Source organism: Streptomyces sp. CB09001 (assembly GCF_003369795.1).
GTDB lineage: Bacteria > Actinomycetota > Actinomycetes > Streptomycetales > Streptomycetaceae > Streptomyces.
On record NZ_CP026730.1, the window covers coordinates 1129659 to 1243111 of the forward strand.

Annotated in this window: 104 protein-coding genes, 3 rRNA genes and 2 pseudogenes (2 of these 109 cut by a window edge); 38 read left to right on the top strand and 71 right to left on the bottom strand. The window is 72.3% G+C overall.

Features of this window, described 5'->3' with window-relative positions:
- On the bottom strand, positions 1-1959 hold the 5' portion of the coding sequence (locus C4J65_RS05285; protein ID WP_162833036.1) for a penicillin acylase family protein. The gene continues 849 nt to the left of window position 1, outside the view; only the first 1959 of its 2808 coding nucleotides appear in the window; its start codon is at positions 1957-1959; its stop codon lies beyond the left edge, outside the window.
- 222 nt (positions 1960-2181) lie between these two features.
- On the opposite strand from C4J65_RS05285, the gene C4J65_RS05295 reads away from it, so the two are divergent.
- Positions 2182-2784, top strand: coding sequence for a hypothetical protein (locus tag C4J65_RS05295; protein ID WP_115741325.1), 603 nt, complete (start codon positions 2182-2184; stop codon positions 2782-2784).
- Positions 2785-2878: 94 nt separating this feature from the next.
- Positions 2879-3588: pseudogene (locus C4J65_RS05300) on the top strand (3-keto-5-aminohexanoate cleavage protein).
- Positions 3589-3613: 25 nt separating this feature from the next.
- Here C4J65_RS05300 and soxR read toward each other — a convergent pair.
- Complete coding sequence (gene soxR, locus C4J65_RS05305; protein ID WP_115741326.1) at positions 3614-4141, bottom strand: redox-sensitive transcriptional activator SoxR; 528 nt, start codon at positions 4139-4141, stop codon at positions 3614-3616.
- 130 nt (positions 4142-4271) lie between these two features.
- On the opposite strand from soxR, the gene C4J65_RS05310 reads away from it, so the two are divergent.
- On the top strand, positions 4272-4733 hold the full coding sequence (locus C4J65_RS05310; RefSeq protein WP_115741327.1) for a MaoC family dehydratase: 462 nt from the start codon (positions 4272-4274) through the stop codon (positions 4731-4733).
- Here C4J65_RS05310 and C4J65_RS05315 read toward each other — a convergent pair.
- From C4J65_RS05315 to C4J65_RS05325, 3 genes are all read right to left on the bottom strand, one after another.
- Positions 4724-5368: a TetR/AcrR family transcriptional regulator gene (locus tag C4J65_RS05315; RefSeq protein ID WP_115741328.1), complete on the bottom strand. Its 645-nt coding sequence runs from the start codon at positions 5366-5368 to the stop codon at positions 4724-4726. The genes C4J65_RS05310 and C4J65_RS05315 overlap by 10 nt on opposite strands.
- Positions 5369-5428: 60 nt before the next feature.
- Positions 5429-5743 (bottom strand): YiaA/YiaB family inner membrane protein, encoded by a 315-nt coding sequence (locus tag C4J65_RS05320; protein WP_115741329.1) that lies wholly within the window; start codon positions 5741-5743, stop codon positions 5429-5431.
- Positions 5744-5818: 75 nt separating this feature from the next.
- Positions 5819-6970, bottom strand: coding sequence for an acyl-CoA dehydrogenase family protein (locus C4J65_RS05325; RefSeq protein ID WP_115741330.1), 1152 nt, complete (start codon positions 6968-6970; stop codon positions 5819-5821).
- Positions 6971-7059: 89 nt separating this feature from the next.
- Between C4J65_RS05325 and C4J65_RS05330 the strand changes: the two genes are divergently transcribed.
- The 3 genes from C4J65_RS05330 (at position 7060) to C4J65_RS05340 (ending at position 9516) form a co-directional block, all read left to right on the top strand.
- Positions 7060-7701 (top strand): TetR/AcrR family transcriptional regulator, encoded by a 642-nt coding sequence (locus tag C4J65_RS05330; RefSeq protein ID WP_109033612.1) that lies wholly within the window; start codon positions 7060-7062, stop codon positions 7699-7701.
- Between the two features lie 64 nt (positions 7702-7765).
- A complete protein-coding gene (locus tag C4J65_RS05335) occupies positions 7766-8479 on the top strand; it encodes a winged helix-turn-helix domain-containing protein (protein ID WP_115741331.1) in 714 nt (237 codons plus the stop codon).
- Between the two features lie 62 nt (positions 8480-8541).
- Positions 8542-9516 carry a DMT family transporter gene (locus C4J65_RS05340; RefSeq protein ID WP_115741332.1) on the top strand — a complete coding sequence of 325 codons (975 nt, stop codon included), beginning with the start codon at positions 8542-8544 and terminating at the stop codon, positions 9514-9516.
- Between the two features lie 448 nt (positions 9517-9964).
- Here the strand turns inward: C4J65_RS05340 and C4J65_RS05345 are convergent, their stop codons facing one another.
- The 9 genes from C4J65_RS05345 to C4J65_RS05390 form a co-directional block, all read right to left on the bottom strand.
- Positions 9965-11062 carry a Zn-dependent alcohol dehydrogenase gene (locus tag C4J65_RS05345; protein WP_115741333.1) on the bottom strand — a complete coding sequence of 366 codons (1098 nt, stop codon included), beginning with the start codon at positions 11060-11062 and terminating at the stop codon, positions 9965-9967.
- A 22-nt stretch (positions 11063-11084) separates the two neighbouring features.
- Positions 11085-12473 (bottom strand): aldehyde dehydrogenase family protein, encoded by a 1389-nt coding sequence (locus C4J65_RS05350; protein WP_115741334.1) that lies wholly within the window; start codon positions 12471-12473, stop codon positions 11085-11087.
- A gap of 122 nt (positions 12474-12595) precedes the next feature.
- Positions 12596-13933 carry an ABC transporter ATP-binding protein gene (locus C4J65_RS05355; protein WP_115741335.1) on the bottom strand — a complete coding sequence of 446 codons (1338 nt, stop codon included), beginning with the start codon at positions 13931-13933 and terminating at the stop codon, positions 12596-12598.
- A 224-nt stretch (positions 13934-14157) separates the two neighbouring features.
- Positions 14158-14358 carry a hypothetical protein gene (locus tag C4J65_RS05360; RefSeq protein ID WP_205350956.1) on the bottom strand — a complete coding sequence of 67 codons (201 nt, stop codon included), beginning with the start codon at positions 14356-14358 and terminating at the stop codon, positions 14158-14160.
- Positions 14359-14360: 2 nt separating this feature from the next.
- Complete coding sequence (locus C4J65_RS05365) at positions 14361-15629, bottom strand: MFS transporter (protein WP_115741337.1); 1269 nt, start codon at positions 15627-15629, stop codon at positions 14361-14363.
- 64 nt (positions 15630-15693) lie between these two features.
- On the bottom strand, positions 15694-17130 hold the full coding sequence (locus C4J65_RS05370; protein ID WP_115741338.1) for a citrate:proton symporter: 1437 nt from the start codon (positions 17128-17130) through the stop codon (positions 15694-15696).
- A gap of 123 nt (positions 17131-17253) precedes the next feature.
- Entirely contained in the window at positions 17254-19497 is a 2244-nt protein-coding gene (locus tag C4J65_RS05375) for a molybdopterin-dependent oxidoreductase (RefSeq protein ID WP_115741339.1), read from the bottom strand.
- Positions 19498-19622: 125 nt separating this feature from the next.
- A complete protein-coding gene (locus C4J65_RS05380) occupies positions 19623-20252 on the bottom strand; it encodes a TetR/AcrR family transcriptional regulator (protein WP_115741340.1) in 630 nt (209 codons plus the stop codon).
- Positions 20253-20349: 97 nt separating this feature from the next.
- Positions 20350-20919 carry a hypothetical protein gene (locus tag C4J65_RS05390; RefSeq protein ID WP_115741342.1) on the bottom strand — a complete coding sequence of 190 codons (570 nt, stop codon included), beginning with the start codon at positions 20917-20919 and terminating at the stop codon, positions 20350-20352.
- Between the two features lie 216 nt (positions 20920-21135).
- Here C4J65_RS05390 and hmgA point away from each other — a divergent pair, with 216 nt between their 5' ends.
- The 3 genes from hmgA to C4J65_RS05405 are packed head-to-tail and all read left to right on the top strand — an operon-like array spanning position 21136 to position 24411.
- The gene (gene hmgA / locus C4J65_RS05395; protein WP_115741343.1) at positions 21136-22452 is read left to right on the top strand and encodes a homogentisate 1,2-dioxygenase; all 1317 of its coding nucleotides are present in this window, start codon (positions 21136-21138) and stop codon (positions 22450-22452) included.
- Positions 22453-22478: 26 nt separating this feature from the next.
- Positions 22479-23228 (top strand): GntR family transcriptional regulator, encoded by a 750-nt coding sequence (locus tag C4J65_RS05400; protein ID WP_115741344.1) that lies wholly within the window; start codon positions 22479-22481, stop codon positions 23226-23228.
- A gap of 22 nt (positions 23229-23250) precedes the next feature.
- A complete protein-coding gene (locus C4J65_RS05405) occupies positions 23251-24411 on the top strand; it encodes a type ISP restriction/modification enzyme (protein ID WP_240330621.1) in 1161 nt (386 codons plus the stop codon).
- A gap of 25 nt (positions 24412-24436) precedes the next feature.
- Here the strand turns inward: C4J65_RS05405 and C4J65_RS05410 are convergent, their stop codons facing one another.
- Positions 24437-25141 (bottom strand): TetR/AcrR family transcriptional regulator, encoded by a 705-nt coding sequence (locus C4J65_RS05410; RefSeq protein WP_115741346.1) that lies wholly within the window; start codon positions 25139-25141, stop codon positions 24437-24439.
- A 63-nt stretch (positions 25142-25204) separates the two neighbouring features.
- Here C4J65_RS05410 and C4J65_RS05415 point away from each other — a divergent pair, with 63 nt between their 5' ends.
- Together C4J65_RS05415 and C4J65_RS05420 are read left to right on the top strand one after the other, a co-directional pair.
- Entirely contained in the window at positions 25205-26185 is a 981-nt protein-coding gene (locus tag C4J65_RS05415; protein WP_115741347.1) for an ATP-binding cassette domain-containing protein, read from the top strand.
- A complete protein-coding gene (locus C4J65_RS05420; RefSeq protein WP_115741348.1) occupies positions 26182-26997 on the top strand; it encodes an ABC transporter permease in 816 nt (271 codons plus the stop codon). Before C4J65_RS05415 ends, C4J65_RS05420 begins: the two co-directional genes overlap by 4 nt.
- A gap of 223 nt (positions 26998-27220) precedes the next feature.
- On the opposite strand, the gene C4J65_RS05425 is transcribed toward C4J65_RS05420, so the two are convergent.
- From C4J65_RS05425 to C4J65_RS05435, 3 genes are all read right to left on the bottom strand, one after another.
- Positions 27221-27490: a hypothetical protein gene (locus C4J65_RS05425; protein WP_003977105.1), complete on the bottom strand. Its 270-nt coding sequence runs from the start codon at positions 27488-27490 to the stop codon at positions 27221-27223.
- A 115-nt stretch (positions 27491-27605) separates the two neighbouring features.
- Positions 27606-28403: an anti-sigma factor gene (locus tag C4J65_RS05430; RefSeq protein ID WP_115741349.1), complete on the bottom strand. Its 798-nt coding sequence runs from the start codon at positions 28401-28403 to the stop codon at positions 27606-27608.
- Positions 28400-28942 (bottom strand): sigma-70 family RNA polymerase sigma factor, encoded by a 543-nt coding sequence (locus tag C4J65_RS05435; RefSeq protein WP_162833537.1) that lies wholly within the window; start codon positions 28940-28942, stop codon positions 28400-28402. Before C4J65_RS05435 ends, C4J65_RS05430 begins: the two co-directional genes overlap by 4 nt.
- A 214-nt stretch (positions 28943-29156) precedes the next feature.
- Between C4J65_RS05435 and C4J65_RS05440 the strand changes: the two genes are divergently transcribed.
- Positions 29157-30809, top strand: coding sequence for a serine/threonine-protein kinase (locus C4J65_RS05440; RefSeq protein ID WP_115741351.1), 1653 nt, complete (start codon positions 29157-29159; stop codon positions 30807-30809).
- 2 nt (positions 30810-30811) lie between these two features.
- Here the strand turns inward: C4J65_RS05440 and C4J65_RS05445 are convergent, their stop codons facing one another.
- Positions 30812-31618, bottom strand: a complete 807-nt coding sequence (locus C4J65_RS05445) for an SGNH family lipase (protein ID WP_115741352.1) — start codon at positions 31616-31618, stop codon at positions 30812-30814.
- A 185-nt stretch (positions 31619-31803) separates the two neighbouring features.
- Between C4J65_RS05445 and C4J65_RS05450 the strand changes: the two genes are divergently transcribed.
- Together C4J65_RS05450 and C4J65_RS05455 are read left to right on the top strand one after the other, a co-directional pair.
- Positions 31804-32898 carry a DUF5925 domain-containing protein gene (locus C4J65_RS05450; protein WP_115741353.1) on the top strand — a complete coding sequence of 365 codons (1095 nt, stop codon included), beginning with the start codon at positions 31804-31806 and terminating at the stop codon, positions 32896-32898.
- 34 nt (positions 32899-32932) lie between these two features.
- On the top strand, positions 32933-33766 hold the full coding sequence (locus tag C4J65_RS05455; protein WP_115741354.1) for a DUF72 domain-containing protein: 834 nt from the start codon (positions 32933-32935) through the stop codon (positions 33764-33766).
- Here the strand turns inward: C4J65_RS05455 and C4J65_RS05460 are convergent.
- Entirely contained in the window at positions 33757-34122 is a 366-nt protein-coding gene (locus C4J65_RS05460) for a GntR family transcriptional regulator (protein ID WP_162833038.1), read from the bottom strand. The genes C4J65_RS05455 and C4J65_RS05460 overlap by 10 nt on opposite strands.
- Before the next feature lie 71 nt (positions 34123-34193).
- On the opposite strand from C4J65_RS05460, the gene C4J65_RS05465 reads away from it, so the two are divergent.
- Together C4J65_RS05465 and C4J65_RS05470 are read left to right on the top strand one after the other, a co-directional pair.
- Positions 34194-35120, top strand: a complete 927-nt coding sequence (locus C4J65_RS05465) for a GNAT family N-acetyltransferase (protein ID WP_115741356.1) — start codon at positions 34194-34196, stop codon at positions 35118-35120.
- Positions 35101-35601, top strand: coding sequence for a DUF402 domain-containing protein (locus C4J65_RS05470; protein WP_115746310.1), 501 nt, complete (start codon positions 35101-35103; stop codon positions 35599-35601). The genes C4J65_RS05465 and C4J65_RS05470 overlap by 20 nt, the downstream gene beginning before the upstream one ends.
- Positions 35602-35614: 13 nt before the next feature.
- Here C4J65_RS05470 and C4J65_RS05475 read toward each other — a convergent pair whose 3' ends face one another.
- Positions 35615-36232, bottom strand: coding sequence for a class I SAM-dependent methyltransferase (locus C4J65_RS05475; protein WP_115741357.1), 618 nt, complete (start codon positions 36230-36232; stop codon positions 35615-35617).
- A 151-nt stretch (positions 36233-36383) separates the two neighbouring features.
- Between C4J65_RS05475 and C4J65_RS37020 the strand changes: the two genes are divergently transcribed.
- Complete coding sequence (locus C4J65_RS37020; protein ID WP_003977094.1) at positions 36384-36518, top strand: hypothetical protein; 135 nt, start codon at positions 36384-36386, stop codon at positions 36516-36518.
- Positions 36519-36543: 25 nt separating this feature from the next.
- On the opposite strand, the gene C4J65_RS05485 is transcribed toward C4J65_RS37020, so the two are convergent.
- Entirely contained in the window at positions 36544-37011 is a 468-nt protein-coding gene (locus C4J65_RS05485) for a GNAT family N-acetyltransferase (protein WP_115741358.1), read from the bottom strand.
- 178 nt (positions 37012-37189) lie between these two features.
- On the opposite strand from C4J65_RS05485, the gene C4J65_RS05490 reads away from it, so the two are divergent.
- Positions 37190-38212: a lytic polysaccharide monooxygenase gene (locus tag C4J65_RS05490; protein ID WP_115741359.1), complete on the top strand. Its 1023-nt coding sequence runs from the start codon at positions 37190-37192 to the stop codon at positions 38210-38212.
- An 88-nt stretch (positions 38213-38300) separates the two neighbouring features.
- On the opposite strand, the gene C4J65_RS05495 is transcribed toward C4J65_RS05490, so the two are convergent.
- On the bottom strand, positions 38301-39173 hold the full coding sequence (locus C4J65_RS05495; protein ID WP_115741360.1) for an alpha/beta fold hydrolase: 873 nt from the start codon (positions 39171-39173) through the stop codon (positions 38301-38303).
- A 192-nt stretch (positions 39174-39365) separates the two neighbouring features.
- Positions 39366-39812 carry a MarR family transcriptional regulator gene (locus tag C4J65_RS05500; RefSeq protein WP_115741361.1) on the bottom strand — a complete coding sequence of 149 codons (447 nt, stop codon included), beginning with the start codon at positions 39810-39812 and terminating at the stop codon, positions 39366-39368.
- Positions 39813-39922: 110 nt separating this feature from the next.
- Between C4J65_RS05500 and C4J65_RS05505 the strand changes: the two genes are divergently transcribed.
- Positions 39923-40297: a cupin domain-containing protein gene (locus tag C4J65_RS05505; RefSeq protein WP_115741362.1), complete on the top strand. Its 375-nt coding sequence runs from the start codon at positions 39923-39925 to the stop codon at positions 40295-40297.
- Positions 40298-40309: 12 nt separating this feature from the next.
- Here the strand turns inward: C4J65_RS05505 and C4J65_RS05510 are convergent, their stop codons facing one another.
- Both C4J65_RS05510 and dnaE read right to left on the bottom strand, forming a co-directional pair.
- Positions 40310-41278 carry a hypothetical protein gene (locus C4J65_RS05510; protein WP_115741363.1) on the bottom strand — a complete coding sequence of 323 codons (969 nt, stop codon included), beginning with the start codon at positions 41276-41278 and terminating at the stop codon, positions 40310-40312.
- Positions 41275-44826, bottom strand: coding sequence for a DNA polymerase III subunit alpha (gene dnaE / locus C4J65_RS05515; RefSeq protein WP_115741364.1), 3552 nt, complete (start codon positions 44824-44826; stop codon positions 41275-41277). The genes C4J65_RS05510 and dnaE overlap by 4 nt, the downstream gene beginning before the upstream one ends.
- A 173-nt stretch (positions 44827-44999) precedes the next feature.
- On the opposite strand from dnaE, the gene C4J65_RS05520 reads away from it, so the two are divergent.
- Positions 45000-46076: a DUF3533 domain-containing protein gene (locus C4J65_RS05520; protein ID WP_115741365.1), complete on the top strand. Its 1077-nt coding sequence runs from the start codon at positions 45000-45002 to the stop codon at positions 46074-46076.
- 90 nt (positions 46077-46166) lie between these two features.
- Here the strand turns inward: C4J65_RS05520 and C4J65_RS05525 are convergent, their stop codons facing one another.
- Positions 46167-47249 (bottom strand): S1 family peptidase, encoded by a 1083-nt coding sequence (locus C4J65_RS05525; protein WP_115741366.1) that lies wholly within the window; start codon positions 47247-47249, stop codon positions 46167-46169.
- Positions 47250-47746: 497 nt separating this feature from the next.
- On the opposite strand from C4J65_RS05525, the gene C4J65_RS05530 reads away from it, so the two are divergent.
- The 4 genes from C4J65_RS05530 (at position 47747) to C4J65_RS05540 (ending at position 50849) form a co-directional block, all read left to right on the top strand.
- A complete protein-coding gene (locus C4J65_RS05530) occupies positions 47747-48961 on the top strand; it encodes an RNA-guided endonuclease TnpB family protein (RefSeq protein WP_115741367.1) in 1215 nt (404 codons plus the stop codon).
- Between the two features lie 136 nt (positions 48962-49097).
- The gene (locus tag C4J65_RS37025; RefSeq protein WP_275898145.1) at positions 49098-49223 is read left to right on the top strand and encodes a hypothetical protein; all 126 of its coding nucleotides are present in this window, start codon (positions 49098-49100) and stop codon (positions 49221-49223) included.
- 7 nt (positions 49224-49230) lie between these two features.
- Positions 49231-50187 carry a histidine kinase gene (locus C4J65_RS05535; protein ID WP_240330377.1) on the top strand — a complete coding sequence of 319 codons (957 nt, stop codon included), beginning with the start codon at positions 49231-49233 and terminating at the stop codon, positions 50185-50187.
- Positions 50184-50849 carry a response regulator transcription factor gene (locus C4J65_RS05540; protein ID WP_115741368.1) on the top strand — a complete coding sequence of 222 codons (666 nt, stop codon included), beginning with the start codon at positions 50184-50186 and terminating at the stop codon, positions 50847-50849. The genes C4J65_RS05535 and C4J65_RS05540 overlap by 4 nt, the downstream gene beginning before the upstream one ends.
- A gap of 66 nt (positions 50850-50915) precedes the next feature.
- Here C4J65_RS05540 and C4J65_RS05545 read toward each other — a convergent pair whose 3' ends face one another.
- From C4J65_RS05545 to C4J65_RS05570, 7 genes and pseudogenes are all read right to left on the bottom strand, one after another.
- Positions 50916-51818 carry a S1 family peptidase gene (locus C4J65_RS05545; RefSeq protein WP_115741369.1) on the bottom strand — a complete coding sequence of 301 codons (903 nt, stop codon included), beginning with the start codon at positions 51816-51818 and terminating at the stop codon, positions 50916-50918.
- A gap of 206 nt (positions 51819-52024) precedes the next feature.
- Positions 52025-52867 carry a DUF1684 domain-containing protein gene (locus C4J65_RS05550; RefSeq protein WP_115741370.1) on the bottom strand — a complete coding sequence of 281 codons (843 nt, stop codon included), beginning with the start codon at positions 52865-52867 and terminating at the stop codon, positions 52025-52027.
- A 3-nt stretch (positions 52868-52870) separates the two neighbouring features.
- Positions 52871-54151: an NtaA/DmoA family FMN-dependent monooxygenase gene (locus C4J65_RS05555; protein ID WP_205351126.1), complete on the bottom strand. Its 1281-nt coding sequence runs from the start codon at positions 54149-54151 to the stop codon at positions 52871-52873.
- Positions 54152-54210: 59 nt separating this feature from the next.
- A complete protein-coding gene (locus C4J65_RS05560) occupies positions 54211-55290 on the bottom strand; it encodes an LLM class flavin-dependent oxidoreductase (RefSeq protein WP_115741372.1) in 1080 nt (359 codons plus the stop codon).
- A gap of 6 nt (positions 55291-55296) precedes the next feature.
- Positions 55297-55821: pseudogene (locus C4J65_RS05565) on the bottom strand (adenylate cyclase); the annotation flags it as partial.
- Between the two features lie 44 nt (positions 55822-55865).
- The gene (locus C4J65_RS35990; protein WP_162833039.1) at positions 55866-56024 is read right to left on the bottom strand and encodes a hypothetical protein; all 159 of its coding nucleotides are present in this window, start codon (positions 56022-56024) and stop codon (positions 55866-55868) included.
- Between the two features lie 484 nt (positions 56025-56508).
- Positions 56509-57696, bottom strand: a complete 1188-nt coding sequence (locus tag C4J65_RS05570) for a DUF5685 family protein (protein ID WP_275898146.1) — start codon at positions 57694-57696, stop codon at positions 56509-56511.
- 288 nt (positions 57697-57984) lie between these two features.
- On the opposite strand from C4J65_RS05570, the gene C4J65_RS05575 reads away from it, so the two are divergent.
- Positions 57985-58425: a cell division protein SepF gene (locus tag C4J65_RS05575; protein ID WP_115741374.1), complete on the top strand. Its 441-nt coding sequence runs from the start codon at positions 57985-57987 to the stop codon at positions 58423-58425.
- 42 nt (positions 58426-58467) lie between these two features.
- Here C4J65_RS05575 and C4J65_RS05580 read toward each other — a convergent pair whose 3' ends face one another.
- Both C4J65_RS05580 and C4J65_RS05590 read right to left on the bottom strand, forming a co-directional pair.
- A complete protein-coding gene (locus C4J65_RS05580; protein WP_115741375.1) occupies positions 58468-59661 on the bottom strand; it encodes an acyl-CoA dehydrogenase family protein in 1194 nt (397 codons plus the stop codon).
- A 369-nt stretch (positions 59662-60030) separates the two neighbouring features.
- A complete protein-coding gene (locus C4J65_RS05590) occupies positions 60031-61629 on the bottom strand; it encodes an MFS transporter (RefSeq protein WP_115741377.1) in 1599 nt (532 codons plus the stop codon).
- Positions 61630-61887: 258 nt separating this feature from the next.
- Here C4J65_RS05590 and C4J65_RS05595 point away from each other — a divergent pair, with 258 nt between their 5' ends.
- Positions 61888-63063, top strand: a complete 1176-nt coding sequence (locus tag C4J65_RS05595; RefSeq protein WP_115741378.1) for a glycosyltransferase family 39 protein — start codon at positions 61888-61890, stop codon at positions 63061-63063.
- A gap of 259 nt (positions 63064-63322) precedes the next feature.
- The gene (locus C4J65_RS05600; RefSeq protein ID WP_115741379.1) at positions 63323-64342 is read left to right on the top strand and encodes a phosphatase PAP2 family protein; all 1020 of its coding nucleotides are present in this window, start codon (positions 63323-63325) and stop codon (positions 64340-64342) included.
- 18 nt (positions 64343-64360) lie between these two features.
- On the opposite strand, the gene C4J65_RS05605 is transcribed toward C4J65_RS05600, so the two are convergent.
- The gene (locus tag C4J65_RS05605) at positions 64361-64576 is read right to left on the bottom strand and encodes an I78 family peptidase inhibitor (protein ID WP_003977071.1); all 216 of its coding nucleotides are present in this window, start codon (positions 64574-64576) and stop codon (positions 64361-64363) included.
- A gap of 333 nt (positions 64577-64909) precedes the next feature.
- Positions 64910-65752, bottom strand: coding sequence for a hypothetical protein (locus tag C4J65_RS05610; protein WP_115741380.1), 843 nt, complete (start codon positions 65750-65752; stop codon positions 64910-64912).
- Between the two features lie 409 nt (positions 65753-66161).
- On the opposite strand from C4J65_RS05610, the gene C4J65_RS05615 reads away from it, so the two are divergent.
- Positions 66162-66959: a hypothetical protein gene (locus C4J65_RS05615; RefSeq protein WP_115741381.1), complete on the top strand. Its 798-nt coding sequence runs from the start codon at positions 66162-66164 to the stop codon at positions 66957-66959.
- Positions 66960-67032: 73 nt separating this feature from the next.
- Entirely contained in the window at positions 67033-67326 is a 294-nt protein-coding gene (locus C4J65_RS05620; protein ID WP_003977067.1) for a hypothetical protein, read from the top strand.
- 71 nt (positions 67327-67397) lie between these two features.
- On the opposite strand, the gene der is transcribed toward C4J65_RS05620, so the two are convergent.
- From der to aroH, 5 genes are all read right to left on the bottom strand, one after another.
- On the bottom strand, positions 67398-68876 hold the full coding sequence (gene der / locus C4J65_RS05625) for a ribosome biogenesis GTPase Der (protein ID WP_115741382.1): 1479 nt from the start codon (positions 68874-68876) through the stop codon (positions 67398-67400).
- A gap of 74 nt (positions 68877-68950) precedes the next feature.
- Positions 68951-69613, bottom strand: coding sequence for a lysophospholipid acyltransferase family protein (locus C4J65_RS05630; RefSeq protein ID WP_115741383.1), 663 nt, complete (start codon positions 69611-69613; stop codon positions 68951-68953).
- Positions 69610-70305 carry a (d)CMP kinase gene (cmk, locus tag C4J65_RS05635; RefSeq protein ID WP_115741384.1) on the bottom strand — a complete coding sequence of 232 codons (696 nt, stop codon included), beginning with the start codon at positions 70303-70305 and terminating at the stop codon, positions 69610-69612. Before cmk ends, C4J65_RS05630 begins: the two co-directional genes overlap by 4 nt.
- A gap of 320 nt (positions 70306-70625) precedes the next feature.
- Entirely contained in the window at positions 70626-71711 is a 1086-nt protein-coding gene (locus tag C4J65_RS05640) for a prephenate dehydrogenase (RefSeq protein WP_115741385.1), read from the bottom strand.
- Positions 71708-72070, bottom strand: a complete 363-nt coding sequence (gene aroH / locus C4J65_RS05645; protein ID WP_115741386.1) for a chorismate mutase — start codon at positions 72068-72070, stop codon at positions 71708-71710. Before aroH ends, C4J65_RS05640 begins: the two co-directional genes overlap by 4 nt.
- 143 nt (positions 72071-72213) lie before the next feature.
- Between aroH and C4J65_RS05650 the strand changes: the two genes are divergently transcribed.
- Positions 72214-72612 carry a Rieske (2Fe-2S) protein gene (locus C4J65_RS05650; RefSeq protein WP_115741387.1) on the top strand — a complete coding sequence of 133 codons (399 nt, stop codon included), beginning with the start codon at positions 72214-72216 and terminating at the stop codon, positions 72610-72612.
- A gap of 22 nt (positions 72613-72634) precedes the next feature.
- On the top strand, positions 72635-73396 hold the full coding sequence (locus tag C4J65_RS05655) for a nucleotidyltransferase domain-containing protein (protein WP_115741388.1): 762 nt from the start codon (positions 72635-72637) through the stop codon (positions 73394-73396).
- Here the strand turns inward: C4J65_RS05655 and C4J65_RS05660 are convergent.
- The 12 genes from C4J65_RS05660 to C4J65_RS05715 form a co-directional block, all read right to left on the bottom strand.
- Positions 73322-74074, bottom strand: coding sequence for a nucleotidyltransferase domain-containing protein (locus C4J65_RS05660; RefSeq protein WP_115741389.1), 753 nt, complete (start codon positions 74072-74074; stop codon positions 73322-73324). The genes C4J65_RS05655 and C4J65_RS05660 overlap by 75 nt on opposite strands.
- A 4-nt stretch (positions 74075-74078) precedes the next feature.
- A complete protein-coding gene (locus C4J65_RS05665) occupies positions 74079-75101 on the bottom strand; it encodes an ADP-ribosylglycohydrolase family protein (protein ID WP_115741390.1) in 1023 nt (340 codons plus the stop codon).
- Entirely contained in the window at positions 75098-75817 is a 720-nt protein-coding gene (locus C4J65_RS05670) for an NUDIX domain-containing protein (protein WP_115741391.1), read from the bottom strand. Before C4J65_RS05670 ends, C4J65_RS05665 begins: the two co-directional genes overlap by 4 nt.
- A gap of 92 nt (positions 75818-75909) precedes the next feature.
- On the bottom strand, positions 75910-77025 hold the full coding sequence (locus C4J65_RS05675) for a pseudouridine synthase (RefSeq protein ID WP_115741392.1): 1116 nt from the start codon (positions 77023-77025) through the stop codon (positions 75910-75912).
- A complete protein-coding gene (gene scpB / locus C4J65_RS05680) occupies positions 77025-77687 on the bottom strand; it encodes an SMC-Scp complex subunit ScpB (protein ID WP_115741393.1) in 663 nt (220 codons plus the stop codon). Before scpB ends, C4J65_RS05675 begins: the two co-directional genes overlap by 1 nt.
- Positions 77684-78901, bottom strand: a complete 1218-nt coding sequence (locus C4J65_RS05685) for a segregation/condensation protein A (protein ID WP_162833040.1) — start codon at positions 78899-78901, stop codon at positions 77684-77686. The genes scpB and C4J65_RS05685 overlap by 4 nt, the downstream gene beginning before the upstream one ends.
- Positions 78902-78919: 18 nt before the next feature.
- On the bottom strand, positions 78920-79489 hold the full coding sequence (locus C4J65_RS05690) for a hypothetical protein (protein ID WP_162833041.1): 570 nt from the start codon (positions 79487-79489) through the stop codon (positions 78920-78922).
- Entirely contained in the window at positions 79474-80604 is a 1131-nt protein-coding gene (locus tag C4J65_RS05695) for a ParA family protein (protein WP_162833042.1), read from the bottom strand. The genes C4J65_RS05690 and C4J65_RS05695 overlap by 16 nt, the downstream gene beginning before the upstream one ends.
- Positions 80605-80991: 387 nt before the next feature.
- Entirely contained in the window at positions 80992-82107 is a 1116-nt protein-coding gene (gene ald / locus C4J65_RS05700) for an alanine dehydrogenase (protein WP_162833539.1), read from the bottom strand.
- Positions 82108-82248: 141 nt separating this feature from the next.
- Entirely contained in the window at positions 82249-84276 is a 2028-nt protein-coding gene (locus tag C4J65_RS05705) for a tetratricopeptide repeat protein (RefSeq protein WP_162833043.1), read from the bottom strand.
- A gap of 164 nt (positions 84277-84440) precedes the next feature.
- Positions 84441-85076, bottom strand: coding sequence for an NUDIX hydrolase (locus C4J65_RS05710; RefSeq protein ID WP_115741398.1), 636 nt, complete (start codon positions 85074-85076; stop codon positions 84441-84443).
- 83 nt (positions 85077-85159) lie between these two features.
- Complete coding sequence (locus C4J65_RS05715; protein WP_115741399.1) at positions 85160-86809, bottom strand: CTP synthase; 1650 nt, start codon at positions 86807-86809, stop codon at positions 85160-85162.
- A gap of 585 nt (positions 86810-87394) precedes the next feature.
- Here C4J65_RS05715 and C4J65_RS05720 point away from each other — a divergent pair.
- Together C4J65_RS05720 and C4J65_RS05725 are read left to right on the top strand one after the other, a co-directional pair.
- Positions 87395-89197 carry a glycoside hydrolase family 15 protein gene (locus tag C4J65_RS05720; RefSeq protein ID WP_162833540.1) on the top strand — a complete coding sequence of 601 codons (1803 nt, stop codon included), beginning with the start codon at positions 87395-87397 and terminating at the stop codon, positions 89195-89197.
- 77 nt (positions 89198-89274) lie between these two features.
- Complete coding sequence (locus C4J65_RS05725) at positions 89275-90921, top strand: PucR family transcriptional regulator (RefSeq protein WP_115741401.1); 1647 nt, start codon at positions 89275-89277, stop codon at positions 90919-90921.
- Between the two features lie 22 nt (positions 90922-90943).
- Here the strand turns inward: C4J65_RS05725 and C4J65_RS05730 are convergent, their stop codons facing one another.
- From C4J65_RS05730 to C4J65_RS05750, 5 genes are all read right to left on the bottom strand, one after another.
- Positions 90944-92092: a glycosyltransferase family 4 protein gene (locus tag C4J65_RS05730; RefSeq protein ID WP_162833541.1), complete on the bottom strand. Its 1149-nt coding sequence runs from the start codon at positions 92090-92092 to the stop codon at positions 90944-90946.
- A 298-nt stretch (positions 92093-92390) separates the two neighbouring features.
- Positions 92391-94133, bottom strand: coding sequence for a DNA repair protein RecN (recN, locus tag C4J65_RS05735; RefSeq protein ID WP_205350958.1), 1743 nt, complete (start codon positions 94131-94133; stop codon positions 92391-92393).
- A 140-nt stretch (positions 94134-94273) separates the two neighbouring features.
- Entirely contained in the window at positions 94274-95179 is a 906-nt protein-coding gene (locus C4J65_RS05740; RefSeq protein ID WP_115741403.1) for an NAD kinase, read from the bottom strand.
- A complete protein-coding gene (locus C4J65_RS05745; RefSeq protein ID WP_115741404.1) occupies positions 95176-95991 on the bottom strand; it encodes a hemolysin in 816 nt (271 codons plus the stop codon). Before C4J65_RS05745 ends, C4J65_RS05740 begins: the two co-directional genes overlap by 4 nt.
- Positions 95992-95998: 7 nt before the next feature.
- A complete protein-coding gene (locus tag C4J65_RS05750) occupies positions 95999-96346 on the bottom strand; it encodes a hypothetical protein (RefSeq protein ID WP_115741405.1) in 348 nt (115 codons plus the stop codon).
- Between the two features lie 42 nt (positions 96347-96388).
- On the opposite strand from C4J65_RS05750, the gene C4J65_RS05755 reads away from it, so the two are divergent.
- On the top strand, positions 96389-96736 hold the full coding sequence (locus C4J65_RS05755) for a sterol-binding protein (RefSeq protein ID WP_115741406.1): 348 nt from the start codon (positions 96389-96391) through the stop codon (positions 96734-96736).
- Here the strand turns inward: C4J65_RS05755 and C4J65_RS05760 are convergent.
- The 4 genes from C4J65_RS05760 to C4J65_RS05775 all read right to left on the bottom strand — a co-directional run bounded on the left by C4J65_RS05760 (position 96720) and on the right by C4J65_RS05775 (position 100964).
- A complete protein-coding gene (locus tag C4J65_RS05760; protein WP_162833044.1) occupies positions 96720-97556 on the bottom strand; it encodes an ABC transporter ATP-binding protein in 837 nt (278 codons plus the stop codon). The two genes, C4J65_RS05755 and C4J65_RS05760, sit on opposite strands and share 17 nt — an antisense overlap.
- Before the next feature lie 47 nt (positions 97557-97603).
- A complete protein-coding gene (locus C4J65_RS05765; RefSeq protein WP_205351127.1) occupies positions 97604-98659 on the bottom strand; it encodes an iron chelate uptake ABC transporter family permease subunit in 1056 nt (351 codons plus the stop codon).
- A gap of 77 nt (positions 98660-98736) precedes the next feature.
- Complete coding sequence (locus tag C4J65_RS05770) at positions 98737-99783, bottom strand: iron chelate uptake ABC transporter family permease subunit (RefSeq protein WP_115741408.1); 1047 nt, start codon at positions 99781-99783, stop codon at positions 98737-98739.
- 149 nt (positions 99784-99932) lie between these two features.
- Positions 99933-100964 (bottom strand): HAD hydrolase-like protein, encoded by a 1032-nt coding sequence (locus C4J65_RS05775; RefSeq protein ID WP_115741409.1) that lies wholly within the window; start codon positions 100962-100964, stop codon positions 99933-99935.
- 72 nt (positions 100965-101036) lie between these two features.
- Between C4J65_RS05775 and C4J65_RS05780 the strand changes: the two genes are divergently transcribed.
- Positions 101037-102329: a DUF1015 domain-containing protein gene (locus tag C4J65_RS05780; protein WP_115741410.1), complete on the top strand. Its 1293-nt coding sequence runs from the start codon at positions 101037-101039 to the stop codon at positions 102327-102329.
- Between the two features lie 79 nt (positions 102330-102408).
- Here the strand turns inward: C4J65_RS05780 and C4J65_RS05785 are convergent, their stop codons facing one another.
- The 6 genes from C4J65_RS05785 to C4J65_RS05815 all read right to left on the bottom strand — a co-directional run bounded on the left by C4J65_RS05785 (position 102409) and on the right by C4J65_RS05815 (position 110711).
- Positions 102409-103146, bottom strand: a complete 738-nt coding sequence (locus C4J65_RS05785; protein WP_162833543.1) for a tetratricopeptide repeat protein — start codon at positions 103144-103146, stop codon at positions 102409-102411.
- Positions 103038-104297, bottom strand: coding sequence for a hypothetical protein (locus C4J65_RS05790; protein ID WP_115741411.1), 1260 nt, complete (start codon positions 104295-104297; stop codon positions 103038-103040). The genes C4J65_RS05785 and C4J65_RS05790 overlap by 109 nt, the downstream gene beginning before the upstream one ends.
- 94 nt (positions 104298-104391) lie before the next feature.
- Positions 104392-104508 (bottom strand): 5S ribosomal RNA (gene rrf, locus C4J65_RS05795).
- A 104-nt stretch (positions 104509-104612) separates the two neighbouring features.
- Positions 104613-107735: ribosomal RNA gene (locus C4J65_RS05800) — 23S ribosomal RNA — on the bottom strand.
- Positions 107736-108015: 280 nt separating this feature from the next.
- A 16S ribosomal RNA gene (locus C4J65_RS05805) occupies positions 108016-109542 on the bottom strand.
- The 16S, 23S and 5S rRNA genes sit together here, the layout of an rRNA operon.
- Before the next feature lie 527 nt (positions 109543-110069).
- Entirely contained in the window at positions 110070-110711 is a 642-nt protein-coding gene (locus C4J65_RS05815; RefSeq protein ID WP_115741413.1) for a DNA-3-methyladenine glycosylase, read from the bottom strand.
- 147 nt (positions 110712-110858) lie between these two features.
- On the opposite strand from C4J65_RS05815, the gene C4J65_RS05820 reads away from it, so the two are divergent.
- From C4J65_RS05820 to C4J65_RS05830, 3 genes are all read left to right on the top strand, one after another.
- Positions 110859-111641, top strand: coding sequence for a sporulation protein (locus C4J65_RS05820; protein ID WP_115741414.1), 783 nt, complete (start codon positions 110859-110861; stop codon positions 111639-111641).
- A 50-nt stretch (positions 111642-111691) separates the two neighbouring features.
- Positions 111692-112231: a YbhB/YbcL family Raf kinase inhibitor-like protein gene (locus C4J65_RS05825; protein ID WP_115741415.1), complete on the top strand. Its 540-nt coding sequence runs from the start codon at positions 111692-111694 to the stop codon at positions 112229-112231.
- Positions 112232-112387: 156 nt separating this feature from the next.
- Complete coding sequence (locus C4J65_RS05830) at positions 112388-112894, top strand: HNH endonuclease (protein ID WP_007388340.1); 507 nt, start codon at positions 112388-112390, stop codon at positions 112892-112894.
- Positions 112895-113037: 143 nt separating this feature from the next.
- On the opposite strand, the gene C4J65_RS05835 is transcribed toward C4J65_RS05830, so the two are convergent.
- On the bottom strand, positions 113038-113453 hold the final stretch of the coding sequence (locus tag C4J65_RS05835; protein WP_059301910.1) for an SPFH domain-containing protein. 544 nt of this gene lie beyond the right edge of the window; only the last 416 of its 960 coding nucleotides appear in the window; its start codon lies beyond the right edge, outside the window; the stop codon is at positions 113038-113040.

Consider the following 113453-nt stretch of genomic DNA (forward strand, 5'->3'; position numbering starts at 1 on the left):
CGCGGCGGTGTACCGGGCGGTGTTGTCGGCCGGGTCCCAGCCCTGCCACTCGTACGCCTGCCGGGCCCAGACCGGGAACTCGGCGTCGATGCCGTCCGCCCGCACGGGGTTGTCGCCGCTGTTGTAGTACGCGGTGTGCTCGGAGTCGGCGTAGAACCAGTTGAAGGTGTAGTTGATGTGCTGGACGGCGCCCTGGAAGCGCTCGGGGCTGTTGAGGTAGTCCGGGTCGTTGAGCATCTGGAAGCCGATGATGGAGTCGGCCTCGTGCAGGTAGGAGGAGCGCAGGGTGGTGTAGGCGACCTTTTTGCCGTCCACCGTGGCCCGGGACTCGACCGGTCCGTACTTGGTGCGCCAGACGCGCATCGTGTAGGAGCCGGCCGCCGTGGAGTCGGCGACGGTGGGCTTCCAGGCGTTGTGCCGCTCGACCTTCTCCATGGGCGTGCAGGTGCCGCGGTAGAGGTAGTGGTGGTCGTCCTGGCACAGTTCGACCGCGTAGGTGTCGATGATGTCCTGGCCGGAGGTGGTCGCGCTCCAGGCGTAGTCCTGGCCGCGGCCGAGTTCGACGTACATGCTCAGGCCCGCGAAGGAGGCGCCGCGGGCGCTGATGCCGGGGCCCTGGATCTCCTGGAGCATGAGCAGTTGCGGGGCGAAGTAGCCGGTCTGGGGTCCGAAGACGGCGACCGGGTGACCGCTCGCGGTGTGTTCGCCGCCGACGACGAGGGCGTTGGACATGCCGCGCCGCGCCGAGGTCACGGCCGCGTCCGCCGCCTCGGCGGAGGCACCGGTCGCGCCCGCGGCACCGGCGCTGCCCGTACGGTCGTACACCAGCGGTTCCGGCTCGACCGACCCGGCGTCGGGCAGGGCGCGGCCCTGCGGGTCGTCCGGGGTGGGCAGGTACGGGAAGCTGCCGTCCTGCTGGGTGAGGACGGCCTCGGGGTCGTTGCGCTGGCGGAAGGACTCCCAGACCTCGGTGCCCTCGGCGACGCCGTACTTCTCCTGGGCGGCGAGCAGGGAGAGCGCGTTGTTGACCTCGCCGCCGCCTCCGGCGCCGAAGAGGGAGCCGATGACGGAGGCCAGCGCGATCAGGTCGGTGCGCTTGAAGTGCTCGATGGTGCCGGCGTTGGTGATGGCGTCCTTGTGGCCGGTCAGCACGTACTCGCCGGGGAAGTAGCGGCCCTTGTCGGAGGCGTCGATGTAGGCGTTGACACCGGCGACGTAGGCGTCGACGTCGGCCAGGGCCAGCTCGCCGCGTTCACCGGCCTTCGCGGCGGCGCTCTCGATCTGCGCCTCCAGGTCGTCCTCGGTGTAGGGGGCGCTGCGCCAGAACTGCTGCTCCAGACCCTGGTTGGCGGGGGCGCCGCCCGCGAAGGGGGTCAACTGGCCGCGTCCGACGTGCCGGAAGAGGTCCATCAGCCAGAGCCGGTCCTGGGCGGCGGCGTAGCCCGCGCCGAACTCGGTGCCGTAGCGGGTGGTGCCGGTGATGTGCGGCACGCCGGTCTTCTTGTCGCGGACGATGGTCACGTCGTCGCGTCCCGCGGGGCGGACGGTGGAGGCGGCCTGGCCGTCCGGGACGCCGAAGGAGGCGTCGTTGAAGAAGCTGTTGATCTTGTCGTTGGTGAGGCCGGAATAGCCGGTGGCGAGCTTCGCGTAGGGGCCCAGCTGGTCCTCGGCGTGCGCGGGCTGGGTGCCGAAGGCCTGGTTGAGAAGGATCTGGGCGAGGGTGGCGTTGCCGTTCTGGCCGGGCGGCAGGATGTCGGAACACTGGCCGCCGCAGTGGTCGTTGGGGACCACTTCGGCGGCCGTGACCTCGGCGGCCGCGTTCCCGGCGGCCATCGCCGGGGAAAGCGGTGACAAAAGTCCGGCAACGAGGGCGCATACGGATGCGGTCTTCAGGAACCCGTGGAAGCCGCGGGGAGTTCTCAGTCTGTCGAGGGCGTTGCGTGGGGTGCGCCGTGGCATGGCAGCTCCTCCCGACGGGGGTGTGGCGGGACGTTACCGCCGGTATCCCCGAGTGGGAAGGTGAACATGCGTCACTTTTTGGGAGCGGGTGGATCGGCTTATGGGGGGCATCGGAAATCGGATGGAGCCGAATCGGTTGTCGATACGTCTATTCGGCGACGTCCGTACGACGACGCCGAAGTGACCCAAGTACAGGTGCAGGTGTGACGGAGGTGCAGGGCGATGGCCGGTTTCCGAAGTCTGGCGAGACAGGTCCGCGATCCACGGTGCGACCTGGCGCTGCGGCGCTATTCACTGCGCAAGTGCCTTGAGCGTTTCGCCCCTTATGGGCACAGGGCGACCTGGGACCATCTCTGCTCCCGGGCCGGGTTCGGTCCCGAGGACCGCTCCCCCGACCCAGCGCGGCTCGTGGCCGCACTGGAGGAGCTGGAGGAGGCGCGTTCGGTGTGGCTGGCCTACGAGCTCGCCTTCGCCGAGCGGCGCAGGAAGGAGAAGCACGACGGGCTGCGCAGGCCGGGCAGCGTGGACGACTGGCACCGGCTGACCTGGGGCGGGTTCGGAGTGGCCTGGTGCGACGACCCCCGGGTCCATCCCGACGGGCCGCTGGCGGAGGTGCTGCGCCGGCTGATCTCCGCGCTGGAGCGTGAGCCGGGCTCCGGGTGCCCGGTGTGCGACGGGGAGCGCCTCGTCTGGAAGTACGACCTGGACCACGAACCCTCGACGGGCCCCGTCTGCTCGGACTGCGGCATCCTCGTGCCGCGGCCCGTCCTCACACCCGACGCGCGCGCGTACGCCCGGCGGGGACGGCTGCTGATGTCGGCGTAGCCGACCGCGGGGGTGCGCCGGGATGCCGCACCCCCGGTGGCCGGTACGGCACCGGGTCCGGCGGGCGCTGTCTGTGGCGCCCGGCACCATGGGAATGGTGCGGCTGTGGGTGATCGGGGCGCGGGGCAGCGCCGACGGCACCGTGGTGCCGCTGTCGCCGGAGGCGGTCGCCGACTCGGCGGCCGGAGCGGTCGCCGCCGGAGCCACCGACGTCCACGTCCACCCGAGGACACCGTGCGGGCGGGACACGCTGTCTCCGCGCGTGCTCGCGGCGGCGCCGGAGGCGATCAGTGCACGGGTCCCGGCGTCGGTGCCGGTCGGCGTCACGACGGGCGCCCGGGCCGAGCCCGGTCCGGCGGCCCGGGAGGCGCGGATCCGGAGCCGGGCGGTGCTGCCGACCACGCGTCGGTCGACTGGCACGAGGCGTCGGTCGACTGGCACGAGCCGGGCGCCGAGGAGGTCGCCGCCCGCGCTGATCGAACGCGGGACCGCGGTGGCGCCGGGCGTCGACCGGCGTACTGGTGGTCCGTGGTCGGCGCCCGGTGCGGCGAGTGGGGGTGCCTCCCCCGACCTTGAGGCAGTGGGGGAGCGTGCGTGGCACCGCCGAGCAGACGGGGAATTCGACGACAGTGCCCCGGGGCCGAGGTGCTGGCCCGCCTGCCCGGCCGGCCGGGCCTGGCGCCCCGGATCGGCCCGGAGGACACCCTGTGCCTGCCGGACGGCCGCCGGGCCGCCTCCAACGCCGAGCCGGTGACCGCGGGGACGCGGGAGTGGGCCTCGGCGCGCCGGGGCGGCGACGGCTGACGGCCGGGCCCGGCTCAGCGCGCGGTCAGTCGCCGCAGCACGGTGCTTCCGGTTCCCGGGCGCGGCTCGGTGCTCGGCCGCCCCTGGCGGTGGAGCCGCGGCGCTCCACGAGCAGGCGGGAGCCGGCACCGCGCTCGCCGAAGGCGTCGTCGGGGTTGGACAGGACGCAGGTTTCCAGGGACAGGCAGCCGCAGCCGATGCAGTCGGTGAGGTGGTCGCGCAGCCGGTTGAGCTGTTTGATGCGCTCGTCCAGCTCGGAGCGCCAGGACTCGGAGAGCCGGGCCCAGTCGTCCTCGGTGGGCGTGCGCCCCTCCGGCAGCTCGGCGAGCGCCTCGCGGATGGTGGCCAGCGGTATGCCGACCCGCTGGGCCGCACGGACGAAGGCGACCCGGCGCAGCGCGTCACGACTGAAGCGGCGCTGGTTGCCCGAGGTGCGGCGACTGCTGATCAGACCCTTGGACTCGTAGAAGTGCAGGGCGGAGACCGCGGCACCGCTGCGCGCGGCGAGCTGGCCGACCGTGAGCTCTTGGATCTTCTCTGGAATCTGAGGCACCCCTCGAACCCTACCGACCCGATCGCCCTCGCGGACCGGTCCGGTCCGTTGACAGGGACGTCACGGGCGACCATGCTAAGCAGTCGCTTAGAGTCGAGCGCACAGGGCGAGCGAGCAGAGGGGCCGGAACATGGCAGAGCCGAGGATCTTCGCGTCCGCCGACGAGGTGAAGGCGGCGGTGGGCGAGCAGTTGGGGTACACCGACTGGCAGGAGGTCGACCAGAAGCGGATCGACCTGTTCGCCGAGGCGACCGGCGACCACCAGTGGATCCACGTCGATCCGGAGAAGGCCGCCGCGGGCCCGTTCGGCAGCACCATCGCGCACGGCTATCTGACCCTGTCCCTGCTCCCGCTCTTCGGACCGCAGCTGATCCGGGTCGACGGCGTGAAGATGGGCGTCAACTACGGAACCAACAAGGTCCGTTTCCCCTCCCCCGTCCCGGTCGGCTCGCGCCTGCGTGCCACGGCGGTCATCACCGGCGTCGAGGACGTCAGGGGAGGGATCCAGGTGAGCGTCGCCTTCACCGTGGAGCGCGAGGGCGGCGACAAGCCGGTGTGCGTCGCCGAGTCGGTCTCGCGCTACTACCTCTGAGCCGCGCCGGACGGTTCGGCACCCACCATGCGCAGCACGAGGTCGGCGTAGAGCGCGCCGACCTCGTCGGGCGTGCGGGGGCCGTTCACGTTGAACCAGCGGGCCACGTCGATGCAGAGGGACAGCACGGCCAGCGTCGTGCCCTTGACGTCCGGCACGTCGAACTCGCCCGTGGCCACGCCGTCGTCGATGATGCCGCGCACGGCGGCGTCGCACTGTCGGCGGAGGGTGAGGATCTCCTCCCGGGCCTCGGGGCCGAGGGCGTCCAGCTCGTACTGCACGACCCGCGCGGTCGTGCGCCGGCCGGCGTGCCAGCGGACGAAGGAGCTCACGGCGTCGGCGAGCCGTTCGGTCGCACTGCCCTCGCCCTGGGCCGCGGAGCGCAGGATGGCCACCGCCCGGGTGTGCCCGATGCGGCTGATGCGGTGGAGCAGCTCTTCCTTGGTCTTGTAGTGGATGTAGAGCGCGGCCGGGCTCATGCCGGCCCGCCCGGCGATGTCGCGGGTCGTCGTCGCGTGGTACCCGCGTTCGGCGAACGCCTCCACTGCCGCGACAAGGAGCCGCCGGGCCGCGTCAGGCGTGACCTCTTCCCACGGCTCGATGTCGCCGCCCGTCGTCTCGGCCGCCGTACTCATCGCTTGTTCGCCCCTCTCGGTGACAGGAGCACCACCATACCGCCGAAGGTGAGCGACCGCTTAGGGGCGCTGCCCGGCGGGAGCGCCACCCGGCTTCTGGAAGGGGTCGTGTTCTACGAGGATCCTGTCGAGCCGCGCCTGGTCGACCCGGCTCACTATCTGTCCGACCTCCTGGCGGTCCCGGATGATCTTGGCCAGCGTGAAGGCCGAGGTGACGAGATACAGGACGGCGATCGCGAGGAAGGCGCGCACCCAGGCGTCGGCCTGGAGCTGGTAGATGCCGATGGCGGTGGCGGCCATGGCCACCGCGAACGAGGCGACGGCCTGACCGTAGAAGGCCGCCGTGTTCTGCTGCTTGACCGGTGTGTCACTCATGGGGACAAGGGTCGGCGGATGTGGTCCGCGCCACATCCGCCGTCGTACTCAGTTCGCGTACTCAGAGCCCGGTGGTCAGAATGCCGAAACCCCGGTCAGCGCACGCCCGATGACCAGCTTCTGGATCTGGCTGGTGCCCTCGTAGAGGGTCATCACGCGGGCGTCGCGCAGCAGCTTGCCGACCGGGTACTCGTCGATGTAGCCGTAGCCGCCGAAGACCTGGAGGGCGTTGTTGGCGGCGCGCACGGCGGCCTCCGAGGCGAAGAGCTTGGCCTTGGAGGACTCGACGGCGAAGGGCTGCCCGCGGTCGATCAGGTCGGCGACCCGCCAGGTCAGCAGCCGGGCCGCGTCCACGTCGAGGGCGATGTCGCTGATCAGCTCCTGTACGAGCTGGTGGTGGGCGATGGTCTTGCCGAACTGCTCCCGCTCGCCCGCGTACCGCACGGCCGCGTCCAGTGCGGCCTGGGCTATGCCGACGCAGCCGGCGGCGACCGACATCCGCCCCTTGGCGAGGGCCGACATGGCGACCGAGAAGCCCTTGCCCTCGGGCGCGAGCATCGCGGAGGCGGGGACGCGGACGTCCTCCAGGACCAGTTCGGCGGTGGCCTGGCCACGCAGCCCGAGCTTGCCGTGGACGGTGCGGCGGGTCAGGCCGGGTGTGTCGGTGGGCACGAGGAAGGCGGAGACGCCCTTGTGGCCGGGGGCGCCGGTGGAGCGGGCGAAGAGCAGGACGACGTCGGCCCAGGTGCCGTTGGTGATGAACATCTTGGTGCCGTTGACGACGTAGTCGTCGCCGTCCCGGACCGCGCGGGTGGTGAGGTTTCCGGCGTCCGACCCCGTACCTGGCTCGGTGAGGCCGAAGCAGCCGACGTACTCGCCGGAGGTGAGGCCCGGCAGCCAGCGCCGCTTCTGCTCCTCGTCGCCCCAGGCGGCGATGGTCTTGGCGACCAGGCCGAGGGAGACCGAGACGATCCCGCGCACCGAGCTGTCGCCGCGCCCCAGCTCCTCCGTGACCAGGCAGTACGCGAGGTGGTCGCCGCCGCTGCCGCCATACTCCTCGTCGATCGTGAGGCCGAGGAAACCGACCTCGCCGAGCTTCTTCACGATTCCCCGGTCCACCTCCTCGGCACGGTCCCACTCCACGACATGGGGGGCGATCTCCCGCTCCACGAAGTCCCGGGCGAGCTGCCGTACGGCGGTCTGCTCCTCGCTGAGCTCCAGGTTCATGCCGAGTCACCCCACAGGAAAGAAATCTTGAAAGCCGTACATTTAAATTAGCACTGCTAGTTTCGGCTCGCAGCCCTACTATGTGCGCCATGGCCCGACCGCGCAAGCCCCTGCTCAGCACCGACCGGATCGTCGAGACGGCCCGCGCGCTGGTGGACGCCGAGGGCCTCGCGGCCGTCTCCACGCGCCGGCTGGCCGCGGAACTGGGGGTCAGCGGACCCTCGCTCTACAACCACTTCCGCACCAAGGACGAGATCCTGGAGGCCGTCGCCGACTCGGTCAGCGCGCAGGTCGACCTGTCGATGTTCGAGGACGGCCGGGAGTGGCGGACGGCGCTGCACGACTGGGCCGTCTCCTACCGGACGGCGCTGCGCGACCACCCCAACATCGTCCCGGTACTGGCCCACGGCCCGGGCCGCCGCCCGGCCGCGCTGCACCTCGCGGACGCCGTCTACGGCGCGATGGTCCGGGCGGGCTGGCCCCCGGCCCAGGCCACCTCCATCGGCGCGCTGATGCGCTACTTCATCATGGGCTCGGCGCTCGGCTCCTTCGCGGGCGGCTTCGTGGACGACGCCGGCGCCTACGATCCCGCGGACTATCCGCACCTCCAGCAGGCCCACCTGCTGGCCGAACAGCAGGAGAAGATCGACGAGCGCGCCTTCGAGACCGGCCTGACGGCCCTGCTGGACGGGCTGGCGCAGCAGTACGCGCAGGTGGCACAGGGCGTCTGAGGCCGCTGCGGGACCCCCGGACACTTCGGCGCCCGCCGAACCGTGCGTGGCGCATCCTGGACGCATGACCGAGAGGGACGCCGGGGCTCCCGGCCTCGCACGGCTGGCCGGGCTGCTGGCCGACGAGACGCGCGCCGCCTGCCTGCTGGCCCTGCTGGACGGGCGGGCGTGGACCGCCGGTGAGCTGGCCCGGCACGCCGGGGTCGCCGCGTCGACGCTCAGCGAGCACCTGGGCAAGCTCGTCGCGGGCGGGCTGCTCGCCGAGGAACGCCAGGGTCGGCACCGCTACGTGCGGATGGCCGACGACCGGGTGGCGCAGCTCGTGGAGGACCTGGCGGCGCAGGTCGCGCCCGAGGCCGCCGCCCGGCGTCCGCGCACCCTGCGGGCGTCGAGCGCCGGTTCGGCGATGGCCCGGGGGCGCACCTGTTACGACCATCTCGCCGGACGGCTCGGCATCGCGGTCACCGACGCGCTGACCGGGCGGGGGCTGCTGCGCCAGGACACCGGCTTCGCACTCACGGACGCGGGGCTCGGCTGGTTCGACACCGCCAGGATCTCGCTGCGGCCGACCGGTCGCCGGCCACTGGCCCGGGCATGCCTCGACTGGACGGAACGCCGTCCCCACCTCGCGGGCGTCGCGGGCGCGGCCCTGTGCCGGCACGCCCTGGACACGGGCTGGTGCGTGCGCATCGGCTCGGAGCGGGCGGTGAAGGTGACGCCGTCGGGCGAGCGGGCGCTGTCCGAACTGCTGGGCATCAATGCGGTGGCGCTGCGCTGAGCACGGGTCCCGGTCCGAAATCCGCCAGCGGGAGCGACCTTCCGCTGCCTAGCCTCTGGAGCATGATGAGCACTGCCCGCACGTCCCCTGCCGCTCCCTGGCACCGCCGTCCCGAACTGCTCGCGGCCGGCGCGGCCACGGTCACCGTCGTCCTGTGGGCCTCCGCCTTCGTCTCCATCCGCAGCGCGGGCGACGCCTACTCACCGGGCGCGCTGGCACTCGGGCGGCTGCTGTCCGGGGCCCTCACCCTCGGGGTGATCTGGCTGCTGCGCCGGGAGGGGCTGCCGCCGCGGTCCGCCTGGCGGGGGATCGCGACGTCGGGGGTGCTGTGGTTCGGGTTCTACATGGTCGTCCTGAACTGGGGCGAGCAGCAGGTGGACGCCGGCACGGCCGCCCTCGTGGTCAACGTCGGCCCGATCCTCATCGCGCTGCTCGGCGCCCGGCTGCTCGGGGACGCGCTGCCGCCGCGGCTGCTGGCGGGGATGGCGGTGTCGTTCGCCGGTGCCGTGACGGTGGGGCTGTCGATGTCCGGCGAGGGCGGTTCCTCGCTGTTCGGGGTGGTGCTGTGCCTGCTGGCCGCGGTGGCGTACGCGGGCGGGGTGGTGGCCCAGAAGCCGGCGCTTGCGCACGCGAGCGCCCTTCAGGTGACGACGTTCGGGTGCCTGGTCGGGGCGGTGCTCTGCCTGCCGTTCGCGGGGCAGCTGGTGCGGGAGGCGGCCGGCGCGCCGGTCTCCGCCACGCTCAACATGGTGTACCTGGGCGTGTTCCCGACCGCGCTGGCGTTCACGACGTGGGCCTACGCCCTGGCCCGTACGACCGCCGGCCGCATGGGCGCGACCACGTACGCCGTGCCCGCACTGGTCGTGCTGATGTCGTGGCTGGCACTGGGCGAGGTCCCCGGACTGCTCACCCTGGCGGGCGGAGCGCTGTGCCTGGCGGGCGTGGCGGTGTCCCGCTCGCGCAGGCGCCCGGCCCCGGTCCCCGACCGCGCCGGACCCACGGCGGAGCCGCGGCACGAGGACGCGGGGCGGGCCTAGGGCCTGTCCACCGCCCCCTCGGCGCGAGCGACCGGGCGGACCCGGCACCGAACCCGCCGACGGGGAGAGCGGCTTGGGGCCCACCAGCATCGGGGCTCACGCAGGCCCGGGCCTTGTCGGCGCCCTGCGGGCCGGGGCGCGCCACCCTCGCGGCCGGAGAAGGCCGGGCAGGCCCGGACCCCGTCGGCCGAAGCCGGGGTACGGCCCCGGACCCACCCACGTCGCGGCCCGGGGACCGTGCGGGCCCGCCCGTGACCCGGGCGTCGCCCACGCCGCGCCGTGGCGCCGATCGGTTCCGGGGCTGCGGACCCCGTCCAGGATGCCGGGCGGCCATCAAGAGGAACGCTCGGACCGTCGCGGAACCGGGCCCGCCCCGACCCGACAGCCCCCGCTCGGACCGTCGCCCGGGCGGGGTTTCGCAGACGGCCCGGCGGGCGCGGGGGGCGGGCTAGAACACCACCAGCGCCCGCCCGCCCTTGCCCGCCAGCATGTTCTCGAAGGCGGCCGGGATGCCGTCCAGGGCGATGCGCTCCGTGACCAGGGAGTCGAGGTCGAGGCGGCCGGCGCGGGCGTGTTCGGCGATGACCGGGAGGTCCCGGGCGGGGTCGGCGTTGCCGTAGACGCAGCCGGACAGGGTGCGGCCCCAGTGGAAGATCTCCAGGGCGTTGAAGGTGACCTGCTGGTCCTTGCCGCCGATGCCGACGACCGTGGTGCGGCCACCGCGCCGGGTGGACTCCCAGGCCGTGCGGATGGTGGCCGCGCGGCCCACGCACTCGACGGCGACGTCGACGCCCTGCTTTCCGGTGAGGGCGCGGATCTCGCGGGCGGTGGTGTCGGAGGCGAGGAGGTAGTCGGTGGCGCCCGCGGCGCGGGCCAGTTCCTCCTTCGCGGGGGACACGTCGACGGCGACGATCTTCGACGCGCCCGCGATCCGGGCCGCCTGGAGGGTGGCGAGGCCCACTCCCCCGACGCCGAAGACCGCGACCGTCTCGCCCTCGCGGACCTTCGCCGAGTGGTGGACGGCGCCGTAGCCGGTGAGGACGGCGCAGCCCAGCAGCGCCGCCTCGGTGAGGGGGATGCCCTCGGGGGCGGGCAGGACGCAGCCGGCGGCCACCACCGTCTCCTCGGCGAACGCGGCGACGTTCAGGCCGGGGTGCAGGTCGGTGCCGTCGTCGGTGCGGCGGGCGTGCACGTCGGCGGCGCCGGCCAGGGCGTTCGCGCACAGCCAGACCTCGCCGAGCGAGCAGGCGTGGCAGGTGCCGCAGGACGGGGCCCAGTTGAGGACGACCTCGTCGCCGGGCGCGACGTGGGTGACGCCCTCCCCGACGGCGACGACGGTGCCGGCACCCTCGTGACCGAGGACGGCGGGCAGCGGCACCCGCATGGTGCCGTTGGACAGGGACAGGTCGGAGTGGCAGACCCCGGCGGCGGCGAGCTTCACCCGGACCCGGCCGGGGCCGGGCTCGGGCAGCTCGATGCCGGTGACCTCCAGCGGGGCGCCGACGGCTGGTACGACGGCGGCACGGACTGCGGTACGGACGGCCATGAGGTGGAGACTCCCCTGCGGGCTAGAACTGGAGGGACTTGGTCTGGAGGTACTCGGTGAGGCCGTGCGCGCCCAGTTCGCGGCCCACGCCGGACTGCTTGTAGCCGCCGAAGGGCGCCAGCGGGTTGAAGCGGCCGCCGTTGATGTCGACCTGCCCGGTGTCCATCCGGCGAGCGAAGGCGACCGCCTCGGCCTCGTCCCCGGCCCAGACGGCGCCGGCGAGGCCGTAGACCGTGCCGTTGGCGATCCGGAGGGCGTCGTCCTCGTCCTCGTAGCGGAGGATGGACAGGACCGGGCCGAAGATTTCCTCCTGGGCGACGGTCATCTCCTCGGTCACCTCGGCGAAGACGGTCGGGCTGACGAAGTACCCCTGCTTGCGCGGGGCTTCGGGGCCGCCCGCGACCAGGCGCGCGCCCTCGGCGACGCCCTTCTCGATGTAACCGCGCACCCGCTCCCGCTGCTTGGCGTTGACGACGGGGCCGATCCGGTCGCCGTACTTCGCGGCGGCTTCGGCGGCCAGCCCCACCGCCTCGTCGTACTGGTCGCGGTGGACCAGCATGCGGGTCCAGGCGCTGCACGTCTGGCCGGAGTTGGACATGACGTTGGCGACGCCGACGTTGACCGCCTTGGCGAGATCGGCGCTCGGGAGGATGACGTTGGCGGACTTGCCGCCGAGTTCGAGGGCGACCCTCTTGACGGCGGCGCCCGCGGTGGCGCCGATCCGGCGGCCGACGGCGGTGGAGCCGGTGAAGGAGACCAGGTCGACCCCCGGGTGTTCGGACAGGGCCTGGCCGGCGACCGGGCCGAGGCCGGTGACCAGGTTGAAGACACCGGCGGGGATCCCGGCCTCGTGCACCGCCTCGGCGAAGAGCTGCGCGACGAGCGGGGTGTCCTCGGCGGGCTTGAGCACCATCGTGCAGCCGGCCGCGAGCGCCGGGGCGGCCTTGGCCACGATCTGGTGGAGCGGGTAGTTCCAGGGGGTGATGGCGCCGACCACGCCGACCGGCTCGTGGTGGACGACGGAGTTGCCGACCTTCTCCTCGAAGGCGTGGGTCGCCGCCAGTTCGGCGTAGGAACCGGCGACCGCGATCGGGGCGCCCGCGTGCACGGCCTGCGAGAACTTCAGCGGGGAGCCCAGCTCGGCGGTGACCGTCTCGGCGATCTCGTCCTTGCGGGCCACCAGGACGTCCCGCAGCGCGGCCAGGCGGGCGGCCCGCTCGGCGGGCGGGGTGGCGGCCCAGCCCGGCAGGGCGGCGCGGGCGGCCCGTACGGCGGTGTCGACGTCCAGGGCGTTGCCTGCGGGGACCCTGCCGATCACCTGCTCGTCGGCCGGGTTCACGACGTCGATCGTGTCCCGGCCGTCGGCGGGGCGCCAGGCTCCGTCGATGTACATGCCGTCGTGTGCCTTCATCGGGTTCCTTCCGGGCGGGCCTCGTCGTCCGACCCCAAACTAGCGCCGTTAGTTTTACGGCACCAGGGGCTCCCCCGATGGTGGCGCGGCTCACCCTCCCGGAGTGCGCAATCGCGGCGTGCTCACTCCTCCAGCTCGGGCAGATGCGCCGGGGCCGGACAGATCCGGTCGCCGTGCTGGTCGAAGACGAACAGGTGGGCGAGGTCCACGAGGAGGGGGACCTGCATGCCGTGGCGGAGGTCGATGTCGGGGGTGGTCCGGACGATCAGGTCGCCGGGGAGGCGGCCGTCGGGGGCGGCGACCGCGGGTCCGGGCTCCGGAGGTTCGTCCATGACGACCACGGGTCCGGCCCGCAGGGCGCCCGCCCGTTCCCTCAGCCGCTCCAGGACCGTTCCGTCGCGGCGGCGGCGCCTGACCGGGCGGGCGGCGGGGCGCGGGGCCTCCAGGTCGGGCACGACGGCCGGCTGTGAGCCGGTGTTGAAGTGCACGAGGACCTCGTGGCCCTGGAACTCGACGTGCTCCACGAGCCCGGTGAGCAGCACCTCGCCGGGGCGTGCGGACGAGGGTTTCGCGATCCGGACGGCCTCCGAGCGCAGGCCCACGATGACCTCGCGGCCCTGCTGGACACGGAGCAACTGGTGGTCCAGGGAGAGCGGTTCGGGCAGGCGCAGGAACTGCTTGCCCAGGCTGATGGTCATCGCCCCGTCCAGCGGGGCGCGCACGAGGCCGCGCAGCAGGTTGATGCGCGGGGTGCCGATGAAGGCGGCGACGAAGACGTTGCGGGGCAGGGCGTAGACGGCTCGCGGGGTGTCCACCTGCTGGAGTACGCCGCCGCGCAGGACGGCGACGCGGTCGCCCAGCGACATGGCCTCGGACTGGTCGTGGGTGACGTAGATCGTCGTGACGCCCAGCTCCCGGGTCAGCCGGGTGATCTCGGCGCGCAGGTGGTTGCGCAGCTTGGCGTCGAGGTTGGACAGCGGCTCGTCCATCAGGAAGGCGGTGGGGTGGCGGGAGATGGCCCGGCCCATGGCGACCCGCTGGCGTTCGCCGCCGGAGAGCTGGGCGGGGAGGCGGTCGAGGGGGTCCTCGATGCCCAGCATGCGGGCGGTGGCGTCCACGCGGGGGGTGTGGTCGGTCTGCGGGTCCTCGACGCGCAGCGGGAAGCCGATGTTCCCGCGGGTGGTCATGTTGGGGTACAGGGCGAAGTTCTGGAAGACCATCGCCATCCGCCGCTCGGCGGGGAGGAGGTCGTTGGCGTACGCGCCGTCCAGCGTCAGCTCCCCCTCGGTGATCTCCTCCAGCCCGGCGATCATGCGCAGCACGGTCGACTTGCCGCAGCCGGAGGGGCCGAGCAGGACGAGGAACTCGCCCGGCGCGATGTCCAGCGACAGCCGGTCCACCACGCGGACGCCTCGCGTGTAGGTCTTGCTCACGTCGTGCAGGGAGATGGCGCGTGTCATGGAGGTGCCCCCGGGGGCTCACTGAGCTCTGGTGCTCCGCGGTCGGACGCCCTCGTGCGGGTCGTACGGGGCGTGTGAGTCACGGAAGTTAACGGACCGTGCCCGGCCTGGGGAAGACACCGGACGACATCTCGCCGCGACCGTCCATCTGGTGAGAAAGCGGACGGCCGGATTCAGGGGGTGGGGCGTCTCACGACGTGATCATGCCGGGTCCGGCCGCCGCGTCAGCCGTCCGACGAGCCGTCCGGGTCGCCGCCCCCGCGGTGGCCGCCGGAGCGGCGGGACGCGCGGACCAGCTCGCCCGCCGCCAGGGTCGCGGTCGCCACCGCGCGTGTCCAGGGCGGACCGCCGCGGCCCGCCCACACGACGCAGGCGCAGCCGCCGACGACGAGGAGCAGGACGACGGACAGAACTATCAGGATCATGCTCATCCTTTCGACTCCCGGCACGGCCGGCTGTCGCCCGCCCGGTCCGGGACATCCTGCCCGATCTCCGGGCTCCGGCGGTCGGTTCCCCGGCCGGCCGCACCGGTGGACGGCGCACGCAGGGCGACGCCCGAGGAGAGCAGGAGGAGGGCGCCCAGCATCACGAAGGGCGCCGCCACGCCCGCGACGCCCGCGATCAGGCCCGCGGCGGCGGGGGCGGCGACCTGGCCGAGGCGGTTGCCGGTCAGGCGCAGGGCGAGGACCGTGGAGCGCGCCTCGTCGGGGGCCGCCTGCACGACCGTGGTCATGGACAGCGGCTGACCGACACCCAGGCAGAAGCCGAGGACGACCAGCATCAGGGCGAGCGCCCACACCGGCACCGGCAGCGCGACCCCGGCGCACAGCAGGGCGGCCAGCAGACACGTGACCGTGAGCAGCACCGTGCGTCCGAGCAGCCGCAGCAGGGGCGTCAGCACGAGCCGGCAGGCGATCGTCGCGGCGGCCCGCAGGCTGAGCAGTACGCCGATCACGGCCGGGGAGATTCCCCGGTGCTCGCCGACCACCGGCAGGTAGGCGGTGAGGATGTCGGTCGCGGAGAGCACGGAGAGGCTGATCAGGATGCCCGCGGGCACGCCCCGGGCCCGCAGGATGCTCCCCACGGGGACGCGCGCACCCTGCCGCGTACGGGACTCGGCGGCGCCGGGGTGCTCTATGCGCCACAGGGACGTGAAGGCGACCGCCGCTCCCCCGCCCGCCACCACCAGGGCGAGCGCGCTGCTGCCGGCCATGTCGGGGCCCCCGATGAGCGCGCCCGCGGCGACGGGGCCGATCAGCTGGCCGAGCGAGGCGCCGATGGTGAAGTGGCCGAAGTTGCGGTCCTGTTCGTGCGGCGCGGACTGGCGGGCGACCAGGGACTGGGCGCCGATCACGAAGCAGAGGTGTCCGAGGCCCATCACACCGCTCCACAGGGCCATCGTCCCCAGGGACCCGGCGACGCCGCTCAGCGCGCAGCCCCCGGCGATGAGCACCACTCCGACGGGCAGCAGCGGCGCACAGCGCCCGTGGTCGGTGCGGCGGCCCAGCGGAACGGCGGCGAACAGCGGCAGCAGCGCGTACACACCGGCGATGACACCGACGGCCCGTTCGTCCGCGCCCAGCGCGAGGGCCCGGTAGGAGACGGCGGGCCGGGCCATGGACACCGCGGCCTGGGCGAAGCCGAAGGCGATGACGAGGCGGAGCAGCCAGCCGCGGTTCCCACCACCGGGCACCATGATCGTGTCCTTTCCCGACAATTCCCGAACGACCCTTGAACGACCCCTGAGCGACCCCTGGCGGTCAGATGATGCCGAACAGGATGCCCGCCGCGAGGATCACCAGGCTCGTCAGGACGGCCCACTTCACCACGAACCGCGTGTGGTCCCCGAACTCGACCTTGGCCATGCCGACCAGGACGTACACGGCCGGGACGAGCGGGCTGGACATGTGCAGCGGCTGGCCGACGATCGAGGCGCGGGCGATCTCCAGCGTCGACACGCCGTGCGCCTGGCCGGCCTCGGCGAGCACCGGCAGGACGCCGAAGTAGAAGCCGTCGTTCGACATGAAGTAGGTCAGCGGCAGGCTCAGCAGGCCGGTGACCAGGCCCATGTGCGGGCCCATGCCGTCGGGGATGGTGTCCACGAGCCAGTTGGCCATGTGGTCGACCATGCCGGTGCCGGTGAGGACGCCGGTGAAGACGGCGGCGGCGAAGACCATGCCGGAGACGTTGAGGACGTTGTCGGCGTGGGCCGCGATGCGGGCCTTCTGGTCCGGGATGTGCGGGAAGTTGACGGTGAGGGCGAGCGCGGCGCCGATCAGGAAGAGCACCGGAATCGGCAGCAGCTCCATGATCATGGCGGTGAGCAGCGCGACCGTGAGCAGCGCGTTGAACCAGTACAGCCTGGGCCGCAGGGTCGGCCGGTCCGGGTCGAGGCCCTTGAAGTCGTCGTCGGACTCGCCGCCGGACTCGGCGTCCCGGTCGCCCGCCTCGCCGGAGCCACCCGCCGCACCGCGAGCCGCACCGGCGCCGGCACCGGCACGCGCGCCGGACGCACCCGCACCCGCACCGACCAGCACCGTCTCGGTCTCCGGCTCCCGCTCCAGTGCCTCGTCCAGCGACAGCGTGCCCAGCCGCCTGCGCTCGCGCAGACCGAGCACGTACGCCAGGACGACGACCGCGACCAGGCCCACGGCCAGGGCCGGGATCATCGGGACGAAGATGTCGGTGGCGTCGACCTTCAGGGCGGTGGCGGCACGGGCCGTGGGACCGCCCCAGGGCAGCGTGTTCATCACGCCGTTGGCCATAGCGGCGACGCCGGTCATCACGACCAGGCTCATCTTCAGCCGCTTGTACAGCGGGTACATCGCCGAGACCGTGATCATGAAGGTGGTGGAGCCGTCGCCGTCCAGCGAGACGATCGCGGCGAGCAGCGCCGTGCCGACGACGATGCGCATCGGGTCGGCCCTGCAGAACTTCAGGATGGCCCGGACGATCGGGTCGAAGAGCCCGACGTCGATCATCACACCGAAGTAGACGATCGCGAACATGAGCATCGCCGCGGTGGGGGCGAGGCTGGACACGCCGTCGATGACGTAGTCGCCGAGGTGGGCGCCCTTGCCGACGAGCACGCAGAACAGCGCGGGAATCAGCACGAGCGCCGCGATCGGCGACATCTTCTTCATCATGATCAGGACCAGGAAGGTCGCGATCATGGCGAAGCCGAGGATGGTCAGCATGAGTGAGTACCTAACGTTCGCCCTTGAACATCCCACCGGGGCAGGCGGTGCGAGCGACGTTAGGTGGCGCGAAGCAGCGTTAACAAGACGTTGACATGCGAGCAATAAGCGCAGAATTCCAGGTCACAGCTCTGCGCCGGTCAACGGTGTGAGCGTTACGGGTACGCCGTTGAGGACGGCGTTGCCCGAGAGCGGGTCCAGCGTGCCGCCGTCGAGGAGCTGGTTGACGTTGACGCCGGGATCGGCGGCGGCGTGCGTCTGGCGGGTGCCGGGCCGGTCGTGGCCCCAGCCGTGCGGGATGCTGACCACGCCGGGGCGGACGGTGTCGGTGATCTCGGCGGGGACGGTCACCGCTCCCCCGGGCCCCTTCACGCGCACGGGTTGCGCACCGCGCACACCCAGCCGTGCGGCGTCCTCGGGGTGGACGTGCAGGGTGCAGCGGTTGGAGCCGCCGGTGAGGGCGGGGACGTTGTGCATCCAGCTGTTGTTGGAGCGCAGGTGGCGGCGGCCGACGAGGACGAGCCCGGCGGGGCGCTCGTCCAGGGCCCGGGCGAGGCGCGGCAGGTCGGCGGCGATCGGTGCCGGGAGCAGTTCCACCTTGCCGCTGCGGGTCTTCAGGGGCTGCGGCAGGCGGGGACGCAGCGGGCCGAGGTCGATGCCGTGCGGGTGGGCGAGGAGCCGCTCCAGGGTCAGCCCGTCGGGCCGGGCGCCGAAGCCGTCGCCGTAGGGGCCGAGGCGCAGCATCAGGTCGAGGCGCCGCTCGGGGCCGTCCTCGCCGGTGAGCAGGGCGGTCAGTTCGCCGGGGTCGCGGCCGTGCACGGGTGAGTGCGGCTCCCGCACGGACCTGGCGAGGGTCTGTTCGATCACCATGGCGTCGACGGCGGCGGGGTCGGTGCCGTGCGCGCCGCCGACGGCCAGGGTGAGCCGGGCGAGGATCTCCGTCTCGGCCCTCCTGCCGGGCTCCAGCGGGACGGCGGGGCGGGTGTAGCGGACCTGGTTGCGCACGGCGAGGGTGTTGAAGGCGAAGTCGTGGTGCGGGCTCTGGGCGGGCGGGGGCGGCGGCAGGACGACGTGGGCGTGGCGGGAGGTCTCGTTGAGGTAGGGGTCGACGCTCACCATGAAGTCGAGGGAGTCCAGCGCCTTGTCGAGCCGGTCGCCGTCGGGCGCGGACAGGACGGGGTTGGCGGCGATGGTGAGCAGCGCGCGGACCGGCTCGCCGTCGTCGGTGGCGGTGTCGATCTCCTCGGCGAGGGCGGACAGGGGCAGTTCGCCCTTCGCCTCGGGGTGCCCGCTCACCCGGGAGCGCCAGCGGCCGAGCGCGAAGCCGCGGCCGGGTCCGGCGGGGCGCGGGGTCCGGTCGGTGGCGGCCTGCGGGAAGAGCGCGCCGCCGGGCCGGTCGAGGTTGCCGGTGAGGATGTTGAGGACGTCCACGAGCCAGCTGGCGAGGGTGCCGTGCGGGACGGTGCAGCTGCCGATGCGGCCGTAGACGGCGGCGGTGGGGGCGGCGGCGAGTTCACGGGCGAGGGCGCGCGTCACGTCGGCGTCCACGTCGCAGGCGGCGGCGACGGACTCGGGGGTGAAGTCGCGTACGGCGGCCCCGACGTCGTCCACTCCCCCGACGTGCGGGGCGAGTGCGCCGAGGTCGACCAGTCCCTCCTCGTACAGCACGTGGGCCATCGCGGCCAGCAGCAGCGCGTCGGTGCCGGGGCGGATCGGCACGTGCCGGTCGGCGAGCTTCGCGGTGCGGGTGCGACGCGGGTCGATGACGGTGAGGGTGCCGCCGCGGGCCTTCAGGGCCCTGAGCCGGCCGGGGAAGTCCGGGGCGGTGCACAGACTGCCGTTGGACTCCAGCGGGTTGGCGCCGATGAGCAGGAGGTGGTCGGTGCGGTCCAGGTCGGGCACCGGGATGGCGTTCGCGTCGCCGAAGAGCAGTCCGCTGGAGACGTGCTTGGGCATCTGGTCGAGCGTGGACGCGGTGAAGAGGCTGCGGCTGCCGAGGGCGCCGAGCAGGACGTTCGGGTAGAGGGCGCCGGCGACGGTGTGCACGTTGGGGTTGCCGAGGACCACGCCGACGGAGTGCGGCCCGTACCGCTCGACGAGGGGCCGGACGCCGGCGGCGACCGCGTCGAAGGCCTCCTCCCAGGTGGCTTCGCGCAGTTCGCCGTTGCGGCGCACCAAGGGCGCCCGCAGCCGGTCGGGGTCGGCGTCGACGGCGCCGAAGGAGGCGCCCTTGGGGCAGATGAAGCCGTGGCTGAACACGTCGTCGCGATCGCCGCGGGCGGCGGTGACCGTGCTGCCGTCGATGGTGAGGGCCAGGCCGCAGGTGGCCTCGCACAGGGGGCAGATACGCAGGGCGGTGCGGGGCACGGGGTCCTCCCGGAAGGCGGCGGTGGCGCGCTGTGCCCGGCGAGCATACCGACCGGTAGGCATGTTGGGGAGGGGGCGGACGGACGGCGGCAGGGGGGTTCGGGTGGCCGCGCGGCCGCGCCCGGTCAGTCGAGCACGCGCCCCAGGTACGCCCGCAGCAGCTCCCGGGCCTCCCCGATGATCTTCTCGTCCCCGTCCGGCGCGACCCGGAAGGCGAGTTGCACGAGGGTGTCGGCGGTCTCCACCGCGACGAGGAAGACACGGCGCAGGTCGTCGTCGGGGCGGCGGCCCAGATAGCCGGAGAGCAGTTCGGTGAGGCGCTCGGCGACGCGGTGGTTGGGCACGGCGTGGCGGTCGCCGACCGGGATCTGGTTGCCGAAGTCGATCAGGGAGAAGCCGGGCGCGGTCCGCTTCATCGCCAGGTACTCGTCGAGCACGGCGTCCAGCGCACCGCGCCAGCCGCCGCCGTCCGGCACCGAGTCCGCCTCCGTCAGCCGTTCGGTCACGCGCTCCGTGTAGCGCTCCAGGTTGCGCTGGGCCAGGGCGTCGGCCATCTGCCGCTTGTTGCCGAAGAAGCGGTACACCGACCCGATGGGCACGTCCGCGCGCAGCGCCACGGCCCGGGTGCTGAGGGCGTCGTAACCGACCTCGTCGAGGAGGTCGGCGCAGGCGTCGAGGATCCGGGTCAGCCGTTCGGCGCTGCGTCGCTGCACGGGGGCACGACGGAGCGGGGTCGCGTGGGACACGGTCCTCATGATGCCCTGCCCACCCGGCCGGGTGAACCGCGCCCTCCGGTACGGCCGGGGGCGCCCGCCGGACCTCCGGGGCTACGGAGGAGCGGGGCGGGCGCGCTCACCGGTCCGCCGCCGGCCCGGTGACCGACCGGCCCTCGATCTGCTCCGGCTGCGTCGCGCCGGTCGGCTCCGCGTCCGATGCCGTGATGTCCGCGGTGCTCTCCACGGGTTCGCCGTCGACGGCCCAGACGGTGTCGTCGTCGGCGTACAGGCGGACCGTGAGCTCGTGCGTGCCGCGCGGGACCAGGCCGGCGGGAAGGCGGTACCGGGGGCCGCGCAGCAGGGTGAGGAGGTCGCCGTCGAGGAAGAGGTGGGCGACACCGCGGCCGGCCACCGCCCGCGCCTGTGCGCCGTCCGGCGAGAACCTGAACTCGCGGACGGTCAGGCGCACGTCCCAGCTGTCGTCGGCCTCGGGCTGCACCTCGATGCCGACCTCGGGGGCACGCTCGGCGTCCACCTCGCGGTAGCGCCGGCCCTCCTCGTCGGTGTCCTCGAGCAGCCTGCCCACCGGTGTGGCCGAATCCCCGGCCTCCGGTTCTTCCACGTCCCCGGAGCCGCAGCCCGCCGATCCCGTCAACAGCAGGACACAGACCGCGAGCACGGCGAGCACTCCCCGCGTCCACGACATGACGCGAGACTAGAACACGGGTCCGACAGTCCGGATCCTCCGGGGGTCTGGTTCCGGTCATCCTCACGACGGACGCCACGGCGGAGCGGCCGACACGCCGCGGCCCAGCAGGAGCGGAGCGGGGAAGTCCTCTTGTGCCCTCTTGCGCGCGGGAAACCGCAATCCTACGGTGTGCCATAGGAATCGGGTGGGAATCGGGTTGCGAGGGAGCGATCAATGAGCGGGGAAGCGCGGAAGACCGCGGAGGGGCTGGCCTATCTCTCCGGTTTCGGCAACGAGCACAGCTCGGAGGCCGTCGCGGGCGCGCTGCCCGAGGGCCGGAACTCGCCGCAGCGGGCACCGCTGGGCCTGTACGCGGAGCAGCTGAGCGGCACGGCGTTCACGGAGCCGAGGGCGCACAACCGGCGCTCGTGGCTGTACCGGATCCGCCCGTCGGCCGCACACCCGGCGTTCGTCCGTTCGGGCAACGGCACGATCCGCACCGCTCCCTTCAACCAGGCCGTGCCGGACCCGAACCGGCTGCGGTGGAACCCGCTGCCGGTGCCCGGGCCAGCCACGGACTTCGTCGAGGGGCTGTGGACGCTCGGCGGCAACGGCGACGCGACCCAGCGCACCGGCATGGCCGTGCACCTCTACCACGCGACCGCCTCAATGGAGCGCGTCTTCAGCGACGCGGACGGCGAGCTGCTGATCGTCCCGGAGCGCGGCGGCCTGCTGCTGCGCACCGAGTTCGGGCTGCTGCACGCCGAGCCGGGGGACGTGGCGCTGATCCCGCGCGGGGTCCGCTTCCGCGTCCAGCTGCTGGACGCGGACGCCCGCGGCTACGTCTGCGAGAACTACGGCGCGCCGTTCCAGCTCCCCGACCTGGGCCCGATCGGCGCCAACGGCCTGGCCAACGCCCGGGACTTCCGGGCGCCGGTCGCCGCGTACGAGGAGCAGGACGGCCCGGTGGAGGTGGTCAACAAGTTCTGCGGCAACCTCTGGACCGCCGAGTACGACCACTCCCCGCTGGACGTCGTCGCCTGGCACGGCAACCATGTGCCCTACGTCTACGACCTGCGCCGTTTCAACGTCATCGGCACCATCTCGTACGACCACCCGGACCCGTCGATCTTCACGGTGCTCACCTCCCCGTCGGACACCCCGGGACTGGCGGGCGTGGACTTCGTGGTGTTCGCGCCGCGCTGGCTGGTGGGCGAGGACACCTTCCGGCCGCCGTACTTCCACCGGAACGTGATGACCGAGTACATGGGCCTCATCGAGGGCGCCTACGACGCCAAGGCGGAAGGCTTCGTGCCGGGCGGCGGTTCGCTGCACAACATGATGTCGGCGCACGGCCCGGACCGGGAGACCTTCGACCGGGCGAGCGCCGCCGAGCTGAAGCCGCAGCGGATCGACGACGGACTGGCGTTCATGTTCGAGACCCGGTGGCCGGTGACCCTCACCCCCCACGCGGCCCGCGCCGAGCACCTCCAGCCGCGCTACGACGACGTCTGGCAGGGCCTGGAGCGGCACTTCCGCCCCTTGCACTGAGGTTTTCCTACCGGTACGGATGGCCCGTGACCTCCTTCGCCCCGGACTCCATCGTCCTGAACCGCAAGCTGCCGCTCTGGTACCAGGTGTCGCAGTCGCTGCGCGCCTCGATACTCGGCCGCTCGCCCCTGGATCCGCTGCGGCTGCCCACCGAGGAGCAGCTGGCCGGGCACTACGGGGTGAGCGTGCTGACCATGCGGCAGGCGCTGAAGGAACTGGAGGACGAGGGGCTGATCACCCGCCACCGCCGGCGGGGCACGTTCATCCAGCCGCACGCCCGGCGCGGCGCCCCGGTACGGCTGCTCGGCTCGGTGGACGCGATCGTGGCGCAGCAGTCGGGCATGACGGCCCGGCTGCTGGGCCACGGCCCGTCGCCCGTGCCGTCCGAACTCGCCGAGTACTTCCCCCGGCTGACCGAGGTGGCGACGTACCACCGGCTGCGCTGCGACGAGAAGACGGGCGAGCCGACCAACCACGCCCGCAACTACGTCCGTCCCGAACTGGCCGGGCGCATCGACGTGGACGACCTCGCCCGGTGGCCGATGACGAAGGTGCTGCGGGACGTGGTGGGCATGGACATCAGCCGGATCACCGACACCGTCGAGGCCCGGCTCGCGGACCCGGAGACGGCGCGGCTGCTCGAAGTCCCGCTGCTCAGCCCGATCCTGCACTACACGGGCATCACCTACGACACCGACGGCCGGGTCCTCGACGTGGCGGTCATCCACTACCGGGGCGACCGCTTCTCCTTCACGGTCACCCTGGATGCCACGTGAGGCCGCGGTGCCCCGTCGTACGATTCCCGGCGTGACGCACGACGACGCCCCGCCGCTGGCGGACCTCATGCCGTGGTCCGTCGCACCGCCGCGGCTCGGCCGGGGGTGGCCGACGGCTCCCGACGCGGCGTCCCTGAAGGCCCGCTGGGACGCCCTGCTGAAGGCCCAGGGACCGGACCGCGCGACCCTGTTCGAGCCGACCCGCTCGCGCACGCCGTACTCGGCGGTCGGGCGGCTGCCGGGCGGCGCCGGGGGGACCGGGCGACTGGCGCGCGCCGCGGGGCCCTGTCCGGAGCCGGTCCGGGTGTTGCGGGCGCCGTTCGACGAGCAGTGGCTGATTCCCGACCACCGCCTGATCGACGCGGCCCGTCCGGAGCTGTGGCGGGTGGCGGACGCGCGACAGGTGTTCGTCGTGGAGGTGCCCGGCGCAGCCGGTCCCCCGCTGCTCCTCGCGACCTCGCTGCTGCCGCTGTTCGGTCCCGCCCGGATCCGCCCGCTGCATCGCCGTCCGGGCGGCGCGGAGCCCAACCTCGCGCCCGGCCTCCTGGACCACCTGGCCGCCCGCCTCGGCCGGCGCCCCGACCCGGCGGACGTGCTCGCCTGGTCGGCCGCTGCCGTGCGGCCCGGCTCGCTGGTCCCGCTCACCGCGGACCCCGCGCTGTGGGAGCACGGGGTCGCACTGGGCCGGCGCCTCCTGTGGCTGATGCGCCGCGACGGCGAGCGTCCCAAGCTGCCCGGCGGCCGCCGGCCCTATGTGCGCGCCCCGCTGCCCCCGCGCCCGCTGACCCTGCGCTACGACCGCGACGAGGAGGCCCTCTTCCTGGACGAGGGCCGCGTCTCCCCCGTGCCGCCCGGGGCCTGGGACTTCGAGGCGGGCGGGGTGCGGGTGCTCGAGCAGTGGTTCGCGGCCCGCACGGCCGCGGGCGAGCCGGGCACGCTGACGGCGATCCGCCCGGCCGGCTGGCCGCAGACCTGGACGTCCGAACTGCTAGAACTGATCACGGTGCTGGCGCTGCTCGCCGAAGTGCGGGACGGGTGCCGGGAGCTGACGGTCACGGACCGGATCAGCGCGGCCGAGCTGAACGAGGCGGGCGTACTGCCGGTGCCGGGGGCGGCCCGTCGGCCGGCCTCCGTCCTGGACGACCGGGAGGAGGGGCCGGAGGGACAGCTGGCCCTGCTGTGACCCCCGACGGAGTCGGTACTCCCGCTCACGCGAACCCGTCCAGCACCCGGGTCAGCGCCCGCTCGAAGACCCCTTCCAGGTCGATCGGACCCGCGTCCTCGGCGAAGGACGCCGCCAGCCTCGGGTAGGCGCCGCTCGCGACCTGCCGGCCGAGGTAGGCGATGCGCACCGCGTTCTCCTGCTCCTCGGACCAAGGCAGCGAGCGGGTGCGCTCGACGGTGGCGATCTCGTTGGCGACGTACGTGGTCACCACGCCGTTCACCATCGCGATCAGCTCCATCTTGGTGCCGTAGGGCGCCTCGAAGGGGTCGAGGCAGGCCAGGCAGTGCTCCAGGTAGCGCAGGGCGTTGGGGCTGAAGCCGTAGACGGGAGACATCAGGCGGGGCAGCCAGGTGTGGCGGTGCATCAGGGCGCGGGTCTGGCGGGCGACCCGGATCAGGTCCGCGCGCCAGTCGCCGCTCGGCTCCCACAGCTCGTGCTCGCCGCTGACCGCGTCCATCATCAGCTCGTACAGGTCCTCCTTGCGGGGGACGTAGTTGTAGAGCGACATGGTGCCGCAGCCCAGCTCGCCGGCGACGCGCCGCATCGAGACCGCGTCCAGGCCCTCGGCGTCGGCGATCCGCACCGCGGCGGCGGCGATGTCGGCGCGGGTGTACGCCGGTCTCGGACCGCGGCCGGTGCGCTCGGGGCGCGACCAGATCACTTCGGGTACGGCCGCTCGGCCCGCCATCGTGCATCACCTCGGCCACCATCCTAGTTACGTACACCGTACGTAGTGCGCTATGGTCGACGCATGACTACTACGTACGCTGTACTTAGTGAGGGTCTGGAGAAGCGCTTCGGTGCCGTGCGCGCGCTGCGCGGCCTGGATCTCGCGGTGGCCGAAGGCACCGTCTGCGGGCTGCTCGGGCCGAACGGGGCGGGCAAGACCACGGCGGTCCGGCTGCTGACGACACTGCTGCGGCCGGACGCGGGCTCGGCGCGGGTCGCCGGGCACGACCTGGTGCGGGAGGCGGCCGCGGTGCGTCGCCTGATCGGGGTGACCGGGCAGTACGCCTCGGTGGACGGGGACCTCACCGGCCGGCAGAACCTGCGGCTGTTCGCCCGGCTGCACCGGGTGCGGGACGCGGCGGCGCGGGCCGACGAGCTGCTGGACCGCTTCGGCCTGGCCGACGCGGCCGACCGGCCCGCCGCCACCCTGTCCGGCGGCCTGCGGCGCCGTCTCGACCTGGCCGCGAGCCTGGTGCGCCGCCCCGAGGTGCTGTTCCTGGACGAGCCGACGACCGGGCTCGACCCGGCCAGCCGGAACCGCGTCTGGGAGACCGTGCGAGCCCTGAAGGCGGACGGCACCACCGTGCTGCTCACCACGCAGTACCTGGAGGAGGCCGACCGCCTGGCCGACGACATCGCCCTGGTGGACCGGGGCCGGGTCGCACACACCGGGTCGCCGGCCGAACTCAAGGCGCTGGTGGGGGCCTACGCGGAGGCCGTCGTCCCGGACGCGGACGCCCTGGTGCGGGCGGCGGCGGTCCTGGACCGGCTGACCGGCGCCGAACCGGTCCTCGACCACGAGCGGCGCACGGTCGGCGCCGTCAGCACCGATCCGACCCTGACCCTGCCCCGCCTGGTGCGCGAACTCGACGCGGCGGGCGTGCCCCTGGCCGACGCGAGCCTGCGGCCGCCGACCCTCGACGACGTCTTCCTCCGCCTGACCGGCGGCAACGGCAGCGACGCCAGCAACGACAGCAACGACAGCAAGGAGCTGGTGGCATGAGCGCGGTGACGACGGGTCCGCACGGCTCGGCGTACGGTCTGGCGTACGACGGGGCGGCCATGCTGGGCCGCCAGTTGCGGCGGGCCCGGAACAACCCGGGGCTGCTGATCCTCACCCAGACCATGCCGATCACGATGCTGCTGTTCTTCGGCTACGTCTTCGGCAGCGCGCTGGCGATGCCGGGCGAGGAGTACCGGGCCTTCCTGGTGCCGGGGTTGCTGGTCGCCACCGCCGCGAACGGCATCATGACGGGCATGTTCCAGGCGGCCCAGGACACCCACCGAGGGGTGACGGACCGCCTGCGGACGCTGCCGGTGAGCCGGGCCGCCGTGCCCCTCGGGCAGTCGGTCGCCGATGTGCTCGTCACGGCCGCCGGGACGGTGCCGCTGCTGCTCGTCGGGCTCGCGGTGGGCTGGCGGGTGCAGGGCGGGGCGCTCGGCGCGGTGGGCGCGCTCGGGCTGTTGCTGCTGTTCCGGTTCGCGACGACGTGGATCGGGATCTTCCTGGGGCTGCTCACCCGCAACGAGGAGGCCGCCGGTCAACTCGGCGGCGCGACCTTCATCCTTCCGCTGCTGTCCAACGCGTACATCCCGACCGACGGACTGCCGGGCTGGCTGCGCACGGTGGCGGAGTGGAACCCGATCAGCGCGGTCGCCACGGCGCTGCGGGACCTCTTCGGCAACGCGCCCGTGCCGGACGGGGCCGCCTGGCCGGTGACGCATCCCGTCGCCGGGTCGCTGGCGTGGTGCGCGGTACTGCTGGCGGTGTTCGTCCCGCCGGCGGTACGCCGGTACGCGCACGGGGACCGCTGACCGGGCCGGGGTACCGCGTCACCGCCGGTGGGGAGGCGGCGGGGACGGGAAGATGCCGTGCGGGACGAGAACGTGCGAACGCGTGCGGGACGGACGTACGAGGTCGGGTGTACCGGGAGGGCCCGCGCTCGGGGAGCACACCGGGGCGCCGCTGCGTGCCGTGGGGATGACGGACGAGTGCCGCGGCGCCGCGCCGGGAGGTGTGACCGCCGGAGCGCGGGCCTCAGTTGCCGCCGAACAGCGAACGGCGCAGTCGGCGCAGCGGTGCGAACAGCGAGACCCGGCGCACCCTGGCGCCTCGGTTGCTGCGCTTGTGTGCGGGCTCACGCGCGGTCAGCTCGCGCATCAGCGACGTCGCCTCCACGGTCTCCCGCGGCGGGAGGGCGGGCCCTCCGAGTACCGCGAGATGACGGTCGAGGCGCGAGCTGGTCGCGCTGCTTCCGCAGGTGATCGCAGGGACCCTTGCCCTGCTGCGCACTGTTATCTGTTCCATGTCACTCCCCACCCGTACGAGTCCACCCGGCCCGGGCAGGGTAACCCTATCGCCCCGGTACGGCATGCGTGTATCGCGGTCACAGGATTCACCTTCCCCGTAAGGGGGTTGACGATTACTCTCCGAATCCGACAGATTCCAGGGCGAGTTGGACGTCCGGCTCACTCGTCGGCAGGTCCGAGCCCCCGTCGGGTTCCACCGTCACCGCGAGTGACGTAGCGGAGCGGCTCAGGCCGGAGGCGATCAGGGGCGTGTCGCCGTCGAAGAGCCCGAGGGAGCGTGGCTCGGCGCCGGGGCGCATCAGCCACAGTTGGCGCACGCGGTCGCCCGGCGGCTCGCCGTACCCGCTGAGGGTCACCACCGCGCGCCCCCTGGACGCGGAGGCGACCACCGCGACACCGCGGCCGCGTGCGTCCGCACCGCGCGCCGCCCGGGCGTCCGGGGCGGCCAGAACGTGGGCGATCTCACGTGCCCGGTCCCGTGCGGTGTCCAGCTCGTCCCGGGTCCGGTCGGCCCGCACCGCGAAGAGCGAGGCGACCACGAGCGCCGCGGCGGCCGTCACCGTGGCGAACGGCACGAGCAGGGGGCGCGGCCGGACGTGCCCGACCGGCCGCCGCCCGACCGGCCGCCGCCCGACCGGCCGCCGCCCGACCGGCCGCCGCTGGACCGGTCCGCGCGCGGGCGCGGGCTCCTGCGCGATGGTGCGTACGGCGGTCAGGACCCGCTCGCGCAGGGCGGGCGGCGCGGGGGTGGCCGTGGAACGGGCCAGCCGGGCGGCGTCCTCGGACAGCGCCCGCACCTCGGCGGCGCAGCGGGCGCAGCCCTCCAGGTGCCGTTCGAAGCGGACCCGTTCGGCGCCCTCCAGGGCGTCCAGGGCGTAGGGGGCGGCGAGCGAGTGGCCGAAGAGGCTCATGCGACGCCTCCCAGGCACTCGCGCAGGCGGCCCAGTCCGTCGCGCATCCGGGTCTTCACCGTGCCCAGCGGGAGGGAGAGGCGCTCGGCCACCTCCCGGTAGGTGTAGCCGTCGTAGTAGGCGAGGGTGACCGACTGGCGCTGCAGGGCGGTCAGGCGGTCCAGGCAGCGCCGCACCCACTCGCGTTCGAGTCCCGCCTCGACCTCCTCCGCCACCTGGTCGAAGGCGGGGTGGTGGGAGCGGCGGGCCTCGCGCCGGTCGCGTTCGCCGGCGGCGCGGGCGCTGCGCACCCGGTCGACGGCGCGGCGGTGGGCGACGGTGAGGATCCACGACAGGGCGCTTCCCCGGCGGGGGTCGAAGCGCGCCGCCGACCGCCACAGTTCGAGCAGTACCTCCTGCGCCACCTCCTCCGACTGGGCGGGGTCGCGCACCACGCGCCGCACGAGTCCGAACACCGGCCCCGACACCAGCCCGTACAGCTCCTCGAAGGCCTTCTGGTCGCCGTCCGCCACCAGCACCAGCAGCTCGTCCGCCGCCACCCGGTCCCCCTCCACCCCGTCCTCCTCTCCGCGGACCGCTCCCGGCCCGTCGACGTGACCGCCGGGCGCGCGGTCGCACGCCCTCCGCAGGGGTTACGGATGCGCGGCCCGAAATCGACAGTCTCCGGGGCGGGTTCGGCGCCGTGGGGGTCGCGTCCGCACCGGGTTGGTCTACTTTGTGAAGGGTCCGCGCGCGACGTCATAGGGGGCGCCCGTGTCCGGAGAACCCGACGGCGAGCGTGTGATCGCCGGTCGCTACCGGCTCCTGTCGCCGCTCGGCGAGGGCGGCATGGGCACCGTGTGGCGCGCCCGCGACGAGGTGCTGCGCCGCGAGGTCGCCGTCAAGGAGGTGCGTGCCCCCGCCGGGCTGCCGCAGGCCGACGTCGGTCGGATGTACGCCCGGCTGGAGCGCGAGGCGTGGGCCGCCGCCCGGATCTCCCACCCCAACGTGGTCACGGTGTACGACGTGGCCACCGACGGCGGTCGGCCCTGGATCGTGATGGAGCTGGTCCGCGGGCTGTCCCTGGCCGACCTGCTGGACGCCGAGGGCCCGTTGGAGCCCCGCCGGGCGGGGCTGATCGGCGCCGAGGTGCTGGCCGCGCTGCGGGCCGCGCACGCCGCGGGGGTGCTGCACCGGGACGTGAAGCCGGCCAACGTGCTGCTGGCGAACGACGGCCGGGTGGTGCTCACCGACTTCGGGATCGCCAGGGTGGAGGGCAGCGAGGCGCTGACCATGACCGGCGAGGTCGTCGGCTCGCCCGAGTACCTCGCCCCGGAGCGGGCGCTGGGCCGCACGCCCGGTCCCGCGTCCGACCTGTGGTCGCTGGGCGTACTGCTGTACGCGGCGGTGGAGGGGGCCTCGCCGTTCCGTCAGGACACTCCGCTGAGCACCCTGCGGGCGATCGTCGACGAGGAGTTGCCGCCGCCCCACCGGGCGGGTGCGCTCGGGCCGGTGGTGGAGGCACTGCTGCGCAAGGATCCGGCCGAGCGGCTCCCGGCGGACGAGGCCGAACGCGAGTTGCGCCTGGTGGGCGCCGGCGGGGCTCCGTCCGACCGGGGCCGCACCGGGGCCACGCCGTCCGGCGCGTTCGCCCCGACGGTCGTGGCCCGCCCGGGGCCGCCCACCGCACCGACGCCGCCGATGCCCGTACCCGCGGCCGGGGACACCTCCGCGCCGGGTGCGGCAGGTATGCCGGGGGGCCGGGACCGGCGGGCGCGTGCCGTGCTGGTGGTGGGGCTGGCGGTGCTGGTCCTGGCGCTGGCCGGACTGACGTACTCGCTGCTGGACCGCTCGGACGGCGGTGGCGGGACGGAGGGTTCGGGCGGGAGCCCGGACCCGGGGGCCACGTCCACGGCGACGAGCGGCGGCACCGGGGAGCCGAGCCCCTCGGCATCCTCCGGGAGCGACGGCGGGGACAGCAGCCCCGAACCGCAGTCGGTGAAGGTGTCCGTGGTGGGCTCGCGCACCCACTACTCGGGGGCCTGTCCGCCGCCGCACGACCGGGCACCCGCGTTCACGGCGACGTTCACGGTCGGGCGGCTGCCCGCGGAAGTCGGCTACCGGTGGGTGACCGCGGACGGATCGGTCTCCGACCCGGGGTGGCGGACGCTGTCCTTCCCCTCGGGCGGCGCCCGCTCGCGTCAGGACGGCGTGGTGGTGACGACGCACGACGACACCGGCGCGTTCGAGAGTGCCGTGCGGGTGGAGGTGCGGAGTCCGGTGCGGGCCACGTCCAACGCGGTGGCGTTCTCGGTGACCTGCGGGACCGGGACCGGAACGGAGACGGGGACGGGGACGGAGACCCCGACGGGCGGGGCCTCCCACTCCTCGTCTCCCTCCGCTCCTTCTTCTTCTCCTTCCGCTTGAGGTCAGGCGGCGCCGTTGAGGACCGGCAGGTAGCCACCGGACTGGCCGGTCGCGGTGGGGTGGTACGACTCGCCGATGTTCAGCCAGTTGACGCTGTGCAGCCAGGAGCTGCCGGAGCACAGCTCGTGGCCGGTGAAGGTGGTGCGTACGTCGCCGAAGGTGAAGCCGTGGGCGGCGACGCGCTGGGCGATGACGGTGTTGAGGTGGTCGGAGGCCTTGTTGATCGCCGTCCGCTTGGTCTCGGACAGGCCGACGCAGGTGCTGCCGAGCTTGTAGAAGCGCGGGTAGCCGATGACGACGACATGGGCGTTCGGCGCCTTGTCGCTGATCGCCGAGTAGACGCCGTCGAGCTTGCCGGGCAGCGTCGAGTCGACGTACGCCTCCGCGGTGGCGATCCGCGACAGGCAGGAGCTGTCGGACTGGAGCACACACGTCGTCATGACGTCGGCGAACCCGGCGTCGTTGCCGCCGATGCTGATCGAGACGAGGCCGGTGCTGGAGCTGAGCGGGCCGAGCTGTCCGGCCAGAACTTCACCCGTACGGGCGCCGGAACAGGCCGTGAAGTCGAACGTGGAGGGTGAGTGGGCGGCCGCCCACAGGTACGGATGGGACTTGGTGCTGCGCTTGCAGTCGCCGCTCGAGCTGATGTAGCTGCCCGCTCCGACCCCGGAGGAGTAGGAGTCGCCGAGGGCCACATAGCCGTCGGCGGCGGCGGGTTGGGCCGCCTGGGCGGTCGCTGCCCCGGTGAGGGCGGCGCCGGCGGCGAGGAGGAATGAACTCAGGAAGCCGACAAGTCGGAAACGTCTCACGCTACCTCCCTTAGCAGGATTGCTGCCACAACCGTGGTAGCAGCTACGCGCGTTGACTGGAAGTGTCCATGCCAAGAATTGGCTGACACTCGTTCAAGTTCGGACGAAAGCCCGCGGGAGCGCCCCTGCCGCGTGTGCCCGGGAAAGCGGGTGCACGCGGCGGCCGGGTGCCCGATCATGGCGGCATGTCCGTGAACCCGCACGAAGTCCTGCCGATCCGGCTCAACGTGGACGACAGCGACTCCCCGTCCGACGTCGTCGACGCGCTGTTCCTCGGCCGTTTCGCCACGGGTGAGCAGCCGTACTCGCACGCGGCGAACATCGACCGCGTACGGTCCGGCGCCACGCTGCTGCCGCCCGGCGCGCGCGTACTGCGGATCGCCCGCGACGACGACCGCAGCGCGACGCTGGCGGAGGGCGACGGCTGGACGCTGCTGGTCTCGCGCTGGAACCGGGGCGCCGACGTCACGGTGACGGCGACCAGCGCCGACCTCGCCGAGAAGGTGCTCGGCGAGGCGACGGACGGCGCCGCGGACGAGCCCGAACCGCAGCCGGAGAACGTGACGATGGGCTTCTGGTACGTCTCCCCGCGGCGCGGCCCGCACCGCACCACCCGCCAGATCGCCGCGGGCACCTGGGACGAGGTCCGGGCCAACTACACGGCGCCGGTCGCCGACGCGATGGACGGCCTGATGAAGACGACGCCCGAGGACATCGCGGGCCGGCTGCTGCTCCTGCACGGTCCGCCGGGCACCGGCAAGACCTCCGCGCTGCGCACCCTCGCCCGCTCCTGGCGGGACTGGTGCCAGGTGGACTGCGTCCTCGACCCGGAGCGACTCTTCTCCGACGTCGGGTATCTGATGGACATCGCCATCGGTGAGGAGGACGCGGCGGGCAAGGGCCGCTGGCGGCTGCTGCTGCTGGAGGACTGCGACGAACTGATCCGCGGCGAGGCCAAGCACACGGCGGGCCAGGCGCTCTCCCGCCTGCTGAACCTCACCGACGGACTCCTCGGCCAGGGCCGCAACGTCCTGGTCGGCGTCACCACCAACGAGGACCTGGAGCGCCTGCACCCCGCCGTCGTCCGCCCCGGCCGCTGCCTGGCCCGCATCGAGGTCGGCCCGCTGACCCGGCGGGAGGCGGCGGACTGGCTCGGCACGGAAGAAGGGGTCGGCCGCGAGGGCGCCACCCTGGCGGAGCTGTACGCCCTGCGCCGGGGCACCTCACCGACCGCGCTGCCGGAGCCGCGGGCGGGCACGGAGGCCGGGCTGTACCTGTAGCCCGGCCGCCGCGGCGCGGTGCTTTGATGGGGGTATGACCCTGTTCGTCGGCACGTCGGGCTGGCAGTACCGGGACTGGCGGGAGACCTTCTACCCGCCCGGTCTGCCGGTCCGGCGCTGGCTGGAGCACTATGCGGCCGCCTTCGCGACGGTCGAGATCAACAACGCCTTCTACCGCCTGCCCGCCCGGGAGACCTTCGCCGCATGGCGGGACCGCGTCCCACCGGACTTCACGGTCGCGGTCAAGGCCAGCCGCTACCTGACGCACATCAAACGCCTGCGCGACCCGGCCGAGCCGGTCGACCGCCTGATGACCCACGCGGCCGGTCTGGGCGACCGCCTCGGCCCGGTCCTGCTGCAACTGCCCCCGACCCTGCGCGCCGACCCGGACCTCCTGGACACCTGCCTGGCCTGCTTCCCGCCGGGCACCCGGGTCGCGGTGGAACCCCGGCACGCGTCCTGGTGGACACCCGAGGTCCGCGAGGTCCTCGTGTCCCGGCAAGCGGCCCTGTGCTGGGCGGACGTCCGCGCCCGCCCGGTCACCCCGCTGTGGCGCACCGCCGACTGGGGCTACGTCCGCTTCCACGAGGGCCGGGCCGGGGCCTGGCCGCACTACGGCCGCCGCTCGCTGGCGACCTGGCTCGACCGCATCGCCACGACCTGGCCGAACACGGGCGACGTCTACACCTACTTCAACAACGACCCGAACGGGGCAGCGGTACAGGACGCCGCGACGTTCGCACAATTGGCTCGCACGTCGGCACTGACGGTCACACGTACGCCCTCAGGGGCGCGGGGAACTGCGCGACAAGCCACAGCGGACCTGCAGCCGGGCTGCGACCCAAACCCCAACGGCGCTCACCCGTAAGCCGCCCGCAACGCATCCCGAACCGCCCCCAACGCGTCCTCCTCCGACACCCCCAGCCGCCGAGCCCGCTCGGCATACCCCTGGGCCGCGACGGCCACCTCCCGCTCCGCCGCGGAGCCCGCGGCAGCGACGAACGTTCCGTTGCGCCCCCGCGTCTCGATCACCCCGTCCGCCTCCAGCGCCCGGTACGCCTTGGCGACCGTGTTCGCCGCGAGCCCGAGGGATTCGGCGAGTCCGCGCACGGTGGGCAGCCGGTACCCGACCGGCAGGGCTCCCGAGCGCGCCTGTTCGGAGATCTGCGCGCGCACCTGCTCGTAGGGCGGCGCGCCGTCGTCGACATGGATCTTCAAGGTCACCGGGCGATTGTCCCGTATCCCCGCGAAAATGAGAGGCACCCGGCCGCCCGTCCGCCGTAGCGTGCGCCCTCATGACCGTTCTCGTACGCGACCTGCGTTCCGACGACCCGGCCGATGTCGCGGCCTTCGCCCAGGTCCGCCATCTCGCCGTGCCGTTCATCCTGTGGACGCCCGAGGCGGTCGTGCACCGGCTCGTCCACACCCACCCGGACGCCCGGAGCCGGTCCCTGGTCGCGGAGGAGGACGGGGAGGTGATCGGCACCGCCCAGCTCGGGCTGGTGCACGACAGCCCGGAGCCCGGCCAGGCCTACCTGAACGTCTACGTCCATCCGGAGCGGTTCCGGCGCGGGGCCGGTGGCCTGCTGGTGCGTACGGCCGAGGAGTACCTGGCCGGTGAGGGCGCCGGGAAGCTGTACTCCTGGGTGCTGGACGGGCCCGCCAACCTCGGCTTCGCCGAACGGCACGGCTACCGGCGGCGGCGCGCCGCGCACTTCCTCCGGCTGGACCTGGCGAACGCCGCGCTCCCGCCCCGTTGGTCCCCTCCCCCGGGTGTCGAACTGCGTACCGCCGCCGACTACGCGGACGACCCCCGGCCCGTGTTCGAGCTGGACGCGGAGACGGTCGCGGACGAACCGAGCGACGTCGGCGTCGAGTTCACGGACTACGAGGCCTGGCTCGCGGAGACCTGGCGGCACCCGCTGCTCGACCGCGAACTGACCACGGTCGTGGTCGTCGACGGCCGCCCGGCCGCCTTCAGCGTCGCCCACACCGACGGCCCCCGGTACGCGACCGCGATGACCGGCACGGTCCGCGCCCGGCGCGGCCGGGGCCTGGCCAAGCTCGCCAAGACCGACTCCCTGCACCGGGCCCGCGCGGCCGGGTACACGGAGGCGCTCACCGGCAACGACACCGACAACGGCCCGATGCTCGCCATCAACAAGTGGCTCGGGTACGAGATCTGCGCGACGGAGGTGCGCCATGTCCGTGAACTCGGCTGAACCGTCCGCCGAGGTGGACGTGATCCTGGTCAAGGCGGGCCGTACGAAGATCCGCTACGCGGCCACGCTGCTGCACGACGACGGCACCCGCCTCGCCGTCCGCGCCCCCTGGGCCGGGGACGGCGTGCGCGACTTCGGCTTCGTGCGCTTCGAGGCCGGGGACGTCTTCACCGAGTACTACTGGCGCGACCGTTGGTACTCCGTGAAGGAGGTCCGGACCGCGGCCGGTGCACTGAAGGGCTGGTACTGCGACGTCACCCGCCCGGCCGTCCTGACCGGCACGGAACTGGTCGCCGAGGACCTCGACCTGGACCTGTGGCGTTCCGCCGACGGCACGGACGTACGGCGCCTGGACGAGGACGAGTTCGCCGAGAGCGGACTGGCGGACCGGGACCCGGAGGCCGCTGCCGCCGCGGTGGCCGCTCTGGACGAACTGGAGCGGCTGGCCCGCGGGGACGGCTTCACCGGCCTGCTGGCGTAGCCCGCCGCGGGGCTCACCCGTACGTCGCCACCACCGCGTACCGCTCGTCCGACACCGCTCTGCCCCACAGCGACGGGTCGTCCGACAGCCGCTCCACCCGGGCCTGCCCGGCGAGCGGTCCGAGCAGGGCGGTGACCCTGTCGGCCGGTATGCCGGCCGGGGCGACGCTCCCCCACACGCCCTCGACCAGGACCAGCCGTCCGCCGGGGCGCAGCAGCTGCCGCCAGTGCCGCAGGGCCCGGCCGGGGTCGGGCAGCGTCCACAGGACGTGCCGGACCAGCACGGCGTCGAAGCGCTGCTCCCCCACGGGCGGTGCCGCGGCGTCACCGGTGAGGAACACCGCGTCACGGCCGGCGAGTTTGGTTCTGGCCAGCTCCACCATGGCCGGGGAGAGATCGACACCGGTGATGTGGTGTCCCTGCTCGGCCGCGAGGAGTGACAGGCTGCCGGTGCCGCAGCCCAGGTCGAGCACGTCGCCGGGGAGCGCGGGCAGCCAGGAGGCCAGCCTGGCCGCCCAGGCCCGGCGCACCTCCGCGTCGCGCAGGCCGTGGTCCGGCTCGTCGTCGAAGGAGGCGGCCAGCGCGTCCCAGTCGGCACCCGGTGCGGTCGCTCCGTCACTGTTCCCACTCATGTGCCCAGGGTGACACGCGCCACTGACAACGGAGTCGGGGCGCGGGAACGTGACAACCGCCACTGACAGTTGTGCATCGATGAGCGAGTCTCGGGGAAAGGGTCTACCTCCGTGAGGACGCGGAACCCGGTGGATCCGTAAGGAGGCAGCCATGCGCCGTCTGACCGTGCAGAAGCCCCTGAAGAAGACCGACGCCCGCCGAGTCCGCGAGGAGATCGACGAGCGTCCCTCCGGGCGCCCGGAGGTCCGCAAGGACATCGCGCGCACCTGGTGGCCGGAGAGCTGACCGGCAGGCCCGGGCATGAGACGCCTCAGAGCAGCCGCTTGCGGTAGTGGACGCGGTCGTAGGGCCCGTCCACGCGGCGTTCCACGACTTCGTACCCGTACCTCGGGTAGATCTCCTGGTTCTCCCGCATCATCGCGTTCGTACAGAGCCTGACCTCGGGCAGGCCCAGCTCCCGCGCGTACGCGTCCACGAACCGCAGCAGCCGCCGGCCCACACCCCTGCCGTGCGCGCCGGGGTGGACGGCGATGCTGTCGAGGAACAGGTGGTCGGCGTGCGCCGCCACGACGACGAGTCCCACGGGTCCCGCCCGGCCCGTGCCGGGCTCGTCGGTGACGAACACCTTCCCCGCCGCCACGTTCGCCGCGTGGTCCGCCTCCATGGGCTGCGGCACCACCCCGATGCGCTCGACGTAGGGGCGGTAGGCGGCGTCGGTCACGGCCTTCACCGCCGGTACGTCCGCGGCGACCGCCCGCCGGATCCGCTGTCGTTCCATGCCGTGAACGGTAGCTACCTCAGCCCAGTCTGAGCACTCCCTTAACGCGACCATAAGGATCTCCGTCACCCGCCTCCCGCAGGCGATTTCGCGGTCCTCCGGGGCTAGCTTGCTGATCAACCCCACGGGTTCCGACCCGAGTTGCCGCATCCCCAGTGACCGTTTCGAGGAGTTCCCCATGCCCGCACCGTCCGCGTCCCGCAGGGTCGCCGCCGTCGCCGTCGCCGGTCTCGCCCCGCTCGCCCTGACCACGCTGGCCGCCGCCCCCGCTTCGGCGCACGGTTCGATGGGCGACCCGGTCAGCCGGGTGTCGCAGTGCCACGCGGAGGGGCCCGAGAGCCCGAAGTCGGCCGCGTGCAGGGCGGCGGTCGCGGCGGGCGGCACGCAGGCGCTCTACGACTGGAACGGCATCCGCATCGGCGACGCCGACGGCAGGCACCAGGAGCTGGTCCCGGACGGCAAGCTGTGCAGCGCCGGCGACCCGGCGTTCAAGGGCCTGGACCTGGCCCGCGCCGACTGGCCCGCGACCGGCGTGAGCAGCGGCTCGTACACCTTCAAGTACCGCGTGACGGCCCCGCACAAGGGCACGTTCAAGGTCTACATCACGAAGCCGGGCTACGACCCGTCGCAGCCGCTCGGCTGGGGCGACCTGGACCTGTCCGCCCCGGTGGCGACCTCCACCGACCCGGTCGCCTCGGGCGGCTTCTACACCTTCTCCGGCACGCTGCCGGAGCGGTCCGGCAAGCACCTGCTGTACGCGGTGTGGCAGCGCTCGGACAGCCCGGAGGCGTTCTACTCCTGCTCGGACGTCACCTTCGGCGGCGACGGCGGCACCGCGTCCGGCGACGCGGAGGCGGGCGCCGCCCCGGCTCCGGAGGCCTCCGCACCCTCCGAGGAGCAGCTCGCGGCCGCGGCGGAGAAGTCGACGATCGAGCACCACGGTCACGGCGACCAGGACGCGGCGACCACCACGGACCCGACGGACCCGGCCGCCGCCCCGGAGCGGGCGCCCGGTACCGCCGCCGAGCCCAACGAGGTCAAGGCCGCCGGCGGGGGTACGGAGAACCTCGCCGAGACCGGCGGGGACAGCACCACGCCCTACATCGCCGTCGGCGGCGCCGCGGCCCTGGCCCTCGGCGCGGCCGTCCTGTTCGCGTCGGTCCGGCGGCGCGCGACGACCGGTGGCCGGCACGGCCACTGACGCGGGGGAAGCGCGGGGCCCGTCCGGCGGCTCAGGCCGGGCGGGCCCCGCGTGACGTGCGCCGGGGCGCGGGGGTGGGAAGCGCCCGTCAGCCGAAGACGGAGGCGCAGGTGGTGGGCGTGGCGTGCGCCGGGTCCAGGGCGTTGGTCACCTCGTGGAAGGCGATCCGGTCGAACATTCCGATCGCCAGGTGCTCGGAGAGGTCGAACGGGCACAGGTCCTGCAGCAGGACGTTGCGCACCCCGGGACCGTCGAGGAACTGGCTGCGGTACGGCGTGACCACCTCGTCGTACTTCGTGGCGAGGACGGTGTAGCGGACGCCGGGCACGGTGTCGCCGCCCGCGTTGAGCTTGGTGAGGACGTCGGAGCCGACGATCTGGTCGGCGAGGGCGGGGGTGTGCTCGTCGAGCAGGTCCTCGACGCCGGGGAAGTACGGCAGCAGGCGGGTGAGGCCGGACAGGGTGGTGCCGTGGTTGCTGGGCGCTATGCCGACCAGGGCGTTCACCTTGTCGGCCCCGCCGAGGAACCTGAGGTAGTAGCGGGGCATCATGCCGCCCTGCGAGTGGCCGACGAGGTCGGTCTCGGCGGCGCCGGTCGCGGTGAGCACCTTGTCGACGTAGGCGGCCAGTTGTCCGGCCGACTTCTCGACCGGGCCGAGTCCGTTGAAGAGCGGGACGCCGGGCAACTGGCCGTAGTCCAGGGAGAAGACGCAGTAGCCGCGGTTCCTCAGGTAGGGCGCGAGGCCCAGCCAGTTGTCGACGGAGTTCCCGAAGGTGCCGTGGACCAGGACGACGGGGCGGGGGTGGGCGGCGGAGGGCTCGCAGGTGTAGTCGTTCCAGCCGGAGCCGGGGCGGGCGTCCGCGGTGGGGGCGGCGGTGGCGGTGACGGTGGGGACCAGGGCGACCGCGACGGCCAGCAGCAGCGCGGCCAGCGGTCTGAACACTCGACTCCAGGGCAGCATCGGGTGATCTCCTTGCGGATCGGGGGAGTTGCGACGGCAGGGATGCCCTGTGATCCGGATCACGGGATGCTGTTCACTCGTCAAGTTACGGGCGAGTAGTGCAAGAGTGAAGTTACGCGTCAGTAAAAACTTCCAGTGATAACCGACGCCGATATCCGACGCCGTCGGCGCCGCGGGTGCCAGCGGGTCAGGTCACCAGGTGGGCCGCATCGGCCCGGCCGGCGCCACGCGCAGCAGGCCGTCGCGCAGCGCCCGCACCCCGTCCTCGCCGAGCACGTCGGCCCACGCACCCACGGCCTCCGCGGCCGCCGCCTCCGCCGCCCGCGTGCAGGCCCACCCGGCCTCCGTCATCACGACGAGCCGGGCGCGCGCGTCGGCGGGATGCGGCCGGCGCTCGGCGTACCCCTTGCGGACCAGTTCCTCGACGAGCTGACTGGCGGCCTGCTTGGTCACTCCGAGGTGGACGGCGAGGTCGGTGACCGTGGCGCCGTCCGGGGCGAGCCGGGCGAAGGCGAACCCGTGCGCGGGCCGCACGCCCTCGAAGCCGCGGGCGACGACACCCTCGTGGATGCGCTGCGTGAGTCCGCCGGCCGCGGCGAGCAGGGCGGCGGTGAGGGCCATGGCGTCGGAGTTCTGCACGGGGGCATTGAAACACCCTTGACACTTTGGTCAAGCGGCTTGACCATGAGAACGGCAGAAGTAGTCAAGCTGCTTGACCATATTGCCCACATGTCCAGAGGAGCCCCGTCATGCCCGTCGTCCGCTCGTCCGAAGGCGTCACCCACGAGATCCACGGCGCCCGTTTCGTCTCGTACGCCAGCCCCCGTGCCGGCAGCAAGGAGCTGTGCGCCTGGCGGGGCGAGATCCCGGCGGGCACGAAGGCACCCGCGCACACCGTCGACCGGGAGGAGATCTTCCACCTGCTCACCGGCGAGCTGCTGATCACCCTCGACGGCCGCTCCGAGCACGTCACCGCGGGCGACACCGTGATCATCGGTTCCGGGACGACCCTCGCCGTCGAGAACCCCACCGACCGGACCGCGATCTCCTGGGTCACCACCTCCGTCGGCCTGACGGCGGAGCTGGCCGACGGCACCCGCCTCACTCCCCCGTGGGCCAACTGACCCGCGGGGGCCTCACGCCGCCAGCGACCCCGGCATCACCGCCCGCGGCCCGAACTTCGCCCGCACGCGGTCCGCGACCTCCTCGATCCGGCGGACCTTCTCGTCCACGGGGTCGAAGGTGAGCTGGTGGGAGGCGTGTTCGGCGGACGTGAGGCTCTCCGCGCGCAGGGCGATCGTACGGACCCGGGCGCGCTGGAGGCCGAGCGCCTCGTACAGGTCGTACGCGGTCCGGGTCAGGGCCGCCGAGTGCGCGGTCGGCTCCTTCAGGGTGCGGCTGCGGGTGGTGGCCGACCGGTCGGCGTAGCGGACGGTGAGGGTGAGGGTGCGGCAGACCTTGTCCACGGCGCGCAGCCGGGCGCCCAGTTCCCCGGCGGCCGAGAGCAGGGCGCGGCGGTGGCGGTCGGGGTCGAGTTCGTCGCGGTCGAAGGGGCGGTCGGCGGCCAGGGACCGGGAGACGCCGTTGGGGACGACCCGGCCGCGGTCGACGCCCCGGGCCTTCTCGTGCAGCTCGCGGCCGGTCCTCGCGCCGACCAGGCGCTGGAGGGTGGACAGCGGCGCGGCGGCGACCCGGCCGAGGGTGTCGAGGCCGTACTCGCACAGGGTGCGGGCGGTCGCGGTGCCGACGCCGGGCAGCGCGGCGACGGGCTTGCCGTCGAGGAACGCGCGCTCCTCGCCGCCGGACACCGCGCGGGTCAGTCCCGGCCGGGCGTCGCGCAGGGCCATACGGGCCAGCATCGGGCCGGGTCCGGCGCCGATCACGCAGTCCACGCCGTGCAGCGCGAGGGCGCGGACCCGGATCACCGAGGCCAGTGCCACGGCGTCGCGCCCGAAGTACCGCTCGGCGCCGCGCAGGTCGGCCAGCGCGCCGTCGGGCGGCAGCGCCTCGACGATCGGCGTGAACTCCTCAAGGAGACCGAGCAGTTCGGGCAGGGCCGCCTCGTACATCGGCGGCAGTTGGAAACGTACGCAGAGGATCGTCATCCCGCACTCCCCGGACTCTGGTGCCACAACTTCCTTCCGACCGCGGGCCCTTCGCCCGCGGGGCGCAGATCGGCCCAGGGGTGCATCTCGTACCCGGTGGACATGCGGATCCTCCGCTGCTCCACCGGGTCCTGGGCCGCGGACCCGGCCGGCGCGGGCCGCCCGTCCGAACCGGCGAGGCGGCGGCGCGCCGGGCCGCCCCCGGGGTCGTCGCCCTGGTCGCCGCCCGCCCCGGCCAGCCGGGCGGCGACGCCCTCCAGACCCTCCTCCCGGCGGATCTCCAGCAGGTCGGCGAGGTTCCAGGCGGCGGAGCCGACCACGCTGAGGCTGCGCGGGCCGCGCCGCTGCACCACTCCGCGCACCAGCAGCAGCCAGGAGTGGAAGACGGTGTGCGCGCAGGCGTCGTGCGAGTCGTCGAAGAAGGCGAGGTCGACCAGGCCGGAGCCGTCGTCGAGGGTGGAGAAGATGACGCGGCGGCCGGAGCGGACCGGCGGGGTCTGGGTGGCCGCCTTGGCGCCCGCGACCAGCACCGTCTCCCCGTGCCGTGCCTCGCGCAGCCGCTTGGCCGACACCACGCCCAGCTCGCGCAGGAAGGTGCGGTGATCGTCCATCAGGTTGCGCGAGGCGTCCATGGAGAGCACGCCGAGTTCGGCGCTGAGCTTCTCCTCGGAGGTGAGGTCGGGCAGTCCGGCGGAGGCGGTCTTGCGTCCGCCGGAGAGCGGGAGCTGGTCGCCGCGGCCGCCTCGGGCGCCGCGGTGCAGTTCGGTCAGGTGCAGTTGCAGGTCGCGGCGGTTGGCGCCGAACGCGTCCAGCGCGCCGACCTGGGCGAGCCGTCCGGCCAGCGGCCTGCTGGGGCGGGCCCGTTCCCAGAAGTCGAGCAGGGAGGCGTAGGGCTGCCCCGCGGCGATCCGCTCCGCCTCGGCCTCGCTGATGCCGTGCACGTCCGAGAGGGCGAGCCGGAGTCCCCACACGGCGGGCTTCCGTGACCCCGATTCAGACACCAGTTCGATCCTGTGTGCGACCCCCGACACGTTCACGTCCAACGGCAGGATCGGCACCCCGCGCCGCCGCGCGTCCGCCAGCAGCAGCCGCTTGGGGTACATGCCGGGGTCGTGGGTGAGCAGACCCGCGTAGAAGGCGGCCGGGTGGTGGGCCTTCAGCCACGCCGACTGGTACGTCGGCACCGCGAAGGCGACGGCGTGCGCCTTGCAGAAGCCGTAGCTGCCGAAGGCCTCGACGATCTCCCAGGTCCGCTGAATCGTTTCCGCGTCGTATCCGTTCGCCGTCGCGTGCTGGGCGAACCACACCTTGATCCGCCCCTGCGACTCCGGGTCGGAGAGCCCGCGCCGCACCCGGTCGGCCTCGCCGCGTCCGCAGCCGGTCATGATGGCGACGATGTCGATGATCTGCTCGTGGAAGACGACGACCCCGTACGTCCCGTCCAGCGGCTCCGCCAGGTCCTCGTGCGGATAGCGCACCGGCGCCCGTCCGTGCCGGGCCTCGATGAACGGGCGCACCATGTCGGCGGCGACCGGTCCCGGCCGGAAGAGCGAGATGTCGACCACGAGGTCGTGGAAGGTGGCCGGCTGGAGCCGCCCCACCAGGTCCCGCTGGCCGGGTGACTCGATCTGGAAGCAGCCCAGCGTCTCGGCGGACCGGATCATCCGGTACGTCGCCGGGTCGCCCTCGGGTACGGCGTCCAGGTCGACCTCGGTGCCGGTCGCCCGCTTCACCTCGGCGACCGCGTGCGCCATCGCCGACTGCATCCGCACCCCGAGCACGTCCAGCTTGAGCAGCCCGAGGTCCTCCACGTCGTCCTTGTCGAACTGGGCCATCGGGAAGCCCTCGCCGCTGGTCGGCATCACCGGCGTGCGGGAGAGCAGGGAGGCGTCGGACAGCAGGACGCCGCAGGGGTGCATGGCGACGCCGCGCGGGAGGGCGTCCAGGCCCTCGACCAGCTCCCAGAGCCTGCCGTACCGCCCTCCTCCGTCCCGCCGGGACTCCCCCGCCAGCGCTTTGAGTTCGGGCAGCTCCTCCAGCGCCGCGCGGGCGTCGCGGGCGCGGATGTGCGGGAAGGACTTGGCGATGCGGTCGATCTCGGCCGGGTCCATGGACAGGGCGGCGCCCACGTCGCGGATGGCGTGGCGCACCCGGTACGTCTCCGGCATGGCGACCGTGGCGACCCGCTCGGTGCCGAACCGGCCGATGATCGCGCGGTAGACCTCCAGGCGCCGCGCGGACTCCACGTCGATGTCGATGTCGGGCAGCACGACCCGCTCCCTGGACAGGAACCGCTCCATCAGCAGCCCGTGCTCGACCGGGTCGGCGTGTGCGATACCGAGCAGGTGGTTGACGAGCGAGCCCGCGCCGGAGCCGCGCGCGGCGACCCGGATGCCCATGTGCCGTACGTCGTCCACGACCTGGGCGACGGTGAGGAAGTACGAGGCGAAGCCGTGGTGGGCGATGATGTCCAGCTCGTGGTGCATCCGCTCCCAGTACTCCCGGCGGCCAGGCCGCCGGTCGTAGCCGCGCCGCACCATGCCCGCCGCCGCCCGGGAGGCGAGCGCCCGCTGGGCGGTGCGGCGCCCGGCGCCCACCAGGTGCGGCTCGGGGAAATGGACGGCGCCCATGCCGAGGTCGTCCTCGGGGTCGACCAGGCACTCGGCGGCCGTCGCCCGGGTCTGCTCCAGCAGGCGGTGGGCGGTGTCCCGCCGGAAGCCCGCGGACTCGACGATCCGCTCGGCGGCGTGCCGCATCGCACCGGCGTCCTTGAGCCAGGCCTCGCCGGAGTCCAGTTCCTTGGTGGCGTCGATCGGGACCAGGCGGCGGGCGGCGTCCAGGACGTCGGCGACCTCGCCCTGGCCGGGGTCGGCGTAGCGGACGGCGTTGGAGAGCACCGGCCGGACACCCTGTTCGGCGGCGAAGCCCACGGTGCGGGCGGCCAGCCGCAGGGAGCCGGGGCCGGTGCCCTCGCGGCCGTGCCAGACGGCCTCCAGGCGCAGGGCGTCGCCGTAGACCTCGCGCCAGGGGGCGAGGAGCCGCGCGGCGCGGTCGGGACGACCGGCGGCGAGGGCGCGGCCGACCTCGGAGCCGGGGCCGAGCAGGACGGTCAGGCCGTCGGCGTGGTTGTCGGGCCAGGACAGCAGCGGGGTGCCCTCGGCCGTGTGGGCGGCGGAGACGAGGCGGCACAGGTCGGCCCAGCCACGGGCGCCGTCACGGGCGAGGAAGGTCACCCGCGGGGCCGACTCGTCGACGAAGGCGCCGCCGCGCACGGGGACGCGGCGCCGGTCCCGGCGCACGGAGGTGTCCGTACGGTCGGCTTCGGGCTCGGGGGCGGCGACCGCCAGCTCCGCGCCGAACAGGGGGCGGACGCCCGCCTTCGCGCAGGCCTTGGCGAAGCGGACCGTGCCCGCGAGGGTGTCGCGGTCGGTGAGGGCGAGGGCGTCCATGCCCCGCTCGAAGGCGCGCTCGGCCAGCCGCTCCGGATGGGAGGCACCGTAGCGGGCGGAGAACCCGGAGACGGTGTGCAGATGCGTGAAACCCGGCATCACGCACCTCCCGACTCATGAACCGACGCATGCCCATGCAGGCCCGAACGCCATTATCGAACGTCTGTTCCCAGCTACCTCACCCACCATACCCCCATCGTCGAATGTGTGTGCGACATCCGTTCGGCCCCGTCCCACCTGCGCAAACACTCCCCGACCCGGACTGTGGGGACATGTCACACACACCGGGCCCCCGCACGCGAAGCGGCACGCGAAGCGGCTCCTTCCTCGGTGAGGTGAGGGACGCCGTCACCCCGCGGGCCACCCTGCTCGTGCTCGGCGTGATCGCGCTCCAGCTGCTGTTCATCGCCTCCTACGTGGGGGCGCTGCACGACCCGCGGCCCAAGGACGTGCCCTTCGGGGTGGTCGCGCCCGGGGCGGCCGCCGGACAGACGGTGGACCGGCTGGAAGCACTGCCCGGCTCCCCGCTGGACCCGCGCACGGTGGCCGGCGAGGCGGCCGCCCGGCGGCAGATCATGAACCGGGAGATCGACGGCGCCCTGGTCCTGGACCCCGACGGCAGGCAGGACACCCTGCTGGTCGCCTCCGGCGGCGGCACCGTCCTCGCCACCACCCTCGAGGGCATCGTCGGCAAGGCGGAGCAGGCCGAGAGACGCGCGGTGCGGGTGGTCGACGTGGCCCCGGCCTCCCGCCACGACTTCGACGGACTGTCGTCCTTCTACCTGGTCGTGGGCTGGTGCGTCGGCGGCTACCTGTGCGCCTCGATCCTGGCGATCAGCACCGGCGCCCGGCCGGCCAACCCGCGCCGGGCGGCGATCCGGCTCATCGTGATGGCCCTGGTCGCGATCGTCGGCGGGCTCGGCGGTGCGGTGATCATCGGGCCGATCCTGGGCGCGCTGCCCGGCGGCGTGCTGGACCTGTGGGGACTCGGCGCGCTGATCACCTTCGCGGTGGGCGCCGCCACGCTCGCCCTCCAGGGCGTCTTCGGGATCGTCGGCATCGGTCTGGCGATCCTGCTGGTGGTGATCGCGGGCAACCCGAGTGCGGGCGGCGCCTTCCCGCTGCCGCTGCTCCCGCCGTTCTGGAAGGCGATCGGTCCGACGCTGCCACCGGGCGCCGGTACCTGGGCGGCCCGCTCGATCGCCTACTTCAAGGGGAACGACGTGACCGCCTCCCTGCTGGTGCTGTGGGCGTGGGCGGTGGCGGGGACGGTGATCACGATGCTGGCGGCCGTGCTGCCGCGCCGGGGGCGGCCGGAGACGGACCTGCCCGCGCCACCGGCCGCCTGACCGTCGTCCGCGCTCGGGAGCCCCGGCCGGACACGCGGAAGTCCCGCCCCTCGCGCGCGGGACGGGACCTCACAGGTGTGCGAGTGCTACTCAGCCGATCTGCGTACCGGTGGCCGACAGGGCCTCCGTCACCGGCTGGAAGAAGGTCTCACCGCCCGAGGTGCAGTCGCCGCTGCCGCCGGAGGTGAGGCCGACGGCCTGGTCGCCCGAGAAGAGCGAGCCGCCGCTGTCGCCGGGCTCGGCGCAGACGTCGGTCTGGATCAGGCCGTTGACGATGTCGCCGTTGCCGTAGTTCACGGTGGCGTCCAGGCCGGTCACCGTCCCGTCGTGCACCTGGGTGGTGGAACCGCTGCGGGTCACCTCCATGCCGACGGTGGCGTCGGCGGCGCCCGAGATGGCCTGCGAGGAGCCGTTGTAGAGGTTCACCTCGCTCGGGTGGTCCACGTCGGCGGTGTACTTGACCAGGCCGTAGTCGTTGTCCGGGAAGCTGGACGCCTCGTTCTCGCCGATGACGTTCCCGGAGGAGTCCGACCAGGTCGAGATGGACTCGGTGCAGTGGCCGGCGGTGATGAAGTACGGCTCGCCGCCCTTGGTCACGTTGAAGCCGAGCGAGCAGCGCCCGCCGCCTCCGGTGATGGCGTCGCCGCCCGCGACGAAGGGCTTGTACTCGCCCTTGGTCCGCTTGAGTTCGGCCTTGGCGCCCAGTCCGTCGACCACCTTGGTCAGCTTGGCCAGTTCGGCCTCGGAGACCGTGCGGTCGGCGGTGACGACGACCTTGTTGGTGGTCGGGTCGGTCGCCCAGGACGTGCCGGGGATGGTCGCGTCCTTCGTGAGGGCGGTGCGCGCGCTCTTCAGGTCGGCGAGCGAGTTCTCGACGACTCTGGCCTTGGCGCCGGCCTCCTCGACGGTCTGCGCGGCGCTCCGGTCGAGCACGTTGACGACGAGGCTCTTGGCCTGCGCGTCGTAGTACGTGCCCGCCGCGTCCGCGCCGAGGTCGCCGAGCAGCGTGGAGGCGAGCTTTCCGGCCGCCGTGACCGACAGGGTCTCGGGCGCGGCGGTCTCCGGGGACTCGCTGGCGTTCGCGGTCTGGAAGGTGACTCCGGCCGCGACCAGTGCGGTGATTCCCGCACCTACCACGGCGGCCCGCCGCCTGGGTATGCGTCGGTGCTTCAACTCACGTCCTCCTGTGGGGGGTCGGCCCGGAGGTTGTGGGGACCTCGCGGACCGGAAGGCTGGTTGACGAGCGTTAACTCTTCCGATTCCACAGGCCGCACACAAGGTCGACTCCAGGACGTGCGCACGACAACTCCAGCGTGGTCACACGGCCTTCACCTCCTCCTCGCGGGAGCGGGGAGGCGGTGGTGGTCTCCCCCTCTGGTGGGAGTCCGGGTTTCGACCCTGGGTGGAAGACCGGAGATCACCACGCCGGAGGCTTCGGCGTTCACGCCGGGGAGGAATCGCATCCGAGTACGGCGACGCGGAGCGTCGCCGAAGCCCCGATACGGGCGCGACGCCCGTATCGCTACCTGCATGACCCAAGCAAAGCGAACGCGTGTGCCTGTGATCACTGGTCAGGGTGGCGGGCACGGGATCGGCGGGCATGTGTGCGGCTGTCGTACGTATGGTCCTTCGCATGGTTAGGGACGGGCCGTGGCCGTGACGGGGGCAAGATGGCGCAGGTGGGGGCGGAGGGCGGTCGTGCCCGGTACACGTACCGGTTGCGGGTGTCGTCCGCGGCTCGTGCCCGTCTGGCGGCGGAGTGGGGCCGGTGCCGCTGGGTGTGGAACGAGTGCGTCGCCAAGTCCAGGGCCGTGCATCTGCACAACAGGGCGAGTGGCGAGAGGGTCACGTGCGGTCCGGCGCAGCTGGACAGGATGCTGACCGAGGCCCGTTCCCGTACGCCGTGGCTGCGGGAGGGCTCCTGCGTTCCCCAGCAGCAGATCATCCGTGACTTCGGTCGCTCCCGCGCCAGGGCGCAGCGGGACATCTCGGAGCGTCTGCCCGTGGCGCGCCGGGCCGGGATGCCGACATGGAAGACCCGGCGCGAGGAACTGCCGACCCTGAACTACACCCGACGCGGGTTCCGGCTGAAGGACGGCCGGCTGCACCTGGCAGGCGGCATCGTCGTGTCGGTGGTGTGGTCGCGGGAGCTGCCCGCCGAGCCGTCCTCGGTACGCGTCTACCAGGACAGCCTCGGACACTGGTACGCCTCTTTCGTCGTCCCCGCCCAGGTCCAGCCCCTGCCCGCGACCGGTCGCGTCCTCGGTGTCGACTGGGGTGTGAAGGAGACGGCGACGACCACGTCTGACGCGTACGACCTGCCACACCCCTCGCACGGTGGGAAGGCGAAGGAGAAGCTCACCCGGTACGACCGGATGATGGCCCGTCGCAGGCCGAAGAAGGGGACGCCCGGATCGAGGGGCTACCGTGCGGCGAGGAGGCTGCGGGCGAAGGCGTACAAGAAGGTCGCCCGGCAGCGTGCGGACACCGGCCGCAAGTGGGCCAAGAAGGTCGTCCGCGACCACGATGCCGTAGCGGTGGAGGACTTCCGGCCGAAGTTCCTGGCTCGGTCGACGATGGCCCGCAAGGCCGCGGACGCCGCCATCGGCGCCACCAAGGCCGCACTGATCGAGATGGGACGCAAGCACGGGCGGGACATCCGCCTGGTCCACCCCGCGTACACCACGATGGACTGCGCGCAGTGCGAAGCGAGAGCCAAGCACACACTGCCGCTGGGTGAACGCACCCACACCTGCACCGCCTGCGGAACCACAGCCCCACGGGACAAGAACTCCGCACGCGTCATGCTCGTCCGGGCTGGTCTCAACCCGGCTGGCGCCGATGGTGGAAGACCTCCTGGAGCGCCGCTCCAGGAGGCAGCCTGAGCCAGGAATCCCCTCCCCCTTGAGGGAGGGGAGGATTCAAGAGGTGTCGGGGGCCCGCCGGCCATCAGGGTCGAACGGCCGACGAAGCGTTACGGCCGCAGAACGGCGGTCGACGACCTGGCGTGAACGCACTCCTGTGGCGGGCCCGGGCGGCGTACGCGCGGCCGCGCGCCGCTCGGCGATGTTCGACCTCGTGCTGGCGGTGATCACGACCGGAGTGGAGATCGGGCTGCTCTTCGACGACGGACCCCGGTCAGCGTGACCCGGTCGTGGTGACGGTGCTCGTCACGGCCTGTGCGGGCGCCGCGGTGCTCGTGCCGCTGGGCTACTCGCCGGGCGGGGCGCCCGTCGTGGTCGCCCTCGCCTCGCTCGCCGACCTGCGTGACCGGAGGGTGTCGGTGGCGGCGCTCGTGCCGACGGCGCTGTTCCTGCTGCTGGCGAGCATCTCCTCGCTGCCCGTCCCGGTCGGCGCCTGGGCCGTCGGCTCGTACCTCCAGACCCGGCGGCGCTACACCCGGGCGCTGGAGGACCGCGCGGCCACCCTGGAACGCGAGCGCGAGCAGCTCGACCAGCTCGCGGCACAGCGGGAACGCACCTCCATCGCCCGCGAACTCCACGACATCGTCGCCCACTCGGTCACCGTCATGCTGATCGGTGTGCGCGGCGCCCGGGACGTCCTGCCGACCGACCCCGGGGTCGCGGCCGAGACCCTGGAACGGGTCGAGGTCAACGCGGAGCAGAGCCTGGCCGAACTCCGCCGGATCCTCGGCCTGCTGCGCACGCCGGACAACGGCGCGCAGTGGCGGCCGCAGCCCTCGCTCGGCCAGCTTCCCGAGCTGGTTTCCGGATACCGGACAGCCGGGATGCCCGTACGGCTGGAGTTCACCGGCGAGGCCCGGCCGCTGGCCGGCGGCCTCGAGCTGTCGGCCTACCGAATCGTCGAGGAGGCACTGACCAACGTGCTCAAACACACCGACCCCACCCGGGTCACGGTGGCACTCCACTACGGCCGGACGCGGTTGGACGTCACGGTCGAGGACGACGGCGGAGACGGAGGTGGGGGCAGAGGCGGCCGCGACCCGGTCCCGTCGGGCGCCGGGCACGGCATCCTCGGGATGCGGGAACGCGCCGCGGTGACGGGCGGCAGCCTGGACGCCCGCCGTACCGCCGACGGGTTCGTGGTGACCGCCCGGCTGCCCGTCGAGGACGCCGGGGACGCGGCATGACCATCCGCCTGCTGATCGTCGACGACCAGGAGCTGATCCGTACCGGCTTCCGGCTGTTCCTGCAGACCCAGAACGACCTGGAGGTCGTCGGGGAGGCCGACGACGGTCACGAGGCACTCGCCCGAGCCGCCGCCCTGCGCCCCGACGTGGTCCTGATGGACATCCGCATGCCCCGCATGGACGGTGTCGAGGCCACCTCCCGGCTGACCGCCTCCGGCTCCCCGCCCCGGGTGCTGATCCTCACCACCTACGACCTGGACGAGTACGTCTTCGGCGCACTGCGGGCGGGCGCGTCGGGCTTCCTGCTGAAGGACGCCTCGCGCGCCCGCCTGCTGGAGGCGATCCGCGTCGTGCACGCCGGTGAGGCCCTGCTGTCGCCGTCGATCACCCGCAGGCTGATCGAGGACTACGCCACCCGGGCCGCACCGGTCCGGCCGCGGGACACGGTGCTGGCCGGTCTGACCCCACGGGAACGGGAGATCCTCCTCCTGGTGGCCAGGGGCCTGTCGAACCCGGAGATCGCCGCGCGCCTGGTCGTGACCGAGGCGACGGTGAAGAGCCACGTCGGCAGCATGTTCGCCAAGCTCCAGCTGCGGGACCGAGCCCAGGCCGTGGTGTTCGCCTACGAGAACGGCATCGTCCTCCCCGGCAGCACGGGCTGAGCCCCCGTACACCGTGGCCGCGGTGTGCGGGGGCTCGTCGAGCTGCCGGCCGCGCTCGATGACCGACTAGTAGACGCTGACGCCGTAGGCGCTCAGGGCCTCCGTCACCGGCTGGAAGAAGGTCGTACCGCCGGAGGAGCAGTTGCCGCTGCCGCCGGAGGTCAGACCGTACGCGGTGCCGTTGCTGCCGTAGAGCGAGCCGCCGGAGTCGCCGGGCTCGGCGCAGACCGTGGTCTGGATCAGCCCGCCGACGACGTCGCCGCCGCCGTAGTTGACGGTGGCGTTCAGGGCGGTGACCCGTCCGCTGTGGGTGCCGGTGGTGGAGCCGTCGCGGATGACGGTGGTGCCCACGCTCGGGGTGGCGGCGCGGGTGATGTCCACGCCGTTGGCGGTGCCGGGCCGGGAGACGGACCCGGTGTACTGCACGATGCCGTAGTCGTTGCCCGGGAAGCTGGAGCCCGCCGTCTGGCCGATGACGGTGCCTCCGGAGCTGGCCCGCCAGGCGCCGGCGCCGTCGGTGCAGTGACCGGCGGTCAGGAAGTACTCGGCGCCGCTGCTGGTGCGGACGTTGAAGCCGAGGGAGCAGCGCCAGCTGCTCGCGTAGATGGCATCGCCGCCCTGGATGAGCTTGTTGAACTTGCCGGGGGTGCGCTTGATCGTGAGCGCGCCGGCCTTGTCGCCGGCCTGCTCCTTGATCTTCGCTATCTCGGCCTGGGACACGGTGCTGTCGACGGTGACGAGCACCTGGCCGCTCTTGCTGTCGACGGCCCAGGCGGTGCCGGGAACGTCGGCCTGGAGTACCGCACTGCTGGCGCTGCTCAGCTCGGCGGCGCTGAAGGCGACCGGGGCGGATGCCGCGTTCGCGCTGGGGATCGCGACGGCGGCGGCGGCCACGAGGCCGGTGGATACGGCGATCAGCCGAGTCCGTCTCGTGATGCCGCTGCGGGGGGTGGTGCGCTTGATCCTCACTTTTCGTTCCTCCACAGGGGAAGTCGGGGGCCCCTCTCGTGGGGATGGGGGCCCGTGAGGCGCAGCCAGGGGCGGACCTCCGGATTCCGGATACGTCGTGCCCCTGACAAGCGCTGAGGTTGGAGTATTCGGCCGAACGTCCGGTCGGCGCAAGGGCGCCTTTCGGCCGTCAAGATTTGAACGACCTTTACCAACCCCCGTCGGCCTCAGCGCAGTTCGCGCTCCCCCGCCTCGACGTGGGCCCCCAGGGTGTTCCCCGGCGGCGGGAAGGGACAGACGAAGTGGTCGGCGAACGCACACGGCGGCAGCAGCGCACGGTTGAGGTCGACCGTCGTGCGCCCCTCGGCGTCCGGCGCGGCCGGGCGCAGGAACCGGAAGCGGTAACTGGTGCTCCCGCTGGTGGCGTCGGCGAAGACGGCCCACAGGGAGCCGTCGTCCTCGACGCCCACCTGGAGCGTGTGCCTCCGCCCGTCCAGCTCGAAGGCCAGCTCCCCGCCGAGCGCCAGCCCGCGCTCCCGGCCGTCCGCGTTCGGCACCCGCACGCTGCGCCGCCCCGCGTCGTACGGGGTGAATCGGCCCGGCACCGACCAGCGCGGGTCGTACGGCGTGGCCGCGATGCCGCGGAACGCCCGCCGTGCGGGGGTGGCCGGGTCGAAGTCACGGACGCCCCACAGCCCCTCGCGGACCAGCACCACCAGCCGCCGCTCGCCGCGGGCCACCCGGGCCCCGCCCACCGGTCCCCGGTCGGCCGTGAGCCGTGCCTCGCCGTCCAGGGGCCGCCCGTCGACGGTGAGCCCGTCCGCGCGGCCGGCCGTCAGCAGCACCGCGTCGCCGTCCGTCGTCCACCGGCCGGGGATGTCCGGAAGTTGCCCGTCCGGATGGTCCTCCAGCCAGTGCGTGCCGGTCAGCGCGAGCGGCCCGTAGGGCGCCGAGACCGTGGCGACCCGCTGCTCGTGCCACCGCCTCCACGCCTCGGACGCGTCGGACGCGTCGCCGGGTGCGGGGTCGGATGCCGTGTCCGGTGTGTCGTCGGATGAGCCCTTCGTCATGGCTCAAGCCTTCCACACCGGGTCGGACAGACCGAGGTGCGAACGCAGGGTGGCGCCCTCGTACGCGGTACGGAACGCGCCGCGCTCCTGCAGCAACGGGACCACCCGGTCCACGAACTCGTCCAGCCCGCCCGGGGTCAGATGCGGTACCAGGATGAAGCCGTCGGCGGCCTCCCGCGCCACGAACCCGGTCAGCTCGGCGGTGACCTCCTCGGGCGTGCCGACGAAGGACTGCCGGGCGCCCGCCTCGATCACGGTCTGCCGGATGGACAGTCCCCGTTCCTGCGCCAGCGCCCGCCACTTCTCGGCGGTCGCGACGCTGTCGCCCTGCCGGGTCCGTCCCCGGCTGAGCTGCGGGTCGGGCACCGGGTCGACGTCGGGCAGCGGCCCGTCGGGGTCGTAGCCGGACAGGTCGACGCCCCAGATCCGCTCCAGCGTGAACAGCGCCGTCTGCGGGGAGACCTGCTGCCACCGGATCTCCTCGGCCCGCTCCTGCGCCTCGGCGGCGGTCTCCCCGAGGACGACCGTGACACCGGGCATGATCTTGAGGTCGCCGGGGCTCCGGCCGTACGTCGCCAGGCGGCGTTTGACGTCGGCGTAGAAGGCGCGACCCGCCTCCAGGGTGCGGTGGCGGGTGAAGATCACGTCGGCCGACGATGCGGCGAACTCCCGGCCCTCGTCGGAGTCGCCCGCCTGGATCACCACCGGGTGCCCCTGCGGGGAGCGGGGCAGGGTGAACTCGCCCGCGATGTCGAAGTGCAGCCCGTGGTGGGCGAAGGGGCGGGGCGTGCCGTCCGGGGCCCAGGAGTCCCACAGCTCCCGTGCCGTGGCCACGAACTCGGCGGCGCGGGTGTACCGCTCGGCCCGGTCCAGGTGACCGCCGCGCCGGAAGTTCTCGCCGGTGAAGGCGTCGGAGGAGGTCACCACGTTCCAGGCAGCCCGGCCGCCGCTGAGGTGGTCCAGGGTGGCGAGCCGGCGGGCGAGTTCGTAGGGCTCGTTGAAGGTGGCGTTGACCGTGGCGGCGAGGCCGAGGTGTTCGGTGACGGCGGCGAGCGCGTTCAGCACGGTCAGGGACTCGGGGCGGCCGACCACGTCCAGGTCGTGGATGCGGCCCTTGTGCTCGCGCAGCCGCAGCCCCTCGGCGAGGAAGAAGAAGTCGAACAGGCCGCGTTCGGCCGTGCGCGCGAGGTGCTCGTAGGAGGAGAAGTCGATCTGCGAGCCCGAGCGCGGATCGGCCCAGACGGTGGTGTTGTCGACCCCCGGGAAGTGCGCGGCGAGATGCATCCGCTTCGGCTGCGCCGGTTTCGGCTGCCTCGGTTTCGGCAGCCTCGGTTTCGGTCCGGTCATGACGCTCCCTGCGCGACGGCGTACTGGTTGGCGGGCCGGGGCAGGCCCAGGTGCTCCCGGAGCGTGCTGCCCGGGTAGAAGGTGCGGAACAGGCCCCGGTGCTGGAGCAGGGACACCGTGCCGTTGACGAGGCGTTCCAGGTCGCGGCGCGGCTCGACGGGGGTGAGGTGGAAGCCGTCGACGGTGCCGTCCCGGTGCCAGGAGACGATCAGTTCGGCCAGGTCGACGGGGCCGCCGCGGTACAGCGGGCCGTGCGGGGTGGCGCGGGGGCCGCCTCCGCCGTGCCCGGGTTCTGCCGCGTACTCGCCGTCGCCGAGGTCGACGTCCAGGGCGGCGAGCACCCGCAGGTCGTCCGGGTCACGGCCGTGCGTCTCGGCGGCCGCCCGCAGTTCGGTTCGCGCGGCGGCGGCCCGGGCGGGGAGCGCGGTGCGCACGAGGGCCACGTCGGCGTACCGGGCCGCGACCGCCCGTGCGGCCCGGCCGGTGGCGTCGACCACGCGCACGGGGTGCCCCTGCGGGGGCCGCGGCACGATCGAGGGGCCCTTGACGGAGAAGGCGGCGCCGGTGAAGTCGACGTGGTGGAGTCGGTCCCGGTCGACGAAGCGGCCGGTGGCCACGTCCCGGATCTCGGCGTCGTCCTCCCAGCTGTCCCACAGGCGCGCCGCCACGTCGGCGACCTCGCCGGCCTCCTGCCAGAGCGCGTCGGCGGGTGCCGCGTGGCGGCGGCCGAAGAGGCGGGCCTCGCCCTCGGTGGTGGACACCTCGATCCGCCAGCCGGCCCGGCCGCGGCTGACCCAGTCCAGGGTCGCCACGGCCGCCTGGACGTGGAAGGGCTCGGTGTGGGTGGTGGTGACGGTGGGGACCAGGCCGACGCGCCGCGTGGCGGGCGCCAGCCGGGACAGGACGGCGAGCGCGTCGGGACCGGGCCGGGCGAGGCTGTCGCCCAGGGTCACGAAGTCGAGCGCGCCGCGTTCGGCGAGCCGGACGGCCGACACGTACGCGTCGGCGTCGTACACCGACCGCCGGTCCAGTGCGGCGGCCAGGTGCAGCCGCCGCCTGCCGTGGGAGGAGGTCATGCGGGATCATCCCCTTCTGTCTGCTCCGTGTGCGCCAACAGCCCTGTCTTCACCAGGCCTTGCCTCACACGACCCGTAGCCGATGAGGAAGGTCGGTAAGGCCCGCGCGGTGGCGTCGTTCTGCCGGAAGGCCACGCCGCCGGTGCGGGGCCGGGTGAACGCGCCCGAGCCGCGCGCGTCGGTGTGCGGGCCGAGCGCGAACCGGCGGGGACGCGGTCGCCCGTCCCGGTCCGGCACGCGCCCGTCGGCGCGGTCGACGGCCGGCAGTCCGTCCGGGGTCGGGCCGGCGCCGTCGGCGTGCAGCGCGCGCGGCAGCGGATCGCGGGCGCGTTCCACGGTGGGGTGCGGCAGCCGTGCCTCGACCGGCGCCCGCGCTTGGACGGCGGCGCCCGGCACGGTGGTGCTCGTCACCCGGGACACCCCGTCCTGGGGATGCGGGTCCACGAGGTGGATGTCGAGGCCGCGGCCGTCGTGCGGTTCGGGTGCGTTGGCGGCGATGCGCTCCAGCAGTCCGGTACCGCGCGGCCCGGCGCCGACCACGACCAGTGAGGCTCGGGTGTCGGGCGCGGGGCGGGTCATCGGGAGCACTCCGTGCCGCCGGCGCGGTGCGTCTGGACGCAGTACTGGCCGATGCCGGGCGGGCCGGGGCGATGGTGCGGGACGATCCGCGGGAGATCCGCCCCGTCCGGGGTTTCCGGTACGGCGGCGGACTTGTCGAGGGTGTCGGAGGACATGCGAAGGCTCCGTGACATCGAGTCAGTCGGACACGGTGGGTGGTGCCTTCACACGGCCGAGCCCCTCAGCACGGCCGTCCGCCGAGAGTACGGGGCTCTTTCCGTCCGCTGTCAAGGCTGTCCACACTGTGAGCCGCACGTCTCAGTTCGTTGACGCGGAACCGGATGCCTGTTCCACTTGGCCCATGCATCCGCAGCAGTGGCTGGTCACGCGCTCCCACATCGACTTCGGTCGAGTGTGGTCCTGTTCCTGTTGAGCCGACCCCTCTGCCTGCCCCGGTCTGCTGACCGCCCGATCCGCGCTCGCCACAGCCGCTGATCGCCTGATCCCGTCGGGGTCTCCTCGGGTTCGACCTGCCGTCCCGCCTTCACCCGCGCCCCCCTCCCCTCGCGCCGCCCCATACCCGCGCCCTCAGGAGACCTCTGACGATGCGTACGCCCACGCGCGCGGGCGCTCCGCCCGATGGGCGGAGGCCGCGGGCATTCAGCAGTTGCAGCCGCAGTCGCAGCCGTCACAGCCGCAGCCGCAGCCGTCGTCGCCGCAGCAGTTGCCGCAGCAGTCACAGCAGTCGCAGCAGTTGCCGCAGTCGCACTGGGAGCAGAGCCCCTCCCTGCGCTGCCCGCTCCAGGGGTCGTTGAAGGTGCCGCAGCACATCTGGCACGTGCAGGCCAGCCCGAGCCACACGGCACAGCCGGCGAGCAGCCCGCGGCGGTCGCGGCGCGGCGGCTCCGGGGGCGTCGGCCCACCGGGGCCACCGGGCGCACCCGGGGTGCCGGGAGGGGCGTACGGATGGCTGCCGTGGGCGCACGAGACGGTGCCGAACGCGCGGTCCACGGAATTGCCCAGCTCGTGCACGAGCAGCCGGTGCACCAGCCGCCCGTCGGTGAACTCGGCCTCCCGCAGGGCCAGCCGCACCCCGTGCACGGCGTCGTCGGCGAGTCGCCGGGCTTCGGTGAGCGGCGTCCCGGTGGCGGTGAGCGGGTTCCAGGCGCCGGACGCGGCGTCGGCCTCCCGGTCCTCCACGGCGTCCAGGAGATGGGCGAGCCGGCCGAAGAGCCGGCCGGCCTCGGCGAGCGGCGCGGCGTTGTGCGGCCGCCCGGCGAGGTGAGCGGTGTGCGCGAAGGCGGCGGCGGTCGCGGTCTCGGTCGGCTCGGTGACGGTGAGCAGGGGAGTTCCGAGTCCGGCGAGGGCCTCGATGCCACCCTGCCGGTCCACGGCGTCGACCAGCACGGCGGTGTCGAAGCCGACGGCGCTGCCGCCGCGCGCCCCGGCCGCGTCCCAGCCGCCGGCGATCCGGCGGGCGGCGAGGGCCACCGGCCGGCGGGCCAGCAGGCCGTCCCCGTCGGCCACGTGGTCGCGCACCTTGGCCGAGGCCAGCACCAGGGACACGGCCGCCGCGAGCCGGGCCCCCTCGCCGTGCGCGACGGACGCGGTGCGCATCCCGCGCAGCGGGCAGGGCCCGGCCGTGCGCCGCCCGGCGCCCGCACCGTCCCGCGCGGCCTGAGCCTCCGTCAAAACCGATATGAGCAGACCGTCATAGTTCGTCACGATGCGCGCGAACTGCCCGTGGTCCTTGCGCAGTGCGAGGCACAATCCGCACAAATGAGCCATCCACTGACTGGTGAGGCTCTCTCCGAGCCGGTGCCTGCACGGCCTGACGATTCCGAACACGACGCTCCCCCGTGGTTGTACGACGCTGAGCTGCGGCATCGTACCGACCGCCGCCTTCACCCGTACGCACCCGCTCTCACCCGTGTGCCGTGAAGAATCATATTTCACTCACAGTCAGCAGCCGTTTGGGAAACGACCCTTGGGACACAAGGACTCTCGACGGATCCGCTGTGCACCAGTACCGTCACAAACCCCCCGCGCGGCGTCTATCCACTTGGCGCGACGTCCGCATCATGGATGACCATAGGGATGCGGAAGCACGAAAGACCGCTGTGAGAGGAGGCGTCCATGGGATCGGTACGCAAGGCGAGTGCGTGGCTCGGCCTCGTCGACGACAACAACGATGACGAGCGTTACTACGACGACGACTACTCCGAGGGCACCGAGCCCGGGGACGCCTGGGTCACGGACCCGCGGGTCAAGGTGGCTTCGGACGTGGCCGAGGAGAAGGGCCGCCGCATCGCGACGGTCACCCCGGACAGCTTCCGGGACGCACGGGCCATCGGTGAGCTGTTCCGGGACGGCGTCCCGGTCATCGTGAACCTGACGGCCATGGAGGGCACCGACGCCAAGCGCGTGGTCGACTTCGCGGCCGGGCTCATCTTCGGCCTGCGCGGTTCGATCGAGCGGGTGTCCACCCGGGTGTTCCTGCTGAGCCCGGCCGACACCCAGGTCATCAGCGGTGAGTCCGGAACACATCGTTCCGACGGTTTCTTCAACCAGAGCTGAGGCGGGGCCGCGGACCACGGCCCCGCCCCACCCCCCGGCCTCTTACCGGAAGGCGTCGAGTCCGGTGAGCGCCTTGCCCAGCACCAGCTGGTGCATCTCGACGGTGCCCTCGTAGGTGAGCACCGATTCCAGGTTCGTCGCGTGCCGCATCACGGGGTATTCGAGGGAGATCCCGTTGGCGCCGAGGATCGTACGGGCCGTACGGCAGATGTCGATGGCCTCGCGCACGTTGTTGAGCTTGCCGAAGCTGACCTGCTCGGGACGCAGGCGGCCGGCGTCCATGCGCCGCCCGAGGTGGTGGGCGAGCAGGATCCCCTTGTGCAGTTCGACCGCCATGTCGGCGAGCTTGGCCTGGGTCAGCTGGAAGCCGCCGATGGCCCGCCCGAACTGCTCCCGCGACTTCGCGTACTCCAGGGCCGCCTCGAACGAGCTGCGGGCCGCGCCCATCGAGCCCCAGACGATGCCGTAACGGGCGTGCGAGAGACAGCTGAGCGGTCCGCGCAGCCCGGTCACCTCCGGCAGTACGGCGTCGGCGGGCAGCCGTACGTCGTCGAGCACCAGCTCGCTGGTGACGCTGGCCCGCAGGGACCACTTGTGCTTGATCTCGGGCGCGGAGAAGCCGGGGCTGTCGGTCGGCACGACGAAGCCGCGGATCCCCTCCTCGGTCTGGGCCCAGACGACGGCGACACCGGCGACCGACCCGTTGGTGATCCACATCTTGCGCCCGTCGAGCACCCAGTCGCCGCCGGCGTCCCGCTTGGCGTGGGTGCGCATGTTGGCCGGGTCGGAGCCGTGGTCGGGCTCGGTCAGCCCGAAGCACCCGATGACCTCACCGCCGGCCATGCGCGGCAGCCACTCCTGCCGCTGCCCCTCGCTCCCGAAGCGGTGGATGGCGTACATGGCGAGGGAACCCTGCACGGAGACCAGGGAGCGGATGCCGGAGTCGGCCGCCTCCAGCTCCAGACAGGCGAGCCCGTACTGGACGGCGGTGGCACCCGCGCAGCCGTAGCCCTCGAGCGACATGCCGAGCGCGCCGATGCTCCCGAGCTCGCGCGCGAGCTCCCGGATGCCGGGCAGCTCGCCGCTCTCGTACCAGCCCGCGATGTGCGGCAGCACGCGGTCCGCGGCCCAGCTCCGCACGGTGTCCCGGACCGCGAGGTCCTCCGGCTCGAGCAGGTCGTCGATGCCGAGGGGGTCGGCGGGGTCGAAGGCGGGCAACTTTGGGGACGCGGCCATGAGGACACCCTTCGGGACTCTTAAAACTAGCGCCGCTAGTCACGGCTCTCGCCGCCGACGTTACGATGCGCGGCTGCGCACGTCCACCATGCCCGTCCCTCGGCCACGCACCACCCGTTCACCGTCGGGAACGGGGCGGACGTCGCCCGCGGGGGTGACCCACCGTCGGCGGCTTGCGGTGAGTAACGGGGGGTGGGTGGCGACACGCGGTGAGAAGCAGGCACACACGGCGCGTACCCACAACGCCACAACCCCGGAACCGACCCCCATGACGACCGACGGCCGCCGAGGCTCCTCGGCCCCCCGCGGGCAACGGCCACCCCTCGGCCAACGGTGAACGGGCAGTGCGTGGGCGGGAGAGCCACGGGGTCACACCGAGACGCGGGACTCCACCGCCCCCCGGGGCGCGGGCACGGAGACCTCCTCGCACTGCATCACCCGCGGCAACCGCAACGCCATCACCGCCCCCAGCAGCAACAACACCGCACTCACCACCAACGTCACATGCAGCCCATGCACGAACGCGTCCCCCGCGGCCCGCCGCAACGCAACCCCCGCCGGCCCCCCGAGCTGCGCGGCAACCTCGTACGCCTCCCCCAGCGAATGCCCCGCCGCCACCGACGCCGACCCGGGCACCCCCGGCACGCCCCCCGTCAGCCCGGGCGCGTACGCCGCGTTCATCACGCTGCCCAGCAACGCGATGCCGATCCCGGCGCCCAGCTGGTAAGAGGTCTCCCCGATCGCCGCCGCGCCCCCCGACTGCTCCTGCGGCGCCTCGCTCAGCATCGACTCGTACGCCCCGAACAGCGTCGTCTCCAGACCGAAGCCGAGCAGGACGAACCCGGTCAGCAGCAGCGCGCAGTTGTCGGCCCGGCCCATCGCCGTGAGCAGCACCACCGCGAAGGCCGTCAGGCAGAACCCCGCGCACACCGTCCGCCGCGGCCCGAAACGCCGCAGCAGCCGCGCACCCGCGAGCCCCGCCGCCATCGCCGCGAAGGTCAGCGGCAGCAGCCGCAGCCCGGTCTCCAGCGGGGAAAGACCGAGCACCAGCTGCAGGTACTGCGCGGCGATCAGCTCAAGACCCACCAGCGCCAGCATGGCCAGCACGATGCACCCCACCGACGTACTGAACGCCGGCCGCCGGAACATCGCGAGGTCCACCAGCGGATACGTGCGCCGCCGCTGCCGCCGTACGAAGCCCGCCAGCAGCGCCGCGCCCAGCACCAGCGGCAGCACGGTGAGCAGGCTCGCCACCGGCTCGCCGCCGCCCAGCCGCTTCACCCCAAGGACGACCCCGAACAGGCCGCCCGCAGCCATCAGCGCGCCGGCCACGTCCCAGGGCCCGTGGCCGTCGCCCTTCGACTCGGGCAGCAGCAACCGCCCCACCGGCAGGCTGACCAGCATCAGCGGGATGTTGACCAGGAAGACCGAGCCCCACCAGAAGTGCTCCAGCAGGAAGCCGCCGAGCAGCGGACCGACCGCCGCGCCGACCGCGGCCACGGCGCTCCAGATGCCGATGGCCAGCGCCCGTTCCCGCCGGTCGGGGAAGACCTGCCGCAGGATCGACAGGGTCGCGGGCATGATCATGGCGCCGCCCACGCCGAGCAGCGCGCGGGCCGCGATCAGCACCTGGGCGGTCTCGGCGAGGGCCGCCAGCGCGGAGGCGACGCCGAAGAGGGCGTAGCCGAGCAGCAGGACCCGTCTGCGGCCCACCCGGTCACCCAGCGTGCCGAAGAGGATCAGCAGCGAGGCGCAGACGAGCGGGTAGACGTCGACGATCCAGAGCAGTTCGATGGCGCCGGGCCGGAGGTCCTCGGTGACGGCGGGGACCGCCACGTGCAGCACGGTCGCGTCGACGGCGACGAGCAGCAGGCTGACGCAGAGGACGACCAGGACCACCCAGCGGTTGGCACCGGCCCCGGCCGCCCGACGGCGCGGCGCGGCGGCAGCCGTGGTCGTCCCGGACATGTACGTACCTCCAAGATGTTCCCTCGCGTCCGGCGGGCCGTGGGGTGGGGACTCCCCCTGGCTCGGCCGGAGAGGAGCGGGGGGCTCCGGGCCGTGCAGCGGAACGCGAGTGACTCGCCAGAGTACGCGAGACCGGGCACCGCACACGTGTCGGGTCTCACACATCCCGCGTCACCTGTGTGGCGTGCGCCACTGCGGCCACCGTGCCACCCGCCCCGGCGGGACCCCCGCCCCCGCGGCCGACGGATAATCGGGCCCGTGACCGATCTTGAAACGCGCGACGCGGCCCGCCGGGGCACCCCGGGTCCGTCCGGTGCCCTGCGCCGGGCCGCCCCGGCGCTGCTCGGCTACGCGGCCGTGCGCGCGCTGGGCCTGCTCGCCCTGGCCCTGTGGAGTGCCGCGCGCGACAAGAACGCGTACACGCTGCTGACGGCCCGCTGGGACTCCCTCTGGTACACCAGGGTCGCCGAGCTGGGATACGGCTACGAGGTGCGGCTACCCAACGGCGACGTGCACTCCAACCTGGCGTTCTTCCCGCTGCTGCCCTGGCTGGAGCGGCTCGGCGCGGCGGTGACCCCGCTGTCGTACGCCGACGCCGGGTTCGTCGTCTCCCTGCTCGCCTCGCTCGCCGCTGCCTGGGGGATCTTCGCGGTGGCGGAGCACGTGTACGACCGCCGCGTCGGCGTGTGCGCGGTGCTGCTGTGGGCCGTGCTGCCGGTCGGTGTCGTGCAGTCGATGGCGTACAGCGAGTCCCTGTTCACGGCACTGGCCGCCTGGTCGCTGTACGCGGTGCTGACCGGGCGCTGGGTGACGGCCGGGACGCTGGCCGCGCTGGCCGGGCTGACCCGCCCGGTGGGGCTCGCGGTGACGGCGGCGGTGTGGGTGGCCGCGATCGCGGCGTTCACGCGGGACCGGGACGACCGCGACGGCCGGGACCGCGCGCGGCGGGTGCTCGGCATGCTGCTCGCACCCCTGGGGGCGGCCGGTTACGTCCTGTGGGTCGGTCACCGCACCGGCGGGGGCCCGCTCGGCTATCTCGACGTACAGGCCGGCTGGCGCAACGGCTTCGACGGGGGCGCGGCCTTCGCCCGTTTCGTCGCCGCCAAGTTCACGTCGTTCCCGGCGGCCCTGGCGGGCGTCGGGCTGATCATCGGGGTCGCGCTGCTGGTCTGGCTGTACGTGGTGTGCGTACGGCAGCGACAGCCGCTCCCGCTGCTGGTGTACGCGGGGCTCGTCACCGTGCTCGCCCTGTGCGCGTCGAGCTACTTCGGCTCGAAGCCCCGGCTGCTGCTGCCCGCGTTCCCGCTGCTGTTCCCCCTGGCCGTGGGCCTGGCCCGGCTGCGCACCGCCAGGTCGGCGCCGGTCGTGTGCGGGGTCGCGGTGGCGGCGGCAGTGTACGGGGCGTTCTGGCTGAACGGCTCCGGCCCGCCCTGACCGGCCGGGTCCCGCCAGGTTCCGGCGCCGTCCGCCCGGTGACCACCGGGACAATTCCGCACCAGCATTCGGTGAACGAATTCAAAAGCACGATAAAACCGTCGGCCGGACAGATCAAAGGAATTGAAGTCCGCGGCCGGGCGAGATTGCGGATTACCCGGAAATAGGGCACCGCCTGAGAGGAATCCCACATCACATCGTCATCACAAAGCCGTTGATTCGGCCGGGATCACTCCTCACTCGCTGTAACGTCGATTGGGTGCGTATCGAACGGAAGCCCACCCGTCTGGACCGGGTGTTCGCGAGACTGGACCGGGAGCCGGAACGACCGGCGCTCCTGGACGTGCCGGAGATGTCCCGGCACAGGATCGCGCTGTTCGCCGGGACCCTCGCGTTCTACATCGCGATCGTGTGGGCCGTAGTGATCACCTCGTGGCTGGTCCGGCTCGACTGGCAGGTCATGTTCTTCCGGCCCTACCAGCAGTGGCCGGAGATCCACGCGTTCGTCGACTACTACGTGGTGCTCGGCCAGCGCGGCCCCACCGCCGTGATGGTCGCGGCCTGGCTCGGCTGGCGCTCCTGGCGGCAGCACACCCTGCGTCCGATGCTGGCGCTGGGCGTCTCACTGCTCCTGCTGAACGTCACGGTCGGCGCCGCCAAGTACGGCATGGGGCGGCTGGGACCGCACTACGCGACCACGATCGGCGCCAGCGAGATGTGGCTCGGCGGCGATATATTTCCGAGCGGTCACACCGCGAACGCCGTCGTCACCTGGGGCATCCTCGCCTACCTGGCCTCGACGCACCGAACCCGGCGCTGGCTGTCCGCGGTCTCCGCGGTCACCTCGCTCGGGGTGGGCATGTCCACCGTCTACCTCGGCACGCACTGGCTCAGCGACGTGATCCTCGGCTGGGTGGCGGGCCTGCTGATCCTGCTGGCGCTTCCCTGGTTCGAGCCGCTGATCACCCGTGCGGAGGCGTGGATCCTCGGCCTGCGCGACCGCTGGTACGCCCGCCGCGACCGCGAGGGCCCGACGAAGCGGCCGCTCGGCCCGCCCGTACCCGTCGCCCCGCCCGGCTCCGGCCGGCCCGAGACACCGGCCCGCGAGCCGGTCGCCGCGTCCCGCACCGCCCGGGCCGCGGGCCACCTGGCGCCGGGTCCGCACACGGTCCGCCCGGACCGTACGCCGGTGACCCCGGCCGGCAGCCGCCGGCCGCCGCACGCCGACCGGCACACGCGTAACACGGCCCCGGCCGCACGGCCCCTGTCGGGCGGCTGACCGGGCCCAGGGCCTGCCCTAACCCTTCCAGGCGCGGGACACCCGGCCGTCCTTCACCTCGAAGTTGAGGCGGCCCACGCGGTACTCCATGGTGATGACCGTGCCCGGCGCCAGCGACCGCACCGTCGACCAGCCCCGCTCCCGCGCCAGCCGTTCGGCCGCGTCGGAATCGAGGCCGACGTAGGTGTCCGGACTGTCCTGGGGCTCGGCGGGGGGTGTCGGAATCGGTGCCATGCCGCCACGCTATGCCCTGCCCCGGGAGCGGGGAAGCCCAGGCCGGTATCGCGGGCCCCGGATGCACCTACGGTCACATTTCTGTCACAAGATCATGTGGCCCGCTTTACTGGAACCCGTTCACACGGACGGACGGTTTTTCATGCGTTCCACACGCAGTCGAGGCCTATTTATGCATGTCGCGGCAGCCGGTCGGATAAGGCGGACGCAAAAGGCTTCGGGGCGCCCCCGTCAGAGCCCCGCATTCCGTACTCGAACGCCTCCGAAAGCACACGTACGCCCTTGCGGAACGGCCCGCGGATCACTTACGCCAATCGAACATCGGACACCCGGTCAGGCGTCCAGCGGGGTGACGGCGAGCGACAGGTCGTTGTCCCGGGTGTAGTACGGCCCGGCCTCCGCCGGGCCGTGGGGCGTCCGCACGCGCGCGCGGGGAAACGTGAGGACCGGGCTCTTGTCGGCGACGTCGTCCAGCAGCCGCGCGAGGCGCACCACCGGACCGGCGTCACCGGCGGGGCGCAGCCACAGGTCCCAGACACCCGGCTCCAGGCCCTCGTAGGGCACGGTGAAGGCGAACTCCGTCCGCTCGGCGGCGACGTCCACCCGGCGTACGCGGCCGCCGCCCTCGCCGCCCTCTCCACCGCCCGGCCGGGCGCACAGCTCGGCGTCCGCCCCGGGCACGAGCCGGGTGCCGTACACCCGCCCGCGTACGGTCAGGCCACCGCTCGCCAGGCGCAGCTCCACCGCCTCCGCGTGCGGGGCGCGCAGCCAGCTGCGGACCGTGAGGTTGCCCTGCCGGGTGGCGTACGGGATGCGGACGGCGACGTGGCCCAGCAGCCCGCTGGGGATGCGCTCGGCGAGGGAGCGCAGATCGGTGACGCCGGGCACCAGGCGTCGCGGCTCGCCGCCGGAGAGGAGGGCGTAGGCGTCCCAGCGGCCCTCGGGCAGGGACACGCTGCTGGGCAGCGCGGCGCGCAGCCGGCCCTCCGCCGCCGGGGCCAGCGGCAGGCTGACCGTGTCTCCCGTGCCGTCGAGGCCACCGGCGGCGCGGCGGCGCAGGATGAGCAGGGCCGCCCCGGCGTTTCCGCGCGCGGCGACGTCGAAGGTCAGACCGCCCGCGGAGTCGCCGATGCAGTCGGCGCGCAGCGGAGCGGCCGACGGGGGCGGCGGCGTCATGCGGTGCGGTTCCTCCCATGGGCTTCTCGTCGTCCGGTTAGACCCGGAACCCCGCCTTCTGGTTGTCCGTGTCCGATTGCGATGTGGTCACGACGGGGGCGAGCGCCCGGCAGCACTCCTTTTCGGTCACCCAGTTCATTCGCTGATTTCCTGATTTGTCGACTCGCGGACGGGACGGCCCGACCGGTTGCGCCGGCCCAACCCCGTTCTGCCGCACCCCACTTGGGCGTGCGGCGACGCTCGCGGCCCTCGGACGATCGCGAGCGCCGCATGGTTCGATTCCGTTGGCCATGGGGCGTGACTCCCGCCACTGATCCCCCGTTGTCCTTGCATGAGCCGGGGACCCGCCCGGACCACGGCCCGGGAGCCACCCGGTCCGGCCACGCACCGCATCCCGAGGGAGCCACCCGTGCCGCGCATGCTCGACGTCAGCGACGACGTACGCGCCGAGATCGGCGACGAAGAAGCCGACCGCCTGCTGGCCGGGGAGTCCGCCCCGGGCAGCTACGACTGCACGTCCTGCCGCACCCCGGGCGACTGTGAGCAGGAGCGCACCAGCACCGTCCTCTTCATCGGGGACGAGACCGCCGTGCTCGCGTTCGCCCACGCGGGCTGCCTGCCCTCGCAGGTCGTCAAGGTCACCGAGGAGCAGCTTCAGGGGGCGGTGCGGTCCATCAGCGCCGACCAGGCCCGCTCGGAGCCCGCTCCCGCGGCCCCCGAGAAGGCCGCGCCCGAGCAGGCCGTGCTCGGTGTCACCAGCGGGCTGATCCTGATCGCCGGGGAGCTGCACCCGGCCCTCGTGGTGGAGCCGACCGCTCCCATCGCGCGGCCCGGCACGGCCGGCGCCGGTGACGACTTCCTGCCGCTGCTGATCGAGCAGGGCTTCATGCCGGTCACCGAGCTGGCGTCCACGCCTGCCGTGCTGCACGGCTGGTCGGTCCTGCTCGCGATGGGCCAGCTGCATGCGGTGCTCCAGCCCGGGACGAACGGCGGCCGGCCGGTGGCCTGGTGGCAGGCGCACCAGCCGCTCCAGGTCACCGAGGGCTGGCGTACGGCGGCCAACAAGCACCAGCAGGTGCTGATGTTCGCCGCGCCCGTCGGATCGATCGGCCGGCAGCCGCGCGAGGACCTGCTGCGGGACGCGCTGGACAAGGCGGCGGCGAACGGACAGCTGGTCGCGGCGGCGCTGCCGCTGGCGGGAACCTGAGCCCGTCCGGTGGGCTGCCGGACGGCCGTCACCTGGGCCGCATCCCTTCCTGCGCGGGGTCGTTTGGACATACGTGTACGCATACGACGCCTTCCACCGCCACGGCGGCCCCTCGGCCACGCCGATCTACGACGCGCTCTACGCCGAGTACGTCAGGTCCTTCCGATCGCTGCCGGGCGATCGCAGCGGTGAGGAGGAGCTGGGATTCACGGCCTTCAGGAGCATCCCGCGCGGCAGAGGCGGCTACAGCGCCTACAGCGCGGGGGCCCAGAGCGCCCGCGTCGGCCAGCAGTCGGTGTGGCAGCGGGTCGGCGGCACCCACCACGTACCGGCGGCTCTGCCACCGGCCCCGCGGTCGGGTACCTGACCGCCGGACGAGTGACGTGTGAGGGGCGCCCCCCGGGCCGGGGGGCGCCCCTCACACGTCACCGGGTGTCCCTACTTCTTCTTGGCGCCGCGCTTCTCGCGCACCCGCACCGAGATGTGGATCGGCGTCCCCTCGAAGGCGAACTCCTCGCGCAGCCGGCGCTCGATGAAGCGCCGGTAGCCGGCCTCGATGAAGCCGGAGGCGAAGAGCACGAACCGCGGCGGCTTGGTGCCGGCCTGGGTGCCGAAGAGGATGCGCGGCTGCTTGCCGCCCCGCACCGGGTGCGGGTGGGCGGCGACCAGCTCGCCGAGGAAGGCGTTCAGCCTGCCCGTGGGAACCCGGGTCTCCCAGCCCGCCAGCGCGGTCTCGATCGCGGGGACCAGCTTCTCCATGTGCCGGCCGGTCTGCGCCGAGACGTTGACCCGCGGCGCCCAGGCCACCTGGCCCAGCTCGGTCTCGATCTCCCGCTCCAGGTAGTAGCGGCGCTCCTCGTCGAGGGTGTCCCACTTGTTGTAGGCGACGACGATCGCGCGGCCCGCCTCGACGGCCATGGTGACGATCCGCTGGTCCTGGACCGAGATCGACTCGGAGGCGTCGATGAGGATCACGGCCACCTCCGCCTTCTCGACGGCGGCGGCGGTGCGCAGCGAGGCGTAGTAGTCGGCGCCCTGCTGGAGGTGGACGCGCTTGCGGATGCCCGCCGTGTCGACGAACTTCCAGGTGACGCCGCCCAGCTCGATCAGCTCGTCGACCGGGTCGCGGGTGGTGCCGGCCAGCTCGTTGACCACGACGCGCTCCTCGCCCGCGACCTTGTTCAGCAGTGAGGACTTGCCGACGTTGGGGCGGCCGATCAGAGCGATGCGGCGCGGGCCGCCGAGGGCGGTGCCGAAGGTCTGCGCCGGGGCCTCGGGCAGGGCCTCCAGGACCTTGTCCAGCATGTCGCCGGTGCCGCGGCCGTGCAGCGCGGAGACGGGGTGCGGCTCGCCCAGGCCCAGCGACCACAGGTAGGAGGCGTCGGCCTCGCCGCTCGGGCCGTCGACCTTGTTGGCGCACAGCACGACGGGCTTGCCTGCCTTGCGCAGCAGCCGGACGACCGCCTCGTCGGTGTCGGTGGCGCCGACCTTGGCGTCCACGACGAAGACGACCGCGTCGGCGGCCTCGATCGCGTACTCGGCCTGCGCGGCCACGGAGGCGTCGATGCCGAGGACGTCCTGCTCCCAGCCGCCGGTGTCGACGACCTTGAAGCGGCGCCCGGCCCACTCGGCCTCGTAGGTGACGCGGTCGCGGGTGACACCGGGCTTGTCCTCGACGACGGCCTCGCGGCGGCCGATGATGCGGTTCACGAGGGTCGACTTGCCGACATTGGGGCGGCCGACGACGGCGAGGACGGGCAGCGGGCCGTGCCCGGCCTCCTCGATCGCGCCCTCGACCTCGTCGACGTCGAAGCCCTCTTCGGCGGCCAGCTCCATGAACTGTGCGTACTCGGCGTCGCCGAGCGCCCCGTGGTCGTGCTCTCCGCCCGAGCCCTCGGGGTGGATGTGGTCGTTCATGAAGTCCGTACCTCGTTCATCGTGGTGATCGGTGGAACACCCCTGTACCGGGTGATCCACTACTCAAGTGTCACTCAGCGCCCGGTGAGGCGCCTGGCGTTTTCCAGGTGCGCGGTGAGCTGCTTCTGGATGCGTTCGGTGGCCTCGTCCAGGGCCTTGCGGGTGCGCCGCCCGCTGCCGTCGCCCGCGTCGAAGGGGTCGCCGAAGACGACGTCCACGCGGGAGCGCAGCGGGGGCAGCGCCTTTATCAACCGTCCGGGACGGTCCGTGCTTCCCAGCACCGCGACCGGGACGATCGGCGCGCCGCCGCGCACCGCGAAGTAGGCCAGCCCGGCGCGCAGCGAGGCGAAGTCGCCCTCGCCCCGGGTGCCCTCCGGGAAGATGCCCAGGACGCCGCCGTCGGCCAGCACGCCCAGCGCCTGCCCTATGGCCCCGCGGTCGGCGGAGTGGCGGTCCACCTTCAGCTGGCCGATGCCGGTCAGGAAGCGTCCGAGCGGACCGACGAACGCCTCCTTCTTGATCAGGAAGTGCGTCGGCCGGGGCGCCACCCCCATGACCATCGGGCCGTCGATGTTGTGCGCGTGGTTGACGGCGTAGATCACCGGGCCGGTGGCGGGCACCCGCCAGGCGCCGAGCACGCGCGGCTTCCACAGCCCGTACATCAGGCCGACGCCGATGCGCCGGCCGACCTCGGCGCCCTTCTCGGAGGGGGCGGGCGCTGCGGAGGATGCGGTCACTTGCCGGCCCGCTTCTCCTCGACGAGGGTGACGACGCACTCGATGACCTGCGGGAGGGTGAGGGCGGTGGTGTCCACCTCGACCGCGTCGCCGGCCTTGGCCAGCGGGGAGGTCTTGCGGCTGGAGTCGGCCGCGTCCCGCTTGATCAGGGCCTCGCGGGTGGCGTGGACGTCGGCGCCCTTCAGCTCGCCGCTGCGGCGGGCGGCGCGGGCCTCCGCCGAGGCGGTCAGGAAGATCTTCAGGTCGGCGTCCGGCAGCACGGTGGTGCCGATGTCGCGGCCCTCGACGACGATGCCGAGCGGCGCGGCGGCGGCGATGGTGCGCTGCAGCTCGGTGATCCGGGTGCGGATCTCCGGCACCGCGCTGACCGCGCTGACCTTGGAGGTGACCTCCTGGGTGCGGATCGGTCCGGCCACGTCCACGCCGTCGACCGTGATGGTCGGGCCGGCCGGGTCGGTGCCGGAGACGATCTCGGGCTTGCCGGCCGCGGCGGCGACGGCGTGCGGGTCGTCGGTGTCGATGCCGTTGCTGACCATCCACCACGTGATCGCCCGGTACTGCGCACCGGTGTCCAGGTAGCTGAGGCCGAGCTGTGCGGCCACGGCCTTCGACGTGCTCGACTTGCCCGTGCCGGAGGGGCCGTCGATGGCGACAATCACGGCCGGGGCGGTCGGGGCGGCGCCGTTTTCCACGAGGGGACACCTTCCTGGTGCGGTGCGGTGGGTGGTGTGCGGGACGCGAACGCGTCCCGACAGGGCCTGTCTGATGACTCCCGTCGTCCGCCCGGAGGGCGGGCCCGGCGGCGTCTGGTGCGTGCGATCGCAACGCGCCGGAGCGCCCTCGGTGGGGGTCCCTCCCACGCCGTTCAGGCAGTGGGGGAGGAGCCACGCGGGCGTTTCGGCAACGCGGCGAGCGTGCGTGCCAGGCGTCGCCGGGCAGGCGGGAATCATCAGACAGGTTCTAGGTTACCGGCCCCGCAGCACCCCTCCGACAGGCGTCCGGCGCCCCGCGATCACTGCCGGATCGCCCAGCCCCGTTCCTTGAGGGCCGCCGTGAGGACGGCGGCGGCCTTCGGCTCCACCATGAGCTGCACCAGACCCGCCTGCTGCCCGGTCGCGTGCTCGATGCGCACGTCCTCGACGTTGACCCCGGCCCGTCCCGCGTCCGCGAAGATGCGGGCCAGCTGACCGGGCTGGTCGTCGATGAGGACGGCCACCGTCTCGTAGGACCGCGGGGCCGAGCCGTGCTTGCCGGGGACGCGGACCTGTCCGGCGTTGCCGCGACGCAGCACCTCGGCGATGCCGGTGCCGCCCTCGCGGCGCTTGTCCTCGTCGGCGGACTGCAGGCCGCGCAGGGCCCGTACCGTCTCCTCCAGGTCGGCGGCGACGTCGGTGAGCAGGTCGGCGACCGGCCCCGGGTTGGCGGAGAGGATGTCGATCCACATCCGGGGGTCGGAGGCGGCGATCCGGGTCACGTCGCGGATGCCCTGCCCGCACAGCCGTACGGCGGCCTCCTCGGCGTGCTCCAGGCGCGCGGCGACCATGCTGGAGACCAGGTGGGGCATGTGGGAGACGAGGGCCACGGCACGGTCGTGGGCGTCCGCGTCCATCACCACGGGCACCGCCCGGCAGTGCGAGACCAGCTCCAGGGCGAGGTTCAGCACCTCGGTGTCGGTGTCCCGGGTCGGGGTCAGCACCCAGGGGCGGCCCTCGAAGAGGTCGGCGGTCGCGGCCAGCGGGCCGGACTTCTCCCGGCCGGACATGGGGTGCGTGCCGATGTACGCCGAGAGGTCGAGCCCTCCCGCCTCCAGCTCCCGCCGGGGGCCGCCCTTGACGCTGGCCACGTCGATGTAGCCGCGGGCGACGCCGCGGGCCATGGCGTCGGCGAGTACGTCGGCCACCAGGGCGGGCGGCGCGGCGACGATCGCCAGGTCGACCGGGCCGTCCGGGGCCTCGTCGGTGCCGGCGCCGAGCGCGGCGGCGGTGCGGGCCTGCTCGGGGTCGTGGTCCGCGAGGTGGACGGTGACACCGCGTTCGGTGAGGGCGAGGGCGGCGGAGGTGCCGATGAGGCCGGTGCCGATGACGAGTGCGGTTCTCACTGGGCGATGTCCTTGCGCAGGGCCGCGGCGGCGCCGAGGTAGACGTGGGCGATCTCGGCGCGGGGCCGGTCGGACTCGATGTGGGCGAGGACCCGCACGACGCGGGGCATGGCGCCCTCGACGTCCAGTTCCTGGGCGCAGATCAGCGGCACGTCGGTGATGCCGAGGCCGCGGGCCGCGGCGGCCGGGAAGTCGCTGTGCAGGTCGGGGGTGGCGGTGAACCACAGGCTGATCAGGTCGTCGACCGTCAGGCCGTTGCGCTCCATGAGGGCGGTCAGCAGGGCCGCGACCTGCTGGTCCATGTGCCCCGCCTCGTCCCGTTCCAGTTGGACGGCGCCCCGGACCGCTCGTACCGCCACGGCGATGCTCCTTGCTGACGTTGCTGACGCGTGTATCGGTTCTTGGTCCGTCCAGCCTAGTCAGCCCGCCGCGTACCGGCCCGCGGCGCCCGTCTCCTGAGACGCTGACCGCGGCCCGAACCTCCCTCCCCCGGAGTTGCGACATGACCCAGACCCCGACCCGCCGCACGGTCCTCCTCTCCACGGGCGCGGGCGCGGCGGCGCTCTGCGTGGGCTGCGGCGGGGGCGGCGGCGACTCCTCGGGCGCCTCGCCGGGGCAGGAACTGGTGCGGACGGGCGACGTCCCGGTCGCCGGCGGCAAGATCCTCACCGCCGAGAAGATCGTGGTGACCCAGCCGGAGCAGGGCGAGTTCAAGGCGTTCTCGGCGGTCTGCACCCATCAGGGCTGCATCGTGTCGGACGTGCGGGACGGCACCATCGACTGCGCCTGCCACGGCAGCAGGTTCGCCGTCGCCGACGGCTCGGTGGTGCGGGGCCCGGCCACGGAGCCGCTGCCCGGGAAGCGGATCACGGTGGAGGGAAATTCGGTCCGCCTGGCGTGAGCGGCCCGCGTACGCTCCCGCCATGCGCCCCGAAGCCCCCGAGAGCCACGAGTCCCTGGTCCGCGACCACACGGTCTACGCCTGTGTCATGGGTTCGCGCGCCTTCGGTCTGGCGACGGAGGACAGCGACACGGACCGCCGGGGCGTCTTCCTGGCTCCCACCGCGCTGTTCTGGCGCTTCGAGAAGCCGCCGACGCACGTGGAGGGTCCAGGGGAGGAGCAGTTCAGCTGGGAGCTGGAGCGCTTCTGCGAGCTGGCCCTGCGCGCGAACCCGAACATCCTGGAGTGCCTGCACTCCCCGCTAGTGGAGTCGGTGGACGGCACGGGCCGCGAACTGCTCGCCCTGCGCGAGGCGTTCCTCTCCCGCCGGGTTCACGCGACCTTCACCCGTTACGCGCACGGCCAGCGCCGCAAGCTCGACGCCGACGTACGCACCCACGGCGCCCCGCGCTGGAAGCACGCGATGCACCTGCTGCGGCTGCTGACCAGCGCCCGCGACCTGCTGCGCACGGGCGTCCTGACGATCGACGTCGGCGAGGCGCGGGAGTCCCTGCTCGCCGTGAAACGCGGCGAGGTGCCCTGGCCCGAGGTGGAGGCGCGGATGACCCGCCTGGCGCGGGAGGGCGAGGAGGCCGCCGCGCGCAGCCCACTGCCCGAGGAACCGGACCGGCGCCGCGTGGAGGACTTCCTGGTCCGCACCCGCCGGGCCTCAGCGCTCCAGCCGGACCCGTACGACGAAGTCGTGCAGGGCGTCGTACGCGGCCGGGGCGTCGGGGAGACCTGACACGGCCTGCGCCTCGTCGAGCACGGTGTGCAGCCGCTCCACGTCGGCCCGCACGCGCGCGTGGTCGACGCCGGCGTCCCCGTGCTCGCGCTCGGCCTTGGCGGCGATCAGCTCGGTCAGGTAGTCCGGGGCGGCGTCGACCTCCCCGAGGAGGGTGGGCAGGTGGGGCTGCACCTCTCCGGCGCGCATCAGGTGGATGCCGGTGAGCAGCACCCGGAAGGTGTACAGGAGCGGTTTCAGCTGGCCGGTCTTCTCGAACAGCCGCCACTGGGTGCCCGCGAACCCCCGGTAGTGGTGGGCGTGGTGGCTGGTGAGGACCCCCGGCGCCAGGGCGGCCAGCTCCCGGTGCGCCTCGGTGGTGTGCACGACCAGCGGGGAGAGCAGCTGCTCCAGCACATAGCCGTTGCGGCGGAGCATCAGCCGGACGAACTTGCGCAGGTCGTGCGTGACCAGGTCCATCTCGACACCGTCCCGGTCCCACATCCGCGACCTGGTCTCCTCCGGCTCGCGCAGCCCGACCAGGTCGCCGGCGGGCAGCAGGTGCACGCCGCGCAGGTCCACGTCGGAGTCGCGCGAGGGGAAGCCGTAGAGGTGGGCGCCGGAGACGGTGGCGAACAGCACCGGGAAGGGCTGCTCGGCCACCACCGGGGCCAGGTCGATGTCGAGGGCGTCGATCATGGGCTCAAGCGTCCCAGAGCGCTCCGAGGGCCAGCAGGTCGCCCCGGTACTCGATCCGGTCCGCCCAGTCGGCCGGCCAGGCTTCGGCTCCCAGGTGCGCACCGGCGAAGGCGCCCGCGAGGCAGGCGATGGAGTCGGAGTCGCCGGAGGTGCAGGCGCCGCGGCGCAGGGCGGTGAGCGGCTCGTCGACGAAGAGCAGGAAGCAGAGCAGCCCGGCCGCCATGGCCTCCTCGACGATCCAGCCCCCGCCGACGGCCAGGCACGGGTCGGTCTCCGGCGAGACGGTGCGCACCGCCTCCTGGAGCCGGTCGAGGGTCGCCAGGCACTCGTCCCAGCCGCGTGCGATGAAGTGCTCGGGCGTCGGGTCCTGGGCGCGGCTCCACAGGTCGCCGAGCCAGCGCTCGTGGTAGCGGCTGCGGTTGTCGTAGGCGTACGAACGCAGCAGCCCGACCAGGCCGGTCGGCTCGGCGCCCTCGGCGAGCAGCCGTACGGCGTGCGCGGTGAGGTCGGAGGCGGCGAGCGCGGTGGGGTGGCCGTGGGTGAGCGCGGACTGCAGCTGGGCGGCGCCCGCGCGCTGTTCGTCGCTGAGGCCGGGGACGAGCCCGACCGGTGCGACGCGCATGTTGGCGCCGCAGCCTTTGGAGTGGATCTGGCTGGCGTCCTGCCAGGGGCGGTCCGGGGTCTTGAGGAGGTTGCAGGCCTTGAGGCAGGTGTTGCCCGGCGCGCGGTTGTTCTCCGGCGACTGGTACCAGTCGACGAACTCCTCGCGCACCGGCCGTTCCATGCGCTTCGGTCCGAGCAGCCCCCGGTCCATGGCCGTCCGCAGCCCCTTGCCCAGCGCCAGCGTCATCTGCGTGTCGTCGGTGACGATCGCGGGCCTGGGCAGTGCCATCTCCCGCCAGGGGCCGCACTTGGCGAGGATCGCCGGGACGTCGTTGAACTCGGTGGGGAAGCCCAGCGCGTCGCCGAGGGCGAGGCCGGTGAGCGCTCCGGTGGCGGCGCGCTTGGTGCCGGTGGTGGTGGTCATGCGGGGCGTCCTTCCCGAGGGGTGCGGAGCAGGGGCGGGTGCAGGGTGGTGGCCGGTCCCGCGCGGTACACGGCGGCGGGTTTGCCACGGCCCCCGGTCAGGCGGGCGGCACCGGGGACGGGCTCGACGAAGCCGGGGGTGGCGAGGACCTTGCGGCGGAAGTTGGGCCGGTCCAGGGCCGTGCCCCACACCGTCTCGTAGACCTGCTGCAGCTCGCCGAGGGTGAACTCGGCCGGGCAGAAGGCGGTGGCCAGGCAGGTGTACTCCAGCTTGGCGCCGACCCGGTCCCGGGCGTCGGCCAGGATCCGGTCGTGGTCGAAGGCGAGGCCCACGGCCTTGTCGTACGGCACCCAGCGGGCCTCGGCGGCGTCACCGCCGCCGTGCGGTTCGGGAGGGTCCGGGAGCAGCGCGGCGAAGGCCACGGACACGACCCGCATGCGGGGGTCCCGGCCGGGTTCGCTGTAGGTCCGCAGCTGCTCCAGGTGCAGCCCGGTCACGTCCGCGAGGCCGGTCTCCTCGGCCAGCTCCCGGCGGGCGGCCGTCTCCGCCGACTCCTCGGGCAGCAGGAAGCCGCCGGGCAGCGCCCAGCGGCCCGCGTACGGCTCCTGTCCCCGTTCGACGAGCAGCGCGTGCAGCGCGCCCGCGCGGAGCGTGAGGACGGCGAGGTCGACGGTGACGGCGAAGGGTTCGAAAGCGTGCTTGTCGTAGCCGTGCACGACCGGCCACCCCCTTAATAGTCACTGCGACTATAAAAGAGGGTGGCCGGTCGGCACAAGCCTCGTACGGGCGGCCTCGCCCGGATCGCGGCCTAGAGGTCGACCTCCTGCATCAGCATCCCGACCTCCGTGTTGGACAGCCGGCGCAGCCAGCCCGACTTCTGGTCGCCCAGGGTGATCGGGCCGAAGGCGGTGCGCACCAGCTTGTCGACGGGGAAGCCCGCCTCCGCCAGCATCCGGCGGACGATGTGCTTGCGGCCCTCGTGCAGGGTGACCTCGACCAGGTAGTTCTTGCCGGTCTGCTCGACGACCCGGAAGTGGTCCGCGCGCGCGTACCCGTCCTCCAGCTGGATGCCGTCCTTGAGCTGCTTGCCGAGGTCGCGCGGGATCGGGCCCACGATGTGCGCGAGGTACGTCTTCTTCACGCCGTACCGGGGGTGGGTCAGGCGGTGCGCCAGCTCGCCGTGGTTGGTGAGCAGGATGACGCCCTCGGTCTCGGTGTCGAGCCGGCCCACGTGGAAGAGGCGGGTCTCCCGGTTGGTGACGTAGTCGCCGAGGCACTGGCGGCCCTCCGGGTCCTCCATGGTGGAGACGACACCGGCGGGCTTGTTGAGCGAGAAGAACTGGTACGACTGCGTGGCGACGGTCAGGCCGTCGACCTTGACCTCGTCCTTCTCCGGGTCGACACGGCGGCCCTGCTCCAGCACGATCTCGCCGTTGATCTCGACCCTGGCCTGCTCGATCAGCTCCTCGCAGGCGCGCCGGGAGCCGTAGCCCGCGCGCGCGAGCACCTTCTGCAGCCGCTCGCCCTCCTGCTCGGCGCCCGGGAAGGTCTTGGGCGGCTTGACGTCCTTCTTGCCCGCGTACCGCTCGCGATTGCGCTCCTCGGCCCGCGTCTCGTACTCGCGGGACGTGGCGGGCGCACTGCGGCCGCGCTGCTGGGGCCGCTTCGGGCCGCCCTTGGCACCGCCGCGGGCCGAGGGTCCGCGGCCCGACTTCGGGCCGTCCTGGGTGGCGCCGGGGCCCACGTCGTAGCGCCGCTCCTCCGGGCGCGGCTTCTTGGGACGGCCGCCCTGCTTGTCGTCGCGGTTGTTGCCGGCGCCGCGGTGGTTGCCGCGGCCCCCGCCACTCCCGCCGCGGCCGCCGCTGTTGCCACCACGGCTCCCGCCGTTGTTTCCGCTGCTGTTCCTGCCGCTGCTGCTTCGCATCAAAATTCCGTCTTGTCGTCTGCGTCCCCGGAATCCGGGGCGTCCGGATCGAACGACGGGACTCCTTCCAGTGTGTCGGCCTCGATCGCCTCCGCCTCGGGGAGGAAGGGCGCGAGCTCCGGGAGCTCGTCGAGACCGCGCAGGCCCATTCGCTCCAGGAAGTAGTTCGTCGTCACGTACAGGATCGCACCTGTTTCGGGTTCCGTGCCCGCCTCCTCGACCAGACCCCGCTGCAGGAGGGTGCGCATCACACCGTCGCAGTTCACGCCGCGCACCGCGGAGACACGGCTGCGGCTGACCGGCTGGCGGTAGGCGACCACGGCGAGGGTCTCCAGGGCGGCCTGGGTGAGCCGGGCGTGCTGGCCGTCCAGGACGAAGGCCTCGACGGCCGCGGCGTACTCGGGGCGGCTGTAGAAGCGCCAGCCGCCCGCGATCAGACGCAGTTCGAAGCCGCGGCCCTGGACGGCGTACTCGTCGGCCAGCTCGCGCAGGGCGTCCGCGATCCGCCGCCGGGGCCGCCGCAGTATCTTCGCCAGCTGCTCCTCGGTCGCGGGCTCGTCGACGACCATGAGGACGGCCTCCAGGGCGGGCTTGAGGTCGAGGGCCGCGACCCCGTCCGGCCCGCCCTCGGTCTCCGCGTTCCCCGTGGTCTGCTCACTCACGCCTTCTGCTCCTCCTTCGGCGCCTCGGGCGGCCGGTCGAACTCGTCGGTCACCGACGGCTGCGTCTCTCCGTCACCGCCCGTCCAGCGGACCAGGAGGTCACCGAGGGCGGTCTCCTGGTCCAGCTCGACGGCCTTCTCCCGGTACAGCTCCAGCAGGGCCAGAAAGCGGGCGACGACGGTCAGGGTGTCCTCGGTGTCCTGGACCAGCACGCGGAAGCTGGCCTCGCCCAGCTCCTTCAGCCGGGCGACGACGATCCCGGCCTGTTCCTGCACGCTGACCAGGGGCGCGTGGATGTGCTCGACGTACACCTGCGGCTTGGGTTTCGGCTGCATCGCCTTCACGGCGAGCTTGGCGAAGCCCTCGGGGCCGATGCTGATGACGACCTCGGGCAGCAGCTCGGCGTGATGGGGTTCCAGGCCGACGGTACGGGGGTGGCGGCGGGCCTCGGCGGACAGCCGGTCGTTGAAGATCTCCGCGATCTGCTTGTACGCGCGGTACTGGAGCAGGCGGGCGAAGAGCAGGTCGCGGGCCTCCAGCAGGGCCAGGTCGGCCTCGTCCTCGACCTCGGCGGCGGGCAGCAGCCGAGCCGCCTTGAGGTCGAGCAGCGTGGCCGCGACCACCAGGAACTCGGTGGTCTGGTCGAGGTCCCAGTCCGGCCCCATCGCCCGGATGTGTGCCATGAACTCGTCGGTCACCTTCGACAGCGCGACCTCGGTGACGTCCATCTTGTGCTTGGAGATCAGCTGGAGGAGCAGGTCGAACGGCCCCTCGAAGTTGGCGAGCCGCACCTTGAAGACACCGTCGTCCGCGTCGTCGGAGGTGTCGTCCGGGGCCTCCTGGGACACCCCGGCGTCGGGCGGGCCGCCCGTCCCCGGTTCCGCTCCAGGCGTCGGGGGCGCCCCCGGGTGTCGATTCCCGGGGTCCCGCTCGTCCGTCTCCGGCCCTGCCGTCTCCCGGACCGGCGCCGGTTCCCCTCGGCCGACGGTCGGCGCCCCGACCGATGCGGGGGACGCTCCGGCCGGGGTGGGGGCCGGTCCTTCGCCGAGGTCCTGCGCGGCGGGCGCCGCTCCGGTGGTCCCGGACGCGCCGTCGCCGGGGGGAGTCTCCCCGGGCAGCGGTGGAGCCGCCGACGCTCCGGGGCCCCTGCCCAGCGCGCGCCGGCGGCCGGGGCGCGGGCCGCGGTCGGGGCGGGGGGCGTCGTTCGAGGTCATGGCCCCCGCAGGCTACCGCTACCGCCCGCGCAGCCGTCGTACGAGGATGCTGGCGTCCCCGCGGGTCTCCAGGTCGGCCAGGACCACTGCGACCGCCTCGCGGACGATGCGGCCGCGGTCGACGGCCAGGCCGTGCTCGCCCCGGAGCACCAGGCGGGCGTGCTCCAGATCCATCAGCTCCTCGGCGGAGACGTAGACGGTGATCTTCTCGTCGTGGCGCTCCCGCCCGCTGGGGCGCCGTGCGGCGGCCCTGCCGCGCTTGCGGGGCCGGTCGGCGGCAGAACCTTCCTGCGCGCCCGTACCGGGCCCGGAGGCACGTGCGGAGCGCTCCGTGCCCCGGGTGCGCGACTCGCCCGCCGAGCCCGGTTCCGCGTCCGCCGCGGCGTGCTCCGCGCCCTCGCCGTCACCGCCCTGCGCGGGCACGGACTGCGGTGCGTCCTCGGCGGCGGCCTGGTCGCTCTCCCCCGCCGGGGCCGGCACCCGGGCCTCGCCGCCCGCCGGTCGCCGCGGGGTGGACGCCTGGAGCGCCGTTCCCCCTGTCGTACGGAAGAGTTCGTCGGCCCCCGGCAGACTCACTCGGCGTGACACCGGGCGAGCACCTCCCTGGCGAGCTGGCGGTAGGCGGCGGCACCGACGGAGTTGGACGCGTACGTGGTGATCGGCTCGCCGGCGACCGTGGTCTCCGGGAAGCGGACCGTGCGCCCGATGACCGTGTGGTAGACGTGGTCGTCGAACGCCTCGACAACGCGCGCGAGCACCTCACGGCTGTGCACCGTGCGCGAGTCGTACATCGTGGCGAGGATGCCGTCGAGCTCCAGGTCGGGGTTGAGCCGCTCCTGGACCTTCTCGATCGTCTCGGTCAGCAGCGCCACACCGCGCAGCGCGAAGAACTCGCACTCCAGCGGCACGATCACCTTGTGCGCGGCGGTCAGCGCGTTGACCGTGAGCAGGCCGAGCGAGGGCTGGCAGTCGATCACGATGTAGTCGTAGTCGTCCATCAGGGGCTTGAGGGCCCGCTGCAGGGTGGACTCGCGCGCGACCTCGCTCACCAGCTGCACCTCGGCCGCCGACAGGTCGATGTTGCTGGGCAGCAGGTCCATGTTGGGGACCGCGGTCTTCAGCAGCACCTCGTCGGCCGCCATGCCCCGCTCCATGAGCAGGTTGTAGACGGTGAGGTCGAGCTCCATGGGGTTGACGCCGAGTCCGACCGACAGCGCGCCCTGCGGGTCGAAGTCGACGAGCAGCACCCGGCGCCCGTACTCGGCGAGCGCGGCACCCAGGTTGATGGTCGACGTGGTCTTGCCCACGCCGCCCTTCTGGTTGCACATCGCGATGATCTTGGCGGGGCCGTGGTCGGTCAGCGGGCCCGGGATCGGGAAGTACGGCAGCGGGCGCCCGGTCGGGCCGATGCGCTCACGGCGCTGTCGGGCCGCGTCGGGCGCGAGCGTGGCGGCGTACTCGGGATCCGGCTCGTACTCCGCGTCCGGGTCGTAGAAGTGCCCGTCGGGCAGTTCGTCGTAGACGGCGAAGTGGTTGCGGGGCGCGCCACTTCCGTCGCCGGCCATGGCGTTCACGTGTTGGCCATCCATACTCATGTGTGCTGTCCGAGTTGCCTGCGGACTGTGGTGGTCGGCTGCGGAGGTGCGTACAGCTACGGAGCCGACAGCCTCGAGACGCCCGGGACCGTGGGTCCGTGTCGGCATTCCTGGTTGACCACCCCCGGGAGTAAATGTCGACTCATTCACAAGTCGTCTTACCTCCTTGGTGACCAGGGAACTTCTAGACAGGTCAGCGTGGCACCATGCCGACGTTCGGCGACTCTATGGCGTGTCGGCCGTCCGCAGCAACACAATCCGCCGGACCCGGCCCGATGTGTCGGCAATGAAACATCCCTCTGTCAAGGGCGTACGGCCGTCGCACAGCAGGTTTCACCGGTGCGCGAATCGGTTGAAGCGTTACGTTCGAGGCGAGTTGACCGAGAATCGCAAAGTGACCATACACACACTGGGCCGGACCTTGTCGGGCAAGGTCCGGCCGGGTGTGTGGCGTTGACGGCGTCTGTTGACGTATCGCCTTTACCGCTTGGCGACTTAGGCGAGCAGCGAGGCCGGCTCGACGTACTCCAGGCCGTGCGCCTCGGCGACCTCCTTGTAAACGACCTTGCCGTCATGGGTGTTGAGGCCCTTGGCCAGCGCGGGGTCGCGGCGCAGGGCCTCGGCCCAGCCGCGGTTCGCCAGCTCCACGATGTACGGCAGCGTGGCGTTGGTCAGCGCGTAGGTGGAGGTGTTGGGCACCGCGCCGGGCATGTTGGCGACGCAGTAGAAGACCGAGTTGTGGACCGGGAAGGTCGGCTCGGCGTGCGTGGTCGGGTGGGAGTCCTCGAAGCAGCCGCCCTGGTCGATCGCGATGTCGACAAGGACACTTCCGGGCTTCATGCGCGACACCAGCTCGTTGGTGACCAGCTTCGGGGCCTTGGCGCCCGGGATGAGCACGGCGCCGATCACGAGGTCGGCCTCCAGGCAGGCCTTCTCCAGCTCGAAGGCGTTGGAGACGACGGTCTGGATCTTCGTGCCGAAGATCTTGTCGGCTTCCTTGAGCTTGGTGATGTCCTTGTCGAGCAGGGTGACGTGGAAGCCCAGGCCGATGGCGATCTGCGCCGCGTTCCAGCCGGAGACGCCGCCGCCGATGACGACGGCGCGGCCCGCGAGCACACCGGGGACACCGCCGGGCAGCACGCCGCGGCCGCCGTTGGCGGCCATCAGGTGGTAGGCGCCGACCTGGGGCGCGAGGCGGCCCGCGACCTCGGACATGGGGGCCAGCAGCGGCAGGGCGCGGCTGGGCAGCTCGACCGTCTCGTAGGCGATGGCGGTGGTGCCGGACTCGATGAGCGCGTCCGTGCACTCCTTCGAGGCGGCCAGGTGCAGGTAGGTGAAGAGCGTCTGGTCCTTGCGCAGGCGGTGGTACTCCTCCGCGATCGGCTCCTTGACCTTCAGGAGCAGGTCCGCGGTGGCCCAGACCTCGTCGGCCGTGTCCAGTATCCGCGCACCGGCGGCGACGTACTCCTCGTTGGGAATCGAGGAGCCGATGCCGGCATCGCGCTCGATGACGACCTGGTGACCGTGGCGCACCAGCTCGTGCACGCCGGCGGGGGTGATGGCCACCCGGAACTCGTTGTTCTTGACCTCGCGGGGGATGCCGACCTTCACGTGGATCACGGTCCTTGGCTCAGAGGATGGGCTATTACAAGGCATACCCGCTCAAGCACGGGCACACCGGGAGAGACCGCAGAGAACGTGCGGCAGAGCCAGTTTAATGAAGGTGTTCCCGCTGTCTAGCCTTTCAAAGCATTAATCTTCAGACGATGCGCTGCGGATTTCGCAGGCATCCGCGGGGTCTTCCCTCAACATCCGTTCGGCCGCGCCCCGCTCCAGGCCCGCCGCCGTGGGGTCGCCGAGCCGGTCGAGCGTGTCGGCGAGGCGCAGGTGCAGGGCGGCCTGGAGCCGTACGTCCTCGGCCCGGCGGGCCCAGTCGACGGCCTCCCGGCAGGTGCGCAGCGACTCCTCGGGCCGCCCGGCGTACTCCTGGACCCGGGCCAGCTCGGACAGTGCCCGCGCGTGCGCGGCCACGTCGCCGGACTTGCGGTGCCCGGCCACCGCCGCACGCCAGGCCCGCACCGCCTCGCCGTAGCGCCCGGCGTAGGTGTGGGCGGTGGCGAGACGGCCGTAGACCCGGGCGGCGTCGGCCCGCTCGTCCCGGGCGAGGCGCTCGGCGAGGGCCCGGCCGAACCAGTCGGCGGCCCGGTCGTAGTCCCCCAGCTCCAGATGGGCGCCGCCCACGGATTCCATCGCGCGGCCGGTCGCGTACGGGTCGTTGGCCTCGCGTCCGGCGTCCAGCGCGGCCCGGTAGCGCACCAGCGCCTCGGCGGTACGGCCGGTGCGGGCGTCCAGGTCGGCCAGGTTCAGCAGGGCCGCGGCCTTCTCCCGGGGCAGCTCACGGCGCTCGGCCACGTCGAGGACGAGCCGGTGGATCCCGTACAGGTCGGGGGCCGCGGACCGGGTCCCGAAGTGGGCCACCATGGCCCGCACCAGCTGGGACATGAGTCTGCGGGCGAGGGTGTCCAGCTCGCCGTCGGCGACCGCGAGGCGGGCCGCGGCCAGCAGGGCGGGGCGCCGGGCGCGCAGCCAGTCGGCGGCGGCCCTCGGATGCGGGAAGCGCAGGTCGCGCGGCGTGGCGAGGAGCTTCTCGCGGGCCTGCGGGCTGTCGGTCTCGGTGACCGCCCGGCAGGACTGGAGCAGCCGGACCGTCCGCTCCAGCATGCGGGCGCGGGCCAGCTGCAGCTCGGCGGGCCGGTCGTGCTTGCGGGCCAGGGCGCCGAGCCGGCCGTGCAGGCACCCGGGGACCTCGTACTCGGGCAGCGGCGAGTCGACGGCGCGCAGCAGGCCGTGGGCGACGAAGTCGTCCAGGGTGGTGCGGGCCCCGCTCACCGAGCAGCCGGCGAGCGCGGAGGCGGTGTGCGGGTCGACCAGGCCCGCCGGGGCGAGGGAGAGCAGCCGCAGCATGCGGGCGGCGGTGCTGGGCAGTGAGGCGTAGACGAGGCCGAAGACGCGGCCGAGCGCGCCGCCCTCGTCGCTCTCCGCGTGCACGTGCTTGGCGAGGTCGGCGACGGCCGCCTGGGGCCGGGCCGCGAGCCAGCCGCCGGCCAGGGTCAGCGCGGCGGGCTGGGCCTGGCACAGCTCGACCAGCTGTTCGGCGGCCCGGGGGTCGACGGTGATGCGGACCGAGCCGGTGTGGCGGGACAGCAGTTCCACGGCCGACTTGGTGTCCAGGCCGCCCAGCGTGCACGGGCGGACGTCCGCGATGCCGGTCAGCGGGCCCTCGGCCACGGCGACGGCGAGACAGTCCGGGGTGTCCGGCAGCAGCGCGTCGACCTGCTCGGCGTCGGCGACGGCGTCGAGCAGGAGCAGCACCCTGCGGTCGGCGAGCGCGGTGCGCAGGGCCTCGGTGAGGTCGTCCTCGTCGGCGCCGGGCGGCGCGCTGCGGTCCAGCGCGGTGAGCAGGTCGCGGGCGAGGCGTCCGACGGGGACGCGGGTGCCGTCCGGCTCGCTCAGCCGGGCCCGCAGCACGCCGTCGGGGTAGTCGTGCGCGACCCGCGCGGTCAGCTCCTCGGCGAGTGCGGTGCGCCCCGAGCCGGGACGGCCCGCGATGAGCAGTACGCGCGCGCGGGGGGCCTTGCGGCCGGAGAGGGTGTCGAGGCCGGCGCGCTCGATGTCGGCGCGCAGCTCCTTCAGCTCCCGGGTGCGGCCCAGGAACCCGCTTTCCGCAGCAGGGTCCTGGGACAGTCGTACGCCGTCCGTGTCCACCGCCTGATCCGTCACGGGCCACACTCCCGATCCCACCGCACGCCGGTGCCCGCCGGAAGCCCGGTTCGGGCGTTTGAGAGCCTAGTTCACGCTCTGCGACGTTCCCGGTGGAGCGCGGCGGGCACATCCCCTGATCGGATCAGCCGATGGTCACACCGACAGGGGCTCCAAGGCCGTCCTCAGGCCTCGAAGGGCCGTGCCGGCCACGGCGCCTCGGCCGGACGGAGCGCGTCGAGCCCCTCGCCCCGTTCCGCCGCGACCAGTGCGAGCACGCCCACGACCAGGCAGTTGTTGTGCAGCTCTCCCGCGAGCACTCCCCGGACCAGGTCGGCGACGGGCACCCGCGCCTGCTCCATGTCGGCCTCTTCGTCCTCGACCTCGAAGCGCTCCCCGGCGGCCTCGGACAGGCCCCGGGCCAGGAAGATCCGTACGGCCTCGTCGCAGCCGCCGGGGGTGGTGTAGACGTCGGTCAGCACCCGCCAGTCCTCGGCCTTGACGTGCGCCTCCTCGTACAGCTCGCGCTGGGCGGCGTGCAGCGGGTTCTCGCCGGGGACGTCGAGCAGGCCTGCCGGGATCTCCCACAGCTTCTCGCGCACGGGGTGCCGGTACTGCCGGACGACCAGCACCCGGCCCTCCCGGTCCAGGGCGAGGACGGCCACCGAGCCGGGGTGGACCTGGTAGTCGCGGGTGGCCACGGAGCCGTCGGGCATCACCACGTCGTCCGTGCGGACCGAGGTCTTCTTGCCCCGGAAGGGCGTCCGGCTGCCCCGGATCTCCCACTCCTCCGGGGTGTCCTTGATCGTGCTGCCCGTCATCGGTGACCTGTCCTTCCAGAGGTACGCGAAAGCCGGGGCCCGCACCGTTGAGTGCGCGCCCCGGCCACCGTACAACTGGTGTGTTACTTCGACGCCTTCCGCTCGACCGCGGCCTTGACCAGCCCGGCGAAGAGCGGGTGCGGGCGGGTCGGGCGCGAGCGCAGCTCCGGGTGCGCCTGGGTGGCGACCAGGTAGGGGTGGACGTCGCGCGGGTACTCGACGTACTCGACGAGCTTGCCGTCCGGGGAGGTGCCCGAGAAGACGATGCCGGCCTTCTTCTCCAGCTCCGCGCGGTAGGCGTTGTTCACCTCGTAGCGGTGGCGGTGCCGCTCCTCGACGTACTCCTTGCCGTCGTAGACCTCGCGCACGATGGAGCCCTCGGCCAGCTTCGCCGGGTACATGCCGAGCCGCATGGTGCCGCCCATGTCGCCCTCGCCGGCCACGATGTCCAGCTGCTCGGCCATGGTGGAGACGACCGGGTGGGCGGTGGCGGGGTCGAACTCGGTGGAGTTGGCGTCCGCGACGCCGGCCAGGTTGCGCGCCGCCTCGACGACGATGCACTGCAGGCCGAGGCAGAGGCCGAGCAGCGGGATCCCGTTCTCACGGGCGTACTTGATCGCGCCGACCTTGCCGGTCACACCGCGCTCGCCGAAGCCGCCCGGGATGCAGATCGCGTCGGCGTCGCCGAGCTGGGCCTTGGCGCCGGCCGGGGTCTTGCAGTCGTCGGACGTGACCCACTTGATCTTCACGCGGGCCTTGTTGGCGAAGCCGCCCGCGCGCAGCGCCTCGGTGACCGAGAGATAGGCGTCGGGCAGGTCGATGTACTTGCCGACCAGGGCCATGACGATCTCGTGCTCGGGCTTGTGGACCCGGTCGAGCAGGTCGTCCCAGGTCGTCCAGTCCACGTCGCGGAACGGCAGGTCCAGCTTGCGGACGACGTAGGCGTCCAGGCCCTCGGTGTGGATGACCTTCGGAATGTCGTAGATGGAGCGGGCGTCGGGGCAGGCCACCACGGCCGCCTCGTCGACGTCGCACATCAGCGAGATCTTGCGCTTGATCGCGGTCGGGACCTCGCGGTCGCAGCGCAGGACGATCGCGTCCGGCTGGATGCCGATGTTGCGCAGGGCGGCGACGCTGTGCTGGGTGGGCTTGGTCTTCAGCTCGCCCGAAGGGCCGATGTAGGGCAGGAGCGAGATGTGCACGACGAACACGTTGTCGCGGCCGACCTCGTGCCGGACCTGGCGGACGGTCTCCAGGAACGGCAGCGACTCGATGTCTCCGACGGTGCCGCCGACCTCGGTGATCACGACGTCGACCTCGTCCGTCGCCATGCGGCGGATGCGGTGCTTGATCTCGTTGGTGATGTGCGGGATGACCTGGACGGTGTCGCCCAGGTACTCGCCGCGCCGCTCCTTGGCGATCACCGTGGAGTACACCTGGCCGGTGGTGACGTTGGCCGAGCCGTCGAGGTCGCGGTCGAGGAAGCGCTCGTAGTGGCCGATGTCCAGGTCGGTCTCGGCGCCGTCGTTGGTGACGAACACCTCACCGTGCTGGAAGGGGTTCATCGTGCCGGGGTCGACGTTCAGGTACGGGTCGAGTTTCTGCATCACGACGCGCAGGCCACGGGCCTTGAGCAGCATGCCGAGGCTGGAGGCGGTGAGCCCCTTGCCCAGCGAGGAGGCGACACCCCCGGTGACGAAGATGTGCTTGGTCGTCGAAGATTTGGGCGGCATGGCCAAGAGGGGGCTCCCGTGGTCGCGGTCTGGGGTGCGGTGCGTTCGTCCTCCGCCCCGGTCGTCCCGGGTGTCGTCGGCGGCGCCGTCGCTGCGGTTCCGGGGTTCTTCTCCCACCGGTCCACGGGCTACCAGCGTATCAGCGCCTCGGGGCGATGGCGTCCGGCCACCCTCCGCGCACGCCCGGACACGCAGGTGGGAACGTCACCGCTTCCTCACCCGCTGGTCACCCGTTCGGCGGACCCGGGTTGCCCGGAGCGGCACACAGATCATCTACGTGCGTCGTATCCTGCTCGGACGTTCGCTGCCGAGCCCGCCCGGCGACACGGCACCACCCCTCGCCCGTCAGCGCCGGAACAACGAGAGCTCGTCAGTTCGTTGAGCAACAATTGTCGTTCGGGGCACCACGTTTGGCTGCACGGCCGGACGGCTGCTTTGCTTCATGACTCAACGAGGCACGGCAGGCAGGACACCCGTCCTCGACACACATTCCCTGACACATATCCCTGACCCCACCCTTGACCGCTGACCGCACTAGCGACCGCCCCCATGCGGGGTGACGTGGCCGTTCGACTGGAGTTGCACGTGGCCGGGCGCATCGAAGACTACGCACTCATCGGAGACATGCAGACCGCTGCCCTGGTCTGCCGGGACGGCACAGTCGACTGGCTGTGCCTGCCCCGCTTCGACTCGCATGCCATCTTCGCCGGCCTGCTGGGCACCGGGGAGCACGGCTTCTGGCGGCTCGGCCCCGCGTACGCCCCCGGCGCCGAACCGCCCACGTCTGCCCGGCGGACCTACCGCGGCGACTCGCTGATCCTGGAATCCGAGTGGGACACCCCGCGCGGCACCGTCAGAGTGACCGATTTCATGCCGCCGCGCGACGGCGCCCCGCAGCTGATCCGGATCGTGGAGGGCGTCTCCGGCCGGGTGCCGATGCGCTCGGAGCTGCGGATGCGGTTCAGCTACGGCCGGGTGGTCCCCTGGGTCCACAAGCACGAGGGCCGCACGGTGGCCGTCGCGGGCCCGGACTCCGTGTGGTTCGACACCGAGGCGGAGACCTACGGCAAGGCGCTGACCACGTACGCGGACTTCACGGTCGCGCCGGGCGACCGGATCGCGTTCACCATCTCGTGGGAGCCCTCGCACAAGGAGCCGCCGGCGCTGCCTGAGCCCGAGCAGTCGCTGGTGGCCACCGAGGACTTCTGGCGCGACTGGGTCGAGCACTGTACGTACCACGGTCCCTACCGGGAGGCCGTGGTCCGCTCCCTGATCACGCTGAAGGCCCTGACGTACGCCCCCACCGGCGGCATCGTCGCCGCGCCCACCACCTCCCTGCCGGAGGACATCGGCGGGGTGCGCAACTGGGACTACCGCTACACCTGGCTGCGCGACGCCGCGATCACCCTGTCCTCGCTGCTGCGCACCGGTTACCGCGAGGAGGCCCGCGCCTGGCGCGAGTGGCTGCTGCGCGCGGTCGCCGGCGACCCCGAGAACCTGCAGATCATGTACGGCATCGCCGGCGAGCGGGAACTGGGCGAGGCGGAGCTGGACTGGCTGCCGGGCTACGAGGGATCCGGCCCGGTCCGGGTCGGCAACGGCGCGGCCCACCAGCTCCAGCTGGACGTCTACGGCGAGGTGACCGAGGCCCTGCACCTGGGCCACATGACGGGCCTGGCCCGCAACGACTACGCCTCGGTGCTCCAGCTCAAGCTGATCCGCTACCTGGAGTGCCACTGGAACGAGCCGGACGAGGGCATCTGGGAGGTGCGCGGCCCGCGCCGCCACTTCGTGCACTCCAAGGTGATGGCCTGGGTCGCCGTCGACCGCACCATCAAGCTGATCGAGTCCGGCGACGCGGACGGCCCGCTGGAGCGCTGGAAGCAGCTGCGCGACGACATCCACCGGGACGTGTGCGAGAAGGGCTACGACAAGGAACGCAACACCTTCACGCAGTCCTACGGCTCCCAGGAGCTGGACGCCTCCCTGCTGCTGATCCCGCAGATGGGCTTCCTGCCGCCGGACGACAAGCGGGTCATCGGCACCATCGAGGCCATCCAGCGCGAGCTGTCCACCTCGGACGGCTTCATCCTGCGCTACCCCACGGACGGCAAGGACGAGGGCGTCGACGGTCTGCCGGGCGACGAGGGGGCCTTCCTCGCCTGCTCGTTCTGGATGGCGGACGACCTGGCGATGATCGGCCGGGTGGACGAGGCGCGGAAGCTCTTCGAGAAGCTCCTCTCCCTCCGCAACGACCTCGGCCTCCTCGCCGAGGAGTGGGACCCCCGCCTGCAGCGCCAGGTCGGCAACTTCCCCCAGGCCTTCAGCCACGTGCCCCTGATCGACACGGCCCTCAGGCTGACGGCGAGCGGGGCGTACGGGGGCTGATCACTCGCGGTGTCCCAGCCGGGCGGACGTCCCCGGTGGATGTCCCCGGTGGGGTCGCGCCGGGTAGCGTCCGGCTCATGGACAGCGGCACGGACAGCGGATTCGACACGCAGGGCGCCGGGATCACCGTGCGCCGGGCCCTGGAGCTGCCCGGGCTGCGCAGCGGTCTGCCCGAGGTCCTCGCCGGCGCCGACCGCATGCAGCGCACGGTGCGCTGGGTGCACGCCGGTGAGGTGCCCAACATCGCCTCGCTGCTCAAGGGCGGCGAGCTGCTGCTGACCACGGGGTACGGCCTCGGCACCCGTCCCGCCGAGCAGCGGGCGTTCGTGCGCACGCTGGCCGAGCGCGGCATCGCGGCCCTCGTCGTGGAGCTGGGCCCGCGCTTCACCCGGCTGCCGGCGGCGCTGGTCGACACGGCCCGCGCGGCCGGGCTGCCGCTGGTGCAGCTGCACCGCGAGGTGCCGTTCGTGGCGGTCACCGAGGAGATCCACACCGAGATCGTCAACGGCCACTACGCGCTGCTCCAGCGCGCCGAGGAGGTGCACCGCCGCTGCACCGAGGCGCTGCTGGGCGGCGGTGGAGTGCCCCAGGTCCTCGCCATCCTGGCCGACTTCGCCGGCAACCCCGTCTTTCTGGAGACCACCGACGGCCGCCTGCTGTACGCCGCCGGTGCCGGGCCCGAGGGAGCCGACCCCCTCCAGGTCTGGGAGGGACTGCGGGACCCGCACAAGGACGCCCCGCCCCCGGCGGGCACGGTCCTCGTGGACGTGCCCGGCGGCGGGCCCGGTACCGGGTCGGTCCGGGCCCGCCTCGTCCTGCTGCCGGTACGGTCCGCCCCGGCGCCGGTGCACCGGATGGCGGCGGAGCGGGCGGCGGGCATCCTCGCCGTGGTGCTGATGCAGGCGCGGCAGGAGGAGGAGCTCGCGGCGCGCGGGCGGGGCGACTTCCTCACCGACCTCGCCGAGGGCCGGATCACCGCCGAGGACGCCCCCGCCCAGGCCCGCGTCCTGGGCTTCAAGCCGGGCGCCGGTCCGCTGCTCCCGGTGGTGATGCGGCTCGGCGACGCCCTGTCCCCGGCGGGCGGCGGCTGGGCGGTGCTGGCCCGTGCGGTCGCCGAGGAGCTGGCGTCGGTGGGGGTGCCGGTGCTGCTGGGTGTGCGGCCGGTGGAGGGCCGGGTCCCGCTGCTGCTGGGGCTGCGCTCGGAGTCGGAGCGGGCGGCGGTCGCCGACCGGGTCGCGGCGGCGCTGCGGGCGGGCGTGGAGCGGGCCGGGATGCGGCGTCCCGGGGCGCAGCCCCCCGTCGTGGTCGTCGGGGTGTCCGGCGGCTGGGCGGCGGCCTCGGCGGGCCTCAGGCACGCGGCGGAGACGGCGACCGCGGCGCAGGGCCTGACCGACCGGCCCTGGTACGACGCGCGGCGCCTGGACATCGACCTGCTGCTGTGGCGGCTGCGCGACCACCCGGACCTCGCGGCGTTCGTGGACCGGGCGATCGGCCCGCTGCGGGACCACGACGACCGCTCGAAGCCGCCCCTGCTGCCCACCCTCCAGACGTACCTGGCGCACGCCGGCCGGAAGGCGGAGACGGCGCGCGAACTCCACCTGAACCGGCAGACGCTCTACAACCGGCTGGCGCGGATCGGGGAGTTGCTGGGCACGGACCTCGACGACCCGCAGACCGTGCTGGCGTTGAGCCTGGCCCTGCGCGCCCGCAGGCACGTGCCGTAGGCGGCAGGGTCCGGGCGGGTGCCTAGAGCAACGGCGTGGGCTGGGTCAACTCGTCGTAGATGCTCAGGACCTGGGCGACGGTCTCGTCCTCGGTCGGCCACGTGGCCGCCTGCCGTGCGCCGCGCTCGCGCAGTTCGTCCTGCCGCGCGGGGTCGGCGAGCAGGCGGACCACGGCGACGGCGAGGGCCTCCGCGTCCCCCGGCGGGACGAGTTCGGCGGCGTCGCCGACCAGCTCGGGGATGCCGCCTACGGCACCGGCGACGAGTGGCACGCGCGCGTGGAGCGCCTCCTGGGCGAGGACGGAACGCCCCGGCTCCCGGCGGCTCGGCAGCAGCGCGAGGTCGGCCGCCCCCAGCAGGTCGGGCACGTCGTCACGGCTGCCGACGAGCACCACCGGCAGCCCCTCGCCCTCGATCCGGCCCTGCAACTCGCCGCGCAGCGGCCCCTCTCCGGCGACCACGACCAACGGCGCCGGGTCGAGGCGGCGCCACACGCGGGCCGCGTCGAGCAGCACGTCGTACCCGCGGTGCCGTTCGAGCGATCCGACGGCGACCAGCAACGGCCGGTCGATGGCGCCGAGTTCGGCCCGGACCTTGGGGCGCAGCCGGTCGGGGTCGTCGGGTCCGGCCGACGGGCTCGGCCGGGCGGGGAGGGCGACGGGGCCGAGGCGGGCGTCCCGGGCGCCCGTCCGCCGCGCCCCGTCGACCAGTTCCGAGGTGGCGCCGAGCACGACGGTGGCGGCCTTCATCACCCGCCGCTCCAGCACGCGCAGCAGTTGGCCGCGGGCCCCCTCGGCGTGCGCCCGGTCGTGCCAGGTGACGACGAGCGGAGTGCGTACGCGCCGTCCGCCGAGGGCGAGGGCGGCCCGGAAGGAGGCGTGCAGTCCGTGCGCGTGCACCAGGTCGGCTTCGGCGCACACCGTCCGCAGCGCGGCCACCGAGACGGGATCGCTGCTGCGCGGTACGTGCACGTGGTCGGCCCCGGTGCCGGTGAAGTCGTAGGTGCACTCCGCATCGGAGGGGGCGCACACCGTCACCTTCACGCCCCGCGCGACGAGCCCCGCGGCCAGTGAGCGCACGTGCGCGCTGCTGCCGGCGTTGCCTCCGCCCAGCACCTGGACGGTGCGCAGCGGCGACTGGCCGTGCGGTGAGTGGCTGCTCACGTGGGTCACCTGGCCGGGGCTCCTGGTTCGGCGGGGGACGGTCACGAAGGACGTGGGGACGGTCACGAAGAACGTACAGAAGGATGGTGCGGACGGGGTGCGCCGGGCGGTTTCCCGTGCGCCGCTCCGTCAAGGATGCCAGGCCGCACGGGTGTTCCGGGAACGACGACCGCCACCACCGGACGGCCGGCGGGACAACGACACGGAACCGCCTCACTCGTACGAGTGAACGTCACGCCGTCGCACCGGCCACCCGGGGCGTACGTCCAGGAGACCGACGAAGTACGCCCACCCGGCGCCGGAGTCCCTACCGGTCGGCGCGGGCCGTTTCCAGCAGTTCCTCCGCGTGGGCGCGGGCCGTCTCCGAGTCCTCCTGGCCGGCGAGCATCCGGGAGAGTTCCCGGACCCGCTCCTCGCCCTCCAGGACCTTCACACCGGAGCGGGTCACCGAGCCGTCGTTCGTCTTCTCCACCAGCAGCTGCCGGTCGGCGAACGCGGCCACCTGCGGAAGATGCGTGACGACCACGACCTGCGCGCTCTTCGCCAGCCGCGCCAGGCGCCGCCCGATCTCCACCGCCGCCTTGCCGCCGACCCCGGCGTCGACCTCGTCGAACAGGTAGGTCGGCACTGGATCGGTGCCCGCGAAGACGACCTCCACGGCCAGCATCACGCGCGACAGCTCACCACCGGAGGCGCCCTTGGCGATCGGCCGCGGCGGGGCGCCGGGGTGCGGGGCCAGCAGCAGCTCCACCTCGTCCGCGCCGGACGGCCCGCAGGCGACCGTCCGCCCGCCGACCTCGACGCCCTCCGGGTCCTCGGTCTGCCGAATGTCGAACGACACGCGCGCGTGGGGCATGGCGAGCGACGCCAGCTCGGCGGTCACCGCGGCGGCGAACCGCTCGGCGGCCTCGGTCCGTGCGTCGGTCAGCGCCTGGGCGAGCCCGCCCAGTTCCGCCCGCAGCGCGTCCCGCTCGGCGGTCAGCTCGCCGATCCGCTCGTCGTCGCCGTCCAGCTCGGTCAGCCGCGCGGCACTCTGCTCGGCCCAGCTCAGCACGGCCGCGACGTCCTCGCCGTACTTCCGGGTCAGCGCGGTGAGCGCGGCCCGCCGCTCCTCGACCGCCGCCAGCCGCAGCGGGTCGGCGTCCAGGTCGTCGGCGTACCCGGCGAGCTCCCCGGCCACGTCACGCAGCAGGATGCCGACCTCACCGATCCGCTCGGCGAGCGCGGCCAGCGCCGGGTCGTGGGACCGTACGGCGTCCAGGGCCCGCTGCGCGCCCGCGACGAGCGTGGCGCCGTCCAAGCCCTCGGGATCCTCCGGGTTGCCCGCCAGGGCGGCATGGGCGACCGCGGCGGCCGACGCGAGTGCCTCGGCGTGCCCCAGCCGCTCCGCCTCCTCCGCCAGCTCCACGTCCTCACCGGCGCGCGGCTCGACCGCGGCGATCTCGTCGAGGCCGTAGCGCAGCAGATCGGCCTCCTGGGCGCGCTCACGCGCGCGCGTGGTGATCTCCTCCAGCTCACGGACGACGGCCCGCAGCCTGCGGTACGCCTCCGCGTACTTGGCGAGTGGCCCGGCGACCGCGTCGCCGGCGTACCGGTCCAGGGCCTGCCGTTGCCGGTTCAGCTTGAGCAGCCCCTGCTGGTCGGTCTGCCCGTGCACGGCCACCAGCTCGTCGGCCAGCTCGGCGAGCATCCCCACCGGCACCGACCGACCGCCCAGGTGCGCGCGCGATCTCCCCTCGGCGGACACGGTACGGCTGATCAGCAGCGCCCCGTCGTCCAGCTCGGCCCCGGCCTCCTCGGCCCGGAGGGCGGCCGCGGCGTCGCCGGGCACGGCGATACGCCCCTCGACGACCGCGTTCTTCGCCCCGATCCGCACGAGCGCCGCGTCGGCGCGCCCGCCCAGGAGCAGCCCCAGGCTGGTGACCACCATGGTCTTGCCCGCACCCGTCTCACCGGTGACAGCGGTGAACCCGGGCGACAGCTCGACCACGGCGTCATCGATGACTCCGAGCGACCGTATCCGCATCTCCTCAAGCACGGACACGACCATACGAGGTCGAGGCCGGAAAGCGCACACAGGCCGCCCCTGTCACGCCGGGACGGGTGCTGCCGTCAGGGGCGCGGGGAACGGCGCGACCAGCCACAACGCACCGCAGCCCGCGACGCACCGGAACCACCCCTTCGGGACCGCTAGTGCGGCGCCCCGCGCCATCCGGAGACCGGCAGCGCGAACTTCGCCACCAGCCGGTCCGTGAACGACGCGTGATGCAGTCGGGCCAGCCGCACCGGCACCGCCCCCCGCCGCACCTCCACCCGCGCCCCCGGCGGCAGCTCCACCGTCCGCCGCCCGTCGCACCACAGGACCCCCGGCGGGACGTGCGGCAGCACCTCCACCGCGAGCACCGAGTCCGGCGAGGTCACCAGCGGCTTCGCGAACAGCGCGTGGGCGCTGATCGGCACCATCAGCAGCGCCTCCACCTCGGGCCACACCACAGGACCGCCGGCCGAGAAGGCGTACGCCGTCGACCCGGTCGGTGTGGACAGCACGATGCCGTCGCAGCCGAACCCGGTCACCGGCCGGCCGTCGATCTCCAGCACGACTTCCAGCAGCTTCTCGGCACCGGCCTTCTGCACGGCGGCCTCGTTCAGCGCCCAGTCGGTGTGCACGATGTCGCCGTTGCGGTGCACGACGACGTCGACGGTCATCCGCTCCTCGACCTCGTAGGCCCGGTTCACCACCCGGTCGACGACCTTGTCGAGGTCGTCGCGCTCGGCCTCCGCGAGGAAGCCGACCCGGCCGAGGTTGACGCCGAGCATCGGCACGCCCGAGGCGCGGGCGAACTCGGCGCCGCGCAGCAGCGTGCCGTCGCCGCCCAGCACGATCAGCAGCTCGCATCCGTCCAGGCACTGCGGGGTGGCCGCGCCGACCAGCCCCACCTCGGTCGGCAGCGGCAGGTCGCGCGCCTCGGCCTCCAGGACCCGTACGCCGATCCCGGCCCGCAGCAGCCCCTTGACCACCAGCTCCGCGCTGCGGATGGCAGCGGGGCGCCCGGTGTGGGCGAGCAGGAAAACAGTACGCGCTCGGTTCTGTGTCAACGCGGCCCCTCCGCCACTGCACGGTCAACATCGGCCGGGTCCAATTCGGCGGCCCCGGCCCGCAGCCACAGAAAGTACTCGACGTTCCCGGAGGGACCCGGCAGCGGACTGGCCGTGACCCCCTTCACCCCGAGCCCCAGCTCCCAGGCCCTCCGCGCGACTGCCCGCACGGCCTCGGCCCGCAACTGCGCGCTGCGTACCACTCCCCCGCTGCCCAGCCGCTCCTTCCCCACCTCGAACTGCGGCTTCACCATCATCACCAGGTCGGCGCCCGGCCGGGTGCACCGCACGAGGGCGGGCAGTACCAGTCCGAGCGGGATGAAGGACAGATCCCCCACGACAAGGTCCACGGGCTCCCCATCGATCGCTTCCGTCGTCAACTCGCGTACGTTCGTACGGTCCTTGACGGTGACGCGTTCATCCTGCCGGAGACTCCACGCGAGTTGTCCGTATCCGACGTCCACGGCGACGACGTGCGCGGCGCCCGCCCGCAGCAGTACGTCGGTGAAACCGCCGGTGGAGGCGCCTGCGTCCAGGGCCCGCCGGCCCTCGACGACGAGGCCCTGCGGTACGAAGGCGGCGAGGGCCCCGGCGAGCTTGTGGCCGCCGCGCGAGACGTAGTCGGGGTCGTTGTCGTCGGCGGTCACGACGATCGCGGCGGCCGTCTCGACCTGCGTGGCGGGTTTGGTCGCGACGGTCTTGCCGACGGTGACCCGCCCGGCGGCGATCAGCTGGCTCGCGTGCTCGCGCGAACGCGCCAGCTTGCGGCGCACCAGCTCCGCGTCGAGACGGCGGCGTGCGACTCCTGCCACGTTCGGTTCAGCTCCTGCGGTCGTACGGTGATGGCGGCGGGGGCACCGGCGGTCCCGGGCGCCCCGACGGCTCCGGAGGTCCCGGGCGGGCGTCGAGCGCGGTGAGCGCGTCGCGCAGCCCCCGGTGTACATCCTCGTACACCTCCACGTGTCCGTCGGTGGCGAGGTGGTCGGCGTCGGCCAGCCGCGCCAGCCGGGCGTCGACCTCGGCGTTCCCGGTGGGGGCGCGCGGGACGTCCAGCGGTGCGGGGGCAGCCGGCTCGTAACCCGGGCCGGTGTCCGCCCCGGGCTCGGCCGCCTCGGGCCCGGGGGCGGGCTCGCGCTGGGGTTCCGGCTCGGGTACTGCGTCGCTCATGCCCCGACGCTACCGCGTGGCGCTGGGGTACGGTCGGTCCCGATGGCGACGACTGAGGAGTGCCGTGCCGCACTCGACAAGCTCTCGGACAGCATGCGGGGCGCCGAAGGGGACGTGCGGTCGGCCACGGAGCTGGACCGCTCGGTGAGCTGCCACATCACCGACCTGGACGTCACCTTCGCCGGGCGCATGGCGGACGGCCGCATCGACGTGCGCGAGACCCTGGAGGGGCCGCCGCGCGAGCGGGCCGAGATCAGGCTGGCGATGACCGGCGACGACCTGGTGGCCCTGGTGGCGGGCGACCTGAACTTCGCCAGGGCCTGGGGCTCGGGCCGGGTGAGGCTGGAAGCGGGCCTGCGCGATCTGTTCCGGCTCAGGAAACTCCTGTAGCGGCCGCCTCCACCTGCTCGCTCACCTGCTTGGCGCGCCCCTTGCGGGCGGCCGGCACCACCAGCGGCGTACCCGTCTCCGGGTCGTCGATGACCTGGCAGCGCAGCCCGAAGACCCGCTCCACCAGGTCGGCGGTGACGATGTCCTTCGGCGCGCCCTCGGCGATGACCTGCCCGTCGCGCAGGGCGATGAGGTGGGTGGCGTAGCGCGCGGCGTGGTTGAGGTCGTGCAGCACGGCCACGAGGGTGCGCCCCTGCTCCTCGTGGAGTTCCGCGCACAGGTCGAGGACGTCGATCTGGTGCTGGATGTCCAGGTACGTCGTCGGCTCGTCGAGGAGCAGCAGCGGGGTCTGCTGGGCGAGCGCCATGGCGATCCACACGCGCTGGCGCTGTCCGCCGGAGAGTTCGTCGACGTAGCGGTCGGCCAGTTCCGAGATGCCGGTCTGGGCCATCGACTCCTGGACGACCCGCTCGTCCTCGGTCGACCACTGACGCAGGATGCCCTGGTGCGGGTAGCGGCCGCGGCCGACGAGGTCGCCGACGGTGATGCCGTCGGGCGCGATGGACGACTGCGGCAGCAGGCCGAGGGTCCGGGCGACCTGCTTGGCGGGCATCGACTGGATGACCGACCCGTCGAGCAGCACCCGGCCCCGGCTCGGCCTGAGCATCCGTGACAGGGCGCGCAGCAGGGTGGACTTGCCGCACGCGTTCGGGCCGACGATCACGGTGAAGGAGTTGTCGGGTATCTCCACCGACAGCTTCTCCGCGATGACCCGCTGGTCGTAGGCGAGGGTGACGTTCTCGGCGGTCAGGCGGTTCACGTTGCTCCTTTGGTTGTTCGACCCGCTGCGGTGGCCGGTGCCGGCGCTCAGATCCGGCCCGCCTTGCGCTCGGTGACCAGCAGCCACAGCAGGTAGACGCCGCCGAGCACGCCCGTGACGACGCCCACGGGCAGTTGGTCGGCACCGAAGACCCGCTGCGAGATGAAGTCCGCGCTGACCAGCAGGGCGGCGCCCATGCACAGGGACGGCAGCAGGTTGGGGCCGGGCGAGCGGGTCAGGCGCCGGGCGAGCTGCGGCGCGGTGAGCGCCACGAAGCTGACCGGGCCCGCCGCAGCGGTGGCCGAGGCGGTGAGCAGTACGGCGGCCACCATCAACAGCGCCCGCACCCGCTCGACGCGCACACCGAGGGCGTACGAGACGTCGTCGCCCATCTCCATCATCCGCAGCGCCCGTCCGTTGGTGAGCACGAGCGGCACGAGCACGGCGCACAGCCCGAGCAGGGGCCAGACCTGGTCCCAGTCGCGGCCGTTGAGGGAGCCGGTCATCCAGACGACGGCGCGGGAGGCGTCGACGATGTCGGCGCGGGTGAGCAGGTAGCCGTTGACCGCCGTGACGATCGCGGACACCCCGATACCGACCAGGACCAGCCGGTATCCGTGCACGCCCCGCTTCCAGGCGAGCAGATAGATGGCGATGCCGGTCACCAGGCCGCCGACGAGCGCGCCGACGGTGACCTGGGCCGAGCTGCCGGAGAACAGGACGATCATGATGAGCGCGCCGGCCGTCGCACCCTGCCCGAGGCCCAGGACGTCCGGACTGCCGAGCGGGTTGCGGGAGATGGCCTGGAAGAGCGCGCCGCCGACCCCGAGCGCGCCCCCGACCAGCAGTCCGACCAGGACCCGCGGCAGCCGCAGCTCGTTGACGATGAACTCCTGCCCGGCGTTGCCCTGGCCGACCAGGGTCTTGAGCACGTCGACCGCCGGTATGTCGAAGTCTCCGGTGCCGATCAGCAGCACGCTCGCGGCGAGCGCGAGGAGCAGCAGCAGGGCGACCACGACGGTGGCCCGGACGTCCAGGCGGAAGGACAGCCCGCCCGGGCTGCGCACGGCACGGTTGTTCGTCCCGGTCTTCACGGTCTTCACGTTGTTCACGGTCTTCCCGTTGTTCACGGTCTTCCCGTTGTTCACGGTCTTCCCGTTGCTCGCGGTCTTCCCGTTCTTCACAGCTGGGCCGTCCTCCGCCGTCGTACGAGAAAGATGAAGACCGGCCCGCCGAGGACGGCGGTGACGATGCCGACCTGGAGTTCGGCGGGCCGGGCGACGATCCGGCCGAGGACGTCCGCGCCGAGCAGCAGCACCGGCGACAGGATCGCCGCGTACGGCAGGATCCAGCGCATGTCGGGTCCGGTGAAGGAGCGGACGATGTGCGGGATCATCAGCCCGACGAACACGATCGGCCCGCAGGCGGCGGTCGCGGCCCCGCACAGCACGGTCGCCGCGAGCATGGACAGCGCCCGGGTGCGGTTCAGGTTGGCGCCGAGGGCCTTGGCGGTGTCGTCGCCCATCTCCATGGCGTTGAGCGGCCGGGCGAGCGCCAGCGCCAGGACCGTGCCCACCACGAAGAAGGGCAGCACCTCCTTGATGGTCCCGTTCGTCGCCGAGGCGAGCGAACCGACCGTCCAGAAACGCATCCGGCCCAGCGCCGCGTCGTCCATGATCATCACGGCCTGGAGGTAGCCGAAGAGCGCGGCGCTGATCGCGGTGCCGGCCAGCACGAGCCGCACCGGTGTGGCCCCCCGGCTGCCGCCCAGGAACCAGACCAGCGCGCCGACTGCCGCCGCACCGGCGAAGGCGAACCAGACGTATCCGGTCAGTGAGGTGACGCCGAAGAAGGTGATGCCCGTGACGACGGCCGCCGATGCGCCCGCGTTGATGCCGAGCAGTCCGGGATCGGCCAGCGGATTGCGGGTCAGCGCCTGCAGCACGGCTCCCGCGAGGCCGAGGGCGGCGCCGGCCAGCAGACCGAGGACGGTCCGCGAGAGCCGCTCGCCGACGACGACGTCGCCGTAGGTGCCCGAGTCGTGGAAGAGGCCGTGCCAGACCTCCGCCAGGGACAAATCCTTGGCGCCGATCGCGATGCTCGCCAACACGACCAGCACCAGGACCGCGACGGAGACGGGCAGCCCCGCGGCACGCAGGACACGGCGCTTGGAGGGCGGCGCGGGAGCGGTCTCCGCGCGCTGTTCGGGGGGACTGTCGACCAACACGCAGTTAGGTTAGCCTACCCTGCTAATCGATCACGCTCCCGAACACTCCCGAGGGTCCCGGGCCGGGCACGCCCCGGTACGCCCAGGGACGGTTGACGGGTTGAACGGGTGCCAGCGGGTGCCAGCGGGCGCCTGCCCCGTACGCCGTCTCACAACCCCAGCCGCGCCAGCGCCTTCCCCGAGTCCAGTCCGCAGCCCTGCTCTCCGCCCGCCGTCCAGGCCGCCGCGCACAGGGCGCGCAGCCCGTCCAGTGCCGCGCCGTCGCCGTCCAGCTCCAGCCGCTCCCCGCCGGCCGTCGCCGTCCAGCCTCCGCAGCGGAAGCCTCCCTCGGCGTCACCGGTGACCTCCGGCTGCCCGGTGAGCAGCCCGCGCAGATCGGCGTCGACGTACGTCGGCCGGTGCCGCGGCGGCGCCGCCAGCAGCTGCGCCCCGTCGGTCACACCGGTCAGGACGAGCAGCGAGTCGACCTCCCCGTTGAACGCGCCCTCGATGTCGGTGTCCAGCCGGTCGCCGACCACCAACGGGCGCCGGGCGCCGGTCCGCAGGATCGTCTCCCGGTGCATGGGGGGCAAGGGCTTGCCCGCGACCTGCGGCTCGGCGCCGGTCGCGATCCGCACGACCTCCACCGCCGCGCCGTTGCCCGGGGCGATCCCCCGGGCACCCGGGATGGTCAGGTCGGTGTTGGAGGCGTACCAGGGGACGCCCCGCGCGATCGCGTAGCAGGCCTCGGCGAACCGCCCCCACGGCAGCTCGGGGCCGCCGAACCCCTGCACCACGGCCGCCGGATCGTCCTCGGCCGACTCCACCGGCTCGAGACCACGCTCACGCAGTGCCACGCGCAGCCCCTCACCACCGATCACCAGCACCCGCGCCCCAGGGGGCAGCTGCTCGGCGATCAGCCGGGCCACCGCCTGCGCGGACGTGATGACGTCCTCGGCCCCCGTCGGTATGCCCAGCTCGGTCAGGTGCGCGGCCACCACGTCGGGGGTACGCAGCGCGTTGTTGGTGACGTACGCCAGGCGCATGCCGCCCTCGCGGGCCACGGCGAGGGAGTCGACGGCGTGAGCGATCGCGTTCCCCCCGGCGTACACCACGCCGTCCAGGTCGAGCAGCGCCGTGTCGTAGGCCTCGTTCAGGCCCCGCCCACTGACCTCGGGCCTCGTCCTGACGCTCCGGCTCATTGCGCATCGCTCCTCGTTCGTCGCCTTTCCCCCGATCATCCCCCATGCCACTGACACACGTACGATGCCGGGATGAACTCTGCAGGTCACCCGGAAGCAACGGCGCGCCGGGGCCTGGAACTCACCCCGTTCCGAGGCCTCCGCTACGACCCCGACCGGGTCGGCAGCCTGGCCGCCGTGACCTCTCCTCCCTACGACGTCGTGGTCCGCCCCGACGGCCTGCTCCACCTCGAGTCCGCCGACCCCTACAACATCGTCCGGCTGATCCTGCCCCAGGCCGCCACCCCCGAGGCGCGCAACGAGCAGGCCGCCCGCACCCTGCGACGCTGGACGGCGGAGGGCGTCCTGACCACCGACCCCGAACCGGGCCTCTACGTCTACGAACAACGCGACGGCGAAGGCATGCTGCAGCGCGGCATCATCGGCGCCCTGCGCGTGTCGGACCCCTCCGAGCGGGTGGTCCTGCCGCACGAGGACGTCATGCCCCACGTCGTCGCCGACCGCGCGGCACTCATGCGGGCCACCCGGACGAACCTCGAGCCCCTCCTCCTGACCTACCGGGGCGACGACGGGACGCCGGCCACCACCGCCCTCGTGGAACGCACGGCCGAGCAGCCACCGCTCCTCTCCACGACCACGGAGGACGGTTTCTGCCACCGCCTGTGGTCGGTCACCGACCCGGACACCGTCGCCCGCGTCCGGACCGAGCTGTCCCGGCACCAGGCCCTCATCGCCGACGGCCACCACCGCTGGGCCACCTACCGCACCCTTCGCGCGGAGCACCCTTCGCCCAGCCCGTGGGACCACGGCCTGGTCCTCCTGGTCGACACCGTCCGCTACCCGCTCCGCGTCCGCGCCATCCACCGGCTGCTGCACGGCATCCCGGTACCCGAAGCCGTGGCCGCCCTGGCCGGCCACTTCCGCGTCCGCCGCCTCGGCACGTCCCTGGACGAGTCACTGGAAGCCCTGGCGAAGGCGGCCGACGCGGGCAACGCCTTCCTCCTCGCCGGCGACGGCGCCTTCCACCTCGTCGACCTGCCGGACCCCGGCCTGCTGGCCCGCACGGTCCCCACCGACCGGCCCGAGGCCTGGCGCACCCTGGACGCCACCGTCCTGCACGCCACGCTCCTCGCCCACGTCTGGCACGTTCCGGACGACTCGGCGTCCCACATCTCCTACATCCACGACACGGCGGCCACCGTCGAGAAGGCCGAGCGCGACGGCGGCACGGCGGTGCTGATGCACCCGGTCCGCGAGGAGGTCGTCCGCGACCTGGCCCGACAGGGCGTCACCATGCCCCGCAAGTCGACGTCCTTCGGCCCGAAACCGGCGTCGGGCCTGGTACTGCGCCCACTCGACGCCTGAGACGGCCTGCCGACACGCCGAGGGGGCGGGCCCGTGAACCGGTCCCGCCCCCCTCGACCCGCCCTCAGGCGTCAGGCCGTCAATCCTTGTCGCCGTCCTCGGCGGAAGGGCTCTGCCCATCGCTCTCGGACTCGCCCTCGTCCAGAGCGTCCATGAACTCCACGCCGTCCAGCTCGGCGAGCCGGTCGGAGGCGTCGGTGCTGCCGTCCCGGTCCGACTCCACGGCCTTCGCGAACCATTCCCGCGCCTCCTGCTCCCGGCCGGCGGCCAGCAGCGCGTCGGCGTAGGCGTACCGCAGCCGCGCGGTCCACGGCTGTACGGAGTTGGAGGCGAGCTCGGGGCTCTGCAGCGTCACGATGGCCGCGTCCAGCTGCCCCATGTCACGCCGGGCACCGGCCGCCACGAGGCGCATCTCGACCTGGCCGGCCTTGTCCAGCTTGTGCACCTCGGGGGCACCCGCCATGTCCAGCGCCTTCTCCGGCCGGCCGAGCCCGCGCTCGCAGTCGGCCATCACCGGCCACAGCTCCACGGAACCGGTCATCCGCCGAGCGGCCCGGAACTCCGCCAGTGCCTCGGCGTACTTCTGGTTGGCGTACGCGGCGAACCCGGCCGCCTCCCGAACGGCGGCCACGCGGGACGCCAGACGCAGAGCCACCCGGGAGTAGCCGTACGCGCCCTCCGGGTCCTCGTCGAGCAGCCGCGCGACCATCACCAGGTTCCTGGCGACGTCCTCCGCGAGCGTCTTGGGCAGGCTCTGCAACTCCTGCCGTACGTCCTTGTCGATCTCGTCGCCCGTGACCTCCTCGGGGATCGGCAGCCGCTTGATCGGCTCGCGGTCCCGGTCACGGTCGCGCTCCTCGCGGAAACGGCCACCGCCGCCCTGCCGGTCGTCACGGCCCCGGTAGCCGCCGGGCCGCCCTCCGCGGTCGTCACGACGGGGCCCACGCCCTCCGCGGTCGTCGCGCCCGCGGAACCCACCGCGGTCACCACCCCGGCCATCGTCACGCCGGTCGTCACGCCGGCCGAAGCCACCGCGCTCACCACGGTTGTCGTCCCGACGGAAGCCGCCACGATCGCCACGGTCGTCACGCCGGTCATCGCGCCGGAAGGCAGGACGGTCGTCACGCCGGTCGTCACGCCGGAAAGCAGGACGATCATCCCGACGGTCGTCACGCCGGTCATCCCTGCGGTACGAGGGACGGTCACCGCGGTCGCCCCGGTCGTCACGCCGGTAGGCGGGACGGTCGCCCCGCTCTCCGCGGTCATCACGGCGGAACGAGGGGCGGTCGCCCCGGTCCCCACGCTCGCCACGGTCATCACGGCGGAAGGACGGACGGTCACCACCCCGGTCGTCCCGACGGAAACCCCGGTCGCCACCACGATCGCCACCACGGTCCCGGTCGTCCCGACGCCCGTACCCGCCACCGCGGTTGTCCTCGCGACGACCGTCGCGGCCGTCATCACGGCGATCGTCCCGCCGGTCGTCCCGGCGGAATCCACCGCGCTGCCCACCACGGTCATCGCGCCGGTCGTCTCGCCGGTCGTCGCGGCGATCGTCCCTGCGGAAGGCGGGACGATCGCCCCGCTCTCCGCGGTCGTCACGACGGAACGAGGGGCGGTCGCCCCGGTCCCCACGCTCGCCACGGTCATCACGGCGGAAGGACGGACGGTCACCACCCCGGTCGTCCCGACGGAAACCCCGGTCGCCACCACGATCGCGATCGTCCCGACGCGGCCCACGGTCTCGGTCGTCCCGGCGGAATCCACCGCGCTGCCCACCACGGTCATCGCGCCGGTCGTCTCGCCGGTCGTCGCGGCGATCGTCCCTGCGGAAGGCGGGACGGTCGCCACGCTGATCCCTGCGGTCACCGCGGTCACCACTGTCCCGTCGGCGCTGGTCGCGCTCCGGTCGGTCGTCGGGAGAGTTGGTGGACATCGGTGACTCCTGTCTTCGGTACCGCAAGTCATTCTCGCGCAGCCGGGTACCCGGTGCGCCCTGGAAAAACGAAAGGACCCCTGGTCCCAGCTGAACGCTGGGGACCAGGGGTCCTTCCCAAAGATTGTTCGGCGGCGTCCTACTCTCCCACAGGGTCCCCCCTGCAGTACCATCGGCGCTGTAAGGCTTAGCTTCCGGGTTCGAAATGTAACCGGGCGTTTCCCCTACGCTATGACCACCGAAACCCTAATGGTTTCGAGCGAACAAGCACACTCTTTAATTGTGCGTTCTACTCAAATCCGGCAACGGTCGTTGCCTCAGAACTAACACAGTGGACGCGAGCAACTGAGGACAAGCCCTCGGCCTATTAGTACCGGTCACCTCCACACCTCACGGTGCTTCCAGATCCGGCCTATCAACCCAGTCGTCTACTGGGAGCCTTAACCCCTCAAGGGGGTGGGAGTCCTCATCTCGAAGCAGGCTTCCCGCTTAGATGCTTTCAGCGGTTATCCCTCCCGAACGTAGCCAACCAGCCATGCCCTTGGCAGGACAACTGGCACACCAGAGGTTCGTCCGTCCCGGTCCTCTCGTACTAGGGACAGCCCTTCTCAAGACTCCTACGCGCACAGCGGATAGGGACCGAACTGTCTCACGACGTTCTAAACCCAGCTCGCGTACCGCTTTAATGGGCGAACAGCCCAACCCTTGGGACCGACTCCAGCCCCAGGATGCGACGAGCCGACATCGAGGTGCCAAACCATCCCGTCGATATGGACTCTTGGGGAAGATCAGCCTGTTATCCCCGGGGTACCTTTTATCCGTTGAGCGACGGCGCTTCCACAAGCCACCGCCGGATCACTAGTCCCGACTTTCGTCCCTGCTCGACCCGTCGGTCTCACAGTCAAGCTCCCTTGTGCACTTACACTCAACACCTGATTGCCAACCAGGCTGAGGGAACCTTTGGGCGCCTCCGTTACTCTTTAGGAGGCAACCGCCCCAGTTAAACTACCCATCAGACACTGTCCCTGATCCGGATCACGGACCCAGGTTAGACATCCAGCACGACCAGACTGGTATTTCAACGACGACTCCACCCACACTGGCGTGCGAGCTTCAAAGTCTCCCAGCTATCCTACACAAGCCGAACCGAACACCAATATCAAACTGTAGTAAAGGTCCCGGGGTCTTTCCGTCCTGCTGCGCGAAACGAGCATCTTTACTCGTAGTGCAATTTCACCGGGCCTATGGTTGAGACAGTCGAGAAGTCGTTACGCCATTCGTGCAGGTCGGAACTTACCCGACAAGGAATTTCGCTACCTTAGGATGGTTATAGTTACCACCGCCGTTTACTGGCGCTTAAGTTCTCAGCTTCGCCCCACCGAAATGGAGCTAACCGGTCCCCTTAACGTTCCAGCACCGGGCAGGCGTCAGTCCGTATACATCGCCTTACGGCTTCGCACGGACCTGTGTTTTTAGTAAACAGTCGCTTCTCGCTGGTCTCTGCGGCCACCCCCAGCTCACGGAGTAAATCCGGTCACCGAGTGTGGCCCCCCTTCTCCCGAAGTTACGGGGGCATTTTGCCGAGTTCCTTAACCATAGTTCACCCGAACGCCTCGGTATTCTCTACCTGACCACCTGAGTCGGTTTAGGGTACGGGCCGCCATGAAACTCGCTAGAGGCTTTTCTCGACAGCATAGGATCATCCACTTCACCACAATCGGCTCGGCATCAGGTCTCAGACTATTGCCAGGCGGATTTACCTACCTGACGTCCTACACCCTTACCCCGGGACAACCACCGCCCGGGATGGACTACCTTCCTGCGTCACCCCATCACTCACCTACTACAGGTCTGGATCATCGGCTCCACCACTCCCCATCACTCCGAAGAGATCAAGGGCGGCTTCACGGACTTAGCATCGCCTGGTTCAATGTTTGACGCTTCACAGCGGGTACCGGAATATCAACCGGTTATCCATCGACTACGCCTGTCGGCCTCGCCTTAGGTCCCGACTTACCCTGGGCAGATCAGCTTGACCCAGGAACCCTTAGTCAATCGGCGCAAACGTTTCTCACGTTTGTATCGCTACTCATGCCTGCATTCTCACTCGTGAACCGTCCACAACTCGCTTCCGCGGCTGCTTCACCCGGCACACGACGCTCCCCTACCCATCACAGCCGGCGTTGGCCGTATATGCTGCAATGACACGACTTCGGCGGTACGCTTGAGCCCCGCTACATTGTCGGCGCGGAATCACTAGACCAGTGAGCTATTACGCACTCTTTCAAGGGTGGCTGCTTCTAAGCCAACCTCCTGGTTGTCTGTGCGACTCCACATCCTTTCCCACTTAGCGTACGCTTAGGGGCCTTAGTCGATGCTCTGGGCTGTTTCCCTCTCGACCATGGAGCTTATCCCCCACAGTCTCACTGCCGCGCTCTCACTTACCGGCATTCGGAGTTTGGCTAAGGTCAGTAACCCGGTAGGGCCCATCGCCTATCCAGTGCTCTACCTCCGGCAAGAAACACACGACGCTGCACCTAAATGCATTTCGGGGAGAACCAGCTATCACGGAGTTTGATTGGCCTTTCACCCCTAACCACAGGTCATCCCCCAGGTTTTCAACCCTGGTGGGTTCGGTCCTCCACGACCTCTTACAGCCGCTTCAACCTGCCCATGGCTAGATCACTCCGCTTCGGGTCTTGAGCGTGCTACTGAACCGCCCTGTTCGGACTCGCTTTCGCTACGGCTTCCCCACCCGGGTTAACCTCGCAACACACCGCAAACTCGCAGGCTCATTCTTCAAAAGGCACGCAGTCACGAGGATGGAGCAAGCTCCACCCCGACGCTCCCACGGCTTGTAGGCACACGGTTTCAGGTACTATTTCACTCCGCTCCCGCGGTACTTTTCACCATTCCCTCACGGTACTATCCGCTATCGGTCACCAGGGAATATTTAGGCTTAACGGGTGGTCCCGCCAGATTCACACGGGATTTCTCGGGCCCCGTGCTACTTGGGTGTCTCTCAAACGAGCCGCTAATGTTTCGACTACGGGGGTCTTACCCTCTACGCCGGACCTTTCGCATGTCCTTCGCCTACATCAACGGTTTCTGACTCGTCTCACGGCCGGCAGACCGTAAAAGAGAGATCCCACAACCCCGCACACGCAACCCCTGCCGGGTCTCACACGTATACGGTTTGGCCTCATCCGGTTTCGCTCGCCACTACTCCCGGAATCACGGTTGTTTTCTCTTCCTGCGGGTACTGAGATGTTTCACTTCCCCGCGTTCCCTCCACACTGCCTATGTGTTCAGCAGCGGGTGACAGCCCATGACGACTGCCGGGTTTCCCCATTCGGACACCCCCGGATCAAAGCCTGGTTGACGACTCCCCGGGGCCTATCGTGGCCTCCCACGTCCTTCATCGGTTCCTGGTGCCAAGGCATCCACCGTGCGCCCTTAAAAACTTGGCCACAGATGCTCGCGTCCACTGTGCAGTTCTCAAACAACGACCAACCACCCATCACCCCGGAACCTACATCCCGAGTGCACTGGGGCCGGCAACTGAAAGCAGGCCAACGGCCGTACCCTCAGATACCCAACAGCGTGCCCGACACCCTCACCCTCCCCACTCGTGTTCCACGCCGAAGCAGTACTAACGAGAAGATCAGGTTAGGTGTGCCGAGTAGTCAACGTTCCACCCATGAGCAACCGTGCAGAACATTTGTCTGCAGTCGGCCATGTGCTCCTTAGAAAGGAGGTGATCCAGCCGCACCTTCCGGTACGGCTACCTTGTTACGACTTCGTCCCAATCGCCAGTCCCACCTTCGACAGCTCCCTCCCACAAGGGGTTGGGCCACCGGCTTCGGGTGTTACCGACTTTCGTGACGTGACGGGCGGTGTGTACAAGGCCCGGGAACGTATTCACCGCAGCAATGCTGATCTGCGATTACTAGCGACTCCGACTTCATGGGGTCGAGTTGCAGACCCCAATCCGAACTGAGACCGGCTTTTTGAGATTCGCTCCACCTTGCGGTATCGCAGCTCATTGTACCGGCCATTGTAGCACGTGTGCAGCCCAAGACATAAGGGGCATGATGACTTGACGTCGTCCCCACCTTCCTCCGAGTTGACCCCGGCGGTCTCCCGTGAGTCCCCAACACCCCGAAGGGCTTGCTGGCAACACGGGACAAGGGTTGCGCTCGTTGCGGGACTTAACCCAACATCTCACGACACGAGCTGACGACAGCCATGCACCACCTGTACACCGACCACAAGGGGGGCACCATCTCTGATGCTTTCCGGTGTATGTCAAGCCTTGGTAAGGTTCTTCGCGTTGCGTCGAATTAAGCCACATGCTCCGCCGCTTGTGCGGGCCCCCGTCAATTCCTTTGAGTTTTAGCCTTGCGGCCGTACTCCCCAGGCGGGGCACTTAATGCGTTAGCTGCGGCACGGACAACGTGGAATGTTGCCCACACCTAGTGCCCACCGTTTACGGCGTGGACTACCAGGGTATCTAATCCTGTTCGCTCCCCACGCTTTCGCTCCTCAGCGTCAGTATCGGCCCAGAGATCCGCCTTCGCCACCGGTGTTCCTCCTGATATCTGCGCATTTCACCGCTACACCAGGAATTCCGATCTCCCCTACCGAACTCTAGCCTGCCCGTATCGACTGCAGACCCGGGGTTAAGCCCCGGGCTTTCACAACCGACGTGACAAGCCGCCTACGAGCTCTTTACGCCCAATAATTCCGGACAACGCTTGCGCCCTACGTATTACCGCGGCTGCTGGCACGTAGTTAGCCGGCGCTTCTTCTGCAGGTACCGTCACTTTCGCTTCTTCCCTGCTGAAAGAGGTTTACAACCCGAAGGCCGTCATCCCTCACGCGGCGTCGCTGCATCAGGCTTTCGCCCATTGTGCAATATTCCCCACTGCTGCCTCCCGTAGGAGTCTGGGCCGTGTCTCAGTCCCAGTGTGGCCGGTCGCCCTCTCAGGCCGGCTACCCGTCGTCGCCTTGGTGAGCCATTACCTCACCAACAAGCTGATAGGCCGCGGGCTCATCCTGCACCGCCGGAGCTTTCGAACCTCGCAGATGCCCGCGAGGGTCAGTATCCGGTATTAGACCCCGTTTCCAGGGCTTGTCCCAGAGTGCAGGGCAGATTGCCCACGTGTTACTCACCCGTTCGCCACTAATCCCCACCGAAGTGGTTCATCGTTCGACTTGCATGTGTTAAGCACGCCGCCAGCGTTCGTCCTGAGCCAGGATCAAACTCTCCGTGAATGTTTACCCGTAATCGGGTGACACCACGAGAGCGGAACAGTCGGAGGAATAATCCGACCGTTCACAGCGTCCTCGCTGTTGTGTTACTTCAAAGGAACCTCAACCCGAACGGAAATCCGATCAGGTCGGGGTATCAACATATCTGGCGTTGACTTTTGGCACGCTGTTGAGTTCTCAAGGAACGGACGCTTCCTTTGTACTCACCCTCTCGGGCTTTCCTCCGGGCGCTTCCCTTCGGTCTTGCGTTTCCGACTCTATCAGATCCTTTTCGATCCGATTCCCTGTCGACGGGATTTGTCGATTACCTTTGCGCTTTCGCTCGTCGGCCTTTCGACATTCACTACGTTAGCCGATTCCTCCGTGGACTCATAATCGAGTCCCGCGAGTCCGAATTCAGGCATGCGGGCATGCCGAATTCGCTCCCGCTGAGGGAAGTCGTAGTAGTGGGTTGGCCGCTTCCGGCTGCAGGCGATTGCCGTACCCGGGTCAAGCGGCTCGGGCCACGTTACGCGCCTCCCAAAGGAGAGTCAACTTCGGCGTTTCCTCGGGACATGCGCCCGATACGGGCTGACCGTCGGGTCGTCGGCGACCCAGTAACGCCAGGGGTGCACGCCGCCTTCGCCTGCCACGCCAGTCCGCGGCCCGTTCCGTACCTGGTCACCGGGGACGGGGGTGCCCGTCAGGATGCGCAGAGGCGTCTCCTGGGACGCGCACGCGTCCGTGCCGTTCAACGCGCGGTCCACGCCCAGGGCGGTGGCGAGCCGGGCCGGGCCCTTGGCCAGTTCCTTGTCGTTGCGGGCGGAGAGCCGTCGGGTCCGGGCCAGCTCGGCCCCCTCGACGATCTCGCCGGCACGGAGCAGAACCGCGCTCGACCTGCCCTCGGGGCCGCAGACCAGGTTCATGCAGAACCACATGCCATAGGTGAAGTAGACGTACACGTGTCCGGGGGGACCGAACATCACGTCGTTGCGGGGGGTGCGACCGCGGAAGGCGTGGGAGCCGGGGTCGTTCTGACCGTCGTAGGCCTCCACCTCCGTCAGGCGGAGGGCGATCGGACCGTCCGGGGTGGTGCGCACCAGGATGCGGCCCAGGAGGCCGGGAGCCACCTCGAGAACGGGGCGGTCGAAGAATTCCCTGGGCAGGGGCGTACGGTCGGGGCTCGCGATCATGCCGTCCGAGCGTAACGCAGCCGGGGCCGTGCGCGGGGTGGTCAGAGGGCGCCCGGCCTTGCCAGGGTGTGGGGCGCGGAACCGGCCACGGTCGGATCGCGTTTGTATGGGTCGAGGATCCACACGTAAGCCTGGAGAGGGAGAGACATGGCGTTCAAGAAGCTGCTCGCGAGCCTGGGGGCCGGCGGGGCCTCGGTCGAGACCGAGCTGCACGAGGTCAACGTCGTACCGGGGGGTGTCGTCCAGGGCGAGGTGCGGATCCAGGGAGGGTCCGTCGACCAGGCGATCGAGGCGCTGTCGGTCGGGCTCCAGGCCAAGGTCGAGGTGGAGAGCGGCGACCAGGAGTACAAGCAGGACATCGAGTTCACCAAGGTGCGGCTCGGCGGTGCCTTCGAGCTGAAGGCCGGAGTGGTGCACGCGGTGCCCTTCGGGCTCGAGATCCCGTGGGAGACGCCGATCACCATGATCGACGGGCAGTCGCTGCGCGGGATGAACATCGGCGTCACCACGGAGCTGGAGATCGCGCGTGCCGTGGACTCCGGTGACCTGGACGCGATCAACGTGCATCCGCTGCCGGCGCAGAAGGCGATCCTGGACGCGTTCATCGGCCTGGGCTTCCGCTTCAAGAGCGCGGACATGGAGCGCGGTCACATCCGGGGCACGCGGCAGCAGCTCCCCTTCTACCAGGAGATCGAGTTCTTCCCGCCGCAGCAGTACCGCGGGCTGAACCAGGTCGAGCTGAGCTTCGTGGCCGACGCGCAGGCGATGGACGTCGTGCTGGAGATGGACAAGAAGCCCGGACTGTTCAGCGAGGGCAGCGACACGTTCCGTTCCTTCAAGGTCGGGCTGAACGACTACCAGGGCACGGACTGGACGGCGTACCTCAACCAGTGGCTCTCCGAGGTCGGCAGCAAGCGCAACTGGTTCTGATGGATCTAGGCTCGGTCTTCTCTGCACCAGACCATTCAGGAGGTACCGAGGTGACCGAGCTGAAGCGGCGTCCGCTCCCCCATGACTTCCACCCGCCCGTGCCGTCGTTCACCGTCACGAGCGACGACGTCCAGGACGGCGGGACGCTCAAGGACGCCCAGGTCCACGCGGTCGGCAACACCTCTCCGCACCTGCGGTGGGAGGGCTTTCCCGCCGAGACCAAGAGCTTCGCCGTGACGTGCTACGACCCGGACGCCCCGACGGGCAGCGGGTTCTGGCACTGGGTGGTGTTCGACATCCCGGCCGCGGTGACCGAGTTGCCGGTGGGTGCGGGCAGTGGCGCGTTCGAGGGGCTGCCCGAAGGTGCCGTGCACGCGCGCAACGACTACGGCGGCAAGGAATTCGGCGGGGCCGCGCCGCCGGCCGGGGACGGCCCGCACCGGTATGTGTTCACCGTGTACGCCGTGGACCAGGAGAAGCTCGGCCCGGACGCGGACGCCACGCCCGCGTTCGTGGGCTTCAATCTGCGGTTCCACGCGATCGCTCGGGCCCAGCTGATCGGTGAGTACGAGGTGCCCGCCGACAGCTGACCCGGCTGAGCGTTCATGGAACGTTTGCCCGCCCCTGGTCTTGGAATGGATCAGGGGCGGGCATCTTTATATTGCGTTGTCCATCTCGGCGTGCCCGGCCAGAGTTGATCCCAGCCCGCCAGGGGGTGGGCCGGTGCGCACGGGAGGTGGGCTGGTATGCGGGACACGCTGGTGCTGAACGCGAGCTTCGAGCCGTTGTCGACGGTGACGTTGAATCGAGCCGTCGTTCTGGTGCTCCAGGACAAGGCCGTCGTCGAGCAGGCCCACCCCTCGCTGCGCATGCGCGGAGCCGCGCTGGACATACCCGCGCCTCGGGTGATCAGACTCTGCCAATACGTACGGGTGCCGTTCCGAAGACGGGCTCCGTGGTCGAGGCGGGGGGTGCTGGTCCGGGACCGGCACCGGTGCGCGTACTGCGGGCGGCGGGCGACGACCGTCGACCACGTGGTGCCGCGGTCGCACGGCGGGCAGGACACCTGGCTGAACACGGTGGCCTCGTGCGCGGAGGACAATCACCGCAAGGCGAACCGGACGCCCGAGCAGGCGGGGATGCCGTTGCTTCGGGAGCCGTTCGAGCCGACTCCCGCGGATGCGATGTTGCTGGCGCTGGCCCGGGACGACTTCGCTGCGCTGCCGGAGTGGTTGGTTCTGGACGCTGCGTGACGGCTGCGCCGTCGGGGCTTGGGTCTTCCGCCCCGAGTGCGGGCCGTTCGTGGCTGGTCGCGCCCACGCGGCGGAGCCGCACATCGAGACGGTCCCGCGCCCCTTGAGGCGCGCGCCAGTCGCCCAGCATCCAGTGAGTACCGTCAGTCGATCGACGGCTTCTCGCGGCGTTCCTGGGCCGGGACGCTCGCGCCGCCGTTGCCGCCTCCGCTGCCCGAACCCCCGCCCAGGCCGCCGAGGTTGCCCATGGCGCCGGAGAGGCCCTTGAGGGCGTCGCCGATTTCGCTGGGGACGATCCAGAGCTTGTTGGCGTCGCCCTCGGCGATCTTCGGGAGCATCTGGAGGTACTGGTAGGAGAGCAGCTTCTGGTCCGGGTCGCCGGCGTGGATGGCCTCGAAGACCGTGCGGACGGCCTGGGCCTCGCCCTCGGCGCGCAGCGCGGCGGCCTTGGCCTCACCTTCGGCGCGCAGGATCTGGGACTGCTTCTCGCCCTCGGCGCGCAGGATCTCGGACTGCCGGACACCTTCGGCCTGGAGGATCGCGGCGCGCTTGTCCCGGT

Coding starts and splice junctions, on each gene's coding strand:
- C4J65_RS05575 (WP_115741374.1), top strand. CDS start 57,985: ATGGGATCGGTACGCAAGGCGAGTGCGTGGCTCGGCCTCGTCGACGAC.
- recN (WP_205350958.1), bottom strand. CDS start 94,133: ATGGTCGTGTCCGTGCTTGAGGAGATGCGGATACGGTCGCTCGGAGTC.
- C4J65_RS05340 (WP_115741332.1), top strand. CDS start 8,542: ATGATGAGCACTGCCCGCACGTCCCCTGCCGCTCCCTGGCACCGCCGT.
- C4J65_RS05450 (WP_115741353.1), top strand. CDS start 31,804: ATGTCCGTGAACCCGCACGAAGTCCTGCCGATCCGGCTCAACGTGGAC.
- C4J65_RS05320 (WP_115741329.1), bottom strand. CDS start 5,743: ATGAGTGACACACCGGTCAAGCAGCAGAACACGGCGGCCTTCTACGGT.
- C4J65_RS05505 (WP_115741362.1), top strand. CDS start 39,923: ATGCCCGTCGTCCGCTCGTCCGAAGGCGTCACCCACGAGATCCACGGC.
- C4J65_RS05555 (WP_205351126.1), bottom strand. CDS start 54,151: ATGCATCTCGCCGCGCACTTCCCGGGGGTCGACAACACCACCGTCTGG.
- C4J65_RS37020 (WP_003977094.1), top strand. CDS start 36,384: ATGCGCCGTCTGACCGTGCAGAAGCCCCTGAAGAAGACCGACGCCCGC.
- C4J65_RS05365 (WP_115741337.1), bottom strand. CDS start 15,629: ATGGTGCCCGGTGGTGGGAACCGCGGCTGGCTGCTCCGCCTCGTCATC.
- C4J65_RS05790 (WP_115741411.1), bottom strand. CDS start 104,297: ATGACTTGCGGTACCGAAGACAGGAGTCACCGATGTCCACCAACTCTC.
- C4J65_RS05430 (WP_115741349.1), bottom strand. CDS start 28,403: ATGAGCCTCTTCGGCCACTCGCTCGCCGCCCCCTACGCCCTGGACGCC.
- C4J65_RS05470 (WP_115746310.1), top strand. CDS start 35,101: ATGTCCGTGAACTCGGCTGAACCGTCCGCCGAGGTGGACGTGATCCTG.
- C4J65_RS05325 (WP_115741330.1), bottom strand. CDS start 6,970: ATGAACCTGGAGCTCAGCGAGGAGCAGACCGCCGTACGGCAGCTCGCC.
- C4J65_RS05550 (WP_115741370.1), bottom strand. CDS start 52,867: ATGACGAAGGGCTCATCCGACGACACACCGGACACGGCATCCGACCCC.
- C4J65_RS05465 (WP_115741356.1), top strand. CDS start 34,194: ATGACCGTTCTCGTACGCGACCTGCGTTCCGACGACCCGGCCGATGTC.
- C4J65_RS05495 (WP_115741360.1), bottom strand. CDS start 39,173: ATGCTGCCCTGGAGTCGAGTGTTCAGACCGCTGGCCGCGCTGCTGCTG.
- C4J65_RS05330 (WP_109033612.1), top strand. CDS start 7,060: ATGGCCCGACCGCGCAAGCCCCTGCTCAGCACCGACCGGATCGTCGAG.
- C4J65_RS05335 (WP_115741331.1), top strand. CDS start 7,766: ATGACCGAGAGGGACGCCGGGGCTCCCGGCCTCGCACGGCTGGCCGGG.
- C4J65_RS05710 (WP_115741398.1), bottom strand. CDS start 85,076: ATGACGGGCAGCACGATCAAGGACACCCCGGAGGAGTGGGAGATCCGG.
- C4J65_RS05295 (WP_115741325.1), top strand. CDS start 2,182: ATGGCCGGTTTCCGAAGTCTGGCGAGACAGGTCCGCGATCCACGGTGC.
- C4J65_RS35990 (WP_162833039.1), bottom strand. CDS start 56,024: ATGTCCTCCGACACCCTCGACAAGTCCGCCGCCGTACCGGAAACCCCG.
- C4J65_RS05485 (WP_115741358.1), bottom strand. CDS start 37,011: ATGGAACGACAGCGGATCCGGCGGGCGGTCGCCGCGGACGTACCGGCG.
- C4J65_RS05390 (WP_115741342.1), bottom strand. CDS start 20,919: ATGTCGTGGACGCGGGGAGTGCTCGCCGTGCTCGCGGTCTGTGTCCTG.
- C4J65_RS05530 (WP_115741367.1), top strand. CDS start 47,747: ATGGCGCAGGTGGGGGCGGAGGGCGGTCGTGCCCGGTACACGTACCGG.
- C4J65_RS05345 (WP_115741333.1), bottom strand. CDS start 11,062: ATGGCCGTCCGTACCGCAGTCCGTGCCGCCGTCGTACCAGCCGTCGGC.
- hmgA (WP_115741343.1), top strand. CDS start 21,136: ATGAGCGGGGAAGCGCGGAAGACCGCGGAGGGGCTGGCCTATCTCTCC.
- C4J65_RS05685 (WP_162833040.1), bottom strand. CDS start 78,901: ATGACCTCGAACGACGCCCCCCGCCCCGACCGCGGCCCGCGCCCCGGC.
- C4J65_RS05725 (WP_115741401.1), top strand. CDS start 89,275: ATGGACAGCGGCACGGACAGCGGATTCGACACGCAGGGCGCCGGGATC.
- C4J65_RS05415 (WP_115741347.1), top strand. CDS start 25,205: ATGACTACTACGTACGCTGTACTTAGTGAGGGTCTGGAGAAGCGCTTC.
- C4J65_RS05510 (WP_115741363.1), bottom strand. CDS start 41,278: ATGACGATCCTCTGCGTACGTTTCCAACTGCCGCCGATGTACGAGGCG.
- C4J65_RS05315 (WP_115741328.1), bottom strand. CDS start 5,368: ATGAGTACGGCGGCCGAGACGACGGGCGGCGACATCGAGCCGTGGGAA.
- C4J65_RS05520 (WP_115741365.1), top strand. CDS start 45,000: ATGTCACACACACCGGGCCCCCGCACGCGAAGCGGCACGCGAAGCGGC.
- C4J65_RS05820 (WP_115741414.1), top strand. CDS start 110,859: ATGGCGTTCAAGAAGCTGCTCGCGAGCCTGGGGGCCGGCGGGGCCTCG.
- dnaE (WP_115741364.1), bottom strand. CDS start 44,826: ATGCCGGGTTTCACGCATCTGCACACCGTCTCCGGGTTCTCCGCCCGC.
- C4J65_RS05655 (WP_115741388.1), top strand. CDS start 72,635: ATGCGCCCCGAAGCCCCCGAGAGCCACGAGTCCCTGGTCCGCGACCAC.
- C4J65_RS05675 (WP_115741392.1), bottom strand. CDS start 77,025: ATGCGAAGCAGCAGCGGCAGGAACAGCAGCGGAAACAACGGCGGGAGC.
- C4J65_RS05780 (WP_115741410.1), top strand. CDS start 101,037: ATGAACTCTGCAGGTCACCCGGAAGCAACGGCGCGCCGGGGCCTGGAA.
- C4J65_RS05540 (WP_115741368.1), top strand. CDS start 50,184: ATGACCATCCGCCTGCTGATCGTCGACGACCAGGAGCTGATCCGTACC.
- C4J65_RS05410 (WP_115741346.1), bottom strand. CDS start 25,141: ATGGCGGGCCGAGCGGCCGTACCCGAAGTGATCTGGTCGCGCCCCGAG.
- C4J65_RS05560 (WP_115741372.1), bottom strand. CDS start 55,290: ATGACCTCCTCCCACGGCAGGCGGCGGCTGCACCTGGCCGCCGCACTG.
- C4J65_RS05610 (WP_115741380.1), bottom strand. CDS start 65,752: ATGACGCCGCCGCCCCCGTCGGCCGCTCCGCTGCGCGCCGACTGCATC.
- C4J65_RS05380 (WP_115741340.1), bottom strand. CDS start 20,252: ATGAGGACCGTGTCCCACGCGACCCCGCTCCGTCGTGCCCCCGTGCAG.
- C4J65_RS05815 (WP_115741413.1), bottom strand. CDS start 110,711: ATGATCGCGAGCCCCGACCGTACGCCCCTGCCCAGGGAATTCTTCGAC.
- C4J65_RS05695 (WP_162833042.1), bottom strand. CDS start 80,604: ATGCCGACACGGACCCACGGTCCCGGGCGTCTCGAGGCTGTCGGCTCC.
- C4J65_RS05360 (WP_205350956.1), bottom strand. CDS start 14,358: ATGATCCTGATAGTTCTGTCCGTCGTCCTGCTCCTCGTCGTCGGCGGC.
- C4J65_RS05350 (WP_115741334.1), bottom strand. CDS start 12,473: ATGAAGGCACACGACGGCATGTACATCGACGGAGCCTGGCGCCCCGCC.
- C4J65_RS05425 (WP_003977105.1), bottom strand. CDS start 27,490: ATGGAACAGATAACAGTGCGCAGCAGGGCAAGGGTCCCTGCGATCACC.
- C4J65_RS05455 (WP_115741354.1), top strand. CDS start 32,933: ATGACCCTGTTCGTCGGCACGTCGGGCTGGCAGTACCGGGACTGGCGG.
- C4J65_RS05715 (WP_115741399.1), bottom strand. CDS start 86,809: ATGCCGCCCAAATCTTCGACGACCAAGCACATCTTCGTCACCGGGGGT.
- C4J65_RS05605 (WP_003977071.1), bottom strand. CDS start 64,576: ATGGCACCGATTCCGACACCCCCCGCCGAGCCCCAGGACAGTCCGGAC.
- C4J65_RS05750 (WP_115741405.1), bottom strand. CDS start 96,346: ATGAGCGACGCAGTACCCGAGCCGGAACCCCAGCGCGAGCCCGCCCCC.
- C4J65_RS05590 (WP_115741377.1), bottom strand. CDS start 61,629: ATGTCCGGGACGACCACGGCTGCCGCCGCGCCGCGCCGTCGGGCGGCC.
- C4J65_RS05420 (WP_115741348.1), top strand. CDS start 26,182: ATGAGCGCGGTGACGACGGGTCCGCACGGCTCGGCGTACGGTCTGGCG.
- C4J65_RS05370 (WP_115741338.1), bottom strand. CDS start 17,130: ATGCTGACCATCCTCGGCTTCGCCATGATCGCGACCTTCCTGGTCCTG.
- C4J65_RS05490 (WP_115741359.1), top strand. CDS start 37,190: ATGCCCGCACCGTCCGCGTCCCGCAGGGTCGCCGCCGTCGCCGTCGCC.
- der (WP_115741382.1), bottom strand. CDS start 68,876: ATGAACGACCACATCCACCCCGAGGGCTCGGGCGGAGAGCACGACCAC.
- C4J65_RS05475 (WP_115741357.1), bottom strand. CDS start 36,232: ATGAGTGGGAACAGTGACGGAGCGACCGCACCGGGTGCCGACTGGGAC.
- C4J65_RS05755 (WP_115741406.1), top strand. CDS start 96,389: ATGGCGACGACTGAGGAGTGCCGTGCCGCACTCGACAAGCTCTCGGAC.
- C4J65_RS05310 (WP_115741327.1), top strand. CDS start 4,272: ATGGCAGAGCCGAGGATCTTCGCGTCCGCCGACGAGGTGAAGGCGGCG.
- C4J65_RS05650 (WP_115741387.1), top strand. CDS start 72,214: ATGACCCAGACCCCGACCCGCCGCACGGTCCTCCTCTCCACGGGCGCG.
- C4J65_RS05355 (WP_115741335.1), bottom strand. CDS start 13,933: ATGACACGCGCCATCTCCCTGCACGACGTGAGCAAGACCTACACGCGA.
- C4J65_RS05665 (WP_115741390.1), bottom strand. CDS start 75,101: ATGACCACCACCACCGGCACCAAGCGCGCCGCCACCGGAGCGCTCACC.
- C4J65_RS05580 (WP_115741375.1), bottom strand. CDS start 59,661: ATGGCCGCGTCCCCAAAGTTGCCCGCCTTCGACCCCGCCGACCCCCTC.
- C4J65_RS05775 (WP_115741409.1), bottom strand. CDS start 100,964: ATGAGCCGGAGCGTCAGGACGAGGCCCGAGGTCAGTGGGCGGGGCCTG.
- C4J65_RS05660 (WP_115741389.1), bottom strand. CDS start 74,074: ATGATCGACGCCCTCGACATCGACCTGGCCCCGGTGGTGGCCGAGCAG.
- C4J65_RS05830 (WP_007388340.1), top strand. CDS start 112,388: ATGCGGGACACGCTGGTGCTGAACGCGAGCTTCGAGCCGTTGTCGACG.